We start from the raw sequence: 115,343 nt of genomic DNA on the forward strand, positions 1-115,343 counted from the left end.
ATTTAATTAACACAGTAAGAACAACTTTGTAAACGTCAGCGAAGGACTATTATGAGAGAACAAAGGCCAACGAATTTGGCCATAAACACAATTGCATTACCCGTCACCGCTTATGCATCCATTTTACACCGTGTTAGTGGTGTGATTGTGTGGTTTGCAATGATTTCATTGCTGCTGGTTTTATACTACGCATTGCAATCTGAGCAAAGCTTTAACGATATTAAAGCAGCGGTTAGTGATTACTTTATACTGCAGTTTATCATTTGGGGCTATTTAACAGCATTGAGCTACTACTGTTTAGGTACTCTAAAGCATATAGTGCAAGAATTTGGCTATTGCGAGGAGCTTAACAGCGCTAAGGCAATCTCATGGCTAGTGATCATCTTAGCGCTAGTATTTAGTGCTCTCTGTGCAGGATGGATTTGGTTATGACCAGTATCGTAAAATCAGGGGTAAAACAGTGGTTATTACAACGCATATGCAATGTTGTAATTGTACTCTACAGCATACTTTTAATCGGGTTAACCCTTAGCACGCCACTTGATACTTTTACTGCGATAAGTGCTTTTCTTGCACAAAGCTGGTTTAAGTTGATAAGTACAATCTGTATTTTCATATTTGCAGTTAATAGCATACTCGCTGGGTGGCAAATAGCGGGGGATTATGTAAAAGGCGTAGTTATTAATAAAATATTCAATGGCTTGTCTATTTTATTTACTGCTGCCGGTTTATTAGTTGCTTTGATAATTTTGTGGCGATAGATAAAAAGAGCTAAGTTGTACAACTTAGCTCTTTTTTGAATTATACGTTAAAGCTCAAAATCTTTTTTAAACTTAATACCAAACTCACTGCGGTCGTTGCTACGCATTACACCAACAAAGCCTGATTGCTGTAAACGGCCTACATCGTAAACTTCGTTCAATACGTTTTCACCGTATAGGGTTACTTCCATATCGCCATCAGCGTTTAAGTATGAAATATTAAAGCCGACTAATTCGCGAGAATCGATGTGCTCACTTTGGTTGTAAACTGATTGTCCTTGCATATCACTACGATAAGAGTAATTTGCATTCAAAGTCACAGTTGCGCCATTGTCTAAATCGATAAAATACGAAGGTGCAACCATAACAGTCCAGCGTGGCGTAAGTGCTGGCGAATCGCCTTTACCTATCCCTTGCACACCTTCGTCTACTTCAGTGATTTCAGAGTCTAAATAACCCACCGCACTGCGAATTGTAAAATCATCAGTTACAGCTATTGTGGTTTCAAGCTCAATACCTTGTGCTTTAGAGGCACCAGCATTCTCAACAATGGTTACAAAGCCACCGCCAGCGGTTGGATCTGAAAACGGTAGCGCTAAGTCGGTATAGTCGGTAACAAATAGCGCAAGCATCATAGAGACATTTTCATGCACTTGACCCTTCAAGCCTAACTCATAGTTAATTGCTTTAGTTTCATCAAATGATACAAATTGATCTGGTCCACCGAATGGACGTGGCGGGAAACCACCTGTTTGATAACCTTTTTGAATTTGACCATACACGTTCATATCATTATTTAAACGATACGATGCATTGACATCCCATGTGACGGCATCAAAGTCAGCTGAGACAAACTTACGCTCAGGGAAGCTTGGGAACAAAGCATCGGCTTCTTTTTTATCTTTTGAGTAACGTAAACCGCCCCCGATGCTTAAAGCATTCGTTAGATCATAGCTGGCATTAATATAAGCAGCATATGAGTTGGTTTCTTGGTTAATATCAAAGTAACCATAGTCACCAAAAGACGCTGTAGTACCGTCATTCATTAAACCGTTCGGCGTATTCCATGGGCTAAATACAAATGGGCCTGAGCTGGTGAAACCATCTTCGTTAAAGTAATAAAGACCCGATACAAAGTCCATCTCTGCAAATGAGCCATTTAATTGAATTTCGAATGAGTATTGGTCTGCACCGCCCTCTTCAGGGAACTCAGATAAATTAAGTGCTACAGCATCATCATCTAAACCGCCTTCATATTTAGAAGTGCGAAAGCTTGAAATAAACTTAGCTGTATATGTATTGTTGATATCCCAGTCTGCGCTTAACGACGTTCCCCAGCCTGAATACGATGTTGACTCTATTCCGGCAACAGTCGTTGCTAGGTCATCTGGGTTTGCAGGCAGCATATCGGCGCTAAGTAACGGGAAATCACCATTGTTAGGATCGTTTGGATCCAGAGGCTCTGTCAATTCGATTGTATAAGGAGATTGGCCTGACTCATTATCAACGGCATCAAAGGCTAAAACCATTGAAAAATCAGTATTTGGCTGCCATTTTAGCGCAACACGACCACTGGTTTCTTGCTCTTCACCTATTTCTTGTTCAGGGTTTGCTAAATTTATAGCCTTACCCACACCATCACGCTGTTTGTATGACGCACTTGCTGACATACTTAGCTCATCAGTCAGTGAGTTATTAAAATACACATCACCAGCTATACGCCCCCGTGAACCGACTTTCGCGGTTGTTGTCACTATGCCTTCGTCACCGGGTTGCTTAGTAATAATGTTTACTGCACCACCTAGTGTGTTACGGCCATATAACGTGCCTTGCGGACCACGTAATACTTCAACACGTTCAATGTTTGGTAACGACAGGTTAGAACCCATTTGACGACCAAGGTAAACACCATCTAAGTAAACACCTACGCCAGGGTCTGTGGTAATAACATGATCTTGCAAACCTATACCACGAATAAATACCGATGCATGGGCAGCATTACCTACGCCGTATCGAGTAATATTTAAGTTAGGAACGTATTTACCAATGTCTTCAAGGTTACTCATATTGGCTTTATCAATAAGGTTTTCGCCAATAGATGTTACTGCGGTCGGTGACTCAAAAATACTTTCTGTACGTTTACGAGCTGTTACCTCTATTTTTTCAAAAGCATCCTGCTTTGCGGTGGTCTTTTCTTCTTGAGCGTGGCTTGATGTTGCAAAAGCAGCAAGGATTGCAATACTTAACTGAGATAGGTGACGTACTTTCAATATCTTCTCCAAAGGGTACCGTGTGTGGATGGCCTATAAATTTTAGGCACAAAAAAAGATGCTTACTGTAAGCATCTTACCTCTGGAGGGGTATTATATGTCATTTTTGTTAAAAAAGGTATAATTAACGCAACTAAAAACATCATTACAAATAAAACCATTATAAATTAGTCTAATATAAAAATGATAAACCTTCACCCCAGTGTAACTTAGACGTTATAAGTAGAGCCAGAATTATAGCTTAAACAAATTTTTTTAGTTTTAGCATCGCTAAGTCGTACTTTTACTACTAAAATACCTTTGAAATCAACATTTCTTATTATATTTAGGATACACAATGAAAAAACTTCCTATCGCAATTGCTCTTTGTGCTGTATGTGCGTCTGCAAGCTCATATGCAGAAGTGCGTATCAATGGTTTTGCCTCAATAGTTGGTGGTAAAACATTAGATGATGATACGACTCTGTATGGTTATGATAATGACATTTCGTTTAAAAATGAAAGTGTGTTTGCGCTTCAGTTATCTGCGGATCTGCAAGACAAACTCAGTGCAACAGCACAAATCGTCGCCCGTGGTGAAAATGACTTTGATGCAGAGTTTGAATGGGCATATCTAACATACGAATTTACCGATGAGCTGCAACTCAGTGCGGGTAAAATGCGTGTGCCTTTTTACCGTTACTCTGACTTTTTAGATGTCGGTTACGCTTACCGCTGGGTAAGACCGCCGCAGTCTGTTTATAACATTCCGTTTTCTACCTATGAGGGCTTAAGTTTATTACACAGCTCACAGATAGGTGACTGGGATTCTACATTACAAGTTATCTACGGAGGTTATGACGGTACTATTGCTGTTGTATCGGTTAATGGGGATACCGAGCTTAATGATATTGCAGGTATTAATTGGACCTTGAGTTATGACTGGTTTAGTGCTCGCGCGGCCTACTTTGTAGCTGACACATCAATAGCAATTGAAAATGATACTCCTACAGGAGTGGCGCTTAATGAGTTAGAAGAAACGCTTCGTAACGCAGGGTTTGTAGACCAAGCTGATAATATAGCCATTGATGAAGATGACGGTTCTTTCCTTGCTCTTGGCTTTTCAATTGATTACAACAACTTGTTATTTGATGCCGAGTATACTGAGTTTGAAGTTGATAACAGCGCTTTGGCGAAACAAACTCAATATTATACTTCTCTAGGCTATCGCATGGATGAGTGGATTGTTCATTTCACTTATGAAAACAACGACGACAAACATGAAAATAGCCGCTATAACGCACTACCATCAGTGCCACCACTGAACCAAGGTATTAATTTAGTGTTAGAAGGTTCAAAAGCTAAAAGTAATGTATACACGATTGGTACCAGATATGACTTCCACCCATCGGCTGCATTAAAAGTTGATTTTAGCCGCTTTAAAGACGATATCACTGATACTGAAACAGATGTTGTAGCAGTCGCTGTTGATTTAGTGTTTTAATTGGAGTTTATGATGAAGAAATTATTTTTAGCCACTGCATTAACCGTTTGCTCATTCAGCACACTTGCAGAAGTTGCTGTAATCGTAAACCCAGCGAATGCAAACCAAATTGATGCTAATACCATTAAAAAAATCTACTTAGGTAAAAGTAAATCTTTTGATGATGGTATGAAAGTAAACCCTGTAAACCAAGATAGTAATAGTGTAGCAGATGAGTTCAACGATAAAGTGGTTGGGAAATCAGGTAGCCAACTCAATGCCTATTGGTCAAAATTGATATTCACAGGTAAAGGAACCCCACCTGAAAAACTAAGTAATGATCAGGCTGTGATTGATTTTGTTAGTAGTAACACTGATGGTATAGGTTATATTGATAGTGCCAAAGTAACTGACAACGTGAAAGTAGTTGCTAAGTTTTAGACACTTTTGAACTATTTGAAATAAAAAACCACCTATGTGGTTTTTTATTTATAAAGTGAGTATTACTGTAAGACTATACTATTTTACTCAACCTTAAATTTCGCAGTCGCATCCAATAAATTGTCCGATAAATAATGAAGGTTTTTTGCAACATCTCTAACTTCTGCAAGTGATTGCATTGTATCTTCGAATGACATATGCATATTTGATACATTTTCAACCACCATTGCAGCCACTGATGTCTGCTCTTCTGTTGCAGCGGCTATTTGTGAATTCATACCATTAATTTCTAACATTTGCTCAGCTATTTTTTCAATTGAAACTCCTGTACTTTCAGCAGCGATAGCATTATTCGTCGCCATATCCCGTGCAGAAGTCATAGCATTAACAGACTCATTTGCCGCTGTTGTTAAAGTGTTCAGTAATTCACGAATTTCATTTGTTGATTTAGCGGTACGTGAAGCTAGTTCGCGCACTTCATCTGCAACTACGGCAAACCCTCGGCCCTGCTCACCAGCACGGGCAGCTTCAATAGCGGCATTTAAGGCTAATAAATTTGTTTGTTCTGCAATCGAGGTTATAACATTTAAGATTTGGGTAACATTCTTAGTGTCATCTGCAAGTTTATTGATAGTAGTAGCAGCATGATTTATTTCATTGCTCAGCGTTTTAGATTCTGAAACCGATGTTTGAATTTGACTACGGCTCTGTTCCACTTCCTGCTCTGCGGTTTGCGCAGCACGAGATGCGTTAGCAGCCGATTGAGAAATATCACCCACACTCTGCTTCATCTCCTCCATAGATTGCTTAACAATCTCTGCATCAGATGTTTGCTTACTGGTTGCTCGTTCCGCTTGTTCCATGCCTTGCACTAAGCGTGTTGAATTCTCCATTAATGGCTCACAAACAGCCATTACGTCTAAAACCGCACCTTTTAGTAACGCAATAAAGGTATTGAAGTTGATAGCAACTTGGCCAATTTCATCTTCAGATCGCACTGTTAATTGTGTGCTCAAAGAGCCTTTACCTTCACCGAGCAAACGTAAATTTCCTGCCGCTTCGCTGGCCGCTGAGCCTATTCCTTTAGCAATCCACACAGCCATAAACAACAGTAAGATTAGTGACACTAAAGACACAACTAGCATCAGTGTTAAGGCGTTATCAGAGCGGGATTTAGTATTTTTTACTAGTTCAAAAAATCGATCATCAGCACGCTGCTGCGCATTTTTAAAGCTTTGCAATACAGAGTTATACATCTGTGTTTTTGACTGTGCTTGCTGTTGAATTTTACTAAAATCAGCGGTCCCATTTATCATACCTTCGGCTATTTCTGAGGAAACCTGTGAGTAACTTTTTAACTGATTACGTGTTTGGGTGTCGATATAGTTGCTGCTAATTGCAGTAATTTTATCAAGGTTCGCGATCAGTTTCGTATACGTATCTGCGGCTTTATCTACAAGCTCCTGCTCACCAAAAGTAACAGCCTGAGTATATAGCTCATCAAGCTTCTCTAATAAAACAACATTAGAAGAGGTTAACTTAACGACCTGGTAAGAAGTTTTTTCTAATTCATCTAGTGAACCACGATTGTCATCCATAGCAACATAATTGATCAGCACAATTACAATAAACGCAACTACCGCTATACTGGTGATTGCATGGATCTTTTTGGTAATACTTATATTTTGAAAAGACATGCTTGACGCCATTCGATGCACCTTAATTATAAAATCTTGTGTCTATTATCGGCTTATTTACCTTAAGTGTTAACTATATTTTTAATTTTTAAAGCTTTTTATTAAATTAATCTTTTTGTAAAAACACTCTGACCAAAGTTTAGCAGCTATTTAAGTGTGATTTACTTACATACTCAATTTATAGGCTATTATTAAGTAATTGCAATTTTAGACTCATTGTAATTATTTATAACAACATTAATATTATTCAAATCAATCTGCAAAGCTAGGCAGCTTATACTTTTATGATAACCAAGTTTATTTAAAGGAGTGACACCTTGGCTATAAAAACACAGTTAAAATCACTGTTATTGATTAGCACTTTGACCGCTAGTTTAACAGCCTGCAATCTAACTCAAACCAGCTTACCTGCCATAAGCGATAGTGGTAATAAACAATTAGGGCATATTGTTTGGCATGATTTAGTTACGCCAGACCTAACGAAATCACAGGCATTTTATGGTGCGGTGTTTGATTGGCAATTTCAACCTGTAAACGATAGTTATGTGTTTGTCTCTAATCAAGGACAAACCATTGCTGGCTTCGCAGAGCTAGATAACAATCAAAATAGTAGCCACTGGCTAGCTTTAGTTTCGGTTAATAACGTAGAGAATGTCATAAAGCAAACACGCCAATCTGGTGGAGAAGTGCTCGTTGCTAACACAACTATCGAAGGCAGAGGTAATATAGCCGTATTGTCAGACCCTCAAGGGGCTGTTTTTTCGGTGATCGACACAAGTAATGGCGACCCTAATTTAAACACCGCAGACAACAGTTGGATTTGGCAAGAAGTATGGAGTGATGACCCCAAAGCGAGTCAAGCTTTCTACCAATCACTTTATAGCTATAATGCAGCCGAAAAAAATGTGTTTGGTACCAATTATTCTTATATCGAAGTTAACAACAGCCCAGCTATAGGCTTTGTTAAAAAACCTGATGCTGGTATTGGCAACACCTGGGTTAACTATATCAAGGTCGCTGATGTAGATGCCACATTATTAAAGGTAACCGCAGCGGGTGGACTCGTGCTCATGGCGCCAAGTGAGAAAGTTCGCAATGGTACAGTGGCAATAATCAGAGACCCAAGTGGTGCAGGTTTAGTTATTCAGGAGAGTATGCAATGAGAAAACGTATTATTAAAATTGGTTTAGTGTCAGCCATGACACTATTATTAGCATCCTGTAGCCCATACGCCAGCTTAAATGTAAGTGCGCCGTTTAAAGTAGGGCCCGTCTATGTCAACCCAAGCATTGGAGTTGGCGGCTCGCTCTAGAAGCTACATTTTTATGCATATAAACAAAAGACCGGTAACATCGCTGTTACCGGTCTTTTTTAATATGGTGCGGTTGGGGGGACTTGAACCCCCACGCCCGAAAGCACTACCCCCTCAAGGTAGCGTGTCTACCAATTCCACCACAACCGCATTTTTAAAGCTTTCACTTTAACTGTTAAGCTTGTTAGTTTACTTGAGGAATGTAAATCACTTAACACTATTCTATAAATTAATTTGGTACGTCAGATTGCTCTTTCGTAGATGTTACTGGAACATCGCTATCAGCTGGCGTTACAGTTTCAACTGCAGGTGCTGCTTCTAGGTTTTCCCACTCATCGCTTTTCTTAATCTGATTAGCGGTTAAGTTACCTAGCACAATACTTAGCACAAAAAAGATTGTCGCTAGAATTGTGGTTGTTTTTGTCATGAAGTTACCCGCACCTGATGAACCAAATACAGTTCCTGATGCGCCAGCGCCAAATGACGAGCCCATGTCTGCACCTTTACCTTGTTGGATTAAAACCATACCAACAAGCGCAAGTGCGACAACTAAATAAACTACTAATAAAATTTCGTACATCTTATACGGTCCTTTTTGCACTGTTACAGATTGCAGTAAATGAATCTGCTTTTAGGCTAGCGCCACCAACTAGGCCGCCATCTATATCTGGCTGTGCAAATAATAATTCGCTATTTTTTTCATTAACGCTGCCACCGTAAAGAATGGTCAGCCCTTGTGCTAAATCGCTGTTTAAAGAAGCAACTTTGTCACGGATAAATTTGTGCACATGTTGTGCTTGTTCAGGCGATGCAGTCTTACCTGTGCCAATGGCCCAAACGGGCTCGTATGCTATCACAGAATCTTTCAGTGCTGCTAGACCTAATTTATCAATTACTGCATCAATTTGTGCAGCAACCACTAATTCAGTTTGTTCTTGCTCTCGTTGCTGTTCACTTTCGCCTACACACAAAATAGGCGTTAAACCTGCCTCTTGTGCACGAGCAAATTTGTTCGCAACCGTGTCATTACTTTCGCCATAAATACTACGACGTTCTGAATGACCAACTAACGTGTACTTAGCACCTAAGTCTTTAATTAGTTGTGCATCAACTTCACCGGTAAAAGCGCCTGGCTCATTTTCCGATACTGTTTGCGCACCAATTGTAACACCTTGTTCGATTAACAATGTTAACAACGGATAAGGAGGAAATACTACAACATCTAAATCATCTGATTTGACGTTATTAATTGCAACAGATAACTGATTGACAAGCTCTATCGAGCCATTCATTTTCCAATTTCCAGCTACCATCGGCTTGCGTGTTGCCATTTTTCCACTCCATATTAGAAAGCGGGCGAGATAGTACCTCGACTCGCCCAAAGTTACAAGAGGTTATTGTTCTTAATCAGTTTGTTTGCTCACAGATTCAACAACTGCAGCAATTTTGCTTGCACTATCAAGTACCACTTTTTCTTGTTCTGCTTCAACCATTACTCGCACAACTGGCTCAGTACCTGATTTACGCAGTAAAACTCGGCCTTTGTCGGCCAGTTTACTTTCTACTTCAGCAACTGCTGCAAGCACTTCTGGTGCTTGGGTTGGATCTGTGCCTGCTTTATAGCGTACGTTAATCATTTTCATTGGGTATTTAGTAAAACCAGCTCCTAAATCTTTCAATGTGCGATTTTGTGCCACCATTGCGGCTAATACTTGTAAGCTTGAGATGATACCATCGCCGGTGCTAATAAGGTCTAAGTTCAGTACATGCCCTGAACTTTCACCACCGATTTTCCAACCTTTTTCTTGTAGTAGCTCCATTACATAGCGATCACCGACTTTACTGCGTTCAAATGCGATACCTTTGGCTTTTAATGCGTTTTCTAGACCCATATTAGACATAACCGTACCAACCACACCACCGCCTAGAATATCATCTTGAGCAGCCTGACAGGCTATAATGTAAACGATATCATCGCCGTCAAATACACGGCCATTATGATCAACCATCATGACGCGATCACCATCACCATCATAGGCAATACCTACATCTGCATTATGCTCAAGCACTTTACGCTTTAGTGCATCAACATGAGTTGCACCACACTCTAAGTTGATATTTACGCCATTTGGTTCACATGCATGACAAATAATCTCAGCACCGAGTTCACGCATGACTGATGGTGCGATATGGTAAGTGGCTCCATTAGCACAATCTAATACAATTTTTAGCCCTTCAAGTGATAAACCTTGCGGGAATTGGCTCTTACAAAATTCAATATAACGGCCATCAGCACTTTCTAAACGACGTGCCTTACCCAGCTTATCAGAGGCAACACAGGTCATAGGCTCGTCAAGCATGGCTTCAATTTGCAACTCGACATCATCACCGAGTTTTAACCCTCGGCCACAGAAAAACTTAATACCATTATCGTGGTAAGGATTGTGCGAAGCACTGATCACAATACCTGCTTCAGCGCGAAATGTTTGCGCTAGATAGGCAACAGCCGGTGTCGGCATTGGCCCTAGTAAAACCACATCAATACCTGCGGCAATTAAGCCTGCTTCAAGCGATGTCTCGAGCATATAACCCGATATCCGCGTATCTTTACCGATAATGACTTTTTTAGTGCCATTTTGCGACAGTACGCGACCAGCTGCCCAACCAAGTTTTAGTGCAAATTCAGGGGTAATTGGAAATTCCCCTACCATGCCGCGCACACCATCGGTGCCAAAATATTTTCTATCGCTCATTTGATATTCCTTGTTCGCAAGCTTGCCAAACAGCAAGCACATCTGCGGTTTCTTTTACATCGTGTACTCGAATAATTTTTGCGCCACGTTGCGCAGCAATAAGTGCCCCAGCTAAACTGCCAGCAAGGCGCTCATCGGTTGTTCTATTTAGTAGGTTCCCAATCATTGATTTACGCGATAGTCCTGCCAATACGGGTAAGTTAAAGCGATTAAATTCATCAAATCGTGCTAACAATTGATAATTGTGAGCCAAGCTTTTACCAAAGCCAAAACCAGGGTCGAGAATAAGTTGTTGTTGCTTAATACCCGCTGATTTACATGCATCGATGCGCTGCTGAAAAAAGTCATTAATATCTGCAAATAAATCATCGTACTGCGGGTTTGCTTGCATAGTGCGTGGCTGACCTTGCATATGCATCAAGCAAATTGCGATATCAGTAAATTGGGCTGCAACAGTTAACGTATCTGGTTCTTGTAATGCTCTGACGTCATTTATGATATCAGCCCCTTCGAGTAATGCTTGACGCATAACTTCGCTTTTGCTGGTATCAATTGAAATTACGCAATTACTCAGCTCTTTATCAGCATGTGCCCTAATCGCTTTTATCGTGGGTATTACTCTATTGAGTTCTTCTTCAAGCGTGACATCAGGCGCACCTGGACGCGTCGATTCGCCACCAATATCAAGTATGGTTGCACCATCGTTAAGGAGTGTTTCGGCTTGCATGACAGCGCTGTCTGTTTGGTAGTAGTTGCCACCATCTGAGAAGGAGTCAGGTGTAACATTTAAGATCCCCATAATTATTGGGGTGTCGAGGTGCAACTTACGACCCCGAGGTAAATTAACTGTGGTCATTTATCACCTTCAATACATCCATTGCATTGATTATTCTTTTTGATACAAAAAACCCCGGTGGCCCGGGGTTTTTAGGTAAGCTATTTTAACTATTATTCAGCTTTGTCATCAAGGTTTGTTTCATCTTTTTGCGATGATTCTTGATCTTTACTCACTGGTTCAGCTTTAATTTCAGCTTGCTTTGGCTTTTTATCGTCCGAATCACGGCGATCATGTGCATCGCGTGGTTCACGTACAGGTTGACGCGCCATTAAGTCATCGATTTGTTTTGCATCAATAGTTTCATACTTCATTAATGCATCTTTCATCGCATGCAGAATATCAATATTCTCTTTAAGAATATCTTCAGCACGTTGATAGTTTCTATCAGAAAACAAGCGTACTTCTGTATCGATTACTTTTGCAGTTTCATCCGACATGCTCATAGCACGGCCTCCGCCGCCACCCATGTACATTTCATTCTGATCTTCTGCATAAAGTAACGGACCTAGCTTTTCACTTAAGCCCCACTGGGTAACCATTTTACGAGCAATATCAGTTGCCCGTTCAATATCGTTACTCGCACCTGTGGTTACTTTATCTTCACCATAAATAAGTGCTTCGGCAATACGTCCGCCATAAAGGCTTGAAATCATTGACTCAAGTAACTCTTTCGAGTGACTTACGCGATCTTGCTCTGGTAAATACATAGTTACACCAAGGGCACGGCCACGAGGAATAATAGATACTTTATAAACAGGGTCATGCTCTGGCACTAAACGGCCAACAATTGCGTGGCCAGCTTCGTGATAAGCTGTCATCTCTTTTTCTTGCTCGCTCATCACCATGGTCTTGCGCTCAGCACCCATCATGATTTTATCTTTAGCGGCATCAAACTCAGCCATGCTAACTACACGTTTATTACCACGGGCAGCGTATAAAGCAGCTTCGTTAACAAGATTTGCTAAATCAGCACCTGAGAACCCAGGCGTACCACGGGCAATTACAGCCGCTTCTACGTTATCGCCTAAAGGCACTTTACGCATATGAACTTTTAATATTTGCTCACGACCACGAATATCAGGTAAACCAACGACAACTTGACGGTCAAAACGACCTGGACGAAGTAATGCAGGATCAAGTACATCAGGACGGTTAGTTGCAGCAATAACGATAATACCTTCATTGCCTTCAAACCCATCCATTTCTACTAACATTTGGTTTAGGGTTTGTTCACGTTCGTCGTGACCGCCGCCCATACCTGCACCACGCTTACGACCTACAGCATCAATCTCATCGATAAAGATAATACATGGCGCCGCTTTTTTGGCTTGTTCAAACATGTCGCGCACACGTGACGCACCCACACCAACAAACATTTCAACAAAGTCAGAACCTGAAATCGTAAAAAATGGCACCTTTGCTTCACCGGCAACTGCTTTAGCAAGTAATGTTTTACCTGTGCCTGGAGGACCAACCATCAATACGCCTTTAGGGATGCTACCACCTAACTTTTGGAACTTAGATGGGTCACGTAAGAAATCCACTAACTCGGTCACATCATCTTTTGCTTCGTCACAACCAGCAACATCTGCAAAAGTTGTTTTAACTTGATCTTCGCTCATTAAGCGCGCTTTGCTTTTACCAAATGACATAGCGCCCTTACCGCCGCCACCTTGCATTTGACGCATGAAGAAAATCCACACACCAATTAGCAATAGCATCGGGAACCAAGAAATCAGTATGCTGGCTAAGAACGACTGTTCTTCTGGCTTAACGCCTTTAACATTCACATCACTTTTTAATAAGTCATTTAAAATGTCTTTGTCATAAATAGGCATAATGGTTTGAAAACGCTCACCATTAGTTTTAGTACCAGTAATTGTGCCACTGGTGCTTTCTATTGCCACTTCTTGTATAGAGCCATTTCGGGCATCTTTTACAAATTGACTGTAACTAGTTTGACGATCAACTTGATCGCCACCATTAAAGCTCTGAAAGACTGACATTAGCACAACTGCAATAACCAGCCAGAGTATTAGATTTTTCGCCATATCGCTCAAGGGGTTAACCTCTTGTATCCAATTAATTTAAATTCAACTACACGCCTGACAACTGTACTACAGTTTGTAGCCTGTCGCTACTATATATACTTCACGAGAACGAGCACGCGAGGCGTCGGGTTTGCGTATCTTCACTGTTTTAAAGCTATTACGTACATCTTGTAGATATTGATCAAAACCTTCACCTTGGAAAACTTTAACAATAAATGCACCATTTTTCTTTAACACTTGGTGGCACATATCCAGTGCGAGTTCGACTAAATACATGCTTCCTGCTTGGTCAACAGAGCTATTACCGCTCATATTTGGTGCCATATCTGAAAGCACCACATCAACATTTTTCCCTCCGATACGACTTAATAACGCATCGAGTACAGCTTCTTCCCGAAAATCTCCTTGTAAAAAATCAACACCTGCGAGTGAGTCCATTGGTAAAATATCGCACGCAATAACTTGGCCTTTAGTGCCAACCTTTTCTGCTAAATACTGGGACCAACTACCTGGCGCTGCACCTAAATCTACCACGGTCATTGCTGGGCGTAGTAATTTATCTTTATTTTGAATTTCATCAAGTTTAAAAATCGCACGAGAGCGCCAACCTTTTTTTTGGGCTTCGTGAACGTAAGGATCATCAAAATGTTCCTTCAACCAACGCTGTGAACTGGCTGAATGTTTTTTATTTGTCATAAATTAACACGCAACTAATTAGTAATATTCTCTAGATGGCGTTAGAATACCCTTAATTCAAGCCATATTCAGCAAAATTTGTAACAACATGAAATTATCGAACAAGCAAAAGCAGTTTTTAAAAGGTCAAGCACACTCTCTAAAACCCGTTGTACTTCTTGGTGCAAACGGTTTAACCGAAGGTGTTGTGGTTGAAATTCAAAGTGCACTAGAAATTCACGAACTCATCAAAGTAAAAGTTCCTACCGATGACCGTGAGACTAAAGCGTTGATTTTTGAGGCGATTGTACGTGAAACCGGCGCACAGAAGCTGCAAACAATCGGCCACACTATTGTACTTTACCGCCAAAGCGAAGAGAAAAAGATTCAATTGCCACGCAATTAATTTTTTTCCTCGTTATAAAAAAACCAGCACATGCTGGTTTTTTTTATAATTAAAATTCACTACGAAGAAAAATGTAAAAGAATGTGCAATCAGGCTAAAAATTCATTCGCAGATCACTCAAATGATAACTTTTCCCTGTGCGCTGTAGTAAAAAGTAACGTAAAAATTCTGACTCAGGCATCTTACGAACCGTTCCTTCAGAAATTATTGCTGCTAATTGCACACTCGTATTACTGTGACCAATCACAATCACGGTGCCCTCTTGTTGCAAAACCTGACGTTTGAACGCTACTAAATCTCGCGGATCATAAATATTAATCTCAACAGCAAAATGCTTAGCTAATTCACCTGCGCTTTCAAGAGTTCGATTATAATTAGTGCTGTATAACGTTACTGTTGGAGTATCAGCAATTAGCGTAGGCAGGCGTTTCGCTCTTTGCTCTCCCGCGGTTGTTAAATGTGGGTTCTCACCTTCGCCTTTTTCACTATGGCGAAATAAATAGATATTATCAGGTGTCGCATATACTAGCGTAGAACAAAACACTATCACTAAGCTCAATATGTATTTCATGGCTGCTCCTGGCGTTATTTTTCCTGGCGCTTATAGGTCAGTACTCGGTCAATAAACTCTGTGGTTAGCTCATTTATTAAACCTGTTTCTGCGTTTAAAATTAAGCTGAAGCCTATGTTTAAATGCGGCAGAACAACAATATCGCTTCGGTACCCTTGCACCCAACCGCTATGATAATAAAGTGTTTCATTATCGTAGTTATATACCCGCCAGCCTAAGCCATAATAAGCCTCTTTGAGATGTTTTTTCCAAACCCGTCTACGCAGCTCTTTTTTAGTATGAGTATAAGGGCGAGTTTGATCTGCGAGTACTTCGGGCGACAAAACACTTGGGTAATAACCCAATTGCGCTTTAAGCCATATTGCCATATCACTGGCACTGGCATTAACACCCGCGGCAGGTAGCACCTTATAGTAATTTTGCTTTAATCGCGCAGTATGCCAACGCTTTCGCCCCCTGACATGGGGATGTGCATAATTCTTGTCTATAACCATACCGTGGTAGCCAACACTTGCATCATTCATTTGTAATGGAGCAAATATAAATTCGTTTAACCAACGAGCATAATCCATTTTTGTACTTGTTTTGATCACTTCATCTACTAGACTAAACATCACATTTTGGTAGCCATAACATTGCCCAGGCTTGCAAATAGGTTCAACACTTAATAGCTTTTCAACAATATCAGGGTAACTCATTCTTGATTCGATTAAATTATCATAGGCATTCGGCACTAAGCCCCCTGAATGGCTTAACAAATGATAGACCTTCAAGTTATTCTGATAGCTGGTATTGGCAAATTCGGGGATAAACTTACTAACTGGATCTTCAAGGGAAAAACGCCCTTCACTGGCAAGCTTTGCTGTGAGCGAGCCGGCAAACGTTTTCGACACTGACGCTAAACGAAAACGGGTATGGGCGTCAACAGTTCGCCCTTTTGCAATTTTTGTAACGCCAAACCCTTTAACAAAGCTGTTATTAGGGCCGTTTACGATTGATAACGCTCCTCCAGGGATCCCTTTTGATTTTAATTTTAAAGCTAAATGTTGATTATAATCATTAATGAAAGATTGCCACTGTTTATCAGCTGCATGGCTAATGCAAGGAAAAGCTAACGGAGTAAGTAACACAAAGGCATAAATTAATTGTACAAAGTACTTCATTTTTTATTATTTTTATCTACATTGAGAAGATTCTGAGCGCATAATACCATGAACTTTTATTAAGACTAACGTACAATGCCTCGATTCATGAATTTTTTAAGGGTTTATTGTGATTATTCGTATTCTTATTATCGCTGTTTTTATCGTTTCCACCTCAGCATGTGTTACCGCACCGCCTCCTATCGCAGCACCATTAGAAATGCCTGAAAAGCCGTCTCTAAAAAGCCAAAAACTGCAAGTTCAGTATGAAACAGAGCACGCCTCTCCTAAAGTTAAGTCTGTACAGTTGCCTGCCCATAAAGTGACTAGAAATCAAACCGTAAGAATAGTCGCAGATCAAGCCAGTGTCACTGACACTTTATTTATGCAAATTAGTGATGCACTAAAAGCGATTAATTTACGTGTTGTTGACCAGGGCGTTACTGACTATACCTTGTCAATTCACCATCTAGAGCTTAATTTTATTGACGACACTAAATATCAAATTACCCCCCCTGCTGAAATCACTCCAACGTTTGACAAAGTCGCAAAACTTTATCCAATTCAGCAATGCGCGACTATCAATGCGCAAGTTAGCATGCGTTTAACCCACAGAGCTTCAGGTGATGTAGTATGGTTTGGCAAGTCATCAATTGATAGCGCGAGCTTTCACAGAGAGCCGCTGGTGTATAGCTTTGTACAAGAGCAAGTAATTAGTAACGAATTAGAGGTTACCTCATTTATTCATCAACAAAATACTGAACAGGCTCGCATGGCTCGAGTAAACCAAGACCTTACAATTCCCCCTTATAAAACCATCAGCAAAATGAGTAACCTAAGTAAGCTGCAAGGCCCCTGTAACCGTACTGAAATCAGCGCACTGACACCTATGATGCAGTTCTATTTAACCAGTATTTTGATTGATAAAATTAAGGTGCAATAAAAAATAATACGATTTCATACATTTTTTTACAGATAAAAGGAACTCTTTGACAATATAATACACTTAATTACTCTACTTAAGCTGCTGGGAAACGGATGCTGCATAACCAATTAAAACCATATTTGAAACTTCTATTTATCAGTATGTGTTTGTGGTGCAACACCAGCATAGCAAGTAACCGCTATTATGCAGATAATACACTAGAACCTACCACTGGCTTTGCATGGGATTGGAGCGCAGGTGCGGGATATTATATTGAAGACTCCTTCTTAGTTGGAATGGACTCATACAGCGATGGTTTAGAGCTTGATCTTAACCTAGCTTTATCCTACAACCGCTTTTATTTAGATATAGACCACAGCCAACTCAGTGGTGGCGTCATCATTGGTTATAGTATTATTGAGCAGTTTAATTGGGAGCTTGATATAATTGGCACTAATGTGCAGGCTGGTTTTGATGATACAGGACTAGACTTCTATAACACCGGCACCATTGATGAGTTGGCTGGTATCCATACTCGTAAATATGACTTCAATACAGGTCTTCGTTTAGCCCGTCGCTTTGAAAACTCACAAGTTTCTTTTGAGTACTTACATGACATTTCAAACGCCCATAATGGTTGGATAATCAATTCTTTTTTCAGTCATATATTACCTTGGCGCAATTGGGAGTTTCGTACCGGCGTAGGGATCAGCGCATTTTCAGATGATTTCACCAATTATTATTTCGGCATAACCTCAGACGAAGCAACAGCCAATAGGCCTGTATACAGCACAGGCACAGCTAGCAGCTTAGTTTTTGAGTTTCATGCCGAATATCCACTTAATCAACATTGGGTATTTTTAGGTGGTTGGTTATCAACTTGGTTCTCCGACGAGATAGCTAACAGCCCTATTGTTTCACAAAGCTATCAACACAAAGCCATGGTAGGCGTGCGATATGTATTTTAAAACCCTTCTGCTGCTTTTGTGTGTGCTAAGTATGACACCGCTTTTAGTTTACGGCGAGCCAGATGAAAGAAATAAATTAGTTGCCGTACCAGATACCTGTGTGGCACTGCGTGAAGGACGTAATTGCTACGCCGATGTAATAATAAACTGGCAACAACCTGAGATTGGCAACTATTGCCTACGTGATGCGACATCAAAACACATCATGCAATGTTGGTTAAAGCAGCAAGCGGGTCAATTCAATTACGCATTTGATTCTGTTGAAACAATCGCTTTTGAACTAATCAATAGTGATAACGGTAAAATCATCGCAACGACCCAAGTTCAATTACAATGGGTTTATCAAAATCGACAAAAAAAACGTCGCTGGCGACTATTTTAAAGAGAGTTTTATGGACAATTACGGCACTATTTTATTAGTAGAAGACGATAGCTCACTTGCGCAATGGGTGGCAGAGTATTTAACTGAACAAGGCTACACCACACAAATTTGTAGTCGTGGCGATCAAGTTGTTACCGATGTAAAAAAACTCAACCCCGATCTCATTTTATTGGATGTGATGCTACCGGGGCAAGACGGAATTAGCGTATGCCGAGAGCTTCGCCAGTTTTATATGCGCCCTATCATTATGCTTACCGCTCGAGATGATGAGATGGATGAAGTCATTGGCTTAGAAGTCGGGGCCAGTGATTACATCATGAAACCGGTTAGACCGCGGGCATTATTAGCACGAATTAAAGCAGCGCTGCGATTGAACAACGACAGTGTCGAACATAAAGATAAGGATAAAATAATCGAAGTTGGCGCTTTGAAGATTGATACCCAAGCCCGTAATGTATTTATAAATAACGTGGAACAACCTATATCCAGTGCTGAATATTTGCTGCTCCAGTATTTAGCCGCTAACGCCGGGCAAGTTGTCTCACGCGATGCGGTATTTAAAGCAACAAAAGGGCGAGAATACGATGGTTTAGATCGTAGTGTAGATGTACTTATTTCTGCACTGCGCAAAAAATTCAACGACGACCCACAACACCCAGAAAAAATAAAAACTATTTGGGGCCGAGGTTACCTACTTGTTGCTAGTGCGTGGTAGTTATCATGGCAAGATCTGGTTGTAACAACAAATGAAAAAGTTCTATATTTCATTATTAGGCAGCGCGCTGCTGTCTATTGTTGTGCTTGGCTGGCTGATTGATGCATTTAGCCAGCAAACCTCCGCGACTAACGATGAGTTTGAACTGCAAAGTAAATTACTTATGGGTTTAAGTCAGCAAATAAGTGCTGTGCCTCAACAGCAGCGCGTCACTGTTACCCAACAACTCGCTTCTCAGTTTTCTTTACCTCTAACGTACCGCGCAACTCAAGCACTTGCTTTACCTGCATCTTTAGTTAATGAAATGAATAAAAAAGGAGGGCTAATACTGGAAGACCAACAAGGATTTTACCTACTTTATAGTAACGCTCAGCTTGCACCTTTTCATTTGAAGCTACGTTTAGAAAAGCGCCAAGAGCTTACACAGCAAAATGACATGTTGCTCACTTTACTCTTTTATGCGGGTTTATGTGTCTTTATGGGCTTTATTATTGCCCCACTAGCTAAACGCTTGAGTGTCGTTAATGAGGCTGCAAAACAGTTTGCCAGTGGTAATTTACAAGCGCGAATTACGGTCTCTCACTTTACCTATATAAAAGACGTGGAGATGACATTTAATCGCATGGCCAGTCAAATTGAAAAGTTACTCGATGAAAATAAATTGATGGCCTCTAGTTTGTCTCATGATATTCGTACTCCAATTGCATGTTTACGTTTTGGCTTAGATGCAGCGCTTGATTGCACCGATGAGCAAAAGCGACAAAGTTACCTAGCACGGATGGAATCTGATTTAGATCAGATGGAATCTATGCTCAAAAGCTACCTCGCGTTTGCCACCTTGGAGCAAAAAGCGACTCAACTAACCTATGCCAACGCACAACTCAATGAATACTTAACAACTTTAATCCATCAATTAGAGCCAAAAGTGCAGCAGCAGCAACTTGATTTAGAACTAAACTGTAGCGATATCAACATTTATGCAGACTTACACTGGCTAGCTCGAGCAATCACGAATTTGCTCAGCAATGCATGTGATTTTGCGCATAAAAAAATTATTTTATCAGCCTATAAGCAAGAACAAACCATTGTTTTCACAGTTGAAGATGATGGCCCAGGGATTAATGAAAAAAACTGGCATAAGGTGTTTAGCCCGTTTTTTCAAGAACAAAGCCATCGTAACCGTGGTGATCAAAGTTATGGTTTAGGTTTGGCCATTGTTGCCAAAGTCGCGGATTGGCATCATGGTTCAGTTTCAGTTGACCGTAGTAAGCGACTTTGCGGTGCCTGCTTTACCTTAAAAATACATAACACAAAAAACATGTAACTATTATGTTACGGTTTACATCTACTGCTTAACTAGGATAATCTTGTTATACAATAACTTAGTGACTATATTGGCGACATCTATAGCCATCAACGATGTAAAATTAAACAAACACAATTATAAGAAAAAATAAGTGCTTTTTATTTTTTTGCATTTACAGTAGATTGTCACCGCCGTCACACAATTGAGAAGTAATAATAATGAGCGCAATGAGAGGGGAGTTTAGCTCCCGATTTGGATTCATCATGGCCGCCGCCGGCTCAGCGGTGGGCTTAGGTAATATTTGGGGCTTTCCCACACAAACAGCCAGCAATGGCGGTGCAGCATTCTTAGTTGCCTATCTTATCTTGGCGTTTTGTTTAGCCTACCCTGCGCTCATGGCTGAACTGACCATTGGCCGTCATGGCCAAGCAAATGCGGTTTCATCTTTACGTAAAATATCGAACTGTGAGGCACAAAAGCGCTTTGCTTTTGCTGTTGGCTTTGGTGGGATTATTTGTGCAGGACTCATATTAAGCTTTTATGCCATCGTGGCAGGCTGGATGATCAGTGCAACCTTAGAGCCCATTGCAACATTGAGCGGTAGCGACACTGTGGCAAACTGGCTAAGTGAACAATCACTATCACGAAACCTGATATTCACCGCTGGCTTTATAATCTTAACCGTGGCAATAATTAGTCGCGGTGTTGAAAACGGCATCGAAAAGTGGTCAAAACGCTTAATGCCCGCGTTGTTGTCGATTTTATTCGCGCTTATAATTTATGTAATGATGCAAGACGGTGCAATGACAGGCCTCAAAGCTTATCTGGTGCCTGATTTCAGTTCGATTCTCAACCCTGAGTTACTAGTCAACGCCCTAGGGCAAGCATTCTTTTCATTGTCCCTCGGTACTAGTGTGATGATTATTTATGGCTCTTATATCAGCAAAAAAGAAAACCTAGTTTCACTTGGCGCCTACGTTACATTAATAGATGTATTTATCGCATTTATAGCGGGTTTATTGATCATCCCTGCAATGTATGTAGCTCAAGCACAAGGCGTTGAAATTTTCAGTGACACTGGAAAGCTACTCTCGGAAGATACTTTAGTTTTTCAAGTATTACCGGCACTATTTGATGGTATGGGTACAATAGGTTTATTTGTCGGCTTTGCTTTTTTTGCACTAATGAGCATTGCCGCACTTACCTCATCTATTTCAATGCTAGAAGCCCCTGTCTCCTACGCCGTGGAGCGCTTTAATCTTGATCGTGTAAAAGCAACATGGCTTATTGGCGCCATCATTGCGTTGGTCAGTTCAACCATAGTGATCAATTTTGGCGCACTATTCGGTTTAGTGATCACTATCACAACGAAATTCGGTCAACCATTACTAGGATTAATGTGCTGTATATTTGTCGGCTGGATTTGGTATAGAAACTCATTACTTAATGAGATTAAGCAAGGCTGTCCCGATGTAGAGGATAGCCTGTTTTGGAAAATTTGGCCTTGGTATATCAAGTTTATTTGTCCAATTGCAATTGCGCTGGTATTTATAAACTCTATATTTGGTTAATCGAACAATTAAATCCATCAGCTAAGCTGATGGATTTTTTAAAATCATATCTTGGTGCTCAATACCGTCTTCTAAATAAGGTGTTGCAATAGCGCTAAAGCCAAAGCTGCGATAGAAATCCAATAAATACGTTTGCGCACCAATATACACATCCTTACTAGGCCATTGCTCAACACATACAGCGATTGCCTGCTCCACTAGTTTTTGCGCAAATCCATTACCACGCTGTGTTTTACTAATGAGTACGCGACCAATAGCACTGTACTGCTCATTCTTAATATAACACCGTGCATAAGCACCCAGCTGCTCTTCAGTAAACCAATACAGGTGCTGTGTCGCACTATTGCAGTCAACATCATCTAGCTCCGGGTATGGGCACGCTTGCTCCACTACAAACACATCAATACGGCCTTTAACAATTGTATAAAACTCTGACGTGGTTAATGCAGAAAATGGTTTGACTAGTAAATCCATAAAAAATCCTGATAAAAAAGCCCAGACAATGCTGGGCTGTAATTAATGTGTTCATTTTAACGTTAAGCAAATAAGCGCTCAAGTTGATCACACAGTTGTGACAGGTTGACATGGTCATGTTCAATAGTGAGATCGACATAACCATCGCCACGAAACGCCCTATCCAACTCAATTAAGACATGAGTTTTATGAGCTTCAGGAACAAAAGATAATTCAACTTCTTGTAAACCGAACATACTACGGCTATTGGGCTTATATTCTAATTCTTGATAACAACCTGATACAGAACTAAATGTGGAAGCGCGTAAAAACCCTTTTTCCACATCTGCTTTCACTAAACTAAAACCCAGTTTATCCATTGCTTGCATAAATGTATTAACCGCATCGTTAGGGTAAATATGCAGATGATCTTTATCGCTAGGATCCAGTGCTAAGTCAATATCAAGGCCAGTTTCAAGCCAAACATGTGATTGGTTATAGCCGGCATTTATTTCAGTAATCGGTGTTTCCGAGTGAAGCCGCGCTTCAAATGGTATCTGTTTTTCTTGTCCTGGTTCGATAGTGCCTATATCTGTTATACGCCATTTATCAATCACATGATTTGTAAAATAGCTGCCATCCTCACCTTCAACTTTAACACGTGTCATAAGCGCAAGGTCGAGGCCCGAAATTTCTTGGCTAACATCCCCAGCGGTTATGACGATTTGAGCATTAAATTTCTGCCCTGGCTGTAAGTGTTCAGTTTCTAAAATGGTATCAACTTTTGCTGCACCAATACCGACTGATGCAAGAATCTTTTTAAACATCTATTTCTCCTTAAGTGCCGCTTACTCGCTACTAAAGTTGCACTTAAAATCCTTTGTTACTGCATCTTAACCACATTTAAAAGCCGATGTCAGCGAAAAAATAGTGATTTATTGCGTTTTCCCACTAAAAAATGTGCAAGCGCGCATTTTTCATACAGTTAAAACCCTATTTATGCTGATTTCATATTCACATCATAGACTATTTAATTTCAAAAGTGCTGAGATTTCGCTACACTGATAGACCAAATGAAGTCATATTAAGTATTATGGAACTATTATATTTTGCAGCCGCTTTTGTTTGTGGTTTTGTTATCTATCAACTTAAGCTTCCGCCATTAATTGGCTTTTTGATTGCCGGTTTTGGGTTAAACTTAGCTGGGTATAAAACTACTGACTTATTAAATTCGATTGCTGATCTTGGTGTAACCTTATTACTATTTAGTATTGGCTTAAAGCTACGTGTCGCAAACTTAGTGAAGCCACAAGTATGGGCTCCCGCGTCATTACACATCATTTTAAGCAGTGTATTGTTTTGTGGCTTCATGCTGTTACTTGGCTCCCTTGCGCTGCCTTTATTTAAAGAACTAAGCTGGCAAAGTGCGCTACTCGTAGGGTTTGCATTTAGTTTCTCGAGTACCGTATTTGCCGTAAAAGTACTAGAAGAACGCGGTGAAATGGCAAGCTTGCATGGTAAAATTGCTATTGGTATTTTAGTTATGCAAGATATCTTCGCGGTTATCTTTTTAGCCATTAGTACAGGCAAAGTGCCTAATGGTTGGGCATTAGCACTGTTTGCATTATTGCCTTTGTTACGCCCTGTCATGTTTTGGATCTTAAATCGCTCAAAGCATGGCGAGCTACTCCCCTTGTTTGGTTTCTTTTTTGCCTTAGTGATCGGCTACCATGCTTTCGAATTTGCAGGTCTTAAAGGCGATTTAGGTGCACTTATAATTGGCATGATTTTCGCCCCACATAAAAAAGCTGGTGAACTTGCAAAGTCGCTACTAAATGTAAAAGAGATCTTACTCGTTGGCTTTTTCTTAACCATAGGTCTTGGCGCTGAGCTCACTATCTACTCGTTATTTATCGCTTTAGTGATGGTGCTTGTATTACCAATAAAAGTGGCGCTTTATTACATGTTTACTAACGCATTCAAATTACGTGCTCGTACATCTTTATTAAGTGCATTTACTCTAACCAATTACAGCGAGTTTGGCCTTATCGTCTGCATGGTAGCTGCAACCAGTAATATGATCACTGCGGAGTGGTTAGCAGTGATGGCTATAGCAGTATCACTTACATTTGTTATTGCATCACCACTGAACAAACGCTCTAATGAAATCTACGTCAGCATTGAAAAATGGTTACTTAGATTTGAAAGTAAAACCCGCTTAGCCGAAGAGCTGCCGGTTAATCTCAATGATACCAAAATCGTTATTTTTGGTATGGGCCGTATCGGCACCGGTGCCTATGAGACAATCAATATAACCCACCCAGGCGTTGTTGCTGGTGTTGATATTAAACCTGAGGTGGTTGATAAGCATATTCGCCGTGGCCGCAAAGCGCTGCTTGCAGATGCGACGGATCCTGACTTTTGGCAACGGGTTAACCACTCGCATGTAGAGATGATCATGTTAGCAATGCCTAAACATATGCAAAATATTTTTGCCCTTGAACAATTAAAAGCATCTGGCTATCAAGGCCAAGTAACCGCGATTGCAAATTACCCCGATCAGCAAAAAGAACTTGAAGAAATGGGGGTTGACTCTACCTATAACTTTTACTTAGAAGCCGGTAGTGGTTTTGCTGAACATGTAAAACAGAAATTATTTTCTTAATGTAATTCCACCAGCTAAAAATAGTTATCAGCCCGATTAAAGGAACTGATAACTATTTTTATCTAAGATTCAGAAACTTACATCTAGACGTCTAAAAGACTGTTCTTTCCAGTCCCCATTTCAACGTCAAATACATTTACAAAGCTTTACATCCAGGTTGGCATTCGCCCCCTAAAACAGAGTAAACTGCTTTCACTGATTAATACGTAAGTCTCTATTTTTAACACAGAAATTAAGTTTCTGCTGTCTATGCATACGTATTCATTTGTTTTTATTTTTTGCAATTTTAAAGGTTTTAGATGAAAGATAAGTTTGCTACACAGTTTCAAGCAGTCGCTGATGATACCAATAGCCCTAAACTGGTTGAGCTACAAAATCACCTAGACGAAATGCAAAGTAACGGAATGACAGCGATGACAATGCGCTCAGTGTTGTTTCAAAAAATGCTTGATGTTTATCAAGTGCCTAGCAATCACTTTTTACGCGAAAGTGAAACGCCTCAGCGTATTGATGATCCTTCGATTATCCTTCGCCTAAAGCAGCTAGGTTTTGCTAAAAAGCCCAGCTATCAAATCCATTAAGTAAACAGCGAGGCCTACTCCCTCGCTTTAAATAGGCTGTTTCTTGCCCGTCACAGCCTATTTTCTTTCCTCTTAATATTATATGCTTGCCATTAAATTCCTGATTTAAGATAAAAATGGATACTGAGCTACTCAAAAGCGCAATCAATACAAAAATGCCATTTGGTAAATACGCTGGCCGTCCTTTGTTGTTATTACCTGAACCTTATCTAGTTTGGTTTAAACAAAAAGGCTTTCCTTCAGGGCAGCTTGGTGCTCAATTAGCCATGATGTACGAAGTAAAACTAAATGGGCTAGAAGAGATGTTGATGCCACTTTTAGAAAATAAAAAGTCTTAACTTTTTTGTGAACTTTATCAAAGCGGGTGAGTCTATTACTGCGCTACTTGTTGATTTTGGTTTAATCCATAGAAAAGCGCCGTTATGGCGCTTTTTTTTCGCCTTTTTGCGGTTGCTTGTCTAAGAAAATAGTTAATTTAGCCCCTCCCAGCGACGAGCTCCCTACTGCACAGCGCCCCTGGTGCCATGACACGATTTTGGCGACTATCGCAAGGCCTAAGCCAAAACCACCGGTTTTTTTATCTCGGCTTTTATCTAACCTTGCGAAGGGCTTAAACACGGTTTCCCACTGTGACTCATCAATACCAGGGCCATCATCTTCCACAATAATCAAAATATGATTTTCTTGCTCTACTAAACTAACTCGTATCTGTTGCTGTGCGTACTTCAAGGCATTTCCGATCAGGTTCTGAATACTTCGAGCAATAAAGTGGCTATCACACCGATAAAGATAGCTTGAAGGTAATTGGGTAATTAAATTTACTTCAGTAGCAAAATCAAGCTTGTTGATCACGCTTTGCACTAACTGTACAAGATCACATTGTTGCATCGTTATGTTAGGTTGCTGGCTATCCAGGCGGGCATAATCCAGCATCTCTTTGACTAAAGACTCCAATTCGATAATGTCTAACTGCATGGTATCAATGTAATCGAAAGCTTTTTCATCAGTTACCCGCTCTTCTAACATAGCCAGTGCAAACTTTAGCCTTGCTAACGGCGTTCTAAACTCATGAGAAACAGAAGACGTTAATTCTTGTTGGGCAGTTAATAAGTGCTGAATGCGTAATTGCATTGCTGTTAAGGTATCGGTTATTGGTAAAAAAAATGATTTAGATGATTCACTTAACTCAAAATCTTGCGAGCCATCAACCGCTTCGCAGGCTAATCGCAATTTAGAAAAATCACGCCACAGTAAAAAGCTCCACAGGCCAACGGGGATGCCAACAACACACAATAATAATAAATAGGGCCAAACAGAAGAAAAAGCAGGGGCTGCGACCTCAATAGGGCCAATTTGTAATAATCGCTCAGCATCTAAAGTTACATACCAAATAGCTCGTTGCTGTTGATCAAACAGGTAGATATACTGCTTTTGTTGTAATGCCTGTTGCTGCATGGTAGGAAGAACAAGATCTTGTTTTTGAACAATATTACTACCGAAGTTGGCTGTGATATGTGCAATACCTTGCTCTGTCTGGGTCAATAACCAAAGAGATTGGCCAAACTCATCGTCAAGAGAGAATTGTTGCTGGGAATCTTCATAGGGCCATAGCTGTTCAATGACCCCACTCACTAAGAACAGGGAAACTATAATGTACAAATATAAACTTGCAAATAGCTTCCCCATTAACGCTTACATTCCCCACGCATCTGAGACAAATAAATAACCCTGTCCCCACACCGTTTTAATACGATACGGTTTATCACTATTATCACCGAGTTTTTTGCGAATACGCGATACACGTACATCTACAGTACGGTCTAAGCCATCGTATTGACGCCCAATCATATGCTGGTGTACATGTTCGCGACTCAGTACTTCACCAGCATTAGAGGCTAACAACCAGAGTAACTCAAACTCATGAGAAGTAAGTGTAATTTCATTGTTTTTCAAACGCACAATTCGGCTTGTTTTGTCTATATTCAAATCACCAAATTGTAACTCTTCTGGCACTTTTATTGTTGCCTGACCGCGTCTTAATAATGCGCTAATACGCGCCAACAAAACACGTGGTTCAGCTGGCTTTATCACATAGTCATCAGCACCTAACTCTAGCCCTATGACTTGATCAAAATCTTCACCCTTAGCGGTTAGCATTAAAATAGGCAGGCTAAATTTATCTCGTACTTGACGGCAAACGCTAAACCCATCTTTACCCGGCAACATAACATCTAGAATCATTAAATCAACGTGGTTGTTTTCCAAGTAATCAAATACTTCATCACCTCGGTCAAGAACAGCCACTTCTAGGCCATTACTTTCTAGGTAATCTCGTGTTAATTGCTGTAACCCTAAATCATCTTCAACGAGTAAAATCTTTGCCATTTTCATGCAGCTCCAGAATTAAAAAAAGCTCCACGGAGAACGTAAGCGACGCCGAGTCGTTTTCGCTTGAGTACTTTGTACGGCAACACTTGCGGTTGCTATTTGTTCTTCCGTGTGAGGATTGATCAAGGAGTATATGGTCTCAACCTGAACATGCGCTTTATATTCAAAGTGTGCAGACCTCATTTGTTGCCAGCACTTTAATTGCTGTGCCTGCTGGTATAAGCATACATCCATTGCTTGTGGTAATGAAATAGTAAACTTTAAATCAAGATCACAAAACTCTTGTTGTTCTGAAACCACACAGACTTTAGGTGATACGCTAAGCTTATCTATTTTTGCAACTGCTGGAATTGGCGGTAAAGCTAAAACAACAGTACATACAGCACAATGTAGATACTTCATATTAAAAAATATGATCAAATCCTATAAAAGCAGTCATTGAATACGTTTGTTCGAACAGCGGACTGTCATCCAAGGCTGAGTAATCATAATAAGCCAAATGAAAACGCACTGAATTGGCCTCATTTAAAGGCCAGCGGGCATCTATTTTAGCATAAGGCTGCCAACTACTACCAACGGCAATTGCACCATTTGGGTTTTCTTTTTCTGTTACACCATAAAAGTAGTTATTGAGATCGGTTGATTTATACCAAATACCTAAGCTGGGCTTCACTCGCAGCTCACCAATATTGTGATGCATTTGCCATTGCAGTGCTGCACGCCAACCTTTATACACACCAGATACATCAGCCAGCGCTTGTGCTGAAAACACATGGCGTTGATGAATATAATGGTAGCTAAGCCCAGAATCTAATGCCCACTTTCGCTTATCAAGCTCAGTGATTGCTATTTTTGGTTGCTGTTCAAATTGCTCGTTTTGAGTAAAATTCAACGAGCTGGCCGAAGATAAAGCAAATACATTACTAGGGTGCCAATCAACAAAAAAGCGCGTTTCTGGGTTAAACTCCGCAACAAGATTAAACACATGGGGGGAGTCTGGTTTTAAACTGTAACCGATACGGCCATTGTCAAAAAAGAATTGTTCGCCGTAATACGCCACTTCGGGTATTAACACTAAAGGTAAGTTATCGCCACCTTGCAAGGGGTTTGTCATCACACCTAACCCAGTGTTTACACTGAGGTGCCACTGCCCTGTGATAATATTCTGACCGGGATCAACTTCGGACTGTTGCGCATGGCAGGCAGCAACTAAGCCAAAAATAAGTGTACTCATCCCCAGAATATACGTTATCAACTTCATTGTTATTTCTTATAAATACTCGAACTTCTGATAACGCCATAATAGCAAGGTATTAATCAATTATCCCTAGCCGATTACAATCATTCACACTTTTGATACATCTACACTTACAATTAGTTTACAGCAATACTGTTTACTTCTTTTAACCCTTGCGCAATGTCCCATAATGCGGTTAATGCAGGATCAGCGAGTTCTTTTCTCAACACGGCCAGTCCAATCTCAAAACCTGCTGGCGCTTCTCGTTTATCATTAATTATCTGCACGCGGTCTTTCAGTGGACTATTGTCCAGAACAATTTTTGGCACCATCGCAATACCTAAGCCAAGGCTGACCATAGAAACCATGGCTTCATGACCTGCTACCTGAGCATAAATTTTTGCATTTATGTTATTTTTACGCCACCAATGCTCTAGTCGCTGACGAGTAAAACCTTGCTCAGGCACAATAAATTCCAGCTCAGACCAATTAACTGCACCATTATAGCTTGCTAACTTTTCTGTAATCGCTGAAGGGTTTCGGGGCGCGATGAATACCAACGAAGAGTAACCAATACTTGCAAAAGCAATTTGCGCTGGCAGCTTATCCGGCTTGGCCGCGATAGCCATCGCTTCATGTGAATCAAGTACACGGTTAATTGCTAGCGCGGGATCCCCTGTGTTGAGTTTTATTTCAATATGCTGATGCTGTAACCGTAATTGTTCTAATATTTGATGAAGAAAACTATAAGAGGCAGTGACAGAGCAATATATGCTGACTTTACCGTAAATGGTTTGCTCAGGGTCTTGTACATTTGCACGAAAACGATGCCAGTTAGCAAGTGTTGCATTTGCATAATCAATAAACGACTCCCCCTCTCGTGTTAACTTCACACTGCGATTATCTCGGCTAAACAAGGCAACACCAACTTCTTCTTCAAGCTGCTTAATATTACGACTCAAAGTAGGGGCACTAATATGGCAAAGCTCACTAGCACGGGAAAAATGTAGCGTTTTAGCCAGCACCAAAAAATAATCTAAACGTTTATGATCCATTTTATTAAAGCTCTGCATGAGTATTTCATATTATGAAACACTTTAATGCAAATATATCATTTTACGCAAGGCTAAACTTTATTTATGGTAGTTCCAAGCAAGACAAAGTGACCTTGCATCTAACAAATATGAATAAATAGGATACTAACAATGGCGAATTATTTTAATACTCTACCTTTACGCGAGCAGTTAGCTCAATTAGCGCAGTGTGAATTTATGGATCCGGCTGAATTTGCCGATGGTGTACAAGCGCTAAAAGGTAAAAAGCTGGTAATTGTTGGTTGTGGTGCCCAAGGTTTAAACCAAGGTCTAAACTTACGAGATTCAGGCTTAGATGTTGCGTATACATTACGTGAATCAGCAATCAGTGAACGTCGTCAATCATTTTTAAATGCAACAGAAAATGGTTTTACTGTTGGCACTTACGAAGAACTTATCCCGACTGCTGATGTTGTACTTAACTTGACACCTGATAAACAACATACAGCTGTAGTAAGCGCCATTATGCCAATGATGAAACAAGGCTCTACGCTTGCATATTCACATGGCTTCAACATTGTTGAAGAAGGTATGCAAGTACGTGAAGACATCACCGTTATCATGGTTGCACCTAAGTGTCCGGGTTCTGAAGTACGTGAAGAATATAAGCGTGGGTTTGGGGTACCAACACTTATCGCTGTCCACCCAGAAAACGACCCTCAAGGTCATGGTTTAGCACAAGCTAAAGCCTATGCGGCAGGTACTGGTGGCCACAGAGCGGGTGTACTTAAATCTTCTTTCATCGCTGAGGTGAAGTCTGATCTAATGGGCGAACAAACCATTTTATGTGGCATGTTGCAAACAGGTTCAATCTTGTGTTTTGACAAAATGATCGAAAACGATATCGAGCCAGGCTACGCCTCTAAACTTATTCAATATGGTTGGGAAGTGATCACCGAAGCGCTTAAGTACGGTGGTGTAACAAATATGCTTGATCGCCTATCAAACCCAGCAAAAGTAAAAGCGTTTGAGCTAAGCGAGCAACTTAAAGAGATTATGCGCCCACTGTATAACAAGCATCAAGATGACATTATTGATGGCACATTCTCTCGTGTGATGATGGAAGATTGGGCAAATGATGATGCGAACCTATTAAAATGGCGTGGGGAAACAGCAGAAACGAACTTTGAAAAAACCCCTGCAGCTGACGTTGAAATCACAGAGCAAGAGTTTTTTGATAACGGTATTTTGATGGTTGCTATGGTTAAAGCCGGTGTTGAACTTGCTTTTGAAACTATGACAGCTGCAGGTATTGTTGAAGAGTCTGCGTATTATGAATCGCTACATGAAACGCCATTAATTGCTAATACAATCGCTCGCAAAAAGTTATTTGAAATGAACCGGACTATTTCAGATACAGCAGAATACGGTTGTTACTTGTATAACCATGCTTGCTTGCCACTATTAGCTGACTTCATGCAAGGCATTTCAACAGATGTCATTGGTAAAGGCCTTGGTGAACAAAGTAACCATGTTGATAACCAAACACTTATTGAAATCAATAAAACACTACGTGAGCACCCGGTTGAAATCATTGGTGCAAAACTACGCGGCTACATGTCTGCAATGAAAAAAATTGTTTAACCCTGGACAATAAAAAAGTTTCGCTTGTTAGAAACCAAGCCCACATGCTTATGCTGTGGGCTTTTTCAGTTCCATTTACATTTATTTAAACTTTTCATCAGTGAAAACTATCATTTTACCCATAACGAGAACATTCAACATTCTGCTGTCATAATAGTGTGCTAAACTCAGGTTCCAGAGTAGTAAATTAACACAAAATTATGTTCTTACAACGTGCCCCTATTACGCAAAAAATCACACTATTAGGTATTTGCATAGCCTTATTAGTGGCGGCCTTAATTGGTATTACTGCAATTTTTAGTGCTAAAAAGATCATTGAGCAACGCATGATTAACTCTGAGTTGCCCAGTAAAGTACATGCCATCAATAATTATATCAGCATAGAAATCAACCAGTTGAAAAATGCAGCTCAGCAGCTTTCAAGTAACCGTTTTATTCTCGATTGGGCGGCGAGCAACAACCCAAATGATGAGATTTTAATTGCAGAACTGACGCGATTAAAACGCCAATATAATTTAGCTACCGCGTCATGGGCAAATCGTGAAAGTGCCCAGTATTGGAATCAAGATGGCTTCTTAAGAGTACTCAACCACCAACAAGACGCATGGTTTTATGGTTTTAAACAAAGCAAACAAGCGTTTTCTATCAGTATTTTTCAAGAAAGCGAAAATGACGTAAAAATGTTTGTTAACCATCAGCAGCCAAATGGTATCGGCCTTGCTGGACTTGCAAAGAGTATTTCAGCCATGCAAGCCCTACTTAATCAGTTTAAAATAGAGCAAACAGGGTTCGTTTTTATTGCTGATAGTGAAGGCTTAATACAGCTTCACGCCGATGCCAGTAAAGTTGCTAAAGCACGCCTAGATGAACTATATGGTCAAGGGGTATCTAATAAGTTATTACAAAACACGGAGTTTAACTTGTTAGAAGTGAGCATAAACAGCGATGCTTATTTTCTTGCCGCTAGCCCAATTAAAGGCACAAACCTTTATGTGATTGCCCAAGTTGCTAAAGATGAGGTCTTTGCTGGGATTGCTGATTTACAATGGCAAATCATCAGTTTTGCAGTCTTAATTGCTTTAATTGCTTCAGTTGTCAGCTTTTTGCTAGCCCGCTCTTTGTCTTCACCGTTATCAGATATGGCAGAGCTATTTACTCGCTTAGGCTCAGGTGATGCTAACCTCGCTTATCGTCTGCCAGAATCTAACCAGCCAGAGCTGGCAAAACTCAGTGATGGCTTTAATCTATTTATTACTAAAATCGAAACCGCCATCGCAAAAGTGGCCAGTGAAAGCCATGAAATACGCCAAAGTTCACAACATGTATTTGATCAAGCCCAACGCAATTCTCAAGCCATGGATGAACAGAAGGACCAAACTATTTCAGTTGCTGCTGCAATTAATGAAATGGGGGCAACGGTACAAGAAATTGCCGCCAGTGCAGCCACAGCAGCTAAATTAACCGAAGACAGTAAAGCCAATACTGAACAAAGTCATCAACAAGTAGCTCAAAGTCAGCTAACAATCTCTGCGTTAGCTGATGACATTGACACTATCACTCATCAAGTAGAACAACTGTCACAAAAAACCCTAGCTATTGCGACTATTGTTGATTCAATACGAGGAATTTCAGAGCAAACGAACCTGCTGGCTTTAAATGCAGCTATTGAGTCTGCTCGTGCAGGTGAGCATGGCCGAGGCTTTGCTGTCGTCGCAGACGAAGTTCGTGCGCTTGCGAGCCGAACGTCACAATCAACCACCGAAATTCAAGCTATGATTGAAGAGCTAACATCGACTTCAACACTTGTTGTGAATAATATAACTGATTCTAAAAACAAAGCTCAAGATAGCGTATCAGCCATGCAAAGCTCGGTACAATTACTCACTGCAATCACCAACACAGCAAATGAAATTAACGACATGGCGACGTTAATTGCAACCGCAACTGAAGAACAAAGTAATGTTGTTGCAGATGTTGGGCGTAGTATTGAACAAATCAGTGAAATCAGTGATAAAGCCATGCAAGAGCAAATAACTACAGAGCAAGCAATTAGTGACTTAGCTAACAGTGCGCAAGCACTTGATAAACTTGTTGCCACATTTGAAAAACACTGAGTAAACACGTTTTGTAACAATTGAACTCTGCCCCAAGCCAATTATTGACTATACTTTATTCTGTGTGAAAGTGGTTGGGGCAGAATTATGACAACATCAAACAAGTTTACATACACAATACTATTTCTACTCACTGGCTTTTTAACAGCTTGCCAAAGCACAACTATACAACACGTGCCTGCCCCACCAGAAATTACTAAAAATCAACCCTTTGTTGTTTTACCAGTAGAAGCTGAAACTGAAATTTTTGCCCTCGATGATGAAATCAAACAGCAATTAATAACGGCTTTCCCAAGCAATAAACGCAACCTGCAATCCGCCCGCACATTATTGCAATTTTTATTAAATAATGGTGATGCATCACTTTCTTATCAGGCCGGTGCGACCCTCGTTGCCAGTCAAGCTTATCGTGATTTAAACGCCAATTGCTTATCTTTGTCTATTTTGGCCTATAGCATGGCTGAGTTTTTAGGTATGGATAGTCAATTTCAACAAGTACACATTCCAGAATATTGGGCATCAAACCGAGGCTATAATTTACTGACTGGGCATATTAACTTACGCGTTTCCTCCCCACGTAAAAATGCCAACAATATTCACTACGTTTACACGACTGATAATTCACTGGTGGTTGATTTTGATCCTAATTCGCGGGGAGAGCATTTTAAAACCAGCCCGATTTCTAAAGCACGTATTACGGCTATGTTTTATAACAACAAAGGGGTAACAGCCATGTTGAGAAACCAGAAAAATAGTGCTTATAGCTACTTTTTAGCCGCCACTGACGCAGATCCATTGTATTCTGGCGCATGGGGTAACTTAGCCGTTTTTTTAAGATTAAATAAGCAATATAGAAATGCCGAACTTGCTTATAACCATGCCTTAGCGATAGATAAAGACAACAATACAGCCTTAGGTAATTTAGCACTGCTATATCAGCTCACAGGCCGAGATGCACGAGCCAATGAAATTTTGACCCAATTACACAACAAAAGACAAAGTAACCCTTACTATCATATCTCACTGGGTAATACCGCATACCAGACTAACGCTTATCAAGATGCAATCAAGCACTTCAACAAAGCAAAGCGACTCGACAGTTCGCTTCACAATAGTTATTTTGGTTTAGCGCGGACCTATTATCAGCTAGGTGACCTTAAACAAGCTAATAAACACCTGCGATTAGCAAATAAATATGCGTATTTTATACACGATAAAAAACGCTACAAATCCAAGCTAACCGCTTTGAGTACAATGACAGCAAAAGCTGATAGATAAAAAAGGCATAACCTTCTATTTTGCAGTGGGTGAAGATAAGCATAGTAACAAGGTGACTGATACCTATGAAAATCTCGATAAGCTCATTATTTCACAACCGTCAGCTGCATAGCACAGCTTATTCGCCAGGTAGATCGCTTTGCATTTTAAGCGGATGGTGCTCAGTTGCGACAAATTCGCGCTTTTGCACTTTAGAAAGACGCTTAACTTTAATTTCTAACTTAGTTGCATCGCTGCGACTGCCAACTTGCTGCTGATAAACTAATTTAAGTGGCCCTTTACCACGTAAATTTTTTGCACCTTTACCCGATTGATGTGCAGCCAAACGGCGGGCAACATCAGTGGAAATTCCTGTATACCAGTGCCCTAGCCGAGTTTGTACTATATAAAGTGACCAAGTACTTGCCATCGATTTCTTCGACTTGTTTTTTTTCAGCACAGTTAAACTTTCAGCTGTCTCTGTGGTCAAATTATTACTCCAAGCATCTAATAGGAAAATTAACTCGCAAACAATTGTGCAAAAAGGTTTTACCTTAGGTGACTAATCGGTATTATGCAGTTTATAAAAAATAAGGATCCAAACAAACAATGCAGTCGTTAAAAACTTTTTCTCTTTGGTTTATTGTCGCACTTACTTTAAGCGCAACCGCTGGTTGCTCAAGCTGGGTTTATCGCATCAACATTCCCCAAGGTAACTTTTTAGAACAAAACGATGTTGATAAGCTTCGTGTAAATATGACTCGAGAACAAGTTGTTTATGTATTAGGCAAGCCTGTGGCTGAAGACGCTTTCGATAAAAATACATGGCACTATTTATATTCTTTTAACTTAGGCCGTGACAATGAACAACGTAAATCACTGACTATTAACTTTGAGAATGAAAAGCTGGTTTCATTAAGCGGTGACTACGAGCAACCCGCAGAATTTAACACACCACTAGAGCAATAATCAGCTCATTGAACGACAAAAGGTTAGCAACGCTAACCTTTTTTGTTTAAGTTATTTTGCTTTATCCAGCGCTCGTCCACCGGTTATTTTGTTAGCACGGCCTTCATCTTTAGCTTTTTCCGCACGTTTACGTCTTGCATCTTTTGGATCTGCTATTAAAGGACGGTAAATTTCGACTCTATCGCCCTGCTCTAACACTTGAGTTAATTTGCACGTTCGATTCCAAACACCAAGGGTTAATTTTGATGCATCGATTTGTGGGCACTTCTCTAGTATACCTGACTTGATAACGGCTTCTTCTGCGGTACTGCCAACAGGTACTGTGACCTGTAAACTCGTCGCAGAGGTTGGTAGTGCAAAAACGACTTCTACATTAATCATACTCTTGGCCCATAAACATCTTTTGCTCTTTGCGTAAACGCATTAACCATGTTTTTAGCAACATCATTAAAAATCTTACCAAATGCTAGCTCAATTAGCTTACTCGAAAACTCAAACTCTAAGCGCAATTCAACCTTGCAAGCTTGTTCATCCAAAGCTCGGAAATGCCACTGCCCTTGTAAAGCTTTAAAGGGGCCATCTACCAGGCGCAGCGTGACGGTTTGTTCATCAACAAAGGTGTTTTCTGTAGTAAACCATTTTTTTATACCCGCTTTTGAAATTTCTAAGCTGGCAGTCATACTGTTCGCTTGCTGGGTAATTATTTTTGCGTCAGAACAATGTGGTAAAAATTCAGGATAAGCATCCACATCATTTACTAAATTAAACATTTCATTGCTGCTATACATTACTAGCGCACTTTTTTCTATTTGTGGCATACTCACTCCCAACTGTGTGGGCGAATTTTAGCAAGCTTTGCGTTTTTCCCCAAACTTTCCTGGCGCTTTATTTACATCAACTTTTAGCTGTAAATTTAAAAAATCGATGTAAAAAGCAGAGCATTACGTATAATATGGGCCACTATGGCTAAGAAAAAATCATCTAAATCGACAAGTAATACTATCGCGCTAAATAAAAAAGCGCGTCATGAGTATTTTTTACACGACAAGTTTGAGGCTGGTGTTGAACTGCAAGGCTGGGAAGTAAAAAGTATCCGAGCTGGTAAAGTAAACATCTCTGAAACGTACATTCACCTTAAAAATGGCGAAGCGTTTTTGCTTGGCAGTCAAATACAGCCTCTCAATAGCGCTTCCACCCATGTTATTTGCGATCCACTACGTTATCGTAAACTATTATTAAGTAGGCGCGAGTTAGACCGTTTAGTTGGTGCAACTGAGCGCGATGGCTATTCATTGATTGCTACAGCCATGTATTGGAAAAAATGCTGGGTGAAACTAGAGTTCCACTTAGGTAAAGGTAAGAAAATGCATGACAAACGTGAAGACGGCAAAAACAAAGACTGGTCTCGCGAAAAAGAACGATTAATGAAGCACAAAGTTTAATGCAAACATCCTCATAACCTCGATATGCTACTCTTGGTTTGAAATAAAAGCGATTTAGGCTAGGTTTTAGTTATCTGCCATAATATAAATCGCTTTAAACCAAGCTCATAGACATTTTCTCTCATTTGATCTTCAACGATTCTCAAAAGAAGTAACTTTTATGCCTTAACGTAAAGCCATTGCTCAATGCAGCCTATTGTATAACTCAACCTGAAAGTAACTCACTGTAGAAAATCAATAAATGGTTCATCGTAGTTTTTTTATAAATGACTCAGGTAAGGTCTTATACAGGCTATTAGAATAGTGGCTATTTATACCAACTATCGCAAGCACTTCCCCTGTGGTGTTGGTATATGTATACTTAGCGCCAATTGTAGCTAGGATAAGGGTGTGACTCTTACCTCTTAATAAGCAAACCATTACCTTAGCTACATTAAAAACATTCATGGCCGCCCGTTCAGTTAGTGTATTAATTACACGAGCGATAAAAGCAAAAATATAAGGCCGCAATAACAATATAAGTTAGGAAGTAAATATGAGTTCATCTTCAACTGGGGGGTTTTTCGGCCACCCAAAAGGACTTTCAACACTGTTCTTCACTGAAATGTGGGAACGAATGAGCTATTACGGCATGCGTGCCTTATTAGTACTTTTCATGACCGCTAGCTTGCAAGAAGAAGGCCTTGGTTTCACTGTCGCTTCAGCTGCTGCAATCTATGGTTTATATACAGGCGCGGTGTACTTTTTAGGTTTGCCAGGTGGTTGGCTTGCTGACCGTTTATTTGGTGGCCAAAAAGCAGTTTGGTATGGTGGTATTATAATCATGATCGGCCATATTATTTTGGCTGTCCCTCATGAGTATTCATTTTTTATCGGCTTAGTGTTTGTCGCCTCAGGTACTGGTTTATTAAAGCCAAATATCAGTGCTATGGTTGGTCAGCTTTATTCAAGCGAAGATGAGCGCCGTGATAGTGGTTATGCAATTTACTACATGGGTATCAACTTAGGTTCAATTATTGGTTACTACGTTTGTGGTTACTTTATGGAAAATGTAGGTTGGCACTGGGCATTTGGTGCAGCAGCCGTAGGTATGGGTATTGGTCTAATTCAATATCATTTAACGACTAAGCATTTACCTAGTCATAGTTCAACACCTGCTAATCCATTAAGCCCACGAGGTATCACCCGTACTTGGTTTGCTATTGCGGCATTTGTTATTATTGTTGCGTCTGTGGTTCTAGCTGCTATGACAGGTAATTTAGTTATTGATCCTGTGGTTATTGCCGGCTACGTTGCGATTGTATTTTCACTCATTTTCTTTGCTTATTTTGGCATTATCTATTTTAAAGGTAAGTTAACCGAAGCAGAAAAGCGTCGCATGTGGGCATTGTTTTTAGTCTGTGTTGCTTCTGCTTGTTTCTGGTCTGGTTTTGAGCAAGCAGGCTCTTCATTGAATTTATTTGCACGTGACTACACAGATCGCCTTGTCGGTAGCTTTGAAATACCAACTGCATGGTTCCAATCATTAAATGCCATCTTTATCATTGTATTATCGCCATTTTTTGCAGCCCTTTGGATTAACTTATCTAAAAAAATGATTTCACCGTCATATAGCGTCAAATGTGCGTTTGGTCTTATAATTATGGCAAGTGGATTTTTAGTTATGTTTATGGCTGCTCATTACGCAGCTGAAGGCTTAAAGGTTGCACCTTACTGGTTAGTTACTACCTACTTTTTACATACTGTAGGTGAGCTTTGTTTAAGCCCTGTCGCATTAAGTGCTGTAAGCCGTTTATCTCCAAAACGTTTTTCTGGTCAAATGATGGGGATATTCGTACTCACTTACTCAATTGGTAACATTATTGCGGGCATACTTGCTGGCGGCTTTGATCCAAATAATATGGAAGAAATCCCTTACCTTTATCTACAAATAGCGCTATTTAGCATTGGTGTAGGTATTATACTTGTATTAATGAGCTTTAAAGCCAAAATATGGGAAAAACAAGGTTTAGCTGAGACAAGTGCTCAATAAATTTTAAACTTGATGGATTAACATCAATATAGTTTTAGCAAAAGGCAAGATAGTAATATCTTGCCTTTTTAGTAAATGGCAATGATTACGAAACAAAGGCGGGCTATTTAAACGCTATGTTATTCGCTGGTAGAGCACTCACAGATACTGAAATTGCGTCTATGGGTACTGCTCAACAAACTTTGTCATTTACAAAAACCACAAGGGAGCTTAATCAGTCCGTTAAACGCCATTACGACAGTGCCCCTATGGTCACACCTAACCTATGGTTACAACAACGAAGTAAGTTTTTTAACAACTCCACATCAAGTGTAAAGAATTAATTACAAAGTAAAAAGGGGTTAAAAAATATGACCCACTTTATGAAAACCAAAAAAGTACAATAAATAACAGAAGCTTATATTTAAAATACATACTGAGTTAGTTGCTTCCTTTAGCAAAAAGCTTATGTAGAAAGCGGGTCATTTTGAAACTCCAAAAAGCGTCCCATTAAATTTACAAATTGCTCTGTCGCTAAATAAATCCCCCCTCTTCCCCTCACTCAAATTATGGTTAATCATCTGCGCTATTAAATACAACAAAACGCAGTGCTTAATAATTGCGGGAGAATTAAAATGAGTGAAGTAAAAAACCCTTTAGGTTTAGTTGGTATCGAATTTACTGAATACGCAACGCCAGACGCTGACTACATGGATAAAGTATTTACCGATTTTGGTTTTTCTAAATTAAAAACGTTTAAAGGTAAAGATATCGTTTATTACAACCAGAACGATATTCACTTTTTACTAAATAACGAACGCGATGGATTTTCTGCTGAATTTGCCAAAAGCCATGGCCCGGCAATCTGCTCAATGGGTTGGCGTGTTGAGAATGCGCAAAAAGCATTCGAGACAGCTGTAGAACGCGGTGCAAAACCAGCAACAGATTCAACCCATAAAGACCTACCATACCCTGCTATTTACGGTATTGGCGACAGCTTAATCTATTTCATCGAACAGTTTGGTGATAAAGGCTCTATCTATGAAAGCGACTTTGAAGATTTAAGCGAGCAAAATGTTGTTGCTGATAAAGGCTTCTTGCGCATCGACCATCTAACAAACAACGTTTATAAAGGCACGATGGAAACATGGGCTAACTTCTATAAAGACGTGTTTGGTTTTACCGAAGTACGCTACTTTGACATTAAAGGTCAAAAAACTGCGCTACTTTCGTATGCACTTAAATCACCGTGCGGTACCTTCTCTATTCCAATCAACGAAGGTAAAGGTAATGACAATAACCAGATTGATGAATACCTAGGTGAGTATAATGGTCCAGGTGTTCAGCATTTAGCATTCTTAACAGATGACCTAGTTAGCTCGTTAGATAAGCTAGATAAGTCAACGATTGCTACACTTGATATTATCCCTGAGTATTACGACACTATTTTTGACCGTGTACCTTGGGTTGCAGAAGACAAAGAAAAAATCCGTGAGCATCAAATTCTTGTAGATAGCCAAAGTGAAAACTGTTACTTGTTACAGATTTTCTCAAAAAACTTGTTTGGCCCAATCTTTATCGAAATGATCCAACGCGTTGATGATGGCGGTTTTGGTGAGGGTAACTTCCAAGCGCTATTTGAATCAATTGAACGTGATCAAGAACGTCGCGGCGTTTTATAAATTTTAAATCAAGAAATTAAAAAGCAGCGAACTCGCTGCTTTTTGTCGTTTAAATTTGTGCTGATTGCCTCCATATACTAGTGTATCCAATCAGCGCGAACCATAAGGAAAGAATATGAGCCTCATTAACGAAACCCATGATATTAATTTAACTAGCTGGGTTGAATCTGCCAACGCCAAAAATTGTGACTTCCCAATTCAAAACTTACCTTTTGCTGAAGTTCGTCGTAAGAACTCTAACGAAGCTTTTCGCGGTGCAGTTGCTATTGGCGACCAAGTAATTGACCTTGCAAAAGTAAACGAGTTAGCTATTTTTTCTGGTGATGCCCAAACAGCGGTTGCTGCTGCAAGCCAAGCAACTTTGAATGAATTTATGGGCCTTGGCCAACAATACTGGTCAGCATTGCGTTTAGCCTTGTCTAAAGCACTACGTGAAGGCGCACCCGAGCAAACAAAACTAACTGATACATTAATTGCTCAAGCTGACATTGAGTTTGCCCTGCCGTGTCGCATCGGTGATTACACTGACTTTTATACTTCAATTTATCATGCAACAGCCGTAGGCAGTTTATTCCGTCCAGATAACCCATTACTACCTAACTACAAGTGGGTGCCAATTGGTTACCACGGCCGTTCATCATCAATTGATGTATCCGGACAAACTTTCCATCGCCCTAGCGGCCAAACTAAAGCGCCAGATGCCGATGTTCCATCGCTTGGCCCATGTAAACGCTTAGATTATGAATTAGAGCTAGGTATTTACTTAGGTAAAGGTAACGAGTTAGGGGATGCTATTGCTATCGAAAATGCAGAAAACCATGTATTTGGTTTCTGTGTTTTCAATGACTGGTCAGCACGTGATTTACAAGCATGGGAATACCAACCGTTAGGGCCATTTCTTGCGAAAAACTTTGCTTCGACAGTATCGCCATGGATTGTCACTACCGAAGCGCTGGCTCCATACAGAACCTCATGGACCCGTGATGAAAGTGACCCACAACCATTAGATTATTTAGAGTCAACACATAACCGTGAGCACGGTGCGTTTGATATAAAAATGGACGTACAGATTGAAACGCAGAAAATGCGTGACGAAGGCCATACTCCGGCGCAAGTGTCTAAATCAAGCTTTAAGCATTCATACTGGACAGTAGCGCAAATGGTAACTCACCATACCGTCAATGGTTGTAACTTTATGCCAGGTGACATGCTAGGTTCAGGCACGCAATCGGGCCCTACTCACGAAGAAGCGGGCTCTTTACTTGAGCTATCACGTGGTGGCAAAGAGAAGATCACACTAAGTAATGGTGAGCAACGCAGCTTCTTAGAAGATGGTGATAATGTAATCATGCGCGGCTGGTGCGAAAAAGAAGGTTTTGCTCGAATTGGCTTTGGCTCTGTTGAAGGCACAGTTCTTCCTGCTAAGTGATTAAACAACCTAACTTTTTAACTATTTGTTAAAAAATGAAAGCGCTCGACTGGGCGCTTTTTACCCACTAAATTGTAAAGATTACAATTTTTTTCTGGCTTTTTTATATCAAATTGCTATCTTAATCCGGTTAATAGCCAGTATTTATAAGCCATGTCAGTATTTATTAAGTCTTTTTATCACAAATTATTCCCAGCTAGACAGCTTTTGATCCGTCAAAATGGTGAAGTGAAGCATGTGATCTTGGCGCCTTGGCTGCAAGTTTCGGCTGTGTTAGGTATTTTAACAGCAATAACTTGGCTAACCGTTTCTACTTTGCAGGTGTATAGCCAAACTAATAAAATTTCTGATATTGAGCAAAGCCAAATAACAAAACAACAAAAATGGCAACAGCAGCAACAAGCGCAACAGCGTCTGCATGAACAACAGTTAGAGCAATTAGCCACTCTTGAACAAAAACATGCTCTACTGCAAAGCATGATTGAATCACTCCCCGACTCTCTGAGTAAAGCTGAAGAAAGCGCGACGCTCGAAATTAAAGAAAATCAACAGCAATCTGATTTGCATGAGCCTCTCATAGATGAGAACAAGGGCGATAAAACAACCTTGTTACATAAAAATAATACGCTAGAGCAACGTCTTATTGCACTTAACGCGCAATATAAGCATAGCTTTTCTCAACTTGAGAACCATATCGAGCAACGTAAACAACGCATTTTAACTATGTTAAAAGGGGCCGGCCTTGATACTGCGTTGGCAAATCAGCTTAATAGCCCTGTAAATGATACGGCGCAAGGTGGTCCGTTAAACGTATTTGACGAATCAAGAATCCCTAGCGAATTTTTAGCCATTGCCGATAAACTATTATCTCTAAATAACCTTGAGAGTTTACTTAACGAATTACCACAGTCGCTACCCGCCGCTGATTACTACATTTCAAGCAGTTATGGCTTACGCAAAGATCCGATGAATGGTCGTCGCGCATTCCACAAAGGGGTTGATTTAGCTGGGTGGCATAAGACTGAAATTTTTGCCCCAGCCGATGGTAAAGTACTTCGCGCTGGACGCAACGGTGGTTACGGTAACTTTATAGAGCTTGAGCATAAAAATGGCTTTGTCACGCGTTTTGGTCACCTAAATAAAATTAAAGTGAAGAAGGGCCAAACAGTTGCTAAAAATGATGTAATTGGATTAATGGGCAGTACTGGCAGAAGCACCAGCACTCACCTACACTATGAAGTGTTACTTAACGACAAACATGTCAATCCTGTTAAAATTACAAAGGCGCTCTCTCGTGTTCGGTAAAAAAAAGCAAACAAATACCAGCTCTGCTGGTAATCAATTAAAAAGAACAAATCATGCTCCATCGATTATCTCTGAAGATGTGCGCCTAACCGGTTCACTCGTCAGTCAAGGCGAAGTACAGCTTGATGGTCGCATTGATGGCGATGTAAGAGTTAATCATCTTGTTATTGGTACAACTGGCCTTGTAGAAGGCAGTGTAGTTGCTGATAGTGTTATTGTTAAAGGCAAGATCATAGGCTCACTCAATGCAGGTAAGGTCACGATAGAGCAGACTGCCGAAGTACACGGCGATGTTTATCAAGATACCTTAAGCATTGAAGCTGGCGCTGTTATTGAGGGTAACTTAAAGCAGCGACATGAGGCTGAAACGGTAGAGTTGATAAGTCAAACAACTGAGTCAAAGCCTGAGCTAGCATCCGTTTTAAACGAAGGTGATAACGACTTGTCGTTTTTCAACAAACAAGCCGCAGAAAAAGAATAAGGCTATTTCTTCTTAGTTATGTACATTGTAATATCTGCAGTGAATACAAGCTCATTGCGGGTATTATAAAGCTTAACTGGCACCACTAAATCTTCTTTATCTATCCATTGTCTAGGTAATTGAATCTCTGCAATTGCCGTCACATCTGTATCCACTTTTGCTAAATAATTAACCGTCATTCCTTTTGGGATCCAGCGATGGGTTTTATAGGGTACTGTTGCATCAACCATCACGCCAGCACATAGTTCAGCCAAATTACATTGGGCAATGGCATGAATAGTCCCAATGTGATTATGAACGCTACGGCGGTTTTTAACTACGGCACTACAATAGCCATCTCTAACATCTAAAATATAGGGTTTCATTGAACCAAAATAAGGGGCTTTAAAACACACGGCTTTAGTAAATAACCAATTACCAAACGGTAAATTTTTTAATTTTAACCAGGTTTTTAGAACGGCAGATTTATCACTCATTATTTTTCTCAGTCGAATGCTGTTTATATAGAAATAAATTAACACATCAGACCAGTCAAGCAAAGATTAATAAACAATCAAGCTCAGGTTCACAAATGATTTTAGTTATGATGACAACGTATGTTGCTTGAATATCCCTTTCATTTTTTAGTTCGGCACAATAAAATACAGGATTAAGGAGCATCCATGCCAAAAACTGAACACTCATTGCATATCGTATTAATTCTCGCATTACTTATTATTTTCTGCCCGTTGGCTATTGATATTTATCTGCCCGCTTTTCCTGAAATAGCACAAGCATTTTCAGTGGATGAGAAGAAAGTGCAGCTCACTGTGGCTATTTTTATGCTCACAGTCGGTTTAGGCCAACTGATTGCCGGTCCCTTAGCTGATAAATTTGGCCGTAAGCCAATTGCTATAACAGGGATAAGCCTATACGGCATTGCAGGGTTACTGGCTTATTTCGCGCCAAACTTTACCGTGTTAATGATAGCACGCGCTGTTCAGGGCTTTGGAGCCTGTGCCACTTTTGTGGTGGCATTTGCAATTGTGAGGGATAAATACGGCAGCGCTAAAAGCGGTCAAATGATCACTTATTTAAATGGGATTGTATGTTTTGTGCCTGCACTCGCGCCAATATTAGGCGCATGGTTAACCGTGCAGTTTGGCTGGCGAATGAACTTTTTATTTTTAGTCGGTTTTGCTAGCCTAGGCTTAATAATCACCCTGCTGTTTTTTAAAGAAACTCGGCCAAGTGATAGTCACTATCAAGGGCATATTTTAGACTTACGTAGGTTTGTGCCAATCATTACCACAAATGTATTCTTTTTTAACAGCCTTCTATGCATGATAGCCATGTCGGCAATTTTGGCTTTTGTCACTCTTGCACCGGGCTGGATCATGACCGAGCTGGGTGGCACAGTGAGTGACTTTACTTTTTGGTTTACCTTAAATGCGGTTATTAGTATCGTCGCCAGCTTTATTGCGCCTTTGTATATCAAACGTCACAGCCAAAAAGCATTAAAGTTAGGGGTAAGCTTACTTATTTTTTCTGGCGTGCTTATATTGTTATTAAGTCAGTTTAAAACAGCCTTCACCTTTATGTTACCTATATTAATAGCTGCGCTTGGGTTTTCATTAAGCTTGGGCTCCGCCGCTGGCATGGCTCTGTCGCATTTTCCAAAACAAGCAGGTACGGCATCGGCACTGATTGGCTTAATGCAAATGAGTGGCGCCGGCCTACTGGTTATTGTTAGCCAAGTGCTGCCTTTTAATGCCCCACAATTCATTGCCTTTCATTTGCTATTATTACTGCCCCTGTGGCTGTTATTAATGACACGTAAAGCGAATATTTATCATCCTGTCACAGCGGTACAAAAATAATGCTAGTCAATCCTGAGTTTGTATTATCATTTTTAGCCGCGAGCTTTTTAATAGCTGTGGCGCCTGGGCCTTCAAACGCCTTTTTAATGGCGCAAACGTTTGCTAATGGCCGTGCTGCCGGCTTACAAAGTGCGTTTGGTTTTGCCCTTGGCGGCGTAGTACACACTTTATTAGCCGTGGCAGGTTTAACCGCTATTTTAAAAGCCTCTGAAACAGCTTATGCGACGGTGCAGTACGCTGGCGCTGCCTACCTTTGCTACTTAGGTGCAACTATGCTTAAAAGCACATTTACGCAGCCATCATGCAATAGTGATGATAAGCCTCACGTTACTACCAAAAAAAAATCCAATGTTATGTTTCAAGCCATGATGACAGAAGTACTTAACCCCAAAGTGGCGCTGTTCTTTATTGCTTTTATACCACAATTTGTTGATCCGACATTATCGAGTTCAACCACATTCCAGTTGGCATTTTTTGGTTTACTCTATCCTCTCTTTGCTTTTCCTATCGACTGCACATATATTTACTTTGGCGATAAAATTGCAAACTATTTTAGAGCACATCCACAAAGCCAGATTTGGATAGATCGTATAACAGGCGTAGTATTTATAGCGCTGGCCATTAATCTACTAATGTAATAAACCTGAATTCTAGATAATAAATATATTTGTGATTTAATATCAATCCATTAGTATATCTCTTAACCAGAGTTCAGGTTATTAACAATAAGAGTCAATATGGAACAAAAATTACAATCACTTCCCGCACATAAAAATATCGCTTTGGTTGCCCACGATGGTAAAAAAGCCGCTCTTCAACTTTGGTGTGAAAAACACCGTGATAGCCTATCTCAACATACGCTATATGGTACTGGTACTACAGGGCATTTAATTGAGCGCTCTACAGGATTAAAGGTTGTTAAACTACTAAGCGGCCCTATGGGAGGAGATCAGCAGCTCGGCGCAAAAATTGCCGAGCACGAAGTGCACATGTTAATATTTTTTTGGGATCCACTTGCATCACAACCCCATGATCCTGATGTGAAAGCTTTACTTAGATTAGCCGCTGTTTGGAATATTCCCGTGGCCTGTAATGAGGTAAGTGCTGATATGTTATTAAGCTCCACCTTGATGAATAATGAGCTTGAGCGTACTTTACCAGATTACGAGAAGTACCTCGCAACCCGGCAGCTAGATTTATAACACGGTTACTTATAAAGCATCTGTGCCCACTTGGTCAAACCGGCGGTAACACTACCAAAGTGATCGCCGTTGACCATTTTAATATCACCAAGGTGTTGCTTAAGTGCCGCTTTTATCAACGGTGATTGCGCACTACCTCCTGTTAAATAAATAACATCAGGCGTCACACCTGCCTCTTTTATCGCTTGCTTAGCCAAGGTGACTATTTGGCTTATAGAGTCATCAACGGCTAACGCTAAGTCGTCTAAATCCAATAATTTTGATAAATCATTAGTTAAAAAGCCCAAGTCACAATTAAAACTTTGTTGTGACGATAAAGCAATTTTGGCGGCTTCCCCTTGTTGCACTAATTGATGCCCTTGTTTATTCTGCTGTAAATCAATTAAACGTTGGAAAAGCTCAGGTTCACTCACTTCACGCAGTTGAGTCATTAACTCACGAGTATGGGCTTGAGCATAAAACTGACTCTGTAAATTTACATCATTGATTTTACACGCCTGCCAAAATGCCTGATTTGGTAAAGTTAAGCCTGATTTAAAGGTGCTGCCTAAACCTAGTAAAGGCATTAATCCATGGTAGCTCAAAGCAATATCAAGGTCGTTTCCGCCAATACGTTTACCACTATGGGCTAAAAAATCATGATCGCGTTCACTATTACCTCGAAAACTTGGCCCCATTTGCACAAATGAGCAGTCACTCGTGCCACCGCCAATATCGACCACGAGTACTTTTTGGTTTTGAGTTAAATTACTTTCGTAATCAATACCTGCCGCCAGAGGCTCATATAAAAATGCAACGTCTTTAAAACCTGCACGTTTAGCGGCGCGCTCTAAGATACCAAGAGCTTGCTGATTTGACTCTTCGCCACCCACAGCTTGAAAGTTAACAGGACGGCCAATCACTGTATGGGTTAAAGATTGTTGCAGTGACACTTCAGCTCGTTGCTTTATTTTTAAAATCATTGCCGTTGCAATGTCTTCAAAAAAGTTGATTTGCCCTTGCTTTAAACCTGTAGCACCAAAAAAAGATTTCGGTGATTTAACAAAGTACCCTTCTTCAGGAAATTGTACATATTCGTTAATAGCTTCACGGCCAATAAATATACTTTGTTCATCAGCGGCTAAATCAAGGTCTGATTTTATTCGTGGCAATGTATTAAGTAAGGCTTGCCGTTGGCTTTTATAGTCTTGCTCAAACGACGTGCCAGTGAGATGCTTAGCAACAAAATCAACGACTAACGCGCTATGGTGAGTGTAAAGAGTCGATGGCAAGTAGTGCTTACCTTGCTCTAATGGCACAAGTTCAACAAGGTTGTTTTCGCCGATAACACCCATTGCACAATTAGAACTACCATAATCAAAACCTACTACCATTGCTTCACCACACTGACAACAAAAAGGCCGCGCAATTTAGCACACTTAATAGATTTTATAAAATATTATTGCTGTGGGCGTTCACGTAAAAAGCTCGCAAATCGAGGTAATCCATTTTTTGTATAGCCATGGTAACGGTAAGTGATCTTCGCGCCGATTGCGGGTGGATTTTGCCTTTGTAAGTCACTAAAACCAGTGCCGATATTAAACTCAATGCCGGTGTCATTTTTTACCCGTAAAGCGCCAAGCATACCTTGGTACTTTCCCTTCCCAGGTAGATATTCAAGCACGATAGCTTCATCATCAAAATAGGGCTTTAATTTTAACAAGGCTGATGAGCGTCCATTTTGATGCTTGGCGCTTGCAAGATGCAGCATAACCCCTTCACCATCCTGTTTTATGATCCGATCAAAAAAAGCGCTAAGTGCTTCATTTGAGAAAAACTGATGCTGTTCTACAGCAATGATATGTGGTTTATTAATGACTTGAACCAACTGTTGATAGTTTTTATAACGAATGCTGAAAGGGTTTATTTGATCGGGCATATCAAATATACGAAAAGTAACCTTCTGCCAATCACTGTCTACTGGTATGGCTGTGCGAACAATACCACTTAATGCAGCAAAATCATTATGCTTTGTCCAAAGCTCCCCATCAAGCCACACATTTGGCAAAACACGGCTAAACCAAGTCGGTGTATTAATCTGGTTACCATTGCGGGTAACAAACTCAGCACCAGTCCAAATAGCCCTGACACCATCAAACTTTTCACTGACTAAGTACTCAGACACATCAACTGTTTTGCTTTTATCATACACTTTTGCAAGTTGTACGTGTGGTGTAGCACCTGCCTTATCAGCGCTTTGGGCTAAACAAGGTAAGTTTAGTGAAATTAGCCAAAAATATAATAAAGTATAGAGTCCTTTTTTCATTGTCGTATCCTTACAAAATAGATACTCAAACTATAGTTTATTTTGTACCCATTGCAAAAACTCCTGCAAATTAACAAGCTGTGTCGTTGCTTTGCTGAGATCATGATTTAAGGTATGTTTGTTAGGCACTGCAATTACAGCAAGATTTGCATTAAAAGCTGCGGTTACGCCAGTATTTGTGTCTTCAACCGCGACGGCATTTACAGGGTTAATTGCAAGTGTTTGCAGTGCTAATAAATACGGATCGCCCGCAGGCTTTGGGTTCACCACATCATCTTTGGTGACCACGCAATCAAACAGTTCATAAAAACCATACCCTTTAAGGATAGGTAAGGCTTCATCTCGTGCACTGCCTGTCACTAACGCCATCTTTAGACCACTTTGTTTCACCGCGAGTAAGGTTTCTTTTGCAAATGGCATGAGTGGTGGCAAGTGAGTTGTGACAAATTCACTAAAGTAGTCATACTTGCGTTGTGCTAGTGCTTGCGGTGAAATTGCTAAATTGTAATGACTAACAACTTCTTTTGCCGCTTCTACAGTTGCTTTACCTGAAAAACGCTGACAAAATTCATCTTCTTCATAGCGTATACCATACTCGGCTAAAATGTCATTCCAGCAATTAAAGTGCACACTTTCGGAATCAACCAAGGTGCCATCCATATCAAATAGTATTGCCTGTAAAGTCATCGTCATTCCTTTTGCCCAAATCAGCGTTAAAAAAAGGCGCACTTGGCACCTTTTCATTTACATTATTGTGTTAAACCAGCAGGTGGCTCGGCAAAGGCCTCTTCACCTGTTTCAACGTCAACAAGTTCATAACCTCGCTCTTTACGAACCACTTTTAATACTGGCTTATCAAATGCCGTTTTAAGACGATCACTGTCTGCTTGTAGTTCTTCGACCGTGTTACCAAACGGTGCTGCTCCTGTTTCAGACCAGTTTGTTACTTTACCATTTAGGTTATATTCAACTTCATGAATTTGATATTGCGCCGCTTCATCTTTGGTTGCTTCACAAAAAATTACGCGGTAGTTCCAAAATCCAGCCATGACTTTTCTCTTTAAAATATAATTAGTGCTACTTTAGCAGTAACAGCCAGTAATATAAACGAAAAAACCCGCTTAAAAAGCGGGTTTTATGTGTATTTAGTTAACCTTAAAAGAAGTTAACTTTAAACTCTGCGCCAACAAAACGGCCTTCATTAACCATGGCAGTGTTATTATTGAAGTCGATAGCACCGATTGATTGCTGTTTATCAAATAGGTTGCGAGCAAAAACAGCTACTTGGTATTCGTAATCACCATCAGCCCAAGCATAACCACTACGTAGACCTACCTCAGTAAGTGCTTTTCCTTCAAATTCTACTGACTCATATAGGAAGTAATTAATTTCACTACGATATGAAACATCAGCATAAGTAAAGAACTCACCATCACCTAACTCTTTGCTATAGCGTAATGTTAAGTTTGAGATCCACTCAGGCGCATGCGGTAGACTATTACCATCAATGATTGCGTTGCCATCAACCATAGGATCTGTAATCGTTAAAGTAGAGCGGTTTGGCACTGCAATCGCAATAGTGTCATCTTTAAGCTCTGTATTATTGTAGCTCAAATTGAATGTCGCATTTAGCTCATCAGTTAATACCCACTCAGTATCTAACTCAAAACCATAACCAGTGGTCTTGTCAGCGTTTAATAAACGAGTTGTATTGGCAGTACCGCCAACAGCTGTTAATTGTTGATCGTTCATTGTGTAATAGAAGATAGTTGCATTAACGCGACCACGACCATCTAGTACGTCTGATTTAATTCCTGTTTCGTATGACGTTACTGTTTCTGAATCGGCTTTAGTCAGCTCGTCAGAGAAAGTAATACGCCCCTGGATACTTGGTGCGCGGAAGGTATTAGCAATACGACCGTAAAGGTTCATATCATCCGTCAGTTTATATGACGCAGATAAATCCCAACTAATATGATCATCACTCGCATCTTCAGTACGGATTATATCTGTTTCGCATTGCATTAAATCAAAGTTACATTCACTTAAATCAGCTGGAACAAACTTACGAACAGCAACAAAGTCTTTATCATCGTCAGAATAACGAAGGCCAGCTGTTAATTTTAAATCGTCACTAACCGTATAATCAACAGATCCAAATACAGCCCAAGCTTTGGTATCTTGTTGTTGATTTACATAACCATTCAGTGATCCACCAGCCAAAGTATCATAACCAAAGTTTTCAATAGTTACTGATTCATCAAAATAAAATAGGCCTGTTTGGTAATTAAAGTCACCAGCGAAATTGCTTGATAAGCGTAATTCTTGTGTATACTGATTGTGATCAGGTAAGCCACTTTCACTTTCTGATGGGAATGGGATAACACCTGGGCCTTGGTAATCACCTAAAAATGCGGCGCCATACCCCCCATCGATATCACCACGAGAGTTTACTTCTGCGCTTTCCCAACCAGTGATTGAGGTTAATGTATGATTAGCAAAATCATATTCAAGCTTTAAACTTGCTCCTTGAGAATCTACCACTTGGAATTCACGTGCTGCGGCATCATGATAAACAACATCTGCATCAAAGCCATCAACTAATTCATTTGAACCGGCTTGAATTGCATTGGCGTAAAATGGAATTGGTGTGCCTTCCATGTTACGTACGTGATAGTTTAATAAAGCTGAAAAATCATCTTTTTCATATAAAAACTGAATTCGCGCAGCGCGATCAGTATAACCACCCAAGATGTCATCTTGTTCAAAGCCTGGCGCACGGTTATCAATATAATCATCTTTACCTTGCCACAATACAGATACGCGTGCAGATAAATTTTCAGTTAATCCACCGCCAACGGCGCCTCTGAAATCAATTGAATTATTTGTACCGTAAGATACAGAGCTAAAACCATCAAATTCTTGGCTTGGTTTTACAGAATCAAATTTAACAAGACCTGCAGGAGTATTACGTCCAAACAATGTACCTTGTGGTCCACGTAAAACTTCAACACGCTCTACGTCAAAGACAGGAAAACCTTTTAAAATAGCACTTTCTTGTACCACATCATCGACAACTAATGACACTGGCTGCGATGCATTCAAATCAAAGTCGGTGTTACCTAAGCCACGAACATAAAAGCGTGGGAAAGTACGTCCGTATGAAGACTCAATAGATAAGCTCGGGATTTTGGCATTCATAAAACGAATGTCCATACCTGCTGAGCTATAAGCATCTAGCTTATCACCTTGCAACGCAGAAACTGCGACAGGAACTTCCTGTGCATTCTCTACACGTTTACGTGCTGTTACTTGAATAACTTCTAATTGATTGCTTTTTTCTGCAGCGGGGGCGTCTTCTGCTGCGCTAGAAAATGAAGTACCTGCTACTGCAGAGAACAACGTTGCATTAATAAGGGTTGCTAACGTAGATCTTTTCATTGCTTTCATGTTGGGGTTTAGCCTTTTGTGTGCACTCTTGTTCAACGGTGTATGTGTTGCGCTAGTTCACTTAGCGGGCTCGGCCAATTTTTCGCGCCTTATATTAAGCTGCGCGGACCTCACTGTCGAGAGTGCAAAACGAAGTAGTGAGGCTGAACGAACGATGAAGATTATAACACTTCATGACATTATTACTGCATAAATATGTACATTTAAACAAACTTTTTACAACAATTAACGACACGATAGGCGAACTTAGGTGATTTTATGCAATTATTTTCACAAAAAGCGGACATATGTCCTGTATCAAGCAATTGCAAAATTGTAGCAAACCCCATTAAACGATAGTGATTATCGTTTAATGGGGCTGTACATAAACATGTGTTATTTATCCACCCACTCTGGCAAATTCAGGATTCGCCAGCTCACAATTATGCTCATTAAGTAAACCAAGAATTGCCATATTTAGCTCTTCGATAACTTCCATATAAACAGCAAAATCCACGGTATTAACATAGCTTAGTACATCAATTTGTAATGCCCAAGGTGTGAACCCTTTAAATTTAACCCGACAAGGGTCATCCGCTACTGTGTCATGCTCATCTAATAGTTGCTTTAGGGCTACCATAAAAGCCTGTAAATCGACTTGTTTGGTTTTCGCACTTAACATTAAGTTAGGCCGATAAGAGATTCTCTCGCGTTCAGAAATATTTTCCAGCTGCATATCAACAAATTTTGCATTTGCTACGTAAATCACCGAACGATCAAGGGTGCGAATACGCGTTGCTCTTAGACCTATTTCTTCAATAGTGCCTACTTGAGCACCAAACTTACATAAACTACCTATACGCACAGGGGCTGAGATATATAAAGTAATGGCGCCAATAATATTTTCTACCGTTTTCTGTGCAGCCAAAGCAATCGCTAAACCACCAATCCCAAGTCCAGCCAGCAAAGTGGTTGCACTGAAACCGAGGTTTTCAAACCACAGTAAAGCCGCTATTACCACAATGAGCATTTTCGTTACATTACTTGCAGGGCGTAATAAAAACACCGCTTGTGGTTTATCTTGAGCAATAAAACGCTCGGCTAAACGGTGTTTTACTATATCAATACTGCGTAAAAACACCCAAGTCCACGCGATTAACAATACTGTGCCACCCTGAGCGATGGCAACCACCGCAATGGTAACATTGGAAACATCATGTAATGAACGTGACAGCAGCACGGCTAGTAACAAGCAAATCGGTCCTTTTATAAATGCCAGTACATCTTGAGGAGTATTAACTTTTAAACGATGTAAAATCGCAGCAAATATACGAGTGACTAAAACTGAAAATACAATAAAGCCTAAAAATGAGCCTGCAAAATAAACCCATTGCCATAACATCACACCAAGGAACTCAGCTTTAGGTAAATGATTATACAACCATTCTCCGACTAGATTGTAGCCAAACTCATCAATTAAAAATGGAATTTTACTGACCGTTGCATTAGATATTTTCCATACTTTATTGTCACCGTCTTCACTTGGTACACGTTGCAAAAGAATCTGCACAGGTCCGCGGGAGGTGGTTATTTCTGCGACTAAATCTCGATAACTTGGCACCGATTCATTTTTTTTCCCTTCAGGTTTTTTACTAAGCGTATCTACGTCAATCCATACTGTGCGATCAAAGACTAAAGAGAGTTGTTCAGCTAAAAGCTCAGGCGCAATCACTTTAACTTCAGGAGGTAAATTTCGATAATCAAGATAATGAGTCGCTAAATTAAAATCTCGATTGCGTGCAGCTTTAAGGTAAGCCTGCATGGATGAACTGGGTGTAATTCGGTGAAACTCATCATAAGGTAAAGAATCGATATCAAGCTCTTCTCCTTTTTCTTTAACTACAGAACTAACTGCAGCCGCTTTTATTACCTGTTTAACCTCCTCTTCACCTTTGCTAGAGGGCTCGTCTTGAGCATCAACTTTACTATCTTTATCCATCAATGACTTTACAGTCACTTCTGGCTCTGCACTGATATGTAAACTAAAACAGAACAACATAGACAAACCAATGAGTTTGAATATCGTTAACTTATGCCTAGCCATTGTAGCTTCCTTGGTATTTAAATATTAGCCTACTATTAACTATAAAAGTGTTAACCACTATTTAAAAGTTTTTAGTCTTCATATTACTAATTAATTTAATGCAAACATTAAAGGGATGAAATTTGACCTAAATAGCGACACCCGCTAACGTGTATAGAGTAAGCAAAAATGCTATATCATTAAGGAATAAGATGAATCTCACTACAACACTTGCAAAAAATTGGTCTGTGCTCTTTATACGCGGACTAATCGCCATCATATTAGGCATATTAACCTGGCTTGCTCCGCAAGCCTCATTGAGTATCATGCTATTGTTTTTCGCTGGATACTTTTTATTTGACGGTATTTTGCGTACTTGGGTTGCATGGAACTCCAAACAACATAATCCTTATTGGCGATGGTTACTAATTGGCGGTGTATTATCTATCGTTGCCGGGTTAGTTACATTACTCGCTCCTAATGTAACTACAATTTTGTTACTTTATTATGTTGCTGCTTGGGCTATCGCTATCGGGGCTGTAGAAATATTCGTAGCATTAAAGCTAAGAGCTGAAATATCAGGTGAGTGGGTATTAATTATTACCGGCTTATTATCGGTAGTTTTTGGTCTTTATCTTGTATTTAATCCAAGCGCAGGTATTCATACCCTACTCTGGTTAGTTGCAACCTACGCCGTTATTTTTGGTACCTTAATCGTTGGTTTTTCTTTAAAACTTAAAAAGCTTAGTACTTCACAATAAAAACAAAGCCTTGGAGCATCACTGTGCCAAGGCATTTATTCACCTTCAATAACACCTTACTATGCAAAATCAATTTAGCGTTTGTTAGCCTTACGCGATAAAGCAATTTCACCATCGATATGGATATCGCGCTGCGGAAATGAGATTACCACGTTATTTTCAGCAAACACCTTGTAAATACTGAAACGAATATCGCTGCGTACCTGCCTGAGCATAGTTTCCGATTCTGCACAAATCCAAAAAATAGCATTAAAAACCAGTGAGCTTTCAGCAAAATCGTCAAACAAGACTGATGAGGCTGGCATAGGTAATATAGCCGAATGTTCACTGAGTACTTGCTTTATCAACTTTTCAACAAGTAAAACATCAGAGCCATAAGCAACGCCAACGCTTACAGATGAACGCGCGTTGCGATCGATCAATGTCCAATTAGTAACCGTGTTTTCTAATAGCTGACTATTTGGAACTAGCATGTGCACGCCATCATTACGACGTATGCGGGTGGAACGTGTATTAATTGTTTCAACCACGCCTTTCGCTTCCCCAACTTCTAAAAAATCACCAATTCTAATTGGGCGCTCCCACATTAAAATCCAACCGCTGATAAAGTTATTAATAATATTTTGAGCACCAAACCCAACCCCAATTGCAATCGCACCTGAAACAAAGGCAAATGCAGTTAACGGGATACTAAGCACTTCTAAAGTGGTAAAAATGAGTATAGCGATACTCAATACTAAATAAATTCGCGTAAACAGTAGCACTGCATCTGGGTTCATTTTACGAGCAAGCAGCGTTTTTTTAATTAAACGTCCTGTACGCGTAACAACAAACCACATGGCAAACAAGATAAGTGGTACTTGGATAACTTTCGCAACGGTTATACTAATATCACCATAGGTGAATAGTACATAAGACAAAGTGTGGGAAATGTGTTCTAGATTCATAAGCATCCGCAGAGAAAAGGTTAACTATTCAGGGGTTAGTAAGTTTATTACGTCATAATACCCCTAAAGAGCAAAATTACTACGTCCATTATGCTCTTTATGAACAAAATATTAACAATTCTTTACAACCGCTGCTATACCTATAATGTAAGGTCAATACAGCACGAGGAGAACGCGATGTCACAACTAACCTTAAACCAAAAATTAGCCAGCTTACAGCCACTGGTTGATCTAGCGCTATTCGAATCTAGCTTAGATTACCGTAATAAAATTTTATGCGTACTTGCTGAGCAAGAGCAAACTCTTAACTCTATTAATAAAGAGTTTGGTCACACGCAACCGGAAGGTTTTGGTAGCGAAAAAAAGTTTGTACTTGGCTATAACTAATTTTGCTTGGCATGATTAATCATTTCACACATTACCCATTAAGTAATATGACAACAACCCATCAGTAGCTTTTGTATAGCCAATATATTTAAGCTACTATTTTTAAAAATACCGATAGTTTATCTGTAAAGTTTCTATTTTGCGCTCAATCCCCCCATTAAACCGATAAACTTTATTGTATATAATCCAAAATTTGCTAAGTTAAGACGCTAATGCCTTATTTGTATTTAAAAGGCTAATTTTTTTATTGGAGCTCTTATGCGCAAATCTCTCATCGCTAGCACTATCGCCAGCGCTTTATTACTTTCAGCTTGTAGTACACAACAAGCTGAAGACTCAGCTGAACAAGCAACTCAAGTCCAAACAATGAATGTTGATAACGTTTTGATGAAGCCAAGCCCACTACAATATATGGCGCCTGAGTTCGATAAGTTTGGTACTAAGGATTATGAGCCTGTATTTGACGCTGGTATTGCACAGCAAAAAGCGCAAATAGCTGCTATTGCTAACAACCCAGAACCGGCAACATTTAAAAACACCCTTGTAGAACTCGAACTATCTGGTGAACTGCTTGACCGTGTATCTACCGCTTTTTATAACTTATCAGGCTTAATTTCAGATTCTGAATACCAACGTATTGCCGCCAAAATGGCACCGGTGCTATCTGCTCATTCTGATGATATCTACTTAAATAATGCATTGTTCTCGCGTGTGCAAAGTATTTATAACAATAAAGCAAACCTGAATGCAGAAGACCAACGCTTGGTTGAGTATTACTACACTAAATTCGTCAATGCTGGTGCAAAATTGAACGAAGCGCAAAAGACCAAAATGCGTGAAATCAATGCTGAACTTGCTAAGTTATCAACTGAATTTTCACAAAACATTTTAAAATCATTTAAAGAAGACGTGATTTTAGTAAACGATAAAAGTGAACTTGCAGGCCTCTCTGATGGAGAAATTGAAAGCCTAGCCGCTGCCGCTAAAAAAGCGGGTAAAGAAGGCTACATGATCACCCTAGTGAACACCACACAACAGCCGATTTTAAGCAGCCTGGAAAACCGCAAACTACGTGAGCGTATTTTCAAAGCATCAGCCACTCGTGCACAAGCTACGAATGGTCCTATTATCATTAAAGAAACCAACTTACGTGCGCAAAAAGCAGAATTGCTTGGATACAAAGACTGGGCATCATATGTTATGACCACGCGCATGGCTAAAACCACTGACAATGTCTACGGTATTTTAGATGATCTAGCACCTAAAGCAGTAAATAAAGCCAAAGCAGAAGCCGCTGAGATTCAAAAAGTAATTGATGCATCAGGCGAAACATTTGCGGTACAACCTTGGGATTGGGCGTTCTACGCTGAAAAAGTACGCCAAGCTAAATATGACTTAGATCCTGCGCTAGTTAAGCCATACTTTGAAATGCAGTCGGTGATCCATGACGGTATGTTCTTCGCAATGGAAAAACTATACGGTATTACGTTTAAAGAACGTAAGGATTTACCGCTTTACCACGAAGATGTCATGGCATTTGAAGTATTCAATGAAGATGGCAGTGCAATTGGCTTATTCTATATGGACCCATACGCACGTGAAGGTAAACGAGGCGGCGCTTGGATGAGCTCATACGTTGGCCAAAGTGGCTTAAAGGGCACAAAACCTGTTATTTACAACGCGCAGAACATCCCAAAACCAGCTGAAGGTCAGCCAACATTAATGACCTTCTCTGAAGTAACCACCATGTTCCATGAATTTGGTCATGCGGCGCATGGTTTATTCTCTGATGTTAAATACCCAAGCCTTGCAGGTACTGCAACGGCGCGTGACTTCGTTGAGTTTCCTTCACAGGCTCACGAAGATTGGAACATTGAACCAACAGTGCTTGCTAACTATGCTAAACACTACAAAACGGGCGAGCCAATTCCAAAAGAGCTACTTGATAAAGTACTAGAGTCACAAAACTTCAATCAAGGTTTTGGCACCACTGAATACTTAGCCGCTGCTCTGCTTGATATGGAATGGCATTCTTTTGGTTCTGACACAGAAATCACTGACGTGCAAAAGTTTGAACACGAAGCACTAGAAAAACACGGTATAGCTTACTACCCAGTACCACCGCGTTATAAATCTTGCTATTTTAGCCATACTTTTGCTGGTGGCTACTCAGCGGGTTACTACGCTTACCTTTGGACTGAAGTGTTTGCAGCTGACGCATTCGCTCACATGACAGAGCAAGGCGGTCTTACTCGTGAAAATGGTGATAATTTCCGTAAAGAAATTTTATCAAAAGGTAACAGCCGCGACTTAATGCAGAGCTACATTGAGTTCCGTGGTCAAAAGCCAACTACAGACGCATTACTGAAGCGCCGTGGTTTAGTTGAGTAAGCGTTAAACTGAACTAATCGTAAAAGCCCGCACACTGTTGCGGGCTTTTTGATATAGTAAGGCTTTAAAATTACTGATGTAAAACCATGGGCTACCTTTTTGTAACTACCCTACTTTGGGCTTTTTCGTTTAGTTTAATTGGCGTGTATTTAGCAGGTCAAGTTGACGCTTGGTTTAGCGTGCTTATACGTGTCGCCTTGGCAACCTTAGTGTTTTTACCATTTTTGAACCTCAGCACTATACCAAAGGCTATCATAGCTAAACTCATGCTCATTGGTGCGATACAGCTCGGAGCCATGTATAGTTTTTATTACCACTCTTTTTTATACCTTAGTGTGCCTGAAGTTCTGTTATTCACCGTGATGACACCTTTATATATTGCACTATTAAATGATGTAATCGAACGCCGCTTTAACCCTCAATATTTACTTGTCGCACTATTGGCTATCATCGGTGCTGTTGCTATTCGCTATCAAGGGGTTGATGCGAATTTTGTTACAGGGCTATTGTTAGTTCAAGCTGCAAATGTTTGCTTTGCCACTGGGCAAGTGACCTACAAACGCTTAATGACTGGCAGTGAGCTACCACAACGCACTGTATTTGGTTGGTTTTTCGTCGGCGCACTGATTGTTGCAACTGTATGCTTTGCTTTATTTGGCGATACCAATAAGCTTCCCACTACCAGCTCTCAATGGGGGATTCTTATTTACTTAGGGACAGTAGCCTCTGGCTTTGGCTATTTTGCATGGAATAAGGGGGCAACTCTGGTCAATGTCGGCGCTCTAGCAGTCATGAACAATTTACTGATCCCCGCGGGCATTTTAGTCAATGTAGTTATTTGGAATCGCGAAGCCGATCTTATAAAACTCAGTGTTGGCGGCGCCATTATTGTGTCAGCACTACTGTTAAATCAATATCTTAATAGAAATGCCATAAATAAAGCCTAAACTGTCATTAATGAGTTGCGAGGGTTTTATGAAATTACTGATTTGTACATCTTTGATAATATTATTAAGTGCTTGTAGCCAAACGCCACAAAGTAATAATATTCAAGTGGGCTCTCGGCCTTATTACCTCATCGACGATATGCCGGCGGGTAAGTTAAAAACACAATTACAAGCGTGCAGTGAAGGCCCTTTTTACAAAACAGACTTTTCCATTGGTCACCGTGGTGCACCGATGCAATACCCTGAGCACACTAAAGAGTCTTATATCGCAGCAGCGCGAATGGGCGCGGGCGTCTTGGAGTGTGATGTAGCATTTACCAAAGATAAAGAGTTGGTATGTCGCCACTCTCAATGTGATTTACACACCACCACTAACATTTTAACTGTACCTGAGCTTGCTGCAAAATGCAGCATTCCATTTCAGCCTGCAAAGGATGGCCAACCAGCACAAGCAAAATGTTGTACCAGTGATATCACCCTCGCAGAGTTTTTAACACTAAAAGGCAAGATGGATGGCGCGAATAGCCAAGCCACCACAGTCGCTGATTACTTAAAAGGCACGCCTAGTTGGCGCACTGATTTATACGCAAGTAATGGCACATTAATGAGCCACAAGCAAAGCATCACCCTATTCAAGCAGCTGGGCGTAAAAATGACCCCAGAGCTAAAATCACCGCAAGTGAGTATGCCATTTAATGGCTTTACTCAAGCGCAATATGCGCAAAAGATGTTAGATGAATATACAGAGCAAAACGTGCCTAGCAATCACGTTTACCCACAATCATTTAATCTTACAGATGTTCAATACTGGATAGCGCAAAACCCTGAGTTTGCTAACAACAGCGTGTACTTAGATGGCCGCGACGAAACGGCGAGTATTGATCCCAACAACTCAGCGACTTGGCAACCTAGCATGGCTGAGCTATACAATGACGGTGTACGTATTCTTGCTCCACCGATTTGGATGCTGTTAACTGTTGATGAAAACAAGCAGATTGTGCCATCTCTTTATGCTACTTCAGCTAAAGCCGCTGGGCTTAAGCTTATTGCATGGAGTCTTGAACGCTCTGGGCCACTTAATAATGGCGGTGGTTATTATTATCAATCAATTAAACAAGCTATTGATAACGATGGCGATATGATGAGCGTTGTTGATGTACTGGCTAAAGACGTTGGCGTCATGGCCATATTTTCAGACTGGCCTGCAACGGTGAGTTATTATGCCAGTTGCATGAATATCCCAAACAGTGAGTAATACGTAATGCTTTGCTATGATAAGTTAATTTTTCCTCTAAAGGCGCATTATGATTATTCAGCACCAAAGCCATGATATCGCAACTGCAACAGGTACTATGCGTACCAGTGTTTACCGTCCGCAAGCTAGCGGGCAATTTCCTACCATTATTTTTTACTCTGAAATCTTCCAGCAAACGGCGCCAATAGCCCGTAGTGCCGCACTTTTGGCCGGCCATGGTTTTGTGGTTCTGGTACCTGAAGTTTTCCACGAGCTAAACCCTATTGGCACTGTTCTAGCCTATGACGATGCAGGTAAAGACAAAGGTAATGCCGACAAATGGGCAAAGCCACTTGAATCCCATGACAGTGACACCCAAGCGTTAATCGATTTTGCAAAAACACAAGATTATTGTACTGGCTCAGTGGGTGCGATGGGTGTATGTATTGGTGGCCATTTAGCTTATAGAGCGGCACTAAACCCAGCAATTAAAGCAGCCTTTTGTTTATACGCCACTGATATTCATAGTGATACTTTACCAGCAGCGACAGGCAATAATTCGTTCGAACGTATGGCTGACATTCAAGGTGAAATTCACTTTATTTGGGGCAAGCAAGACCCTCATGTGCCGCAAGAAGGTCGCGATAAAATCTACCAACAAGCGGTTACCACAGGTATCAACTATCAATGGCAAGAAGTAAACGCACAGCATGCATTTATGCGCGACGAAGGGGATCGTTACGACCCTGCTCTAGCCATTGCGATGTATCAACAAGCGGTGGCATTATTTAGCCGTACTTTGTAAGCTCGTGTGACTAAGTTAGTTACCTTTAAGCATACCCAAAGCGGTATGCTTTTTTACAAAGTAGTCTTTGAGATAATCAATAAATAAACGCAGCTTTTTCGACCCTGCCCCACCGGGCGGAAACACGCCATAAAGCTCTATGTCTTTACTTTTATAATCATCCAACACTATCTCTAATAAACCAGCTTGTACTTTAGGCCACGCATCATAAAGTGGTATGCGCCCAATGCCATGCCCAGCTTCAACAAACGCTGTACGTGCAGCGGCGTTATTGGTGCTTAACCCTCCATGCATTATTAGACTGTGCTTTTTGCCCTCTTTTTGTAATGTTAGTGTTTTACTCCCTAACTGATACACCACCCACTTATGCGCTTTGAGTTGCTCTGGCGTTTTAGGCTTACCAAAGTGAGCAAAGTAATCTGGCGAGCCACAAAGACAAGTGCTCATCACTGTCAGCTTAGTCGCCTGTAAGTTTGAATCATCAAGCGCCACACCACGAATGGCAAAATCAAACCCACTTTTAATAATATCAACAACTTCGTCACTAAGTTGAAGATCAATATCAATTTTAGGGTATTGGCGTTTAAAAGTATTAATTGCAGGTACTATCAGTTGCATGCCAACATTCACTGGGCAGCTTATTTTTAATAACCCTTGAGGCTCATGTTTAATGTTTTCAATTTGCTGATTCGCCGCATTCGCTTGCTCGGTAATAACTCGGCAACGTTCATAGTAAGCAATCCCAGCTTCGGTTAACGCCATAGTGCGGGTTGAGCGATTTAATAAGGTTACTTCAAGCTGGGTTTCTAACTTTTTTAAATGATAACTCGCCACAGCACGGGTTAAACCTAACTGTTTTGCCGCAGCCGTTAAGCTGCCTTGCTCAACAATTTGTGCAAACACCACCATACTTTTTAATTGTTCAAACGAAACTTTCATAGTCACTCCAACATCAAACATCAAACATCAAACATCAAACATCAAACATCAAACATCAAACATAATTATTGTATCAATTTTTAAACCAATAAAGTTAAATTTATCATCGTTGTTTAAACTCACTTTGGCGCATATAGTAATTAACAGATTACAATTCATTTCATCAGAAGGAATATCGTTATGGCTAAAAAAATACTTATGGTTCTTACTTCACATGCTGATTTAGGCAACACAGGTGAAAAAACAGGTTTTTGGGTAGAAGAATTCGCAGCCCCTTACTATGCCTTCATCGATGCGGGTGCAGAAGTAACCTTGACATCACCTGACGGTGGGCAGCCACCTATTGATCCCACAAGTACACTAGCCGACTTTGAAACGGATGCCACTAAACGTTATGACAACGACAGTGCAGCAAAAACATTGATGGCTAATACCAAAATTTTAAGCGAAGTAAACGCCAGCGATTTTGATGCAGTATTTTATCCAGGCGGCCATGGCCCGTTATGGGATCTAGTCGATAACGATGACTCAATTAACTTAATTGAAAACTTTATTCAGCAGCAAAAACCTGTTGCCGCGGTTTGCCATGCCAGCGCTGCATTTCTAAATATCAAAGATACAGACGGTAATGCATTAGTTGCAGGTAAAAAAGTAACAGGTTTTAGTAATACAGAGGAAGCGGCAGTGCAACTTACTGACATTGTGCCATTTTTAGTCGAGGACGAACTAATTAAAAAAGGTGGCGATTACCAAAAAACCGATGATTGGGGTGTCCTCGCATTAGAAGACGGTCTTGTGATCACCGGTCAAAACCCAGCAAGTTCTGAGCTTGCCGCTAAAAAACTGCTCACTAAATTAGGTTAACTATTGATTTTAAAGCCTTGCCTAGTGCAAGGCTTTTCATTTAAGCACCAAGATAGGTATACTCTGGCAAACCTATTTTCAATTTAAGCTTATGTATGGCAAACCAAAAAAGTTCTTTACGTATACCTCCTCTGGCCAGTAAGCGTTTTACCCTCATCGGCATCATTTTACTGTGTACTGTATTACAAATTTTTAATAGCTTACCTGGAGTTAACCTAAATGGCTTAGGTATATACCCGCGCAGCCTTAGTGGTTTAACTGGAATTTTTTTCGCCCCGTTTTTACATGGCGGTTGGGCCCACTTAATAAGTAATTTAATCCCCTTTGCAGTACTTGGTTGGCTGGTTTGCCAATACAGTGTTAAGCGATTTTGGTTAGTGTTTATTTTCACAGCCCTAGCTGGTGGGTTGTTAGTTTGGTTATTTGGCCGCAGCAATATTCATGTTGGACTTAGTGGCGTATTGTATGGTTTGTGGGGCTTTTTAATTTGCTACGGCATTATGCATCGCTCCTTTAAAGCCATAGCAATAAGCGTTGTAGTAGTGTTTTTATATAGTGGTTTAATTTGGGGCGTATTTCCACAGCGCCCACATGTGTCGTTTGAAAGTCATTTGTTTGGCGCCATTGCTGGTATAGTGATTGGTTACTATTTAGCAAAACAAGATAAGAAACTCAATAATTTATAAAGCAAAGCTTAATCTCTTGATAAATTATACTTTTTCATTTTTTCTACTAAGGTTGTTCGTCTCACGCCGAGTATTTCAGCGGCACGGGCAACCACGTAATCATAACGTTCAAGCGCTTGAGTAATTAGGCTAATCTCGAGTTCTGCTAGGTACTCTTTCAATTCAATGCCTTCATCTGGTAGTAAGCCTGAGTCCGTAGTCGCTAGCTCCACTTCTGGCTCATCATCATAATCACTAAAACCTGTACTAAAAATATCATTAAACGCGTCTCGCTCCATTAGCTCCTCTGGGTATTGGGGCTCGTAGGCATCAACCTCAATATAGCGATATTTTGCAGGTAGATCAGGCACATCAACGACCTTCTCAGGGAACATAATAACCATACGCTCAACAAGATTTGCCAGTTCACGAATATTCCCAGGCCATGCATGTTCTTTTAAACTTTCAATAGCACGCTCGGTAAATTTAGCTGTAGTACCACTTTGCTCATTTACACGGCGCATTAACTCTTTTAGTAAAAGCGGTATATCATCAGCGCGCTGTGCAAGTGAGGGATTTTCAATAGGGAAAACATTTAGACGATAATATAAATCTTCGCGAAATGAGCCTTTTTCAATCATTTCTTCAAGATTTCGGTGAGTCGCGGCGATAATGCGCACATCTGCTTGAATCGCTTTAGTGCCACCAACACGTTCGTAGCTGCGCTCTTGTAACACGCGTAAAAGTTTTACCTGCATTTGCAATGGCATATCGCCGATTTCATCTAAAAAAAGTGTACCGCCTTGAGCAAGTTCGAAACGGCCTTTACGGGCTGAAATAGCTCCTGTAAAAGCGCCTTTTTCATGCCCAAACAATTCACTTTCTAATAACTCACCGGGGATTGCACCGCAGTTTACTGGTACAAATGGCCCTGAATTACGTTTAGACAGCAAATGTACGTTGCGAGCAACCACTTCTTTACCCGTGCCAGACTCACCTAAAATAAGCACGTTTGCATCAGTTTTAGCCACTTGCTCAATTAAAAAGCGTACATCTTTGACAGCCTCTGTTTCACCTACCAAACCATCAAACGATTTATGTGGTTTAGGGTGTTTATGATCGCTTGGCAACATGCGTTGATATTGCTGGCAATCGTGCAAAAGTTGAGTAGTGACATCGTGGTTAAATGGTTCAGAAATCAAACCCACTACATTCGCAATACTTAGTAATGGTTTTAAAGTCTCGCCAATTAATAAAAAAGGAACTGCAGGATAGCGCTTAATTAAGCTTTCATGATCAAACTCTTGTAACGCTCCCAAGATAACCATGCATTCTTGTTTTTGGTACTTATTACACTCTTGTTCGAACTTTTGCTCGTCAAGGCTTAAAACAGCTTCACCAATAAATGTTAGTGAAGCATGTAAACCAATCGCACGATTATTATTATTATCTAGAATCAAGATCATTTGTTAGCGAACCACAGTTACAACAAGCTATTAGTATTTAAATTGTAAGCGAGTTTGACGCGGATGCAAGCACTCAACGGCAGTTTTTTGACATCATTGCCAAAAAACTGCCACGGGGTAACTATAAGTAATACTTATGAATTACTTATAAAATGAAAAGTTTATAATAAACCCAGTATTGACTCAGCAGATTGATTTGCTTGACCGCGCAGTGCAATGGATGCTTGAGACAAAATATCATTAGATATCTGTTGAGATATAGCCTGAGCATAATCAGTATCTTCAATACGACTTTGGCTTGCTGCAATATTTTCTTGCTGAGTACCCAGCCCCTTTATAGTACTCGCTAAGGTATTTTGAAAAGCCCCAAGCTCTGCACGTTGGGCGTTAATTTCGTCCGCTGCTTGGTCGCTAATATCAATTGCGGCTTGTGCCCCAGCTTGTGTAGAGATATCGATGGTTGAGATTACTGATGCAAAGCTACCATCCGAAGGAGTGGTTGTTTGTGTGGTATTGGCATCAGGCCCTACTTGAAACGACACAGATTGACCATCAAATAAAGGTTTACCACCGAATGAGGCATTTTCGAATGTTTCTGATATCTGCGTTTGCAATTGCGACACTTCTTCTTGCAGTGCAGCCCTATCATTATCTGTAAGCGCACCATTACCCGCTTGAATAGACAGCTCTCGAATTCGAGAAACGGCATCATTCACTCCAGATAGATTTGACTCTGTCACTTGTGAATAAGAAATCCCATCGTAAGCATTGTCAACTGCTTGGCTGTAGCCATCTTGTTGCGATGTTAATCTATCAATAATTTGCAGTGCAGCGGCATCATCTGCAGCTGAGTTTACTTTTTTACCTGTAGCAAGTTGCTCAGCAAGCTTATTAGATGTTTGCTGAGCTTGATTTAAAAAACTAGTTGAAGGTGATTGAATTTTCATAGCAGACATTATATATAAAACAAATATAAGTAAGCATAGTAAAAACCTTCAACTCTGACAAAATTAATTTACCAACCTTGCGGAATCGATAACACACAGTGAATGTTTTTAATACCGAAGGTTGGATAAAACCTCATGCATTTACTTTGCTCTTCAAGAATATAAATACCTGAATTCATCATAACATTACTAACACTTTTGGCACGCTTCATGTATAAGGTTTCACTTTGCCCAATGAAATAAAAACCATTCTGATAAGCAATCCCTCTAACAAAACCTGATGTTTGAGCAATCGTTTCCCATGAAGATGAGTACACTTTGCCTTTAGGGCTTTCACAGAAATGCAGCGCATCATTAATAATCTTCGGTGAATGAGGCTGGAATAAGCCACTTTGTACTTCTACTATTTCATCACTTTCAATATCTAAAAAAGAAATTCCTCCATCAAAAATCTCTTTCCTCCAAGCACCTGAACGGGAAAAGTAACTAAAAAAAAGCTTCCCCTCATCGTAATAACAATCATTTAGATGGTGTAGCCCCTTATCAGAAAAGCTTTTATCTGAAAAAGGCACCTGCTTTAAAAGCTCTAATGTTTGTCGATCATAAACCTCTATAATATCATTAGCTGAGCTAACTAGAAAAAGCTTGCTATCACTAACAGACAACCCTGTATAGTGCCTTGATGATAATTTAATACTCTCTACCATCATAAGTTTAGTATTAAACAATTGCAGTTCATTTTTTACGTAGTCAATTGCATAAAGCCTATCTGAATAAAATTGTGCTTGCCGGTACGACCCCGAAATTAATGTATTAATGGTGTATTCATCACCATCAATACTTAACTTGTAAATTCCTCCACCTTTACTACTTCCACGAACATTTTCACGCGTTCCATAGTCACTTGAAGTAAAAATAAGCTCAGTTTTTAAGTTAGTCAGCTTTGAAGCTAGAGAAAAGTCTTCAAAAAAGGGAGAGTAACAAAAGTCACGCTCTGCAATAAACCCCAACTCTAATAAATGAGCAACAACAGAGTCAATAGAACCTGTGGTAATAACAACAAAAACATTGTCTTGCTGTTCTTTTATTTCACTAGGGTCGATCACTGTAAGGTCACGCCAAGACTCTTTTAACAAAACTTTATTTATATCCACAATACGTGAAACCTGAGGCAATATTTTTTGTGTTTTTGGAACCCAATCCTCACTACACCCCCAAAATACGATTTCGCGGCTTCCAGCTAAGTATTGAATTTTTTCTTTATTAAAAAACATTAGCTCACCTTATGTCGTAATTGCCATTCACCATTTTTGAGCTCCCATAGGTGCGGAGATCTGAAGCTATCTGCGATCTCAAAAAACGCCGTTTCAGTTAAGTTCATATAATCTAAGAAATCAGGTAAATACCGCTTAGGTAATTCATCGTCATATTTTCGGACTAAAGCCACGCCTTCCTCTCGAGTTAAATCACCATTGCGAATCTCTTGCGAAGCTTCATGGGTTGCTCTACCGACACCAAACTTAAGGTGACCACACCAATAATGATAACCATCTATTTTGTCATCTAATGAATTATAGCGTGAATAACTCCCTTCAGTTCGTTGATCATTTGGCTCGAACCCAACATGTTCACGTGCATAATAATAATTAGACTGTGGGTGAAAATTAAGATAATAACCTAACCAACGTGGATCTGGTTGATGTTGTTGATATTGTTCATTTGTTAAAGGTAAATATAAACTTAAATCTTGCTCTGAGATTTTATGCTGAGTGGTTAGTTCTTCAAAACTTAATCCACTAATTCTCATATTTTTTCTGTTATCATCTACAAAATAAGATGTATTCATTTTCGAACTATTTTCTTCATTTTCAAAGCCACCATACTCTGCAGGATTTTCACCAAAGAAAATAAGCTTAATATTAAACTTACGAGCCATATGCATTACATAGTTTCGCTGACCAAAAATAAATGGCTGAAAAGGGTGTAATAGATTTTTGTATGCTAACCGAGTAAGTAAAGCATGCTTTTCTCCATCAGGGGTAAACAAAAAGTTATCGCACCCGCCTTTGTTAACCCAAGAGTCAAAATTGCGGCGTCCTACATCAGTGTATATATGTGGGGCCCAAGTAACAGTCAAAGGATTCATGCCATATTTATGCTTAAGGATATGAGATTGAAAAATAGAGTCTTTCCCACCACTACCAGGAACTATACAATCATAAGAGCCGTCATTGGAACGGTACTTATCTAGTAAACGGAGTAACTCTTTTTCACGCTGGTGCCAATCTATTTTATTCGCTTTAAGTTCTTGTACTCTACACGCTGAACATACACCATCTTGAAAGATCAGAGTATGCTTTGCTCCTTCCTTAGTATCTTTCTGAACTAAGGATGGCGTTACTTTTTGATTAGACATTACACATCGAGAGCAAAACTCTACGTTATCAGGTAATCCATATCGAGCCATTTTCTTCCCCTATTAACGACTTATTAATTCTAATAGTAAGTGCTTACCATCCTCACCACTTAATTCAGGGTGATACTGTAAACCTATGATATTTTTATTTATTTGTGAAACAGCATATTGACTTTGAGCTATTTTGATAATTTGAGACTCATTTTCAATGCCATCTGCTAAGACCCCATATGAGTGAACAAAATATCCTTTTCCTTGTTCTATACTATTACACTTTGGTAGATGCCTTATCCCTACATGTGGAACCTTTCCATTAGTACAAGATAAATCAGCTTTAATTAACTTTGCCTGCCCTTGCAACAAACCAATTCCCTTATGCCTAGGTGATTCTTCACTCCCGCTACATAAAGCATGATAACCAGAACATATCCCAATAATTTTTCGGTCGGTGTTCAACAAGAACTCTCGCCAGCCATGTGCGTCAAGAAAATCAATATAGTGGCCAAAGTGACTAACTCCTGGAAGTATTAAAGTACTTGCCTTAACAGAACTTGGATCATCGACAAAATCTACATCTATATTGTTCTTCAAACAGTTAAACAAATTCCGTCTATTTGTACCCTCAACATTGACAATTTCAACCATAGTCATTATTAAATACCTTGGAGAAGCACAATGCTTCACATTTCATTGATTCATATCCTTGAATTTTATCTAACTCCGCTTGAGATCCTCCACTCGCTAGGATAATAGGGATTGGTAATGGGGGTAACTCATCCAAGCACTCCCAATCAAAGCCCTTCTCAATTCCATCACTTTCTATATGAGAAACGACTATTTCACCAGCACCACATGCATTCATAGCTATTGCTCGATCAGTCAATGTTTCCTGAAATGGCTCACGTCCTGCCTCCCCATAACACATACGCTGGCCATTTTCTATCCTATATTCACACCCAATAGTAATCGCTTGCCGACCGACTATTTTTACTAATTCATTAACTAAAGAAGTTTCATTTACAGTGACAGAGCTATTTAGATAAACTTTTGAAGCACCTAGTTCAAACGCTTTTAAAGCTGCTTCAACTGAGTCAATACCGCCTCCAAAAGTAATTGGCAGATTTGTATTCTCAGCAACTATTTCTAAGGCCATAAAGTTAGGAGGTAAGCCAAATACACTTCGAGTTAAATCCAATAAAATAACTTCTTCTATTTTATCATTGCTTGGAATACGGTAGCCTTTGTCAAGTGCAAGAACTTTACCAACTCCTTCATATTGAACTCCTTTTACAACCCAATTATTTTTTACTTCTATACGGCAAACTAAGCGCACTCTTTCCCCTCACTATACAACCGTCCAACCACCATCTAAAAATAAACTTTGTCCTGTCATATAACTTGAAAGGTCAGAGCTCAAATAAGCGATTGCGCCTTTAACGTCTTCTTCGGTAGCCATACGGGCTAAAGGAACATTCGCATTGTACTTTTCGACAAAGGTATCTGGCTGACCTCGTTCAATCCCACCTAAAACAATATTATTTACGCGTACACTAGGCGCAACATTAGCTGACATCCAGCGAGTTAATTGCATTAAACCCGCTTTGCTTGCTGCATAGGCCGCGGGATTGCCCATGTCAGTACCTTCATATAACTCAATTTTTGGTCCAACAACACCATAGATAGATGAAATATTAATAATACTCTTAGAGCCTTGCTCTTGGTTTTTCATTAATTCAAATGCAAGTTGACTCAATAAAAATGGAGCAGATAAATTGACTTTTAAACAGTCATTGAAAGTATCAATAGCTTGCTGTTCAAAAGGTACACACCACCCTGTTAATTTATCCGTACCAACAAACGCGGCATTATTAACTAGAACGTTTAACTTGTGCTCCGTAATGTTTGCAACAGATTTCATAGCTTCTGCTATTGCAGATTCATTAGCAAGATCACACACAATAGCATGTACATTTTCAACGCCCTTATATTTATTTAGCGTTAACTCTTTTAAACTTTCACTATCTCTATCCAATAAAATAACGCTGGCGCCAAGCTCTAGCAATGTGTCAGCTGCAGTTTGACCAACATGACCACTGCCACCTGTAATTAAGGCCCAACAATTCTGCATATTTTGTAATTGCATGATGGTTCTCATTTTTTCACCTTCTTGTTTGCCAGAAACTGTGCAAAATCAAAATCAATTTGTGTATCGATATCAACAGCTCTTTCTTTAGGTACACAAATACTTGTCACATCCCCAAACATAACTCCTTTACTACTTCGTATATAACTCGGTGTGGTTACATATGCTACAGTAGTAATATCAAAAACTTCTGGCACATCTTGCCTTCGGACGATCTCATCACCAGAAATAACTATATCAACAAGGTTTTCAGAACGATATTTAACCATATTAAAGAATGGACTTCTTTCAGATGGTGAAACGGTAATGCATATATCCGCTACTGTTACTTTAAGCTTATAAATTGCAGCTTCAACATCTTCGGTTTCTCTTAGTGGGCTTGTAGCTGGTAAACTAATGAAATAGTCAAAAGCTCCATATTTCTGCTCTACCCACTCAAGTGCGTGTTGCCACGATAACCATTCAGAGGCAGTATCTGATGCCAATTCATTTGGTCTATTAATAATCTCTGCGCCAGCTGTTCTAGCTACTTTCGCAATCTCTTGGTCATCTGTAGATACAAATATCCGACTAATTGCAGGTACTGATTTTGCGATATCAATCGACCAATTTATAAGAGGTTTTCCAGCAAGAGGTAAAATATTTTTGCGTGGCAGTCCTTTAGAACCTCCACGAGCAAAAATAAATGCATAATGAATCATTGTGAACTCAACTTTATCTTATCAACGAGTTTTAATACTTCTACTGCTTGAGATAAATCAACAGTGGAATGATTCTTGTTATAGCATAAGCTTTCAAAGTCTTTAAGCATATCTAGGTACATATCATTAGCTTGCCAATTATCAAACTTAATATGAGTCTCATCTTGCCCTTTAACGTATACATCAATAGTATTCGCAATTAAATCCCAATGAATACGGCCATTAACACCTATAGCAGTACAATATCGCTGCGGGTAATGTTGCAAAAAATCAAGGTGTAGATTAATTATACTTCCATTTTCAGTGCTCAAAACAACATCCACTAAATCTTCAACGTCTAAACCAAGCTCCTTTGAAGAGCGCAGTACAGAGTGGTGAAATTTCAACGGGCCAAAAAGCCAATTGGCATAATCAAGCTCATGACTTAACTCTAATAAAGCACCTCCGCCTAATACTTTTTGTGCCGATACACTATCCCTGTAATCAATACCTTTTCGCCAATCAGGTAAGTACTGACCAACGTGAATAACAACATTGAAGATTTCACCCAGTACTTGATGACAGATCAGTTCTTTCATTTTCTGTGCGGTTGGCATATATCTTAAGCAATAGCCAACTGCACAAGGTGTTGATAAACTACCCATAAGGCCAAGAAAGTTTTTAGCTTCATCGTAGCTTTTGCACAAGGGCTTTTCGATGAGGCATGGAATTCCTGTTTCAAGGAGGCGCTTCGCATGATCCAAATGTAAATTTGCCGGTGAAGCAACAATTACAAGCTCTGGTTTAAATAATATAAGCTCATCTAAGCTTGAATATACATATTCAGCATTTTCAGGTAACTGAGTAGACAAGTCCCCTCTAGCTGAACTTGCTGCAATCTGAGCCTTTGGGTAAAGTGCTCGTAAATTCTTGCGATGACGATGAGATATGTTTCCAAGGCCAATAACTGCTACACGCTTCATTAATTCATACCTAAACTTCGTATATCAGCTTGAGCTCGATTAAAGTCATCCATTCTACCAATATCCAACCAATATTCATGAATTGGAAACATCAGCACATCTTTTTCTTGGGATATTTGTCGTTCAAGTATAGTGGGCATATCTATGTTGGTATCTTGGGGAACTGAATTAACAACATTTGGTGATAATACATATATTCCTGCGTTGACAAAGAATCGCTGAATTGGCTTTTCTACCATTTCAGTGATTCGATTTCCTTGGCCACTTATAACCCCATAAGGAATTTGGTATTCATACTCACGAACACACATAGTAGCATCAGCTTTATTCCCATTATGAAACTCAAGTAACCGGGCAAAATCAACTTTCGTTAATACATCTCCATTCATCAGAATTAATGGTAAATCCTGAGAAATCGTACGTGACAATAAACCAAGAGCACCGCCTGTTCCTAGTGGTTTATCTTCATGAATATAGGTGATGTTCACTCCCCATTTTCGACCGTCACCGAAATGATTCAAAATTAACGCGGGCATATAGTGGGTAGAAATGTAAAAATTTCTGAAGCCTGCTTTCACAAAACTTAGAAGAACAGTTTCAAGAATAGGTTTATTACCTATTTCCAGCATTGGTTTAGGGCAATTATCTGTTAATGGTCTTAATCGGGTACCAAAACCTCCAGCCATTAAAAAAACGGGATTATCAAAATATGGCTTGCTTAAAAAGCTTTTAAGCATTTCTAAACCAACAACCTTACCATCATCTACTATTGGAATAGACAAGATACTTTTACGGTGCATTACCTCAATTAGCTGCTCTTTAGGCGTACCCTTTTGCATTGTTATTGGCGACGTATTCATAACTTCAGAAACAGCAACTTCTAAGCCAAAGTTTTTTAATAAAGCACGTCTAATATCACCATCAGTAACCACTCCTAATAAGTGCTTACTTTCATCAACAATAAGTACTACCTGAGAAGCTTGCTCATTAATGACTTCCAAGGCATCTCGTAGAGTTCGTGTTGGCGATAATAAAATATTTTGCCAAGTTTTCATAATGTGTTCTCTACTTTAGTTTACCGCGACAGCCATATAAAGTTGCATTGTAGGGTACATCTTTATCAACTAACGCTTTCGCACCAATAACGGCTTGACTGCCTACTTTAATTCCTGGGAGAATCACCGCCCCAGCCCCAACATACACATTTTCACCTAGCTCTACACCACCGCATAACACAGCGCTAGGAGCTATATGAGAAAAGTTACCTACGGTACAGTCATGCTCTATAACAGCCCTCGAATTAACCACTACATGCTGGCCAATTTTTGCTCCCGCATTAATGACTGCCCCAGGCAGAACTTGGACACCTTCATTTAGTAAAACATAGTTTGAAATCACTGAATGATGCGAAATGACTTGCCTAAAGGCATAACCAATACGTGTAACTTTATCTATAATATTCAATCGATTATTTTTATTCGGTTGCGGTCCAACTGCAACAACCACGTCATAACTATTAATAGAAAATCGTGTTAAATCAGCATCGTTAAAATAAGTTTTAACATCTGAAAATATAGTTCGTTCAGGAGCCGACAAAGCAATAACACCTGCAATATTAGACTGTTGCATTTTTAAAATATCAACTATGACACTTGCATGGCCACCTGCCCCTAAAAGTATTATCGGCTTTTCACTCATCTATTAATTGACCTGCTTTATAATCATATGATGCTTTAGTACCTAACACCTCCCAAAAAAAGCTCGGGGACATACCACTTCCTGGCCTTTTAACTTCTAAATTACTATAGTCAAATATCGTGCCAGCAGATATATCTTTTGTAGCTACAAGGCTTTTTCTCGCAGCAACTTTATTCGCAATCTCACTTTTAGTCGGCGCTTTAATTTTACTACCCATAACTTGCTCAGTTTGTCGTATGAAAGTAACCATTTCTGCCAGTTCACTAGGAGCTAAAGAGGCTTTATGGTCAGGTCCTTCCAAAGACTTATCAAGTGTAAAATGTTTTTCTATAATTTTTGCCCCACTAGCAACAGCAGCAACAGGCACAACCCAGCCGAGGCTATGATCCGAATAGCCTATATCTAAATCAAATGCCTTTGCCATACTCGTCATTGCAGATAGATTTATTTCATTTAAAGGTGCTGGGTATTCAGTTGTACAATGCAGTAATGTGACTTTATTTCTTAGCAGCTCCTGCCCTTCCTGACTCGCATATGCGTGCTCAAAATCACCAGTCTTAGGTATTGCTACGGTTGGAAACATAAGTCCAAAAGCAATGACCCCTAAAGCAGACTCAATTTCCCCCAACGTTGCCATTCCCGTCGATAAAATTAAATTACAGCCTGACTGTGCATGCTTTAAAACTAAGGGAAGATTTGTTAGTTCACCGGAGGGGATTTTTAAACGTGTTAGTTTTAAGTCTTTTACTAAAAAGTCTAAACTTTCACTATCAAAGGCTGTTGATAAAAATTCAATCCCTAATTTGTTACATTCTTCAATAAGCTTAAAATGAGTACTAAAACTTAACTCTAAGCGCCGTAACATTGTTAACTGAGACTCTATAACCCCTGTATTACTTCTCTGATAGATAGCTTGCTCAGCTTCAGATGTGACAATATTTTTAGCTTTAAAAGTCTGAAACTTAACTATATCAGCACCTGCTTGACAGGCTTGTCTTACAAGTTCAAGTGCCAATTGCTCATCACCATTGTGATTCACTCCAGCTTCTGCAATAACTAATGTTTTCTTGCTCATATCATTTCTATGTCATAAAAAGGTTTTAATTGATAATTACTTAAGTCTATTTCACTTAATATTTTTACAATTTTCTCAGATGCATTTCCTTCACCATATGGATTTACAGCTTGCTGACATTGCAAAATGAAATCATGATTCAATGCCTGATTCACAGCTTGAATCAAACAACTCTTGTCCATGACTGTATCAATTACACTGCAACTTTTGGGCCGACCTTTTTGTCTTGTGCCAATATTAATAGTTGGAATTTTAAAACTAGGCGCTTCTATTAACCCGCTGGATGAATTTCCAATAACACAAGCAGCTTGTTTCATTACAGCTAAATAGCGCTTAAAACCTAAAGAAGGACAAATAGTCACATGTTCTAAATGCGATAATTCGAGCCATTGTCTTATCATAGCAGCCCCTTCTCCATCAGCATTAGGGTAACTAACAAGAAAATTAATATCATGTCGTTCTATAATTAATTCAAGCAATGATGAAATATCATTTTCATCTACATGGCCATTTGTAACCGGGTGATAAGTGACAAGAAATAGCGGTAATTTCAAATTTTTAAATGTTAATACTGTACTCAATTCTACATCATTAACGTATTCTGTATGTTGAATGTTATCTACACCAGGAGCGCCTGTGACAAATATTTGACTTGGCTGCTCACCTAATTGCATCAATCGTTTAGCAAAAGAGTCTGTTGCAGGAAAGTGAATACTCGCCATTTTACTAATACTATGCCTTAGAGCTTCATCAAACGCTCCTTCAGTGATTTCTCCACCATGAATATGCGCAATCGGTATACCAAGAAATAAAGCAGCTTGAGCTGCAGCAAAAATTTCAAATCGATCACCCAAAATAAGCAAACAATCAAGTTGTTGATTATTAAAAACATCTGCAAAACTAATTGTTGCTAATCCTGTTGACTTGGCAATGCCGACTCGAGTAGTTGACGACAGTAGCATTTCAATTGGAATTATATTTTCAATGCCATTTTCTGTAAGTTCATTGATAGTATAGCCATACTCTGGAGAAAGGTGTGTACCACACGCAAATACGACGGTTTTAATTGCTGGTTGTTTTTGCAACAATAAAATAACTCTATTCAATAAACCAAAATCAGCCCTCGTACCCGTAACTACTCCTATTTTTCTCATATAAGCTCCTAGGTTAATGATACTGAGCTAGGCATATTAACTAATCTATCAGCAAGGTAAATGGAATTATCCAAATTTCCCCTCAGCGAATCCTTAAACATAGGCAAGGTATGTATTAACTGCCAAACAGGTCTTGTCATTACACCTGCTTGATTTGTCTTGGTCAGCATTTCATCGCGGTATTTTTTTGATGGGCATATTACTGCATTAAGCCAGTAATTTGAACGAGCACCCTTAGGTTCAACGATGAACTCTAATTCACTTGCGATTAATTCCGACTGATATAGTGACGCCAACATTCTTTTATTTTCAATATAATCATTTAATTGCTCTAGTTGAGCACACCCCAAAGCGGCATTTATATTAGGCATACGATAATTGAAGGCAATTTCATCATGATAGAATTCATAAGGGTGAGGCTGTTTTGCGGTTGTAGTGACATGCTTTGCTTTGTCAGCTATGCTTTTTTCTCTAGATAAAATCATCCCTCCACCACCAGTTGTGATAACCTTATTCCCGTTAAAGCTCAGCGCAGAAGTCTTTGCAAAAGTGCCCGTGTGTTGATCTTTATAAAGAGATCCCAAACTCTCAGCTGCATCTTCTATTAATTCAATAAAGTACTTTTTGCATGTACTTAATAACTCATCTACTTTAGCCGGATGTCCAAATGTATGCATGACCACTACTGCACGGATGCGTTTGCCGCTTTTATGAAAACAAGCTTGCTCACGGACGACACACTCTTGATCAAGAAACTCTAAAAGGGCTATTGGACACAACCCCAAAGTTTCAATGTTCACATCAACAAATACAGGCTCTGCGCCTAAATAACTAATTGCATTACAAGTAGCAACGAAGGTAAGGGCCTGAGTTATTACTAAATCCCCCATTTTTACACCAGCCAACAAAAGTGCGATATGTAAAGCCGCAGTTCCATTAACTGTGGCTACCGCATATTTTGCTTTTGTATAGTCGGCCACTTGTTTTTCAAACCTATCGACATAAGCCCCTACAGTAGAAACAAATGTTGAATCTAAAGTGTCTAAAACGTATTTACGCTCATTTCCCTCAAATTGAGGAGCATGTAGAGGTATAAACTCTGTTGTTTTGTAATAGTCTTGGATAAAACTAATTAGTCTTTCAGTAGACATAAATCCTCTAATTACATTTTACCTTCGAGATACTTACCTGTCTCTTGGTGTGCAAACTCGGGAAGAAGCATATAGAAAAGCAACAAAATTTGCTCTTTAGTCCAGCTCTGCTTAACTAATAGGGTATCAACTTGATTAATAAATTTATCTAACTTTTGCTCATTAAATTCAAGAGAGTCTTTAATCACCCCTAGCCCATCAAAACATTGCATATCTAGCTTTTCATTTTCCGTATAAAACTCTTCTATGTCTTTTTCACCTGTAGTATCACTTTGTGTGAATAAACAAGGCCACCGCCCTTGACTAGGGAGGGAGGAAACTAAATGTCTAGCCTCCTCCTCAGTGTTACAAGTATGAACACCGAAACCTTTAAGCTTTAAGTAACGTTTTGCTATTGAGGAGAAAGTTAACAAGTGCAGTTCATCATTTAGCTTAGGGAAGAAAATATCCTCATTTTTTCCTAACAAACAAGAAAATAAACATATTAAACCAGACTCTTCAGGAGTGACAAAGTAGCGCTTAATATCATTAGGGGCCACTATAGGTTGATTTTTTTCGATGCGTTGTTTGAATGAGTGAAGGAGTGAGCCATCACTAAAAGCAACATTTGCAAAACGCGCCATCGACACATCGATTTGTTCACTTGCACGTGCTACAAACATTTCCATAATCTTTTTTGATGCCCCCATCATATTAGCCGGGTTTGCCGCTTTATCTGTAGATACGCAAAAATACTTTTTCGCACCACAATGAATAGATTGCTGCAGGGTCTTTTCAGTATTAAGAATATTTGTCCGCACCATTCGCATTAAAGTGAACGGATCTTTTTCATTACGAACATGTTTCAATGCAGATAAGTTAAGCACATAATCATAACCACCATCAGCCATAAAAAAAGCATCATATTCGATGCTTCCTATATCAAGTGTAAAAGTTTGAAAATCACCTTGAATATAACCAAGTGAAGAGCGCAAATCACGTACTAACTCAACGAGATTATTTTCACTAATATCGACAACGTGTAATTTATGTGGTTGTCGCTTAAAAATTTCTTTTGTAACAGCTTGCCCTATGGTACCTGCACCACCTAAGACTAAAAATCGAGAATTATTTACAATTCTAATTATTTCATTTTCATGTTGCTCTAAATCAAGCTCAAAAAGAGAAGTCGATCGTTGCAGTAAATCAAGCATATTAATTTCATGATTTCTTTTGGTATTCAGGCTTGGTGTGTTCACACAATGTTTTCCAGTTTTCTCGGTAATCTTTTTTAGCCGCCTCAACAAACTCTAACCATAGATCATGTGCGGCAATGAAGTGCTGTAGTATTTCTTCTTCCTCTTCAAACTGGTAAAGAAAAGACACAATAACACAATGAAAATACAACATAGTCCCTTTAAGTAATTGAAGAAAATGTGGCGTTTTTGATTTTTTGTAAGCAAAGACAACCCGCTGTTGAGCAAGTAAATTCGCATTAGCTTGATCTCTAGTTGTAATAGGTCGATTGCCAATTTCAATAATATAATTACACAATGAATCAAATTCATCAAAACCTAGCACGACTTCTATTTCATCACTTGCAACCGACTCAAAATAATGACTTTTAATTTTATTAACTAGTGCTCTTTTATCAATAAAAGTTTCATTCAGAAAAACATTATTTTCATGCAACGGTATAGCTCCCGTTAGCCTAGCTCCTTCACCAACATTATAAACCTCAATTTTCCCTTTTACAGCCCTTATTAGTCTCTCAAAACTAGTCTTAGACATAGCCATTAAAGGGGTTGCCATTACACCTTCAGTTAAATTACCTTCAAATGGTATATTAGCACCACTTCTAACCGGTAGGTTTCTTTCCTTGTAGATAGACAAGTCCGAATGGGTTTTACCGCTTAAGCTATAGCCATTATCCACACCGAACAAATACACTTGCTTAAAGCCTAAACTAACAGCATACGAGAATGCAGTATTTGAGACAAAAGGGCCACTTGCTGGGAGCTCTGCTATTTGTTTACCGCACTTTAATAAACTATAAAGTGACAAGAATGCAGTTGCAGCTTCAGGTCCTTTTAACCCAACCCCAGCCCAATTGTAAAGTTTTGATACTTCAGGATACATCACATCTACAGTTAGTAAATTTAGGTCTTTATAGCCCTCTTTAGGTTCAACTAACTTTAAAACGTCATATGTTGCTTTTGTTCGCTCAACTAAAACATGAAAATCAGGTGTTATACCTGCCTTGACTAAACTTTGCAGCGCTGTTCCTGATGCAAAAACAATCGCATTACCTTGATATTTTTTAATTAGTTCAATAGCACTATCTAACGAAGGGCCATTGCCAATAACAAAAGCAGGAACATCCACTAACTCTTTAAGAGTGCCATTTGCAGTAAATAAAAACTGACTATCATTTTCAACATTATGAATTGCGTGAGCCAATCCTGTTATCGCGTCATTATAAAAGCCATACCCCGATTGTAATTGATAGTAATTATCAAAAAATGCACGTATTAGCTCATTAACTTCCTTAGAAGGATAATGTTGATAGCAAAAACTATTAATGGCACAAAAAGAGCCTATCTCTCCTGCTATTCGAAATATTTCATCAAAAAACTCTTCATAATTAACACCTAAACTCAAGAATAAGCAAGCACCTTGCTTATCAAATAGTTCAATAATTTCAAACCAGTTGGTACAAAATAAACTCGCAAAAAATAACTCAAAGTCAGGTTCGCAAATAAACATATAGTCAAAAGAATGGTTGCTTAGGAGCTCAGGGATATGATAACCCAATCCAATCCCAAAAATCATTGCTGTGGGGTAATGCTTAGGTAGAGATTTCGTGGGTGTATAGTTTTGTGCGCCAACCTTACTTAAAACAGCACTTAAGCGACGCATATATTGAATATGCAGCCTAGGGTCATCGCTTTGCCATTCTTGGGTTGATGTGTAATCAGTCCGCCCGAAATTAGCACTTTCTGTATATCTTTTTACTTGTTCAGCGGTTTGTAAAACAGGGTCATCACCATAAATAGCAACATTTTGCTCTTTTGGTATAAAATTACCATGCCCTGATTTAGTCACATGAATACAAAAACCTTCACGGGTTTGGTACTCGTTAATTGCTTTAAAAATCTGTGGGTAATATTTTTCAAAAGTAACTATATTTCTCGCAAACCGTTCATTTGCCTCAAGTGCAAAAACTTGCTCTCGTTCCTCGTGAGCTTTTACTGCATCAAGTTTATCCTGTAGGCTATCTAATTGCCCTTTAAGATCAGGTAATTTGTTCATCAGCTACCTATTTAATTTGGTTATAAATACCAACGTGTTTTTTGTTTTTAATTATTTTTTTAAGTTGTGATTTAGTTTCAGCCTGTCTATCAACTAAAGTATCAGTAAACAAAATTAATTTTTTCTGTATATCATTTAATTGAGAATAAACTACTTTTGGAATTCCTTCTGGGGAAGAAAAAAAGCATTCTAGTGAGAGTTGAAGCTCTTTAATTAATTGTAAAGCGCTATCTAACTCACCTGAAGTTATAGCTTGTTCAATAATATTCAACTGAGATTCTATTTTTTGTATTTCAACTTGCATGTGCACTGTTTTCAGAAAAAGTTTGATTTCTAATATCAACAGGAATTTCGTCCCATGCTGATTTTATTTCTTTTAACAGTTTAGCGACTTCATCTATTATTGCAGGATCATTCTTTAAAGTAGCATCTAATAAACGATCTATCATATAAGAATATAAAGCATATAGGTTTTCTGTCACTTCTCCACCCGCAGAAAAATCCAAACAACCTCTAAGCGCTTCAAAAATAGCTGAAGCCTTCGAAATATGCTCACTTTTTGCTTCAAGGTTCTTTTTCTCAATTGCCACTTTTGCAAGCACCATTTTTTCTATGGCACCAGCCATTAGCATTTGAATAATCTCGTAACGATCAGCTCCTGCAACACGCGTTTTTAAGGCTTCTTTCTGATAATTTTTAACTTTTGCATTGTACATATATTTACCTCTACTCGAGTAACATTAAGAGCAATTGACTAATTAAGATGATGTAAACCCTGGTAAACTAGAAAGCTGAGCACTCAAATATGATTGAGTCGATTGCATTTGCGCAATTAAAACATCTAATCCAGCATACTGTTGGCGCAAGCCTGCTTCTAGTGATTCCATCCGATATTCATGGTTTATGACATCATCTTCTATGTCATCTAGCTGAGAGTTTAAATTAGTCTCTCTTTGATTCATGATACCTTTAGAATCTAAATAATTATCAAATAAAGACTCTAATTGCACCGCGATTCCATTTTCACCTGCAAAAGCCGCACCAATATCATCGTAGTTTTCATCTATCGCTTCATTTAAACTACGTACAAGAGAAGACTTCTCTAAGTAGCCTTCTTTATCAATACCTAAACCGATATCAAAAATACTCGTAAAAGGCCCTGCTCCTGTTATTTCGGTCGATAAAGCATTAACTAGCTGCGAGTCAAACGATCTCATCGTCGCATCACTATTAAGCGGTTTACCAATTCGTGTTTGTAAACCTACTTGACCAATTAGGTTATTATAATTAGCAATAAACTCATTCACTAATGTAGTTACACTTTCTGTGTCGACATCAACCGATAGTTTTGCTGTTTCACCGTCAACACTCTGACGTTTTGCTGTGATTGTCATATCCTGAACAGCATCTTTAAAAGTATTTGTATCATTTGTGATTGTAATGCCATCTACTTTTATAACTGCATCTTGCGCTTGGTCTTCAGGTGCAATGGCAAGCCCACCTGCTCCTCCCGCATTTGCAACAGTTGAAACATTATCAAGCTCAGCATTATCGTTGGTAATAACTAAATCGTTTCCCGTACCACTGACTGATGAACTAAGTACAAGCTTTGATTCAGAACCTGTATTTATTATATTTGCAGTTACACCAAAATTATCATCAGAATCATTAATAGCATCACGCAAGTCAGCAAGCGTCGCACCTGCATCAAGCGTTAGATCAAAATTCTTATCGCCTGCTGCAAAAGATAACGTACCTCCAGAAGCTGAAACAACATCATCTGTTGAGCTAAATAGCCCATCATTCGATGTAGCTCTACTGCCTTGAGCTAGTTCAATAACTTCAATATTAAAATCACCTGGCGAAATATCACTTGTTGGCGTTACAGAAATTAAATCACCTTCATCACTGACTGGCTGCTGAATATTCGCTACTCGCTTATTAAAGTTATCAATATCAGCTAGCTTCTCTATTGTATCTTGAAGCTTAGACATCGCCGATTTAACTTCACCCAATGATGAAAGTTCAACTTGAATTGATTCTTCTTTTTCTGCAAAAGCTTGCAATTTAGGGGTGTTCTCGGCTGCAAGCGTAGCGCTGATAATACTTTCGAGATCAAGGCCTGAGCCGACACCTGCTGATGTAATTAATGCCATAATATACTCCTAAAATTTCAAACTTTTATGCTGTTCTATCAAACAACAAACCTTTGCTACTTAATTTATCGGCAAATTCGTCCAAAGCTTTAGCAACTTCACGAAACTCCTTAGTAGGGATTTCTCGAATCACTTCTTCACTTTCTTTATCAAGAACTTTGATAATAGGAGGCTCACCTAGCTCATCAAATTCAAAGACTAAATTAGTCGCTGTCACCGGAATATACTCATTAAGCTTCTCCAAGTTTTGCTTAACTTCAGCGATTAAATCCTTTCTATCCTTTTGTTCCGTTTTGTTAATTTGATCTAAATCTACAGGGGCTCTAGCAGCAAGCTCAGTGCCTTTGCCTTGTTTAGTTTCTTGTAAGTCAGCTTTGAGATTATCAACACCACTGCCATTAGACAAATTATCCGCTGCTCTTTGAGCCGAGTTTACATCCAACATAATTTAAACTCCTATTCCATACTAATACATAGTATAAGCCACTCTAAGAAAAGTTCATCTTTAAAAGTGGCTTATCGCACTATCAACTTATCCTAGAAGCGAAAGTGCTACTTGTGGGCGTTGATTTGCTTGACTCAAAATCGATTGGCTAGCTTGTTGCAAAATTTGCATTTTAGTCAAGTTAGCAGTTTCTGCCGCGAAGTCAGTATCTTGTATGCGAGAACGCGCTGCCGAAAGGTTTTCTGAGATATTCGATTGATTACGAATAGTCGATTGAAAACGGTTTTGAACAGCACCAAGCTCTGCACGCTTTTTATCGACTACAGCAATCATAGCATCCATACCAGCCATAACAGCTTGTGCGTTACCTTGCGAAGAAACACTAATGCCAGCTTCAGTGAATACATCTGAAAAAGTATAGTCGCTAGCCGCCGCCGTGCCACCAACGCCACTCACACCCACTAAATTATCTTCTAAAGCATCACCTGAAACGGCTGAAGCAATACTTGCAATACCTGATAAAGTAAAACCACCGTCAGCAGATAACGAATTAGCTGTACCACCCACATTTTGCATACTGAAGCCGATAGCTTGTACTGCATCAGCACCCACTTGGAAGTTAGCTGAATAGCTTCCATTTAATAGACTTTGACCACCAAAGGTTGTGTCTTTGGCAACACGGTTTACTTCTTCTGATAGTTGTTGAATTTCTTCTTGTAACGCTAAGCGGTCTTCATCGGTATTAGATCCATTTGCAGCTTGTTGCGCAAGTGTACGAATACGTTGAAACATATCTGTTGTTTCATCTAAAGCACCTTCTGCAGTCTGTGCTAATGAAATACCATCATTAGCATTACGATTCCCCTGATTTAGACCATTAACCTGACCAGTTAAACGGTTAGTAATTTGCATACCTGCGGCATCATCTGACGCACTATTAATACGTAAACCTGACGATAAACGCTGAAAAGATGTGTCTAATGCATTACCTGAGTTCATTAATTGACGCTGAGCATTTAACGAGCTCACATTTGTATTTACATATAAAGCCATATTAGCCTCCGCTTTATCATTAAAATAGATGAATAACGGGATACCCCTACCCTGTTATACACCTGATTAAGAGTCCTAGATTTCAGTTCTCTAAATCAGTTATCGTCTGATAAAGCGAAAGCTTTAGCTTTATTTGTAAAAAGTTTTAAGGTTTATGCTTTATTTAGCCTTGTAGCAAGCTTAACGCAGCCTGAGGGCGCTGATTTGCTTGCCCTAAGATAGTTTGGCTTGCCTGTTGTAAAATCTGGCTTTTTGTTAATTTTGCCGTTTCTTCAGCAAAGTCAGCATCTTTGATTCGCGATTTTGCAGCACTAACATTTTCAGCAATATTTGCTTGGTTTCGAATCGTTGATTGAAAACGGTTTTGTACCGCACCGAGTTCAGCACGCTTTTTATCTACAACTGCAATTAATGCATCCATACCGGCAAGCACTGCCTGTGCATTACCTTGAGAAGAAACACTAATGCCAGCTTCAGTGAATACATCTGAAAAAGTAAAGTCAGCTGCAACAGCAGTACCACCGCCCGCGGCACTTACACCCACTAAATTGGCTGATAACGCTTCACCTGAAACACCCGAAGCAATACTTGCAATACCTGATAAAGTAAAACCACCGTCAGCTGATAAAGAGTTAGCTGTACCACCCACATTTTGCATACTAAAGCCAATTGCTTGTACAGCATCCGCCCCCACTTGGAAGTTAGCTGAATAACTACCATCGAGTAGGTTTTGCCCACCAAAAGTAGTATCTGCTGCAACACGATTTACCTCTTGCCCTAACTGCTGAATTTCTTCTTGCAGTGCTAAACGGTCTTCATCAGTGTTTGAACCATTTGCAGATTGTTGTGCAAGGGTACGAATACGTTGAAACATTGATGTTATTTCTTCCATCGCACCTTCAGCAGTTTGTGCCAATGAAATACCATCATTGGCATTACGATTCCCTTGATTTAAGCCTAAAATTTGTGACTGTAACCGGTCTGTAATTTGTAAACCTGCGGCATCATCTGCAGCGCTGTTAATACGCAACCCTGACGATAGCCTTTTAAATGAAGTATCAAGATCGTTACCTGAATTAGTCAATTGACGCTGCGCATTTAAAGCGCTTACGTTTGTATTTACATATAAAGCCATAATAAACTCTCTTCTTATCTGTCAAAATTAAGTCACTTAAAAGTGAATTTGACAAAGTGACCTGTTACAGCGGCAAACCTAAGTCGCCTGGGGCAAAAAACTGCCACTTTGCGGGTTAGTTAATTAACTTGAAATAACTTGAGCAAATACCAGGCCAACTCTATTTTTTGAAAAGAAAAAAGGCTCCATAAGGAGCCTTTGAAAGATAAGTCTAAGAGTGGATTACAAAACACTAACTATGGCACAGTTCGTGCTTTGTATATTATGTTGTTCTTACAAATGTTAGAACACCAATGTCAGGGTTTAGCGCCTCCGCTTTAAATCCTATTTAGCGCCTTTGTTAATACCCCATTAGACAAAGGCGCTGCTTCATAAAATCAATTTTTAACTCAACTAAAAACCAGCTTATTAACCTAGCAAGCTCAATGCAGCTTGTGGACGTTGATTAGCTTGGCTTAAAATTGTTTGGCTTGCTTGTTGTAGAATCTGCATCTTCGTTAAGTTTGCCGTTTCTTGAGCAAAATCAGTATCTTTAATGCGTGATTGTGCAGCGCTTAAGTTTTCAGATATATTCGACTGGTTACGAATCGTTGATTGAAAACGGTTTTGTACAGCACCGAGTTCAGCACGCTTTTTATCTACAACCGCAATTAATGCATCCATACCGGCAAGCACTGCTTGTGCATTACCTTGAGAAGAAACACTAATGCCAGCTTCAGTGAATACATCTGAAAAAGTATAGTCGCTAGCCGCCGCCGTGCCACCAACGCCACTCACACCCACTAAATTATCTTCTAAAGCATCACCTGAAACGGCTGAAGCAATACTTGCAATACCTGATAAAGTAAAACCACCGTCAGCAGATAACGAATTAGCTGTACCACCCACATTTTGCATACTGAAGCCGATAGCTTGTACTGCATCAGCACCCACTTGGAAGTTAGCTGAATAACTACCATTGAGTAGGTTTTGGCCACCAAAAGTTGTATCTGCAGCAACACGATTAACTTCTTGTGCTAATTGTTGAATTTCTTCTTGCAGCGCTAGACGATCTTCATCGGTATTTGAGCCATTTGCTGCCTGCTGAGCAAGAGTACGAATACGTTGAAACATTGATGTTGTTTCTTCCATTGCGCCTTCAGCAGTCTGAGCCAACGAGATACCGTCATTTGCATTACGGTTACCTTGGTTTAAGCCGTTAATTTGTGATTGTAAACGGTCCGTAATTTGTAGGCCTGCCGCATCATCAGCAGCACTGTTAATACGAAGACCTGACGATAAACGTTGAAAAGATGTATCTAGTGCATTACCAGAATTCATTAATTGTCTTTGTGCGTTTAATGAACTAACATTTGTATTTACATAAAGTGCCATGATATTTCTCCCGAAGTAAACTTATCATTTACTCTTAAACTTACTCTAATTAAGCGGTAGTAGTTGTTTGCCACCATGCTTGGTTAATTAAGTTATCGGTCTGGTTAAAAAATCCTTTAGGTATTTTTTTAAATTTTTCCCACAAAAACATTAACACTCTGATTTTGTTGGGTATTAAAATTTTAAAATAGGCGAATGATCATTTAACGCTATTAAAATGAAGTTTAACGATGTGTCATGGGAGAAGTTTAGGTTAATAAAAAACAGCGAAAATAGCTTAAGAAGTCTTATTTAAAGAGGGGAAATACCGGGTTAAGTATAAAAAGCATACTTAACCCACGCTTTTATAAATAATCAAAAAGCGAAAGATTAGCTAAGCGGCCAAAAGTTGCCTGCGATGCTTGTAATGCCGTTTCTTGCTTGGTCAGTTCAGTAATAGCTTCAGCCATATCTAACTCTACAAGCTCAGCCTTTGCAGCCTTGTTGCTAATATCTAAATCAGCATTAGACTGTTCAACCTTTTGCACCGTATTTAGTCGCCCGCCTAAGCCGGCTTGTACTAAGGATACTTGGTTCTTTGCATTATCTAGCTGCACAATAGCATCAGCTAATACTTGCTCAAATTCTTCTTGGCTTAAACTTGGATCTGTCAATCCGGCAATAAGGTCATCTAAAGTATTAAGGGCATTTTCTTTTTGAGGCGCTTCAAGATCAACATCAATTTGACCATTAGCCACTGGAGAAAACGAAACTTCCATCCCCTGATATTTTATAACACTACCTTCAAAACTACCGCTACTAATAGGGTTCCCATCTTGCTCTACGGTGAATGTATTCGGTGTACCTGTAGAGACTATGAAGCTTAATGTGTTAGCTGTACCAGCTCCACCAGGAACATACTGCTCTTTATGAAATTTATCAAACTGCGATTGCTCCGTAACATAAATTTGAGAGTCAGTGATCCCACCCGATTCAGAACCATCATTACTCGCTACATTTAAACGCGCATTTACGTTTTCAAATGTATCAAAACCATTATCACTGGACTTGACTTCGACACCTTCTGCCACTTTTATCTTATGCTGACCTTGATCGCCGCCGTACTCATAACGCCCATCGACGCTATTGTATGAATAGGATGGTGTGTTGTCTTGATAACCTGAAAAAATGTACTTACCATCTTCAGATTTGGTATTCATCAAATCTAATATTGTACTTTGCAGTGATTTTACTTCTTCCGCGATCCCTTCACGATCGATATCATCATAGACACCATTACCTGCTTGGATAGATAGTGTATAAGCGGAATCCAACGCGCTTTTTATGTTGTCGAGCACACTTTCTTCAGTAGATAGCCTACTGGTAACCATATTAATATTTTTGCTAAACTGCTCATTGCTTTGAATCATGTCATTATATAACAAAGCACTTGCCATTGCAGAAGGGTCATCAGCAGCAGTTAGCACCCTCTTTTGTGTATTAACTTGCTCTTGCGCTTTGCTTACTGCGCTTTGGCTATTTAAGATTGAGCTTAAGCCGTTTTGATAGATTAAGTTATTTGATAAACGCATAATTACCTCGCCGCATTCAATAAGGTGTCGAAAATACTTCTAGCGGCCGTTAGCACTTGTGCTGACGCTGCATATGATTGCTGAAAACGTAACAAATTTGCCGCTTCTTCATCAAGATTTACACCCGACAGTGATTCATACCAAGCTTCAGATTGTTCTGCAAGCGCAGTAAATGCTTCTTGGTTTGTCTGCGCTTGCGAAGTAATAACACCAATATCAGAGACTAAGCCTGAGTATGATTTATTAAGTGTTTCATGGTTATTCGTAGTATTACCCATCACATTCTGCCGTACTATTTTCGAACTTTGTAAATCTGCTAATAGCAAACCGTTACGATTATCATCAAAACCATCTTTATTTGCTTCAACAGTAAAGGTGTCACCTAATGCAGGAGTGCCTTCTATATCAAAATCAAAGCCATAATTTTCGAAGCCCCCCCCCGCAGCTTCAAGTACGCCTTCTATTGGTGGCGACCCATTAAACACAACACTATTTGAGCCATCAGATACAGTGTATTCATCTGGTTCTGCTGTTTTTTGTATAGTTATATCACCATTAGGCAAGTTGATAGGGTTATTTGAAAAACTACTTACATCAGTTATCGTTCCCGCTGAAATACTGGCATTACCGTAGTTATCAATATCACTAGCAGTTCGGATTGGTGAAGCAAGGGCGATATCTTCAGGGCGATCAGTAGCAAGCTCTAAACTGGTTGATGCTTGTGAGCTTAATTTGATCATATATTGATCATCAACACTTGGCAGATTCCCCATATCGAGGGTGATTTCTAATCCGAATAAATCTAGCCCATCATTAGCAGGGATATTGTCTTTTAAGTTTACTTTGCCAGTAGCTGTGTCAACGGCTGCGGTTGTAAAAACCTCATTACCACTGGCATCTAGGAGAACTTGTCCTTTATTATCAACAGGATATATTTCAACTGTATTAGCAGCACTGTACTTAACTATGAAATCACTAGCCGGCAAATTATTACCTTGCCCAGGTTCAACAGTTGCCTTCATACTTGCCGAACTCACATTATCCTTATATGCAAATGCATCCACTGTAGGGATTTGAAAAATATCTCCACCTAATTCACCGTCAGCATCCATACCTAGGTGGTTTTGTTGATTAAACGCATCCGCAAGGGATAAACCTATTTGGCCTAATTGGTTTTGAGCTGGCACTAATATGTCGTCACGAAATGCCAATAAGCCGCCTATTTTACCCTTTAGCTTACTGGTATCCAGTTCTAAAGGTACCGCTTTACCACCATCAACATCCAAACGTAACTCTTTAAAGTTAGGATCTGGATCACCGTTTAATGAAAACAAATTAAAAGTACCATTCTCCATCACTAAAGCCTGACCAGTACCCATATAAATTTGTTTTGTCCCATTGGGGCCATCTAACGTTTCAATGTCTACTAACTCTGATAAATCTTTAATCGCTTTGTCACGTTCATTATATAAAGCACTGGAACCTGACTCTCTGGATGTGCCATCCACCGTTGCAATTTGCGAGTTTAATTCACTGATTGCTTGAATTAAATTATTTGCTTCATCTGAGAAAATTTCTAATTGATCATTAACTATAGTTTGCTGATCAGCAACTATGCCAGATAAACGATCCATCTGATCAATTAAATTCTGCGCATCAGACATTACTAATGAGCGTGCAACTGATGACGAAGGTTGATTTAGGCTTTCTTGCACATTATTAAAGAACGAATTAATACTTGTAGATAAACTATTTGATTCTTCTGAAAATAATGTATCAACACGATTTGCTTCTGAGATAAATTGATCAAAAAAAGCCTTACTCGAGGTGTCTCGATTTAATTGTTTTTGCGCAAACTCATTAAGTAATCTGTATGTTTCTCCACGCCCTACCTGATTATCAATCATGGTAGTGAATTCTGTGCGCTCTCGCACATAACCTTCAGTATTTACATTCGCAATATTTTTACTTGTCGTTTGTAATAACTGTGTATTGGCATAAATACCCGAGCTGGCAATATCAAATAGATTAGATGACATTTTAATTTACTCCTTGGCGAACCAATGTTGCTGCCAATGTTTTAAGCTCAGTACGATTAAGTACTTGCTTTATTTTATCAGCATAATTGGGGTCGGTTGCATAGCCTGCTTTTTGTAATGAATCTAAAAAGGCGGCAGGTTTTGCTGTATTTTCGAGGGCTTCTTGATAGCGAGGGTTCTCGTTTAAAAAATCAACGAAATCGTTCACACTATCTTTAATGGATTCGTACGCTCTAAAGCTCGCTTGCTTTTTAACGGGCATACCTTGTTCAAATTCTAACGTTACTTTGCTGGCTTTATCACCTTGCCAACTGCGGTCAGATTTAATATTAAAAAGATTATTACTGCTGCTGCCATCAGCTTTGTTAATAATATGTTTGCCCCAACCGGTTTCAAGCGCAGCTTGTGCGACCATAACCGCTGGATTCAAGCCAATCTTTTCTGCAGCCGTTTTAGCGTGTTCCCATACTGTTGTAATAAATGATTCAACGTCATCAAAGTTATTACTTTGTTTACTGGTATTTTCAGAAGCTTTAGTCGACTCAACAGTGGTCGTTTCAGTGTCTTGTATTGTGCCATTAGCGCGCTTATCACTAGTAAAGTCATCGACTGAACGTAGTACTGAGCCTGGCATAAACTCTTTACCGTCTGGTGATAATTGCTGCACAATAAGATCTGCAAGCCCTAACGAGCCATTAGATGACAGTTCGACAGACAGTTGTTGGTCGTGCATTTCTTCAAAAAACTTTACTCCGCTTGAATTAAACGGGCTGTCTTTATCTTCAAACGCTTCATTGGCTTTACGCATACTTTTTAACAGCATTTGCGTGAAAATAGATTCAAATTGTGCCGCGGCTTTTTTTAAGGCTTCTTTTGACGCGTCACTTGAGGCATCACTTTTTAAAGCACTTTGACGTAGGGAGTCTAAGTTGCCTAAATCAAAAAAGTTTTGCTTATCGAGGTGATTAGTATCCATCAGCTTTTTGACACAATAATTAATAATAAAATTAACAATGCAATAATTGAGCCAAATGAATTATAAGGGGAGGTATCAATGAGAGAAGCTAGACTCTAGTTACCTAGAGCCTAGTAAATTAGAAAACTAAATAACCACTAGTTGACCGTTAATTGCGCCCGCTTCTTTAAGCGCCTCAAGAATTGCCATTAAGTCACCAGGGGCTGCGCCGACTTCATTAATTGCACGTACTAAATCATCTAAGCTAACACCCGGGTTAAACACAAAAGCCCGTGAATCATCTTCGTTTACATCAATAATGCTTTGGTTTGTTACTACGGTTTCGCCTTCGCTAAAGGCATTAGGCTGCGATACGTTTTGCTGCTCGGCAATTGTAACCGTTAGGCCACCATGGGTGATTGCCGCGGGTTGCAGTTTGACATTTTTGCCTATCACAATAGTACCAGTACGTGAGTTGACGATAATTTTGGCCGATGTATCCGCAGGCTTAAACTCTAAGTTTTCAAGGGTTGATAAATAAGCTACCCGTTGCGAGGCATCACGCGGTGCTATCACCCGGATTGAGGCTGCATCAATTGCTTGTGCGCTGTTAGGGCCAACTAGATCATTAATTGTTTGCTCTAAACGCTTCGCGGTTGTGAAATCTGGGCGATTTAAATTAAATGTAATGTAATCACCTTGCATAAATGGGCTTTTAATTGCCCTTTCAATAATGGCACCATTGGGGATCCGTCCAACAGTTGGCGTATTTATAACCACCCGGCTTCCGTCTGCTCCTTCAGCCCCTAGACCACCTACAATCAAGCTCCCTTGAGCTATTGCATAGGTATTACCATCAACCCCTTTAAGAAAGGTTTGCAATAAGGTACCACCGCGTAAACTACCAGCACTGCCTATTGAAGATACTGTAATATCAATCATTTGCCCTGGTTTTCTAAATGGTGGAAGCTCAGCATGAACAGCCACAGCCGCTACATTCTTAATTTTTGGTTTTAAACTAGTGTCCATAGTGATACCAAAACTATTCAGCATGGCTTTAAAGCTTTGCTCGGTATAACGACTTTGTTCACCTGTACCAGGGAGACCTACCACCAAACCATAACCAACCAGTTGGTTTGAGCGAACGCCTTCAACCATTGAAACGTCTTTTATGCGTTCAGCAGCGGCACTAAAATGCCACCCAAGGAGGCAAATACCAATCAGTACTTTAAAACCATTCATATTTACTGTCCTCTAAAAAGGGAATAATGCGCTGCTAAAGAATCGCGTTAGCCAACCAGCACTTTGCGACTCTTGAATTTGACCTTTACCTGAATATTGAATTCGAGCATTAGCAACTCGATTCGATGTTACGGTGTTGTCTGCGGTGACATCTTGAGGACGAACTAAGCCTTCAAGGCGAATAAATTCTTCACCGGTATTAAGTGTTAACCATTTCTCTCCACGGATCACTAAATTACCATTAGGTAAAACCCGCATTACATTAACAGAGATATCACCAAATAAACTATTCGATTGATTTGATTTAGAGTCCCCTGTGAAAGATGAATCTGTACCAATTCCAAATTGAATACTGTCGCCACCAATGTTTACAGGTAATCCACCTAACCCGATCACTGGATCAAGGTTGGCGTTACTTTCTTTATCAGTTTCCGTTTTAGCTGCTTTTGACGCTTGAGTCGATTCTTGCAGCTTAACAGTAATAATGTCGCCAGTTCGCAATGCTTTTTTATCTGAATATAAGTCGTTCGCTGAGTAACTATTGAATAATGAACCCGTTGGCACAACTTGCTCAGTCACGGGCTCCGGGTACATCGGCGCATAATATGGGTCATCCTGCACCACATGGGTATTTTGAGTAGTTACACAACCACTTAATATACATGCCCCACTAAAGACGATTATAAAATTACGCATAATGCTGCCCTTACAGATTAAAGTTGCTGATTGATATAACTAAGCATTTCATCAACGGCCGAAATAACTTTTGAGTTCATTTCATAAATACGTTGAGTTTCAATTAAGTTCACAAGCTCTTCGGTGACATTTACATTAGAGGTTTCAAGTGAGCCTTGTACAATAGAGCCTAAACCATCAATACCTGGGTTTCCCTGTACCGGCGCGCCACTAACTGCAGTTTCGGTATAAAGGTTTTGCCCAATCGGCTCAAGACCCGATGGATTAATAAAATCACTAATGGTTAACTGCCCGATCACCACGTTATCGGCTTCACCAGCAATACGTACCGACACTTCACCATCTTGTGAAACCGTAATTGATTGTGCATCATCAGGTACATTCATTTCTGGTTGAATAGGAAAGCCAGCACCCGCTGTGACAATTCTACCGTCTTCATCTGTAGTGAACTGACCGTTACGCGAGTAAGCAATATTGCCATCAGGCTGCAAGACTTCAAAAAAACCTGAACCCGAAATCATCCAGTCCAATGAATTTTCAGTGGTAAGCATGTTACCTTGAGAAAAATTCTTTTGGTTAGCAACCACTTTTGCACCCGCACCAAGCATTAAACCTGATGGCATTTCAGTGTCTTGTGAAGAACGACCACCAGGTTGGTTGATATTTTGATAGAGCAAATCTTCAAATACAGCGCGGCTTTTTTTATACCCAACGGTACTGGCATTGGCTAAGTTATTTGAGATCACCGATATATCGGTTTGTTGGGCATCTAAGCCTGTTTTACTGATCCATAATGCAGGATTCATATTAATGTCCTCTCAATTAGGTTAAACAATGCGCAGCAACTGAGTATGACGTTCGTCAATTTCTTCTGCTGTTTTCATTAACTTAACTTGTAATTCAAATTGGCGTTGGTGGCTTATCATATCCACCATTTCATGAACAGGATTCACGTTTGACATTTCAAGCGTGCCGCTCATAACTTTTACGTTTTGCGAGATATCACAAAAATCACACAAACCATCAATCAGTTTATCGGCTTTAGGACGAAACAAGCCGTCGTTGCCTTTTTCAAGTTGGGTGTTATCAGCTTCAATAACTTTGAGCCTATCAACGACCTCTAAAAAATTTGCCGGTGCCCCTTGAGGACGCACTTGAATTGAGCCATCTTCACTAAACTCCACTTTTTCAATCGGTAGAGGTAAAATAATAGGACCGCCAGCGCCAACAACTTGACGGCCATGGCTGGTGATTAATGCGCCATCAGGGGTGATATTCAATGTACCCGTTTTTGTATAAGCTTCATTACCTTGAGCATCTTGAACGGTTAACCAGCCTCTATCGCTCATAGCGACATCTAAATCACGGCCCGTTTCAACAATGCCCCCAGAAGTCATATTTGAACCAGGGCGTTCTTGCATGGAAAAGACGCGTGTCGGTAAGCCTTCACCAAACGCTTGCATAGATCTTGCCTGTGCAAAGTCAGCTTTAAAGCCTGTGGTGTTCGCATTTGCTAAGTTATTTGCTTTGAGCGCAAGGCCCCGCATACTCTGCTTAGCCCCGGACGCAGCAATGTAAACCATCTTATCCATAACATCGACTCACGTTAAAAAATCTATATTAGAGATAAATGCAAAATAAGTGCCACAATAATTTGACAGTAAAAATACACTGATAAGTAGTAAAAAAGGCTGCCTTAATTGGCAGCCTTGGTGTCGGATTATAATGAGATTCGCTATTAACGAATTTGCAGGATACTTTGCTGAATTGTTGAGTTCACCTCAAGTGCACGCGAGTTAGCTTGGAAGTTACGTTGTGCGCTAATCAAATCAACTAGCTCATTAGTCAAATTAACATTTGATTGCTCAAGCGCAGATGAATTAATAGAGCCTAAAGTACCTGAGCCTGGCTCACCGGCAATTGGCTCACCTGATGTTAAACTCTTTTTCCAAGACGTATCACCTACCTGTTGTAATCCTTGAGAGTTTGAGAAACGAACCATGGCAACTTGGCCTAAGAATGATGTATCACCGTTACTATAAGAAGCAACAATCTTCCCATCCGTGCCAATATCAACACCAGCCAAACGACCTACTGTGGCCCCATCTTGCTCAAGGGCTTTCACTTCAAAGTTACTTGCAAATTGAGTAGGTACCTTGTTAGCTGTACCGGCCTCGTCACGCCAGTTTAATTCCACCCCAGTGTCGGGAAATGATGCGCCATTCGTTAGCATAGAAGACAAACCTGTCGTCCCAGTTGCTGGTAGTACTACTTCATCAAATGTGTTTGGTGAGGTATTTGGAACACCATCAGATTCACTTGGTAAACCACTTGAATCAAAGCCCATAGTTATAAGAGGAGAATATGGCACAGTTGTTTGTTCTTCGCCCGTAGTGGGATCAATCATTTTACCATCTAACGTTCCATAAACCTGCCAAGAGTTAGGAGTCACGCTGGGATCCTCTTTTACAAAAAAGTATTGTAAAACGTGAGGCTCACCTAAAGAGTCATAAACTGTTGTCGAAGTCGATGAGTTATATGTAGTGTTATCTGCAGGATCAAAGTCAATAGCTGAGCCTGGCGCATCTGCAGTAGAGTCTAAGTTAAATGAAGAGTATACATTTTCTGTGGCTCTAGGAGAGCCTGAGGCATCAGGAATTTGTAGTGCTGACGAGGTACTTAAACTAACTGATGTTGTATCTCCCGTCGCTTCATCAACAGGAAAGCCTTGTAAATAGTTACCACTAGCGTCCACAATAAAGTTATCTTTATCAAGCTTAAAAGCGCCTGCTCGTGTATAAGTAAAGTCTTGCGCACCTAAATCATTCGACATTGCAAAATAGCCTTCGCCGGTTATTGCAAGATCTAATGAGTTACTCGTAAATTGCAATGACCCCTGATGGAACTGCTGAGCTACCATAGTCGTTCTGACACCATCACCATTTTTAGTTTTGCCCGAGCTAAAGACTGATGATGCATATACATCGGCAAATTCTGCGCGAGACTCCTTAAAACCCGTGGTATTTACGTTAGCAATATTATTTGCTGTTACGTCTAAATCTTTTTGTGCGGCTGCAAGGCCTGTTAATGCAATATTGAAGCTCATAATTCACCTCTAATCTTTGAATTTTAGCCGAAGGCTAACTTAAATTTAAAATTGTTTACGCGATTTCTGCTATATCAGTTAGCCTAACCGCACCTTCTTTAGTATTAATAATTATTCCACTAGAGCCATTTACATTGACACTTTCAATATTCTTAAAGGTTGCAATAGGCAAGCTAGTAAATTCACCGCCTATTTGGCCTTCAGCTTTAACACTGTATTCCCCTTCAGGTAAATCATCACCGTCAGAATTTTTACCATCCCATTCAAAGCGGATTGCACCGGCTGATTGGGCTCCAAAATCGATTGAACGTACTAGCTGTCCTGATGAATCCTCAATACGTAAGGTCAAATTTTCAACGGCTTCTTGAGCTACGATAGTCCCTTTTGCATCACTGCCTGCATTCAAATCTAATGTATCTGATTCGAGTAAGGCTTGTTTACCTACTAAGGTTGACGCTTGTAATGCAGAGTTTGAAGTCATTGATGAAGCAAGTGACTCAAAGTTACTATTGAGGTTTGAAATACCTTCCGCCATAGTAAAACTGGTCATTTGTGCAATCATCTGATCATTATCAGCAGGATTGCTAGGGTCTTGAAACGACAGCTGCTGCGTTAACAACGAGAAAAAGTCTTCTTGTGTTAACTGATCACTTTTTTCCTCTGTCGATACTTGATTCTCTTGCCACTTAAGCGAATCTAAATAAGTCGACGATGTTGTAGTTATATCGTTACTCATAACTTTTCCTCAATTACCGCTGCCCAAGCAACAGTGTTTTACTTAGCATTTGCTTCGCTGCATCAGCAACTTGCACATTTGTTTGATAAGAGCGTGAGGCAGAAATCATATTAGCCATTTCTTCTACAACATTAACGTTAGGTTTGTAGATATACCCATTTTCATCCGCACTGGGGTGATTAGGGTTATATTCTATTTGCAGTGGCTTATCGCTCTCTACAATACCTAGTACTTTAACGCCAACAGATGAACCCTGTTGATTACTTTGCGACGCTGATGCCTTTGTCAGCTCAGCAGCAAAAACAGGGTGGCGCGCTCGATAGGTTTGATCCTGGCTTGAGCTAATAGTATTAGCATTAGATATGTTACTGGCCGTGGTATTTAAACGCACATTTTGCGCACTCATACCGGTACCTGAAATATCAAAAACGTTATATAAACTCATGTTTAGGCTCCTTGACTACCGAGGGCTTTTTTAAGGCCTTTAATTTTACTACTCATAAATTGCAGGCTTGCCTGATACTCTAATGAGTTCTGTGTATACAAGTTTCGTTCCACCTGTATATCAACTGAGTTACCATCACCTGTATCTGCTTGATTTGGCGAGCGAAACATTTCACTGCTACCAACATAACGGCTGCCACCAGAAATGTGTTTAGCATCGGTTGTTACCATGTTATTGCCGCCTTGTTGGTGGCTTTTTGCCGCTTTTAAAGCAGAGGCAAAATCAACATCTTTCGCTTTATAGCCTGGCGTATCAGCATTGGCAATATTGGTTGCTAATAATTCGGCTCGCTGAGAACGGATCAACATTGCATGAGGATGAACCCCAAACGCTTTATCAAAACTGATAGCCATAACCATCTCCAAAAAATTGACTTAAGACAATCAATGCAAAAGATGAGCCACTTTATAAAGTGATAGATAAGAAGAGTAAGCTACTAAATATAAAAGAAAAACGATGCTAAGCAGCACCGTTTTGATGTAAGGAGTAAGAATAATTAATTGAGGAAACTATTTTTTTTGATAAATAATACCAGGGTTACAGCGTACCATATCAAACTCGGTACTCAGTCCTGACATCGACTCGGATGCCCCTAAAAATAAATACCCTTTCGGGTTAAGTGCCTGCGCAAATTGCGCAATGATTTTGGCTTTTACTTCAGGTGAAAAATAAATCAGTACATTGCGGCAAAAAATAATATCGAACTTTCCCATTAATGCATACGAATCTAGTAAGTTCAAATGCCTAAAACTGGTTAGCTTTTTAATCGGGTCAATGACTTGTGCCATTCCGTTGCCGCTATCTTTAAAAAACTTCTTCCGTCGCTCCGCCGATAACCCCCGCGCTAAAGCTAGGGAGTCATATTCTGCATGTTTACACATGTCCAACATTGTATTTGAAATGTCAGTACCAACAATTTGCGCTCCCATCTTCAACACTCCGGGAGATTTTGCCTGAAATTCGGCCACCGACATAGCAATTGAATAAGGTTCTTGACCAGAAGAGCTGGCTGCAGACCATATTTTAAGAGGCCTGCGCAAGTCTTTGTGCTCAGGAAATAACTTACTTTGCAATAAGTCAAAAGGGTATTGATCTCTAAACCATAAGGTTTCATTGGTAGTCATAGCGTCAACCACCGCGGCCCGTAGTTGCCTTTCGTGAGGGCTAAGCGTTTTACTGACTAACTCAGACAACGATTCAACATTGAAACGAGCCATCAAAGGTGCAAGCCTGCTTTTAACTAAGTAAAGCTTGTTATCACCTAAAACAATACCGCACTGCTGCTCTAAAAATGTACGGAACTGATCGTACTCGCCTTGCTGTAAATGTTTATTTTCCAACGTAACACCACCTATCAAAATTAGTCACAATGAACCCATTTTTTTACTGCTGTAGCTAATTCGTCCGGGTTGAATTTTGCGATAAAATCATCGGCGCCAACTTTTTCAATCATGGCCTGATTAAAAACGCCACTTAAAGAAGTGTGTAAAATAACATGCAAAGGAGCTAGTTTAGGATCCGCTTTTATTTCTGCGGTTAAAGTGTAACCATCCATTTCAGGCATCTCAACATCTGAAATTAACAAACCAACCCGTTCTGTAATATCATTTTTGCAATCAAGCTCTGCTATTTCTCGAAGGCGGATCAACGCCTCTTTACCATTTTTTGCCAATTCAGTTTGCACACCTAAAGGTTCAAGTGCACGTTTAACTTGATTACGAGCAACCGCTGAATCGTCGGCAATAAATACAATGCGTTCGCCTAAGTCTTTTTGGATTTCACCATCACTAGCAATTTCCGCACTTACCTCTGTATTGACTGGGCAAATTTCATTTAAAATCTTTTCTACATCGAGGATTTCGACTAATTCATTTTCAATTTCAGTGACGGCGGTTAAATATGAGTAACGACCCGCCCCTGATGGAGGGGGCATAATTTTTTCCCAATTCATATTTACAATGCGTTCGACACCACCCACTAAAAAACCCTGAACTGAGCGATTATATTCTGCAATTATAATAAAACTGTCTTGAATATTTTCGATAGCAGGACCACCAACGGCCATTGATAAATCAATTACCGAAATAGTTTGCCCACGTATATGAGCAACACCCCGTATATACGCGTTTGATTTTGGCATATTCGTTAAAGGAGGACATTGCAGTACTTCTCTCACTTTAAACACATTAATACCAAAGCGCTGCCGCCCTCTTAGTTTGAATAATAATAATTCAAGGCGGTTTTGCCCAACCAACTGAGTACGTTGGTTAACTGAGTCTAAAATGCCTGCCATTTCAATCTCCTAAGAAAGCTAAAAAACGGAACAATTATTGCTTTCTTTTTTTAAATCTACATTACATCGTGGGAGCGTCTAATAATTGACGCTAAATATATATACCCTGTTTTCAACCATAAGCATAGTCGAAACATTATGAGTTTGTTAAAAAAAAGCCGAAGATACAGTGTTTTTTATTTTCTTGCTAGCCTATGCCTAGTTTCACCGGTATATGGGCAAATATACAGCAAAGAAAAGTTACAAACACTCGCGGTCTCATACATAAGAGATCAATTACAACCAATTAATAATGAGCAAACGCAAATTAATGCACTTGCGTTAGACAGCAGAATACCCGATCGCAGTTGTACAAGCTCGCCGTCATTAAGCGTGTCAACAGCGCCTCCTTTTAACCGGCAAGTCACGGTACAAATTAACTGTGAAGATATTCAAGGGTGGAGTCAATACGTACATGTTCGTATAACTGAGCTTGAGCCTATTGTGGTTGCTACCGAACACCTTGCCAGAGGCGCAGTAATAGAGGCACATCACCTTAGTGTTGAAATGAGGCCAAAACACTTTGTTCGAGTACAACATTTACAAGATGAATCAGTTTTAATTGGTAGTCGCAGTAAACGTAATATTCGAAGTGGTCTACCTGTTGTTTTAAGCCAAATTTGCATGGTGTGCAAAGGTGATAATGTCACTATATTTGCTACAATTAGGGGGTTGAGAATAAAAACTTCCGGTTTAGCCCTTGAGGATGGTACATTAGGTGAGCAGGTAAGGGTAAAAAATGCAAAATCAGGGAAAGTTTTAAATGCCCGTGTAGACGGTGTTGAGTCTGTGCAGGTAAATATTTAAATTTTCAAATTTGTGCTAAAGTATCTATCATGCATGCCGATAAATAGGCATATGTTGGATTATGTATAGGTTAAAATCATGGTAAGCCAAGTAAATAAGGGTCAACAACAGCCTAATGTGTTGGCCAATGCTAAGCAACAAAAAGTTGATTTGCAAAACAATAAGGCACAGTCGGCACAAACTACTGCACCAAAAGCAGCGGCCGATTCGGTCAGTTTAACGCCGCAAGCACAACAGCTAAAGTCATTACAAGAGAAGGCTCAACAGTCTTCAGGTTTTGATAGCAATAAAGTTGCTGAGCTTAAAAAAGCAATCAGCGAAGGTAAATATCAAATCGACGCTGAAAAATTAGCTAAGAATATAGCTGCTTTTGAGTTTGACGTTTATGGCTGATCATAATAGTTTGATTGCGTCAAAACTCACTATGCAGTTAAATTGTTTAACTTCACTGGTTGACGTTTTAGATGATGAACTTACAGCGATAGCATCACGTCGAGGTGAAGGGCTTAAAGATATTGCAAAGCAGAAGCTGTCTTTTCTTAGCAAGATCCAAACCCTTGATAAAGAACTGAACACTTTACTTGCAAGTAATGATTCTAAATCGGAAGAAGTGTCTGATTTAATTTCTGCTGTTCGTAAGCATTTAGAAACGTGTAAAAAGAAAAACGAAGTTAACGCACACGCAGCACACCAAGCGCAATTAAGTGTTAAACAACTCAAAGATATTCTAATTGGTGCACCTACCTCTGTGACCTACGACCAAGGCGGTAGTGTTGTTCAAGGTAATAGTAAAATTGTTCATAATTTGAAAGCGTAGCAAGTTTCTCAAATCAAAATTTTTAGCAACTTGTCTTGCCAAATTTCATTACCTATCAATAAGCTTACGTTGCATCCCTACACTCAAGTAATTAACCAAAACTTAAACTCTTACTTATTTTCTGCTAATTCTAAAACCATAAAGATTTGTCACAAGAAAAAGTAACCTATAGAGAAAAGCGCGAAACCGAGTTCGCGCTTCCAAACTTCCATTGGCTAACTCACTTACATATCAATCTGGTTATTACCGCTTTCAATTAACTTCTTAATCATTTCCTCAGATTGACTTTGCGCATCCGAGACTGGTTCTGCATCCGATAACTGCTTTTCACTAAACGCAAGACTTTGTTGTTCACTGTCAACATCTAGGGCAAGTACATTCTCCTTGTTAGCATCACTAAGTACATCTTGGATAGATAATTCAGCGGGTAACATTTGATTGCCAACGGATTCATTCGAAAGCACCCTACTTAAGTCGACACTTTCATCAAGGTATTGATATGTTGATGGCGGCTCAGTCCCCTCTCCTTGTAAATTAAAGTTACTCAAACTTGCAGTAACATCTTCTCCAATTAACTCATTAGAAGAGTCTGGGCTCACACTGTTCGACTCAGAAGCAGCTTTAACTACTGTCATATTATCAGAGTTATCAATTACCACATAATACCCATCTTCAATCGTTACAAAATAATATGGGCCGCTAAGTAAACTTGTCAGTCCATTTAATTCTATTTCCCATGTACCATCTGCCTCTACCTGTCCTTCAATGACAGATTCGTCGACTAAATTTAAATTAAGAATATCTACTGCACTTTTAATTACAAAAATTGTGCTACCAGGTTCCCCTACTCCAGAGGCATAATCTCCAAAAAGGTTTAGCAGAACTCCTCCTGGATCTAAAACTGAGAAATCGAAGAAGTTCTCTGGATTTGGATGGTTACCTATAACAGTAGTCACTGCAGTATTACCGCTACTATCGGTGATAGAAGCTGAATAATTAAATTCACCATACAAAGGGTTTATGCCATCACCAAACATAAGTGGATCACTCCAATTACCATTTTCATCTGTTTTAATATTCAGTGAGTGAGATTGTCCGGAGATCAAAATCTCAAGCGTCACGTCTGTATATGGCTCACTAGAAGTTCCATTGATTATAAGAGTGTCACCAAAGATGGGCTCAGACAAATCAGTTGTAATACTAATCGTTGGCAGTAAATCGATCACGCTGGTTAAACTATCAGTAATAGTATTCCCTGCAGGATCTAACGCACTTGCTGAAACACTAAAGCTTCCTTCAATTAATGGATTCATATCGGCTTCATTAACTTGCCACTGGCCACTTGCATCAACGACAGAGGTTAATGTTTGCTCGTCAACTCCTTGAGAAATCACAATAGAAATTACAGTTCCCTGCGCAAGTGTCGTGCTGCCTTTTATAAGAGGTTTATCTTCGGACGTATCTGTTATAGTGTCTATTGTTATTGTATCTGTAATACTTGCATTAACTACCCCCGTTACCTCAACGAAGCCAATATTTCCGGCTGTATCTTCAGCAGTTACAGCAACGCTAAACTCTCCATTTGCAAGTAGGTCTGTTACTTCTACTTGCCATAAACCACCAGCCGCGACTGTCGCTGAGTAATTATAATTAGCACCATTATCATCCGTCACTGATACACTGACCTCACTTCCCACAGGCTCAGATGATGTGCCACTAATAACTGGGGTACTGTCAGCGATAACTCCTAAATCATTAACCGTTAAACTTGGGGCAGTAATATCAATTGTGCCACTGAACGTCGCAGTATTTACTAAACCAGAATCCTCTTCGACCGTCGCAGTAACGCTATAACTGCCCTCAACTAGCACAGGCGCTGTTGCTGTAAAAGCACCACCGCTTTGCACTTGAACTGTTTGCGCATAGGTAACACCATTATCATCGGTAAAAACAATAGCTATATCTGAACCTACAGAAACATCTGTCGTGCCTGTAATTGTCGGTGTATCATCTGATGTTAGAACATCACCTACAACACTTATCACTGGCAGTGTATTATCATTCCAATTAAGTCTGGCTGTAGTTTCGTTCCCGTATTCATCCGTTGCTGTTGCATTCACTCCTGCTAAATTGAGTAATCCAATACTTAAACCAACTAAACTCCAATTACCATTGTCATCTGTAACAGCCGTTCCTAGCAAGTTAACAACACCACCAAGCACTTCTTGTGTTACTTCAACTTCACTTCCTGCTGGTAAATCTGATGTCCCACTTACTCCAAGTGCTATTCCAAGCACGCTTAATAGTGGGTTAATTGCTAATGCAGGTCCAGTGTAATCAGTTATCCCTGTAGCCGTATCTGTACCGATGTTATCAGCACCGTCACGTGCTGAAGCAAGCACTGTGAACTCGCCTTCAGGTAACGCTGTGGTCGCTTGAACTTGCCAATTGCCACTTGTATCTACCTGTGTAATTACACTTTGGCTAATACCATTTATATCTGTAAATGTGACAGTAATATCACTACCCGCAGTCAGATCTGACGTTCCCGATATAACCGGTAAAGCTTCATTATCTGTCACGATTGGGGTGATATTAATTATAGGGGCAACTAAATCGATTACCGCACTGATCGTTGTACTAATCGTATTTCCTACAGGATCGGTTGCTGAAGCTTGTACAGTAAAATTACCATCAACTAATTCACTCATAGTACTTTCATCAACAAGCCAATTTCCACTAGCATCAACCGTTGCTGAAGTGACTTGTGTACTACTATCTTGAGTAATAGCAATATTAATTACAGTGCCTTGCTCTAGAGTAGTTGAACCACCGATAGTTGGAGTAACATCATTTAATGTCGGTATTGCATTAATAGCAATTGTATCAAGCACCGAATTTACTGTTCCGCTCATTTCGGCAGAGCCTGTATTACCTGCTCCATCAGTAGCACTCACAAAGATATCAAAATCACCATTTGGCAATGGGTTAGTCAATTCTAATTGCCACGTTCCTCCATCACTCACAGTTGCGACATAATCAGTTTCTTGACCACCACTATCGGTGACTTGTATATTAACAAGGCTGCCTTCTGGCTCAGAGCTTAGCCCGCTGATGGTAGGAGTGTTATCACCTATTGTGCCGATTTCATTGATCTCTAGTAGTGGACCTTGTGTATCAATTACACCAGCTGCGGTTACCTCTGTAACTAAATTAGAACTATCAATAGCTTGAACCGTTACATTAAAATCACCATCAACAAGTGTTGGAGCTGTTGCATTAAATGAACCGTCAGCTTGAACTGTAACTTGTTGCGTATAATTTACACCGTTATCATCGGTAAAAATTACCTCGACTTGCTTTCCTGGAGCAATATCTGTGCTCCCTGTCACTGTCGGTGTGTTATCTGACGTCAGTTCTGAAACTGATATTGTAAGTACTGGTGGAGTATTATCATTCCAATTTAAGGTATCACTTGCAGTATTACCAGATTCATCTGTTGCCTCAGCGTATACCCCAGCTAGATTTAATAACGACAAGCCCAGGCCGACCAAACCCCAATTACCATTACTATCTGTTATTGCTGTACCAACCAAATTCAAACCACCGTTTAACAGCTGCTGATATACTGTGACTTCACTACCTGCTGGTAAATCAGATGTACCATTGATGGCAACTGCTTGACCTAATAATGTTAGTAATGGCTGAATTTCTAAATCAGGGCCAGTGTAATCAGTAAAGCTCCCCGTACTTGCTGTAGCCTGATTTCCAGCAGTATCAACTACCGACGCGGTAACTGTGTAACTACCTTCACTGAGATCCTGTCCTGCAGGTATTTGCCATTCACCATTTGCATTAACAGTTGTTTGTACTGAATGTACAACCCCAGCGCTATCTTGAAACTCAACAGTCACTGCAGTACCTGCAGGCTCATTAGCTGTACCACTTATCAATGGCGAAGGATCATTAGTGGGACTGAGTGGGTCTATAGTAATAACTGGAGGAGTTAAATCCAATGTACCTGTAACACTAGCACTCACACTATTTCCTGCGCTATCTTCAACAGTTGCAACTACAGTGAATTCACCTTCTGGGAGTTCTTGAGGTGTGGCAACTCGCCAGCTGCCATCAGTTAACACTGTTGCATTAAAACTTAACTCTTGTTCATTGCCATAACTTAAAATTATATTTACAACATCTCCAGCTTCTAAATCGCTCTCCCCCGAAATTGTGGGCGTACTATCATTAGTTTCGCCAATTTCATTGATGCTAAAGTTTGGAAAAGTAAGATCTAATAAGCCTTCAGCTGTGTCAAAGTTGGTAATACCTGTTTCCGTGACTTCTGCTCTAACAGTAAAGCTGCCTTCAGCCATTGCTAGTGGCACATCAGCTGACCATGTCCCATCAGCTAAAACCGCTGCGTTAAAACTCTGAGTTCCTGATAAAGAATCAGTAACAAGTATCGATACAGAGACGCCAGCTGCTGCGCTTGAAGTACCAGAAATAGTTGGGGTAGAGTCATTTAATGTGCCAATATCATTAATGTTAATTAATGCGCCATCAGCAATCAAGTTACCTTGCTCGCTGGCTTGTGATGCATTTCCTGCATCATCAGCAATCAATGCTACAACATCAAAAATCCCGGCAGCAAGCTCCGTAGTAACATCAACACTCCACTCCCCATTTTCATTTACAAGTGCACTTAGAAGCTGTGTATTATTTTCTGAGTCAGTAATTTCTAATTGAACTATTTTACCGGCAGGCTCACTTGTTAAGCCCGAAATTGTTGGGGTTAAATTGTCAATGGCACCAATAGAATTAATACTTATCGTCGGAGCAAGTGTATCTATTACACCACTTCCTTGAACAGTTGTGATATTACCAAAATCATCCCCCGCACTTACCTCAATAGAGTAATTGCCTTCAGGTAAGAAAGGAGACTCAATAGAAAATATGCCACTGTTATCTACAACAGCTGCAACCTGATATGAATCACCATTACTGTCAGTAATAATGATATTTACACTCTCTCCCGCTTGTAAATCTGTATTACCGCTAATGCTAGGTGTTGCATCATTTCCTAAACCTAAAGACTCAAGGTTTATTATAGGGGCTGATGTTTTAATTGTTCCTGTTGCTGTTACCTGCCCCTGATTATCTGCAGCATCAAGAGCAGTTACAGTAACCATATAATTACCATCAGCTAACGTTGCTGATGTAACTTGCCAATTACCCTGTGCGTCCGTTTGAGCAGCCAGTGTTTGAGTTACACTATCAGCATCTACAATGACAACTGTAACCGTTTGGTTAGCTCCTAAATCACTGCCTCCACTAATTAATGGTGTATTATCATTACCATTAAGAGGACTATTTATATTAAGCTCCGGAGCGATAGAGTCAATTGTACCGACTGCAACTGCAGATACACTTTGACCTTGGCTTGAAACAAGTACTGTTACCTCAAAACTGCCTTGTTCCATGTCAGCAAGAACATCTGCATTAAATGAACCATCAGCCGCTACAGTCGTAGTGATTAGTTGTTCAAAACCTTGCGAATCAACAACCGTAATGGTGACTGCAGCACCAGCAGGTGCATTTGTTTGCCCTGTAATTACAGGTGTAACATCGTTCACTTGGCCTAATTCGTCTATACTGACTGTAAGCGTGGATACTCCTGTGTTAATTACTCCAGTTTCACTATCACTCGTAATATTTCCAGCTTCATCACTAATACTGCCTGATACTTGAAACTCCCCTTCAGCTAAATCATTCGATGCTTCTACCGACCAAGTACCATCAGCTTGCACTATCGCTGTCAGGGTTTGTAAAGCACCTGCAGCATCTGTCACAGTTAAAGTAACGCTCCCGCCAATTTCATCGCTAGTTCCGGTAATGGTTGGCAAACTGCTATCTATTTCTGATAAAGGGTCAATATCAAAGATAGGTACTTGGGTATCAATCTCACCGCCTGTTTCAATATCACTAACAGTATTACCTGCGGTATCTGTGACGCTAGCCTCAACAATAAATCTCCCTTCAGCTAAGTCAGTAGGTACATCCACTGCCCAAGTACCATCGGCTTGTACCGTAGCAGTAATATTTTGCTCTACATCAGATGCATCAGTAACAAGAACACTCACAACAGCGCCAATTTCATCACTGGTACCTGTAATAGTTGGTGTGGTGTCGTTCGTTGGGGTTAACTCATCAATAGTTAAGCTTGGTAGTTCACTACTAACTAAGCCTCCTAATTCGGTATCTGTTGCTGTATTTCCAGCCTCATCACTAATGATACCAGTGACTTGATACTCACCTTCAGCTAATGCATTGATCACATCAACTGACCACCTTCCATCAGCAAGCACTGTCGCACTCAGTGTTTGCTCAACACCAGTGCTATCCGTTACTGTTAAGTTTACAGTTGCACCAATTTCATCACTACTACCTGTAATAGTTGGTGTTGTGTCATTGGTTGCTGGTAGTGGGTCAATATCAAGTGTAGGGGCCTGGGTATCAATAACACCGCCTGTTTCAGTGTCATTGGCAATGTTTCCTGCGCTATCAGTTACACTCGCTTCAACGGTAAAACCACCTTCAGCCAAAGCATTGGGCACTTCCTCGGACCAGGTGCCATCGGCAAGCACTGTTGTGGATAATGTTTGTACTACACCAGTGCTATCCGTTACGGTTAAAGTAACCGTAGCACCAATTTCATCACTGGTACCGGTAATAGTTGGCGTGGTGTCGTTTGAATTGAAAAGAGGCTCTATCAAAATTGTAGGCTGCGTGGTATCAATAAGGCCCGTGGCATTGGCTGCCGCTTGGTTACCAAAGCTATCTGCCAGTGTGGCACTGACAGTAAATTCACCTTCTACTAATGACTGTGTTACAGCTATTTGCCAATCTCCACTTGCATCTACTTGAGTCACTAAAGTTTCTGTTTGGCCATCAAACCCAGTAATTATAATTGTTACAGTGTCGCCAGCTTGAGCATTTAGAGTGCTTCCCGAAATAGTAGGAGTTGTGTCATTGGTTTCCCCGATATCTGCAATGTTAATTGTCAGTGTACTGAGATCAATGTTTCCAGTTATGGTATCTGTACCCTCATTACCTGCGGCATCAACCACAGATGCAGTCACTGTAAATTCACCTTGTGCAATATTTTGGGGTACTTCAATAGCAAAGCTACCATCAGCAAGTAAAATAGCGGTAAAAATTTGCTCATTCCCAGATGCATCTATGAGTTGGATACTCACACTCGCCCCCGCATCGACACCCGTTACTGTTCCTGAAATAATAGGTGTTTCATCTGAGTTATCTGATAATTCAGTTAGATTGATATTCGGCGCGGTTAAATCTATATTGGCAGTAGCTGAATCTTGCGCTGAGTTACCAGCTAGGTCCGTTACAGTTGCTGTAACCGTGTACTCTCCCTCAGCCAATGCCTGTGGTGTCACAGACCATGTACCATCGGCTTGTGTCGTTACTATAAATACCTGCTCAACACCTGCATTATCTATAATAGTTACAGAAACGCTCGTCCCAGTATCCACTCCCTGAGTTGTGCCCGAAATAACCGGTGATTGTTGATTTGAATCGGTTAATTCAGCAATACTAATAGAAGGTGCGATGGTATCTACTTCAACTGTTATTGTTTCTGTGATTGGGTTTCCATCAGTGTCTGTTGTTGTTACCTCAACGACTACCGGACCATCACTAAAAGGCTCATCGACTGAGATACTAAATGTGCCATCGGCTTCAATAACGACGGTTTGTGTCTGCGTTTCTCCCGTGGAGTCAGTTGTTGAAAGCGTAACGATTTGCCCTGCCAAGTTTTCACTGGTACCGCTAATCAACGGCTGTGCATTATTTATTAAACCTAACTCATTAATTGCTAAGGATGCTAGAGAGTCGGTTTCAGGCAGTACACCATCAGTGGTGTCTCTTAAACTAAAAATACCATCATTGAAACTTTCATAATTATCATCAAACGATAATGTTGTATCACTCAAATCCTCGGCAATCCGGGTGAGAGTAACAAAAGACGTTCCCCCACCAGAACCTGTTGAGGCATTTCCACCTGCGGCAGTTGCATCTAATGCATCTAGGATATCTCCATCACCTTCTAAAGCCTGTAAAAAGTCAGTAACGTCTGGGTTCTGCTCATCAATTTGTGGTGGTGTTTCAGCTGCATTTAAACTAGCAATGACGTCATCAATTGATTCATCAAATAAAGTTGTTTCAGAGTTATCTCGGGCTGCTTGTGCCAATAAATCTGGTGTGATTTGGATTCTTTGATTCGCGGGGATTGAGAGTGATAACCCTTTGACATCTAATATTAACGAGGAGCTTGTCGCTGTAATAACGGTATCACCCACTGTGACTGTATCACCGAGGGTTAGTGTACGAAATGAACCATCATCTAAAGCTATTTGCACTGCCCCTTGAATATCAATGACTAATAATTGATTTGCATCCATGATTCCACCTACCTAGTTAAGAAAATCGACTGTATAGATTAAAATTTATACTAATAATACGAAAGAGCTACTGGACCAAAGTACAGGGATACAAAAAAAGAATGAGTAAATTAAGACCAAAAAAGGTGGTGTAAATTAATTTTTATGCTACTTCGTAATTAGATTTGCAGAAACTAATTTCTTTGTCTAAAACTTAATCAATGATGCTCATAACTGATCTAAGAGGATGCAATGATTAGAAAAAATAGCATAAAGCAAAGTAAAACTATTTTAGCTTTTAGCCTAACTTTAGCCATATTGGGAGTTATTCCTAAAGTGCAAGCAGAGCAAACGTCGCTCATGCCTTTAACCTATGTTGCAGACAAAGCGATATCTAATAACCCTGAGGTTCAGCAAGCATGGCATGCATTTAAAGCATCGGTCTACGGTGTGGATGCAGCACAATCGGGATACTTACCAACCATTGATGCATCAGTGAGTGCTGGATATGAAAAACGCAATTACGGTGTTGAAGATGAATATAACCGTAATACTGCAGAACTCACCTTAGGACAAATGCTCTATGATGGATTTAGAACGTCAAACACCGTAGAGCGTTTCAAGCGACTGCAGCTTGTTCGCTACTTTGAAATGATGTCGCAAGCTGAGCAAGTAGCACTAGAAGCAAGTGTAGCTTATATTGATGTGCAAAAATTTACACGCCTTGTAGAACTTGCCCAACAAAACTTAAAAGAGCACGAATCGGTATACCAACAAATAGAACAAAGTGTTGGCGCCGGTGTTGCTCGCGCTGCCGATTTAGAGCAGATCAGTGGCCGGCTCTCATTAGCTCAATCAAATGTAATGACAGAATACGCCAACCTGCATGATGTGAGCGCTCGCTATTTAAGAGTTGTTGGTGAACTACCTCAAAAAGGGACGACTGAAGCAAAACTAAATGAAGACAGTATTCCTATTTCAATTAATCAAGCACTTGATATAGCATATAAAAATAGTTATGACTTTTATGCATCGCTATATAATATTGCAGCTCAACAAGCAAATGCCCAATCACAAAAATCAGCGTTTCACCCTAATGTTGATTTATCTGCACGCTACGGCACACAAGATCGTGATGAACTTGGTTTTAATGAAACACGTACTGAAGCTCGTGTTGGTTTAGATGTCAGCTATAACCTGTATAAAGGCGGCCTAGATAGCGCCAATCTAGAGCAAGCCTATCAAGAGGTCAACGTAGCAAAATATCAACGCGATCAATCTTGTATCGACATCAGGCAAAGTCTGCAGATAGCCTATAACAATGTAAGAGTACTCGAAAGTAAGCTCCCTGCACTCGAGCAGCATAAGAGTTCATCAAATAAAGTAAAATTTGCTTATAAAGATCAATTCGATATTGGCCAACGAACGCTGCTAGATGTACTTGATGCAGAAAACGAATCATTTCAGTCTACACGCTCTTATATTTCGGCACTTTATGAACGCCAAGAGGCAATTCTGACTATGTTAGCGCAAATGGGCAAACTTTTGCCTACGCTCAATGTTACCTCAGATAAGTTTCCTAAAGTAAGCGATTTAACCGACGATCCGCTGGCTCACAACCCTGAAACGATTTGCCCAAAATACGATGTAGGTGCAACGCTCAACCGCCAAGCTTTTTTGCAAAAAAAGAAAATGCAAGATAATGCCTACATGAGCGTGACTGCAATGCCTCGATACTTAGAAGCGCCTGCGCTCAATACCACATTAAACAGTATGAGCGATTTTCAAGATGATGATGGTGATTCAGTGGCAAACGAAAACGATGACTGCCCAGCCACCCCCTCATTTACAGAAGTGGATGAAGTTGGTTGCACTAAATACAAAAAAGATTCTGCCAATGTAGAGATTGGTATCCCTTTTTCTGCTGATTCCAGTGAGGTACGTCCGCAATATATGCAAGAAATACAAAGGCTCGCAGATTTTTTAAGCCAACATCCAAATAAAAAAGTTGAAATACAAGGCCATGCATCATTAGAAGGGCCTGCATTATATAATCGTAAACTATCTGAGCAACGGGCTTTCTCTGTCGCTCAAATACTGACTCAGCAATACGGCATCAGTCCGAGCAGGGTCAAATCACTCGGCTATGGTACTGACTCTCCTAAAATTCAAGAAATATCTGTACGTGCAAATGCCGCTAACCGCCGCATAGAGGCCATTATTACCGACGACAGTGGCGGTCTAGCGGCAAGCAACGGGTTCTGATCAGACTAATCATTTTTACTCTCTAAATTACAACGTTGGCCATTACATGGAAATAGATGATTTAACAAACCATGGCGGCGTATTAGTAGATTGTCTTGCTATTTTATGCCATTACCATGACCGCGAATTTTCTCGCGAAACGATATTAAGTGGTTTACCTCTCGAACAAGGTAACCTTACCCCTTCAGGCTTTTCACGGGCAGCTAAACGCATTGGCTTTAAAACAAAGGTGGTCAATAAGCCACTAACAAAAATAAACACGGCATTATTACCTGCTATTTTATTGCTAAGTGACAACCAAGCTTGCGTGGTGACTTCTTTAGATCCCGAAACAGCTACAATGGAAGTTATTTACCCAGAGTTAAGTGACTCTGCGGTGCAGCTAAGTATTGAACAATTGAGCCAAAATACGACTGATATTATTATTTATGCACAACCTGAGTTTGCCTTTGATGCTCGCTCACCAGTGCTACAAAAACTCTCTAAAGATGGCTGGTTTTGGGGAGTCATCAAAGAATGTCGCTCACTTTATAAAGACGTTATTATTTCAGCGATTGCACTTGGTTTACTATCTATTGCCATGCCGTTATTTGTTATGAATGTATACGACCGAGTGGTGCCAAACCAAGCAACAGAGACACTGTGGGTTTTAGCTATTGGGGTTTTAATTGCCCTTACTGCAGATTTAGCTCTGCGACTAGTACGCAGCTATTTTGTCGAACTTGCAGCAAGCCGAATAGACGTAAAAGTGTCGGCAGTGATCATGGAACGTGTTTTGGGCATGAAATTAAAAAACAGACCAAATTCTGCAGGCTCCTTTGCCAGTAATATTCAGTCTTTTGAAGCTGTAAGAAGTTTTTTTAGTTCAATCACTTTAGTTGCGCTTGTGG

109 protein-coding genes and 1 tRNA gene (2 of these 110 running past the window's edge) are annotated in these 115,343 nt (G+C 39.9%); 43 read left to right on the plus strand and 67 right to left on the minus strand.

Going from position 1 to position 115,343, the window contains the following annotated elements:
- The 3 genes in view from NQT69_RS04500 to sdhD are tightly spaced (at most 41 nt apart) and all read left to right on the plus strand, a layout consistent with a single transcriptional unit that may run on beyond the window.
- Nucleotides 1-10, plus strand: partial view of a hypothetical protein gene (locus NQT69_RS04500; RefSeq protein WP_256826486.1) — the 3' end only. Its footprint begins 293 nt before the window's first position; the window shows 10 of its 303 coding nt (coding positions 294-303); the start codon falls outside the window, past its left edge; the stop codon is at nucleotides 8-10.
- Between the two features lie 41 nt (nucleotides 11-51).
- Entirely contained in the window at nucleotides 52-432 is a 381-nt protein-coding gene (gene sdhC / locus NQT69_RS04505; protein WP_256826487.1) for a succinate dehydrogenase, cytochrome b556 subunit, read from the plus strand.
- The gene (gene sdhD / locus NQT69_RS04510) at nucleotides 429-761 is read left to right on the plus strand and encodes a succinate dehydrogenase, hydrophobic membrane anchor protein (RefSeq protein ID WP_256826488.1); all 333 of its coding nucleotides are present in this window, start codon (nucleotides 429-431) and stop codon (nucleotides 759-761) included. The genes sdhC and sdhD overlap by 4 nt, the downstream gene beginning before the upstream one ends.
- Before the next feature lie 47 nt (nucleotides 762-808).
- Here sdhD and NQT69_RS04515 read toward each other — a convergent pair whose 3' ends face one another.
- Complete coding sequence (locus NQT69_RS04515; RefSeq protein WP_256826489.1) at nucleotides 809-3,031, minus strand: TonB-dependent receptor; 2,223 nt, start codon at nucleotides 3,029-3,031, stop codon at nucleotides 809-811.
- A 337-nt stretch (nucleotides 3,032-3,368) separates the two neighbouring features.
- Between NQT69_RS04515 and NQT69_RS04520 the strand changes: the two genes are divergently transcribed.
- Complete coding sequence (locus NQT69_RS04520) at nucleotides 3,369-4,514, plus strand: porin (RefSeq protein WP_256826490.1); 1,146 nt, start codon at nucleotides 3,369-3,371, stop codon at nucleotides 4,512-4,514.
- Between the two features lie 12 nt (nucleotides 4,515-4,526).
- The gene (locus NQT69_RS04525; protein ID WP_256826737.1) at nucleotides 4,527-4,934 is read left to right on the plus strand and encodes a phosphate ABC transporter substrate-binding protein; all 408 of its coding nucleotides are present in this window, start codon (nucleotides 4,527-4,529) and stop codon (nucleotides 4,932-4,934) included.
- An 83-nt stretch (nucleotides 4,935-5,017) separates the two neighbouring features.
- On the opposite strand, the gene NQT69_RS04530 is transcribed toward NQT69_RS04525, so the two are convergent.
- On the minus strand, nucleotides 5,018-6,643 hold the full coding sequence (locus NQT69_RS04530; RefSeq protein WP_256826491.1) for a methyl-accepting chemotaxis protein: 1,626 nt from the start codon (nucleotides 6,641-6,643) through the stop codon (nucleotides 5,018-5,020).
- 305 nt (nucleotides 6,644-6,948) lie between these two features.
- Between NQT69_RS04530 and NQT69_RS04535 the strand changes: the two genes are divergently transcribed.
- Nucleotides 6,949-7,794, plus strand: a complete 846-nt coding sequence (locus NQT69_RS04535; protein ID WP_256826492.1) for a VOC family protein — start codon at nucleotides 6,949-6,951, stop codon at nucleotides 7,792-7,794.
- Nucleotides 7,791-7,943, plus strand: a complete 153-nt coding sequence (locus NQT69_RS04540) for a hypothetical protein (RefSeq protein WP_256826493.1) — start codon at nucleotides 7,791-7,793, stop codon at nucleotides 7,941-7,943. The genes NQT69_RS04535 and NQT69_RS04540 overlap by 4 nt, the downstream gene beginning before the upstream one ends.
- A gap of 65 nt (nucleotides 7,944-8,008) precedes the next feature.
- Here the strand turns inward: NQT69_RS04540 and NQT69_RS04545 are convergent.
- The 7 genes from NQT69_RS04545 to rlmE form a co-directional block, all read right to left on the minus strand.
- Nucleotides 8,009-8,093: transfer RNA gene (locus tag NQT69_RS04545), tRNA-Leu, on the minus strand.
- Between the two features lie 79 nt (nucleotides 8,094-8,172).
- The gene (gene secG / locus NQT69_RS04550) at nucleotides 8,173-8,523 is read right to left on the minus strand and encodes a preprotein translocase subunit SecG (protein ID WP_256826494.1); all 351 of its coding nucleotides are present in this window, start codon (nucleotides 8,521-8,523) and stop codon (nucleotides 8,173-8,175) included.
- 1 nt (nucleotide 8,524) lies between these two features.
- Entirely contained in the window at nucleotides 8,525-9,274 is a 750-nt protein-coding gene (tpiA, locus tag NQT69_RS04555; RefSeq protein ID WP_256826495.1) for a triose-phosphate isomerase, read from the minus strand.
- A 72-nt stretch (nucleotides 9,275-9,346) separates the two neighbouring features.
- Complete coding sequence (glmM, locus tag NQT69_RS04560) at nucleotides 9,347-10,696, minus strand: phosphoglucosamine mutase (protein ID WP_256826496.1); 1,350 nt, start codon at nucleotides 10,694-10,696, stop codon at nucleotides 9,347-9,349.
- Complete coding sequence (gene folP, locus NQT69_RS04565) at nucleotides 10,686-11,552, minus strand: dihydropteroate synthase (protein WP_256826497.1); 867 nt, start codon at nucleotides 11,550-11,552, stop codon at nucleotides 10,686-10,688. The genes glmM and folP overlap by 11 nt, the downstream gene beginning before the upstream one ends.
- A 92-nt stretch (nucleotides 11,553-11,644) precedes the next feature.
- Nucleotides 11,645-13,585, minus strand: a complete 1,941-nt coding sequence (gene ftsH, locus NQT69_RS04570) for an ATP-dependent zinc metalloprotease FtsH (RefSeq protein WP_256826498.1) — start codon at nucleotides 13,583-13,585, stop codon at nucleotides 11,645-11,647.
- Nucleotides 13,586-13,651: 66 nt separating this feature from the next.
- A complete protein-coding gene (gene rlmE / locus NQT69_RS04575) occupies nucleotides 13,652-14,281 on the minus strand; it encodes a 23S rRNA (uridine(2552)-2'-O)-methyltransferase RlmE (protein ID WP_256826499.1) in 630 nt (209 codons plus the stop codon).
- Between the two features lie 88 nt (nucleotides 14,282-14,369).
- Between rlmE and yhbY the strand changes: the two genes are divergently transcribed.
- Nucleotides 14,370-14,666 (plus strand): ribosome assembly RNA-binding protein YhbY, encoded by a 297-nt coding sequence (yhbY, locus tag NQT69_RS04580; protein WP_256826500.1) that lies wholly within the window; start codon nucleotides 14,370-14,372, stop codon nucleotides 14,664-14,666.
- 94 nt (nucleotides 14,667-14,760) lie between these two features.
- Here yhbY and NQT69_RS04585 read toward each other — a convergent pair whose 3' ends face one another.
- Together NQT69_RS04585 and NQT69_RS04590 are read right to left on the minus strand one after the other, a co-directional pair.
- The gene (locus NQT69_RS04585) at nucleotides 14,761-15,237 is read right to left on the minus strand and encodes a histidine phosphatase family protein (protein ID WP_256826501.1); all 477 of its coding nucleotides are present in this window, start codon (nucleotides 15,235-15,237) and stop codon (nucleotides 14,761-14,763) included.
- Nucleotides 15,238-15,251: 14 nt separating this feature from the next.
- Nucleotides 15,252-16,400: a serine hydrolase domain-containing protein gene (locus tag NQT69_RS04590; RefSeq protein ID WP_256826502.1), complete on the minus strand. Its 1,149-nt coding sequence runs from the start codon at nucleotides 16,398-16,400 to the stop codon at nucleotides 15,252-15,254.
- A gap of 115 nt (nucleotides 16,401-16,515) precedes the next feature.
- On the opposite strand from NQT69_RS04590, the gene NQT69_RS04595 reads away from it, so the two are divergent.
- The 6 genes from NQT69_RS04595 (at nucleotide 16,516) to NQT69_RS04620 (ending at nucleotide 22,246) form a co-directional block, all read left to right on the plus strand.
- Nucleotides 16,516-17,322 (plus strand): hypothetical protein, encoded by an 807-nt coding sequence (locus NQT69_RS04595; RefSeq protein ID WP_256826738.1) that lies wholly within the window; start codon nucleotides 16,516-16,518, stop codon nucleotides 17,320-17,322.
- Nucleotides 17,323-17,465: 143 nt separating this feature from the next.
- Nucleotides 17,466-18,272, plus strand: a complete 807-nt coding sequence (locus NQT69_RS04600; RefSeq protein ID WP_256826739.1) for a MipA/OmpV family protein — start codon at nucleotides 17,466-17,468, stop codon at nucleotides 18,270-18,272.
- Between the two features lie 31 nt (nucleotides 18,273-18,303).
- Nucleotides 18,304-18,654 (plus strand): DUF3019 domain-containing protein, encoded by a 351-nt coding sequence (locus NQT69_RS04605; RefSeq protein WP_256826503.1) that lies wholly within the window; start codon nucleotides 18,304-18,306, stop codon nucleotides 18,652-18,654.
- Nucleotides 18,655-18,664: 10 nt separating this feature from the next.
- Nucleotides 18,665-19,369 carry a response regulator transcription factor gene (locus NQT69_RS04610; protein WP_256826504.1) on the plus strand — a complete coding sequence of 235 codons (705 nt, stop codon included), beginning with the start codon at nucleotides 18,665-18,667 and terminating at the stop codon, nucleotides 19,367-19,369.
- 31 nt (nucleotides 19,370-19,400) lie between these two features.
- Nucleotides 19,401-20,693 carry a sensor histidine kinase gene (locus NQT69_RS04615; RefSeq protein ID WP_256826505.1) on the plus strand — a complete coding sequence of 431 codons (1,293 nt, stop codon included), beginning with the start codon at nucleotides 19,401-19,403 and terminating at the stop codon, nucleotides 20,691-20,693.
- Nucleotides 20,694-20,893: 200 nt separating this feature from the next.
- Nucleotides 20,894-22,246 carry a sodium-dependent transporter gene (locus tag NQT69_RS04620; RefSeq protein WP_256826506.1) on the plus strand — a complete coding sequence of 451 codons (1,353 nt, stop codon included), beginning with the start codon at nucleotides 20,894-20,896 and terminating at the stop codon, nucleotides 22,244-22,246.
- Nucleotides 22,247-22,267: 21 nt separating this feature from the next.
- Here the strand turns inward: NQT69_RS04620 and NQT69_RS04625 are convergent, their stop codons facing one another.
- Both NQT69_RS04625 and NQT69_RS04630 read right to left on the minus strand, forming a co-directional pair.
- Nucleotides 22,268-22,720, minus strand: a complete 453-nt coding sequence (locus NQT69_RS04625) for a GNAT family N-acetyltransferase (protein ID WP_256826507.1) — start codon at nucleotides 22,718-22,720, stop codon at nucleotides 22,268-22,270.
- Between the two features lie 62 nt (nucleotides 22,721-22,782).
- A complete protein-coding gene (locus NQT69_RS04630; RefSeq protein ID WP_256826508.1) occupies nucleotides 22,783-23,526 on the minus strand; it encodes a sporulation protein in 744 nt (247 codons plus the stop codon).
- A 266-nt stretch (nucleotides 23,527-23,792) separates the two neighbouring features.
- On the opposite strand from NQT69_RS04630, the gene NQT69_RS04635 reads away from it, so the two are divergent.
- The 3 genes from NQT69_RS04635 (at nucleotide 23,793) to NQT69_RS04645 (ending at nucleotide 26,283) form a co-directional block, all read left to right on the plus strand.
- Nucleotides 23,793-25,364, plus strand: coding sequence for a cation:proton antiporter family protein (locus NQT69_RS04635; RefSeq protein ID WP_256826509.1), 1,572 nt, complete (start codon nucleotides 23,793-23,795; stop codon nucleotides 25,362-25,364).
- Nucleotides 25,365-25,663: 299 nt separating this feature from the next.
- Entirely contained in the window at nucleotides 25,664-25,945 is a 282-nt protein-coding gene (locus NQT69_RS04640; protein WP_256826510.1) for a hypothetical protein, read from the plus strand.
- Nucleotides 25,946-26,061: 116 nt separating this feature from the next.
- On the plus strand, nucleotides 26,062-26,283 hold the full coding sequence (locus NQT69_RS04645) for a DUF3820 family protein (RefSeq protein WP_256826511.1): 222 nt from the start codon (nucleotides 26,062-26,064) through the stop codon (nucleotides 26,281-26,283).
- 82 nt (nucleotides 26,284-26,365) lie between these two features.
- On the opposite strand, the gene NQT69_RS04650 is transcribed toward NQT69_RS04645, so the two are convergent.
- The 5 genes from NQT69_RS04650 to ilvY all read right to left on the minus strand — a co-directional run bounded on the left by NQT69_RS04650 (nucleotide 26,366) and on the right by ilvY (nucleotide 30,625).
- Complete coding sequence (locus NQT69_RS04650) at nucleotides 26,366-27,631, minus strand: ATP-binding protein (protein WP_256826512.1); 1,266 nt, start codon at nucleotides 27,629-27,631, stop codon at nucleotides 26,366-26,368.
- Nucleotides 27,632-27,637: 6 nt separating this feature from the next.
- Nucleotides 27,638-28,330, minus strand: coding sequence for a response regulator (locus NQT69_RS04655; protein ID WP_256826513.1), 693 nt, complete (start codon nucleotides 28,328-28,330; stop codon nucleotides 27,638-27,640).
- A gap of 18 nt (nucleotides 28,331-28,348) precedes the next feature.
- Complete coding sequence (locus NQT69_RS04660) at nucleotides 28,349-28,735, minus strand: DUF3019 domain-containing protein (protein WP_256826514.1); 387 nt, start codon at nucleotides 28,733-28,735, stop codon at nucleotides 28,349-28,351.
- Nucleotide 28,736: 1 nt separating this feature from the next.
- The gene (locus tag NQT69_RS04665) at nucleotides 28,737-29,594 is read right to left on the minus strand and encodes a MipA/OmpV family protein (protein WP_256826515.1); all 858 of its coding nucleotides are present in this window, start codon (nucleotides 29,592-29,594) and stop codon (nucleotides 28,737-28,739) included.
- A gap of 113 nt (nucleotides 29,595-29,707) precedes the next feature.
- A complete protein-coding gene (gene ilvY / locus NQT69_RS04670; RefSeq protein ID WP_256826740.1) occupies nucleotides 29,708-30,625 on the minus strand; it encodes an HTH-type transcriptional activator IlvY in 918 nt (305 codons plus the stop codon).
- 150 nt (nucleotides 30,626-30,775) lie between these two features.
- On the opposite strand from ilvY, the gene ilvC reads away from it, so the two are divergent.
- From ilvC to NQT69_RS04685, 3 genes are all read left to right on the plus strand, one after another.
- A complete protein-coding gene (gene ilvC / locus NQT69_RS04675) occupies nucleotides 30,776-32,248 on the plus strand; it encodes a ketol-acid reductoisomerase (RefSeq protein ID WP_256826516.1) in 1,473 nt (490 codons plus the stop codon).
- Nucleotides 32,249-32,448: 200 nt separating this feature from the next.
- Nucleotides 32,449-34,362: a methyl-accepting chemotaxis protein gene (locus tag NQT69_RS04680; RefSeq protein WP_256826517.1), complete on the plus strand. Its 1,914-nt coding sequence runs from the start codon at nucleotides 32,449-32,451 to the stop codon at nucleotides 34,360-34,362.
- Between the two features lie 87 nt (nucleotides 34,363-34,449).
- Nucleotides 34,450-35,640 (plus strand): tetratricopeptide repeat protein, encoded by a 1,191-nt coding sequence (locus NQT69_RS04685; protein ID WP_256826518.1) that lies wholly within the window; start codon nucleotides 34,450-34,452, stop codon nucleotides 35,638-35,640.
- Nucleotides 35,641-35,758: 118 nt separating this feature from the next.
- Here the strand turns inward: NQT69_RS04685 and NQT69_RS04690 are convergent, their stop codons facing one another.
- Nucleotides 35,759-36,109, minus strand: coding sequence for a GIY-YIG nuclease family protein (locus NQT69_RS04690; protein ID WP_256826519.1), 351 nt, complete (start codon nucleotides 36,107-36,109; stop codon nucleotides 35,759-35,761).
- 119 nt (nucleotides 36,110-36,228) lie between these two features.
- Here NQT69_RS04690 and NQT69_RS04695 point away from each other — a divergent pair, with 119 nt between their 5' ends.
- Complete coding sequence (locus NQT69_RS04695; protein WP_256826520.1) at nucleotides 36,229-36,588, plus strand: outer membrane protein assembly factor BamE; 360 nt, start codon at nucleotides 36,229-36,231, stop codon at nucleotides 36,586-36,588.
- Between the two features lie 51 nt (nucleotides 36,589-36,639).
- On the opposite strand, the gene NQT69_RS04700 is transcribed toward NQT69_RS04695, so the two are convergent.
- Together NQT69_RS04700 and NQT69_RS04705 are read right to left on the minus strand one after the other, a co-directional pair.
- Nucleotides 36,640-36,969, minus strand: a complete 330-nt coding sequence (locus tag NQT69_RS04700; protein ID WP_256826521.1) for an RnfH family protein — start codon at nucleotides 36,967-36,969, stop codon at nucleotides 36,640-36,642.
- Nucleotides 36,966-37,406, minus strand: coding sequence for a type II toxin-antitoxin system RatA family toxin (locus tag NQT69_RS04705; protein ID WP_256826522.1), 441 nt, complete (start codon nucleotides 37,404-37,406; stop codon nucleotides 36,966-36,968). The genes NQT69_RS04700 and NQT69_RS04705 overlap by 4 nt, the downstream gene beginning before the upstream one ends.
- 144 nt (nucleotides 37,407-37,550) lie before the next feature.
- Between NQT69_RS04705 and smpB the strand changes: the two genes are divergently transcribed.
- The 6 genes from smpB to NQT69_RS04735 all read left to right on the plus strand — a co-directional run bounded on the left by smpB (nucleotide 37,551) and on the right by NQT69_RS04735 (nucleotide 44,938).
- Nucleotides 37,551-38,030 (plus strand): SsrA-binding protein SmpB, encoded by a 480-nt coding sequence (gene smpB / locus NQT69_RS04710; protein ID WP_058559811.1) that lies wholly within the window; start codon nucleotides 37,551-37,553, stop codon nucleotides 38,028-38,030.
- A gap of 535 nt (nucleotides 38,031-38,565) precedes the next feature.
- Nucleotides 38,566-40,062, plus strand: a complete 1,497-nt coding sequence (locus NQT69_RS04715) for a peptide MFS transporter (protein WP_256826523.1) — start codon at nucleotides 38,566-38,568, stop codon at nucleotides 40,060-40,062.
- A gap of 614 nt (nucleotides 40,063-40,676) precedes the next feature.
- Nucleotides 40,677-41,723 (plus strand): 4-hydroxyphenylpyruvate dioxygenase, encoded by a 1,047-nt coding sequence (gene hppD / locus NQT69_RS04720; RefSeq protein ID WP_256826524.1) that lies wholly within the window; start codon nucleotides 40,677-40,679, stop codon nucleotides 41,721-41,723.
- 115 nt (nucleotides 41,724-41,838) lie between these two features.
- Nucleotides 41,839-43,152 carry a fumarylacetoacetase gene (gene fahA / locus NQT69_RS04725; protein WP_256826525.1) on the plus strand — a complete coding sequence of 438 codons (1,314 nt, stop codon included), beginning with the start codon at nucleotides 41,839-41,841 and terminating at the stop codon, nucleotides 43,150-43,152.
- A gap of 153 nt (nucleotides 43,153-43,305) precedes the next feature.
- Nucleotides 43,306-44,457 carry a M23 family metallopeptidase gene (locus NQT69_RS04730; protein ID WP_256826526.1) on the plus strand — a complete coding sequence of 384 codons (1,152 nt, stop codon included), beginning with the start codon at nucleotides 43,306-43,308 and terminating at the stop codon, nucleotides 44,455-44,457.
- On the plus strand, nucleotides 44,447-44,938 hold the full coding sequence (locus NQT69_RS04735; protein ID WP_256826527.1) for a bactofilin family protein: 492 nt from the start codon (nucleotides 44,447-44,449) through the stop codon (nucleotides 44,936-44,938). The genes NQT69_RS04730 and NQT69_RS04735 overlap by 11 nt, the downstream gene beginning before the upstream one ends.
- Nucleotides 44,939-44,940: 2 nt before the next feature.
- On the opposite strand, the gene NQT69_RS04740 is transcribed toward NQT69_RS04735, so the two are convergent.
- A complete protein-coding gene (locus tag NQT69_RS04740) occupies nucleotides 44,941-45,414 on the minus strand; it encodes a hotdog fold domain-containing protein (protein ID WP_256826528.1) in 474 nt (157 codons plus the stop codon).
- A gap of 186 nt (nucleotides 45,415-45,600) precedes the next feature.
- On the opposite strand from NQT69_RS04740, the gene NQT69_RS04745 reads away from it, so the two are divergent.
- The 3 genes from NQT69_RS04745 (at nucleotide 45,601) to NQT69_RS04755 (ending at nucleotide 47,999) form a co-directional block, all read left to right on the plus strand.
- Nucleotides 45,601-46,797, plus strand: coding sequence for a multidrug effflux MFS transporter (locus NQT69_RS04745; RefSeq protein ID WP_256826529.1), 1,197 nt, complete (start codon nucleotides 45,601-45,603; stop codon nucleotides 46,795-46,797).
- Nucleotides 46,797-47,435 carry a LysE family translocator gene (locus NQT69_RS04750; protein ID WP_256826530.1) on the plus strand — a complete coding sequence of 213 codons (639 nt, stop codon included), beginning with the start codon at nucleotides 46,797-46,799 and terminating at the stop codon, nucleotides 47,433-47,435. Before NQT69_RS04745 ends, NQT69_RS04750 begins: the two co-directional genes overlap by 1 nt.
- 99 nt (nucleotides 47,436-47,534) lie before the next feature.
- Entirely contained in the window at nucleotides 47,535-47,999 is a 465-nt protein-coding gene (locus NQT69_RS04755; RefSeq protein WP_256826531.1) for a methylglyoxal synthase, read from the plus strand.
- Nucleotides 48,000-48,004: 5 nt separating this feature from the next.
- Here NQT69_RS04755 and yegD read toward each other — a convergent pair whose 3' ends face one another.
- From yegD to NQT69_RS04785, 6 genes are all read right to left on the minus strand, one after another.
- The gene (gene yegD, locus NQT69_RS04760; protein ID WP_256826532.1) at nucleotides 48,005-49,372 is read right to left on the minus strand and encodes a molecular chaperone; all 1,368 of its coding nucleotides are present in this window, start codon (nucleotides 49,370-49,372) and stop codon (nucleotides 48,005-48,007) included.
- Nucleotides 49,373-49,437: 65 nt separating this feature from the next.
- Complete coding sequence (locus NQT69_RS04765) at nucleotides 49,438-50,304, minus strand: DNA ligase (RefSeq protein WP_256826533.1); 867 nt, start codon at nucleotides 50,302-50,304, stop codon at nucleotides 49,438-49,440.
- Nucleotides 50,305-50,334: 30 nt separating this feature from the next.
- The gene (locus NQT69_RS04770; protein WP_256826741.1) at nucleotides 50,335-50,991 is read right to left on the minus strand and encodes an HAD family hydrolase; all 657 of its coding nucleotides are present in this window, start codon (nucleotides 50,989-50,991) and stop codon (nucleotides 50,335-50,337) included.
- A 62-nt stretch (nucleotides 50,992-51,053) separates the two neighbouring features.
- Nucleotides 51,054-51,353, minus strand: a complete 300-nt coding sequence (locus NQT69_RS04775; protein ID WP_087532051.1) for a hypothetical protein — start codon at nucleotides 51,351-51,353, stop codon at nucleotides 51,054-51,056.
- 106 nt (nucleotides 51,354-51,459) lie between these two features.
- Nucleotides 51,460-53,754, minus strand: a complete 2,295-nt coding sequence (locus NQT69_RS04780) for a TonB-dependent receptor (RefSeq protein ID WP_256826534.1) — start codon at nucleotides 53,752-53,754, stop codon at nucleotides 51,460-51,462.
- A 379-nt stretch (nucleotides 53,755-54,133) separates the two neighbouring features.
- Nucleotides 54,134-55,837, minus strand: coding sequence for a mechanosensitive ion channel family protein (locus NQT69_RS04785; RefSeq protein WP_256826535.1), 1,704 nt, complete (start codon nucleotides 55,835-55,837; stop codon nucleotides 54,134-54,136).
- Nucleotides 55,838-56,028: 191 nt separating this feature from the next.
- Here NQT69_RS04785 and NQT69_RS04790 point away from each other — a divergent pair, with 191 nt between their 5' ends.
- Entirely contained in the window at nucleotides 56,029-56,577 is a 549-nt protein-coding gene (locus NQT69_RS04790) for an HdeD family acid-resistance protein (protein WP_256826536.1), read from the plus strand.
- Between the two features lie 74 nt (nucleotides 56,578-56,651).
- Here NQT69_RS04790 and NQT69_RS04795 read toward each other — a convergent pair whose 3' ends face one another.
- Nucleotides 56,652-57,524 (minus strand): mechanosensitive ion channel family protein, encoded by an 873-nt coding sequence (locus NQT69_RS04795; protein WP_256826537.1) that lies wholly within the window; start codon nucleotides 57,522-57,524, stop codon nucleotides 56,652-56,654.
- Nucleotides 57,525-57,701: 177 nt separating this feature from the next.
- Between NQT69_RS04795 and NQT69_RS04800 the strand changes: the two genes are divergently transcribed.
- The 5 genes from NQT69_RS04800 to NQT69_RS04820 all read left to right on the plus strand — a co-directional run bounded on the left by NQT69_RS04800 (nucleotide 57,702) and on the right by NQT69_RS04820 (nucleotide 63,288).
- Nucleotides 57,702-57,911 (plus strand): hypothetical protein, encoded by a 210-nt coding sequence (locus NQT69_RS04800; RefSeq protein WP_256826538.1) that lies wholly within the window; start codon nucleotides 57,702-57,704, stop codon nucleotides 57,909-57,911.
- A 258-nt stretch (nucleotides 57,912-58,169) separates the two neighbouring features.
- Nucleotides 58,170-60,302, plus strand: a complete 2,133-nt coding sequence (locus tag NQT69_RS04805; RefSeq protein WP_256826539.1) for a M3 family metallopeptidase — start codon at nucleotides 58,170-58,172, stop codon at nucleotides 60,300-60,302.
- Between the two features lie 86 nt (nucleotides 60,303-60,388).
- The gene (locus NQT69_RS04810) at nucleotides 60,389-61,249 is read left to right on the plus strand and encodes a carboxylate/amino acid/amine transporter (RefSeq protein WP_256826540.1); all 861 of its coding nucleotides are present in this window, start codon (nucleotides 60,389-60,391) and stop codon (nucleotides 61,247-61,249) included.
- A gap of 28 nt (nucleotides 61,250-61,277) precedes the next feature.
- Nucleotides 61,278-62,504 carry a glycerophosphodiester phosphodiesterase family protein gene (locus NQT69_RS04815; protein ID WP_256826541.1) on the plus strand — a complete coding sequence of 409 codons (1,227 nt, stop codon included), beginning with the start codon at nucleotides 61,278-61,280 and terminating at the stop codon, nucleotides 62,502-62,504.
- A gap of 49 nt (nucleotides 62,505-62,553) precedes the next feature.
- A complete protein-coding gene (locus tag NQT69_RS04820) occupies nucleotides 62,554-63,288 on the plus strand; it encodes a dienelactone hydrolase family protein (protein WP_256826542.1) in 735 nt (244 codons plus the stop codon).
- 15 nt (nucleotides 63,289-63,303) lie between these two features.
- Here NQT69_RS04820 and NQT69_RS04825 read toward each other — a convergent pair whose 3' ends face one another.
- Complete coding sequence (locus NQT69_RS04825; RefSeq protein WP_256826543.1) at nucleotides 63,304-64,227, minus strand: LysR family transcriptional regulator; 924 nt, start codon at nucleotides 64,225-64,227, stop codon at nucleotides 63,304-63,306.
- A gap of 180 nt (nucleotides 64,228-64,407) precedes the next feature.
- On the opposite strand from NQT69_RS04825, the gene NQT69_RS04830 reads away from it, so the two are divergent.
- Together NQT69_RS04830 and NQT69_RS04835 are read left to right on the plus strand one after the other, a co-directional pair.
- Nucleotides 64,408-65,091, plus strand: coding sequence for a type 1 glutamine amidotransferase domain-containing protein (locus NQT69_RS04830; protein WP_256826544.1), 684 nt, complete (start codon nucleotides 64,408-64,410; stop codon nucleotides 65,089-65,091).
- 95 nt (nucleotides 65,092-65,186) lie between these two features.
- A complete protein-coding gene (locus NQT69_RS04835; protein ID WP_256826545.1) occupies nucleotides 65,187-65,777 on the plus strand; it encodes a rhomboid family intramembrane serine protease in 591 nt (196 codons plus the stop codon).
- A gap of 8 nt (nucleotides 65,778-65,785) precedes the next feature.
- Here NQT69_RS04835 and NQT69_RS04840 read toward each other — a convergent pair whose 3' ends face one another.
- The 36 genes from NQT69_RS04840 to NQT69_RS05015 form a co-directional block, all read right to left on the minus strand.
- The gene (locus tag NQT69_RS04840; RefSeq protein ID WP_256826546.1) at nucleotides 65,786-67,222 is read right to left on the minus strand and encodes a sigma-54 dependent transcriptional regulator; all 1,437 of its coding nucleotides are present in this window, start codon (nucleotides 67,220-67,222) and stop codon (nucleotides 65,786-65,788) included.
- Nucleotides 67,223-67,383: 161 nt separating this feature from the next.
- Nucleotides 67,384-68,169 carry a flagellin N-terminal helical domain-containing protein gene (locus tag NQT69_RS04845; protein ID WP_256826547.1) on the minus strand — a complete coding sequence of 262 codons (786 nt, stop codon included), beginning with the start codon at nucleotides 68,167-68,169 and terminating at the stop codon, nucleotides 67,384-67,386.
- 68 nt (nucleotides 68,170-68,237) lie between these two features.
- Entirely contained in the window at nucleotides 68,238-69,443 is a 1,206-nt protein-coding gene (locus NQT69_RS04850) for a DUF4915 domain-containing protein (protein WP_256826548.1), read from the minus strand.
- The gene (locus tag NQT69_RS04855) at nucleotides 69,443-70,636 is read right to left on the minus strand and encodes an N-acetyl sugar amidotransferase (protein WP_256826549.1); all 1,194 of its coding nucleotides are present in this window, start codon (nucleotides 70,634-70,636) and stop codon (nucleotides 69,443-69,445) included. The genes NQT69_RS04850 and NQT69_RS04855 overlap by 1 nt, the downstream gene beginning before the upstream one ends.
- A 12-nt stretch (nucleotides 70,637-70,648) precedes the next feature.
- Entirely contained in the window at nucleotides 70,649-71,236 is a 588-nt protein-coding gene (locus tag NQT69_RS04860) for a glutamine amidotransferase-related protein (protein ID WP_256826550.1), read from the minus strand.
- A complete protein-coding gene (locus NQT69_RS04865) occupies nucleotides 71,223-71,918 on the minus strand; it encodes a HisA/HisF-related TIM barrel protein (RefSeq protein WP_256826551.1) in 696 nt (231 codons plus the stop codon). Before NQT69_RS04865 ends, NQT69_RS04860 begins: the two co-directional genes overlap by 14 nt.
- Before the next feature lie 12 nt (nucleotides 71,919-71,930).
- A complete protein-coding gene (locus NQT69_RS04870) occupies nucleotides 71,931-72,740 on the minus strand; it encodes an SDR family oxidoreductase (RefSeq protein WP_256826552.1) in 810 nt (269 codons plus the stop codon).
- Nucleotides 72,737-73,429 (minus strand): acylneuraminate cytidylyltransferase family protein, encoded by a 693-nt coding sequence (locus NQT69_RS04875; protein WP_256826553.1) that lies wholly within the window; start codon nucleotides 73,427-73,429, stop codon nucleotides 72,737-72,739. The genes NQT69_RS04870 and NQT69_RS04875 overlap by 4 nt, the downstream gene beginning before the upstream one ends.
- Nucleotides 73,426-74,391: a Gfo/Idh/MocA family protein gene (locus tag NQT69_RS04880; protein ID WP_256826554.1), complete on the minus strand. Its 966-nt coding sequence runs from the start codon at nucleotides 74,389-74,391 to the stop codon at nucleotides 73,426-73,428. Before NQT69_RS04880 ends, NQT69_RS04875 begins: the two co-directional genes overlap by 4 nt.
- On the minus strand, nucleotides 74,391-75,449 hold the full coding sequence (locus tag NQT69_RS04885) for a nucleotidyltransferase family protein (protein ID WP_256826742.1): 1,059 nt from the start codon (nucleotides 75,447-75,449) through the stop codon (nucleotides 74,391-74,393). Before NQT69_RS04885 ends, NQT69_RS04880 begins: the two co-directional genes overlap by 1 nt.
- 7 nt (nucleotides 75,450-75,456) lie before the next feature.
- The gene (locus NQT69_RS04890; RefSeq protein WP_256826555.1) at nucleotides 75,457-76,089 is read right to left on the minus strand and encodes a NeuD/PglB/VioB family sugar acetyltransferase; all 633 of its coding nucleotides are present in this window, start codon (nucleotides 76,087-76,089) and stop codon (nucleotides 75,457-75,459) included.
- Nucleotides 76,082-77,164 carry an N-acetylneuraminate synthase gene (gene neuB / locus NQT69_RS04895; RefSeq protein ID WP_256826556.1) on the minus strand — a complete coding sequence of 361 codons (1,083 nt, stop codon included), beginning with the start codon at nucleotides 77,162-77,164 and terminating at the stop codon, nucleotides 76,082-76,084. The genes NQT69_RS04890 and neuB overlap by 8 nt, the downstream gene beginning before the upstream one ends.
- Nucleotides 77,161-78,318 (minus strand): UDP-N-acetylglucosamine 2-epimerase, encoded by a 1,158-nt coding sequence (neuC, locus tag NQT69_RS04900; RefSeq protein WP_256826557.1) that lies wholly within the window; start codon nucleotides 78,316-78,318, stop codon nucleotides 77,161-77,163. The genes neuB and neuC overlap by 4 nt, the downstream gene beginning before the upstream one ends.
- Before the next feature lie 8 nt (nucleotides 78,319-78,326).
- Nucleotides 78,327-79,469 (minus strand): LegC family aminotransferase, encoded by a 1,143-nt coding sequence (locus NQT69_RS04905; RefSeq protein WP_256826558.1) that lies wholly within the window; start codon nucleotides 79,467-79,469, stop codon nucleotides 78,327-78,329.
- Between the two features lie 11 nt (nucleotides 79,470-79,480).
- Nucleotides 79,481-80,662, minus strand: a complete 1,182-nt coding sequence (locus tag NQT69_RS04910) for a UDP-N-acetylglucosamine 4,6-dehydratase (protein WP_256826743.1) — start codon at nucleotides 80,660-80,662, stop codon at nucleotides 79,481-79,483.
- A 7-nt stretch (nucleotides 80,663-80,669) separates the two neighbouring features.
- Entirely contained in the window at nucleotides 80,670-82,760 is a 2,091-nt protein-coding gene (locus NQT69_RS04915; RefSeq protein WP_256826559.1) for a motility associated factor glycosyltransferase family protein, read from the minus strand.
- A gap of 7 nt (nucleotides 82,761-82,767) precedes the next feature.
- Nucleotides 82,768-83,064, minus strand: coding sequence for a hypothetical protein (locus NQT69_RS04920; RefSeq protein WP_256826560.1), 297 nt, complete (start codon nucleotides 83,062-83,064; stop codon nucleotides 82,768-82,770).
- Nucleotides 83,054-83,476, minus strand: a complete 423-nt coding sequence (gene fliS / locus NQT69_RS04925) for a flagellar export chaperone FliS (protein ID WP_256826561.1) — start codon at nucleotides 83,474-83,476, stop codon at nucleotides 83,054-83,056. The genes NQT69_RS04920 and fliS overlap by 11 nt, the downstream gene beginning before the upstream one ends.
- A gap of 42 nt (nucleotides 83,477-83,518) precedes the next feature.
- Nucleotides 83,519-84,916, minus strand: a complete 1,398-nt coding sequence (gene fliD / locus NQT69_RS04930) for a flagellar filament capping protein FliD (RefSeq protein ID WP_256826562.1) — start codon at nucleotides 84,914-84,916, stop codon at nucleotides 83,519-83,521.
- A gap of 25 nt (nucleotides 84,917-84,941) precedes the next feature.
- Entirely contained in the window at nucleotides 84,942-85,361 is a 420-nt protein-coding gene (locus NQT69_RS04935) for a flagellar protein FlaG (protein ID WP_256826563.1), read from the minus strand.
- An 87-nt stretch (nucleotides 85,362-85,448) separates the two neighbouring features.
- A complete protein-coding gene (locus NQT69_RS04940) occupies nucleotides 85,449-86,414 on the minus strand; it encodes a flagellin N-terminal helical domain-containing protein (protein ID WP_256826564.1) in 966 nt (321 codons plus the stop codon).
- Between the two features lie 163 nt (nucleotides 86,415-86,577).
- Nucleotides 86,578-87,549: a flagellin N-terminal helical domain-containing protein gene (locus tag NQT69_RS04945; RefSeq protein ID WP_256826565.1), complete on the minus strand. Its 972-nt coding sequence runs from the start codon at nucleotides 87,547-87,549 to the stop codon at nucleotides 86,578-86,580.
- A gap of 408 nt (nucleotides 87,550-87,957) precedes the next feature.
- On the minus strand, nucleotides 87,958-88,923 hold the full coding sequence (locus tag NQT69_RS04950; protein WP_256826566.1) for a flagellin N-terminal helical domain-containing protein: 966 nt from the start codon (nucleotides 88,921-88,923) through the stop codon (nucleotides 87,958-87,960).
- 344 nt (nucleotides 88,924-89,267) lie between these two features.
- Entirely contained in the window at nucleotides 89,268-90,494 is a 1,227-nt protein-coding gene (gene flgL / locus NQT69_RS04955; RefSeq protein WP_256826567.1) for a flagellar hook-associated protein FlgL, read from the minus strand.
- A 2-nt stretch (nucleotides 90,495-90,496) separates the two neighbouring features.
- Nucleotides 90,497-92,533 carry a flagellar hook-associated protein FlgK gene (flgK, locus tag NQT69_RS04960; RefSeq protein ID WP_256826568.1) on the minus strand — a complete coding sequence of 679 codons (2,037 nt, stop codon included), beginning with the start codon at nucleotides 92,531-92,533 and terminating at the stop codon, nucleotides 90,497-90,499.
- A gap of 1 nt (nucleotide 92,534) precedes the next feature.
- On the minus strand, nucleotides 92,535-93,509 hold the full coding sequence (gene flgJ, locus NQT69_RS04965; protein ID WP_256826569.1) for a flagellar assembly peptidoglycan hydrolase FlgJ: 975 nt from the start codon (nucleotides 93,507-93,509) through the stop codon (nucleotides 92,535-92,537).
- A gap of 126 nt (nucleotides 93,510-93,635) precedes the next feature.
- On the minus strand, nucleotides 93,636-94,730 hold the full coding sequence (locus NQT69_RS04970; protein WP_256826570.1) for a flagellar basal body P-ring protein FlgI: 1,095 nt from the start codon (nucleotides 94,728-94,730) through the stop codon (nucleotides 93,636-93,638).
- Between the two features lie 12 nt (nucleotides 94,731-94,742).
- On the minus strand, nucleotides 94,743-95,426 hold the full coding sequence (gene flgH / locus NQT69_RS04975; RefSeq protein ID WP_256826571.1) for a flagellar basal body L-ring protein FlgH: 684 nt from the start codon (nucleotides 95,424-95,426) through the stop codon (nucleotides 94,743-94,745).
- Nucleotides 95,427-95,443: 17 nt separating this feature from the next.
- The gene (gene flgG, locus NQT69_RS04980) at nucleotides 95,444-96,232 is read right to left on the minus strand and encodes a flagellar basal-body rod protein FlgG (protein ID WP_256826572.1); all 789 of its coding nucleotides are present in this window, start codon (nucleotides 96,230-96,232) and stop codon (nucleotides 95,444-95,446) included.
- Nucleotides 96,233-96,253: 21 nt separating this feature from the next.
- Nucleotides 96,254-97,018 (minus strand): flagellar basal body rod protein FlgF, encoded by a 765-nt coding sequence (locus tag NQT69_RS04985; protein WP_256826573.1) that lies wholly within the window; start codon nucleotides 97,016-97,018, stop codon nucleotides 96,254-96,256.
- A gap of 146 nt (nucleotides 97,019-97,164) precedes the next feature.
- Nucleotides 97,165-98,532, minus strand: a complete 1,368-nt coding sequence (flgE, locus tag NQT69_RS04990) for a flagellar hook protein FlgE (protein WP_256826574.1) — start codon at nucleotides 98,530-98,532, stop codon at nucleotides 97,165-97,167.
- A 55-nt stretch (nucleotides 98,533-98,587) separates the two neighbouring features.
- The gene (locus NQT69_RS04995; RefSeq protein ID WP_256826575.1) at nucleotides 98,588-99,268 is read right to left on the minus strand and encodes a flagellar hook assembly protein FlgD; all 681 of its coding nucleotides are present in this window, start codon (nucleotides 99,266-99,268) and stop codon (nucleotides 98,588-98,590) included.
- A 13-nt stretch (nucleotides 99,269-99,281) separates the two neighbouring features.
- Entirely contained in the window at nucleotides 99,282-99,713 is a 432-nt protein-coding gene (gene flgC / locus NQT69_RS05000) for a flagellar basal body rod protein FlgC (RefSeq protein WP_087530923.1), read from the minus strand.
- 2 nt (nucleotides 99,714-99,715) lie between these two features.
- Complete coding sequence (gene flgB / locus NQT69_RS05005; RefSeq protein ID WP_256826576.1) at nucleotides 99,716-100,126, minus strand: flagellar basal body rod protein FlgB; 411 nt, start codon at nucleotides 100,124-100,126, stop codon at nucleotides 99,716-99,718.
- A 156-nt stretch (nucleotides 100,127-100,282) separates the two neighbouring features.
- Complete coding sequence (locus NQT69_RS05010; protein WP_256826577.1) at nucleotides 100,283-101,113, minus strand: CheR family methyltransferase; 831 nt, start codon at nucleotides 101,111-101,113, stop codon at nucleotides 100,283-100,285.
- A gap of 20 nt (nucleotides 101,114-101,133) precedes the next feature.
- Entirely contained in the window at nucleotides 101,134-102,066 is a 933-nt protein-coding gene (locus tag NQT69_RS05015) for a chemotaxis protein (protein ID WP_087530926.1), read from the minus strand.
- A 138-nt stretch (nucleotides 102,067-102,204) separates the two neighbouring features.
- On the opposite strand from NQT69_RS05015, the gene flgA reads away from it, so the two are divergent.
- The 3 genes from flgA (at nucleotide 102,205) to flgN (ending at nucleotide 103,729) form a co-directional block, all read left to right on the plus strand.
- Complete coding sequence (gene flgA, locus NQT69_RS05020) at nucleotides 102,205-102,912, plus strand: flagellar basal body P-ring formation chaperone FlgA (RefSeq protein ID WP_256826578.1); 708 nt, start codon at nucleotides 102,205-102,207, stop codon at nucleotides 102,910-102,912.
- A 78-nt stretch (nucleotides 102,913-102,990) separates the two neighbouring features.
- The gene (gene flgM / locus NQT69_RS05025) at nucleotides 102,991-103,305 is read left to right on the plus strand and encodes a flagellar biosynthesis anti-sigma factor FlgM (RefSeq protein ID WP_256826579.1); all 315 of its coding nucleotides are present in this window, start codon (nucleotides 102,991-102,993) and stop codon (nucleotides 103,303-103,305) included.
- Complete coding sequence (gene flgN, locus NQT69_RS05030; RefSeq protein ID WP_256826580.1) at nucleotides 103,298-103,729, plus strand: flagellar protein FlgN; 432 nt, start codon at nucleotides 103,298-103,300, stop codon at nucleotides 103,727-103,729. Before flgM ends, flgN begins: the two co-directional genes overlap by 8 nt.
- 224 nt (nucleotides 103,730-103,953) lie before the next feature.
- Here flgN and NQT69_RS05035 read toward each other — a convergent pair whose 3' ends face one another.
- Nucleotides 103,954-112,209, minus strand: coding sequence for a retention module-containing protein (locus NQT69_RS05035; protein WP_256826581.1), 8,256 nt, complete (start codon nucleotides 112,207-112,209; stop codon nucleotides 103,954-103,956).
- 231 nt (nucleotides 112,210-112,440) lie between these two features.
- Here NQT69_RS05035 and NQT69_RS05040 point away from each other — a divergent pair, with 231 nt between their 5' ends.
- Both NQT69_RS05040 and NQT69_RS05045 read left to right on the plus strand, forming a co-directional pair.
- The gene (locus tag NQT69_RS05040; RefSeq protein ID WP_256826582.1) at nucleotides 112,441-114,453 is read left to right on the plus strand and encodes a TolC family outer membrane protein; all 2,013 of its coding nucleotides are present in this window, start codon (nucleotides 112,441-112,443) and stop codon (nucleotides 114,451-114,453) included.
- Between the two features lie 46 nt (nucleotides 114,454-114,499).
- Nucleotides 114,500-115,343, plus strand: partial view of a type I secretion system permease/ATPase gene (locus tag NQT69_RS05045; RefSeq protein WP_256826583.1) — the 5' portion only. It continues 1,295 nt past the right edge of the window; only the first 844 of its 2,139 coding nucleotides appear in the window; its start codon is at nucleotides 114,500-114,502; its stop codon lies beyond the right edge, outside the window.

Source organism: Pseudoalteromonas shioyasakiensis (assembly GCF_024518675.1).
In the GTDB taxonomy this organism is placed as follows: domain Bacteria; phylum Pseudomonadota; class Gammaproteobacteria; order Enterobacterales; family Alteromonadaceae; genus Pseudoalteromonas; species Pseudoalteromonas shioyasakiensis_B.

Bases quoted from the DNA above. Each gene is read 5' to 3' on its own strand.
- sdhC (WP_256826487.1), top strand. From the start codon at position 52: ATGAGAGAACAAAGGCCAACGAATTTGGCCATAAACACAATTGCATTA.
- sdhD (WP_256826488.1), top strand. From the start codon at position 429: ATGACCAGTATCGTAAAATCAGGGGTAAAACAGTGGTTATTACAACGC.
- NQT69_RS04520 (WP_256826490.1), top strand. From the start codon at position 3,369: ATGAAAAAACTTCCTATCGCAATTGCTCTTTGTGCTGTATGTGCGTCT.
- NQT69_RS04525 (WP_256826737.1), top strand. From the start codon at position 4,527: ATGAAGAAATTATTTTTAGCCACTGCATTAACCGTTTGCTCATTCAGC.
- NQT69_RS04530 (WP_256826491.1), bottom strand. From the start codon at position 6,643: ATGGCGTCAAGCATGTCTTTTCAAAATATAAGTATTACCAAAAAGATC.
- NQT69_RS04540 (WP_256826493.1), top strand. From the start codon at position 7,791: ATGAGAAAACGTATTATTAAAATTGGTTTAGTGTCAGCCATGACACTA.
- secG (WP_256826494.1), bottom strand. From the start codon at position 8,523: ATGTACGAAATTTTATTAGTAGTTTATTTAGTTGTCGCACTTGCGCTT.
- tpiA (WP_256826495.1), bottom strand. From the start codon at position 9,274: ATGGCAACACGCAAGCCGATGGTAGCTGGAAATTGGAAAATGAATGGC.
- glmM (WP_256826496.1), bottom strand. From the start codon at position 10,696: ATGAGCGATAGAAAATATTTTGGCACCGATGGTGTGCGCGGCATGGTA.
- folP (WP_256826497.1), bottom strand. From the start codon at position 11,552: ATGACCACAGTTAATTTACCTCGGGGTCGTAAGTTGCACCTCGACACC.
- ftsH (WP_256826498.1), bottom strand. From the start codon at position 13,585: ATGGCGAAAAATCTAATACTCTGGCTGGTTATTGCAGTTGTGCTAATG.
- rlmE (WP_256826499.1), bottom strand. From the start codon at position 14,281: ATGACAAATAAAAAACATTCAGCCAGTTCACAGCGTTGGTTGAAGGAA.
- yhbY (WP_256826500.1), top strand. From the start codon at position 14,370: ATGAAATTATCGAACAAGCAAAAGCAGTTTTTAAAAGGTCAAGCACAC.
- NQT69_RS04585 (WP_256826501.1), bottom strand. From the start codon at position 15,237: ATGAAATACATATTGAGCTTAGTGATAGTGTTTTGTTCTACGCTAGTA.
- NQT69_RS04590 (WP_256826502.1), bottom strand. From the start codon at position 16,400: ATGAAGTACTTTGTACAATTAATTTATGCCTTTGTGTTACTTACTCCG.
- NQT69_RS04600 (WP_256826739.1), top strand. From the start codon at position 17,466: ATGTGTTTGTGGTGCAACACCAGCATAGCAAGTAACCGCTATTATGCA.
- NQT69_RS04605 (WP_256826503.1), top strand. From the start codon at position 18,304: ATGACACCGCTTTTAGTTTACGGCGAGCCAGATGAAAGAAATAAATTA.
- NQT69_RS04610 (WP_256826504.1), top strand. From the start codon at position 18,665: ATGGACAATTACGGCACTATTTTATTAGTAGAAGACGATAGCTCACTT.
- NQT69_RS04615 (WP_256826505.1), top strand. From the start codon at position 19,401: ATGAAAAAGTTCTATATTTCATTATTAGGCAGCGCGCTGCTGTCTATT.
- NQT69_RS04620 (WP_256826506.1), top strand. From the start codon at position 20,894: ATGAGCGCAATGAGAGGGGAGTTTAGCTCCCGATTTGGATTCATCATG.
- NQT69_RS04625 (WP_256826507.1), bottom strand. From the start codon at position 22,720: ATGGATTTACTAGTCAAACCATTTTCTGCATTAACCACGTCAGAGTTT.
- NQT69_RS04630 (WP_256826508.1), bottom strand. From the start codon at position 23,526: ATGTTTAAAAAGATTCTTGCATCAGTCGGTATTGGTGCAGCAAAAGTT.
- NQT69_RS04635 (WP_256826509.1), top strand. From the start codon at position 23,793: ATGGAACTATTATATTTTGCAGCCGCTTTTGTTTGTGGTTTTGTTATC.
- NQT69_RS04640 (WP_256826510.1), top strand. From the start codon at position 25,664: ATGAAAGATAAGTTTGCTACACAGTTTCAAGCAGTCGCTGATGATACC.
- NQT69_RS04645 (WP_256826511.1), top strand. From the start codon at position 26,062: ATGGATACTGAGCTACTCAAAAGCGCAATCAATACAAAAATGCCATTT.
- NQT69_RS04650 (WP_256826512.1), bottom strand. From the start codon at position 27,631: ATGGGGAAGCTATTTGCAAGTTTATATTTGTACATTATAGTTTCCCTG.
- NQT69_RS04655 (WP_256826513.1), bottom strand. From the start codon at position 28,330: ATGGCAAAGATTTTACTCGTTGAAGATGATTTAGGGTTACAGCAATTA.
- NQT69_RS04660 (WP_256826514.1), bottom strand. From the start codon at position 28,735: ATGAAGTATCTACATTGTGCTGTATGTACTGTTGTTTTAGCTTTACCG.
- NQT69_RS04665 (WP_256826515.1), bottom strand. From the start codon at position 29,594: ATGAAGTTGATAACGTATATTCTGGGGATGAGTACACTTATTTTTGGC.
- ilvY (WP_256826740.1), bottom strand. From the start codon at position 30,625: ATGGATCATAAACGTTTAGATTATTTTTTGGTGCTGGCTAAAACGCTA.
- ilvC (WP_256826516.1), top strand. From the start codon at position 30,776: ATGGCGAATTATTTTAATACTCTACCTTTACGCGAGCAGTTAGCTCAA.
- NQT69_RS04680 (WP_256826517.1), top strand. From the start codon at position 32,449: ATGTTCTTACAACGTGCCCCTATTACGCAAAAAATCACACTATTAGGT.
- NQT69_RS04685 (WP_256826518.1), top strand. From the start codon at position 34,450: ATGACAACATCAAACAAGTTTACATACACAATACTATTTCTACTCACT.
- NQT69_RS04695 (WP_256826520.1), top strand. From the start codon at position 36,229: ATGCAGTCGTTAAAAACTTTTTCTCTTTGGTTTATTGTCGCACTTACT.
- NQT69_RS04700 (WP_256826521.1), bottom strand. From the start codon at position 36,969: ATGATTAATGTAGAAGTCGTTTTTGCACTACCAACCTCTGCGACGAGT.
- NQT69_RS04705 (WP_256826522.1), bottom strand. From the start codon at position 37,406: ATGCCACAAATAGAAAAAAGTGCGCTAGTAATGTATAGCAGCAATGAA.
- smpB (WP_058559811.1), top strand. From the start codon at position 37,551: ATGGCTAAGAAAAAATCATCTAAATCGACAAGTAATACTATCGCGCTA.
- NQT69_RS04715 (WP_256826523.1), top strand. From the start codon at position 38,566: ATGAGTTCATCTTCAACTGGGGGGTTTTTCGGCCACCCAAAAGGACTT.
- hppD (WP_256826524.1), top strand. From the start codon at position 40,677: ATGAGTGAAGTAAAAAACCCTTTAGGTTTAGTTGGTATCGAATTTACT.
- fahA (WP_256826525.1), top strand. From the start codon at position 41,839: ATGAGCCTCATTAACGAAACCCATGATATTAATTTAACTAGCTGGGTT.
- NQT69_RS04730 (WP_256826526.1), top strand. From the start codon at position 43,306: ATGTCAGTATTTATTAAGTCTTTTTATCACAAATTATTCCCAGCTAGA.
- NQT69_RS04740 (WP_256826528.1), bottom strand. From the start codon at position 45,414: ATGAGTGATAAATCTGCCGTTCTAAAAACCTGGTTAAAATTAAAAAAT.
- NQT69_RS04745 (WP_256826529.1), top strand. From the start codon at position 45,601: ATGCCAAAAACTGAACACTCATTGCATATCGTATTAATTCTCGCATTA.
- NQT69_RS04750 (WP_256826530.1), top strand. From the start codon at position 46,797: ATGCTAGTCAATCCTGAGTTTGTATTATCATTTTTAGCCGCGAGCTTT.
- NQT69_RS04755 (WP_256826531.1), top strand. From the start codon at position 47,535: ATGGAACAAAAATTACAATCACTTCCCGCACATAAAAATATCGCTTTG.
- yegD (WP_256826532.1), bottom strand. From the start codon at position 49,372: ATGGTAGTAGGTTTTGATTATGGTAGTTCTAATTGTGCAATGGGTGTT.
- NQT69_RS04765 (WP_256826533.1), bottom strand. From the start codon at position 50,304: ATGAAAAAAGGACTCTATACTTTATTATATTTTTGGCTAATTTCACTA.
- NQT69_RS04770 (WP_256826741.1), bottom strand. From the start codon at position 50,991: ATGACTTTACAGGCAATACTATTTGATATGGATGGCACCTTGGTTGAT.
- NQT69_RS04775 (WP_087532051.1), bottom strand. From the start codon at position 51,353: ATGGCTGGATTTTGGAACTACCGCGTAATTTTTTGTGAAGCAACCAAA.
- NQT69_RS04780 (WP_256826534.1), bottom strand. From the start codon at position 53,754: ATGAAAGCAATGAAAAGATCTACGTTAGCAACCCTTATTAATGCAACG.
- NQT69_RS04785 (WP_256826535.1), bottom strand. From the start codon at position 55,837: ATGGCTAGGCATAAGTTAACGATATTCAAACTCATTGGTTTGTCTATG.
- NQT69_RS04790 (WP_256826536.1), top strand. From the start codon at position 56,029: ATGAATCTCACTACAACACTTGCAAAAAATTGGTCTGTGCTCTTTATA.
- NQT69_RS04795 (WP_256826537.1), bottom strand. From the start codon at position 57,524: ATGAATCTAGAACACATTTCCCACACTTTGTCTTATGTACTATTCACC.
- NQT69_RS04800 (WP_256826538.1), top strand. From the start codon at position 57,702: ATGTCACAACTAACCTTAAACCAAAAATTAGCCAGCTTACAGCCACTG.
- NQT69_RS04805 (WP_256826539.1), top strand. From the start codon at position 58,170: ATGCGCAAATCTCTCATCGCTAGCACTATCGCCAGCGCTTTATTACTT.
- NQT69_RS04810 (WP_256826540.1), top strand. From the start codon at position 60,389: ATGGGCTACCTTTTTGTAACTACCCTACTTTGGGCTTTTTCGTTTAGT.
- NQT69_RS04815 (WP_256826541.1), top strand. From the start codon at position 61,278: ATGAAATTACTGATTTGTACATCTTTGATAATATTATTAAGTGCTTGT.
- NQT69_RS04820 (WP_256826542.1), top strand. From the start codon at position 62,554: ATGATTATTCAGCACCAAAGCCATGATATCGCAACTGCAACAGGTACT.
- NQT69_RS04825 (WP_256826543.1), bottom strand. From the start codon at position 64,227: ATGAAAGTTTCGTTTGAACAATTAAAAAGTATGGTGGTGTTTGCACAA.
- NQT69_RS04830 (WP_256826544.1), top strand. From the start codon at position 64,408: ATGGCTAAAAAAATACTTATGGTTCTTACTTCACATGCTGATTTAGGC.
- NQT69_RS04835 (WP_256826545.1), top strand. From the start codon at position 65,187: ATGGCAAACCAAAAAAGTTCTTTACGTATACCTCCTCTGGCCAGTAAG.
- NQT69_RS04840 (WP_256826546.1), bottom strand. From the start codon at position 67,222: ATGATCTTGATTCTAGATAATAATAATAATCGTGCGATTGGTTTACAT.
- NQT69_RS04845 (WP_256826547.1), bottom strand. From the start codon at position 68,169: ATGAAAATTCAATCACCTTCAACTAGTTTTTTAAATCAAGCTCAGCAA.
- NQT69_RS04850 (WP_256826548.1), bottom strand. From the start codon at position 69,443: ATGTTTTTTAATAAAGAAAAAATTCAATACTTAGCTGGAAGCCGCGAA.
- NQT69_RS04855 (WP_256826549.1), bottom strand. From the start codon at position 70,636: ATGGCTCGATATGGATTACCTGATAACGTAGAGTTTTGCTCTCGATGT.
- NQT69_RS04860 (WP_256826550.1), bottom strand. From the start codon at position 71,236: ATGACTATGGTTGAAATTGTCAATGTTGAGGGTACAAATAGACGGAAT.
- NQT69_RS04870 (WP_256826552.1), bottom strand. From the start codon at position 72,740: ATGAGAACCATCATGCAATTACAAAATATGCAGAATTGTTGGGCCTTA.
- NQT69_RS04875 (WP_256826553.1), bottom strand. From the start codon at position 73,429: ATGATTCATTATGCATTTATTTTTGCTCGTGGAGGTTCTAAAGGACTG.
- NQT69_RS04880 (WP_256826554.1), bottom strand. From the start codon at position 74,391: ATGAAGCGTGTAGCAGTTATTGGCCTTGGAAACATATCTCATCGTCAT.
- NQT69_RS04890 (WP_256826555.1), bottom strand. From the start codon at position 76,089: ATGAGTGAAAAGCCGATAATACTTTTAGGGGCAGGTGGCCATGCAAGT.
- neuB (WP_256826556.1), bottom strand. From the start codon at position 77,164: ATGAGCAAGAAAACATTAGTTATTGCAGAAGCTGGAGTGAATCACAAT.
- neuC (WP_256826557.1), bottom strand. From the start codon at position 78,318: ATGAGAAAAATAGGAGTAGTTACGGGTACGAGGGCTGATTTTGGTTTA.
- NQT69_RS04905 (WP_256826558.1), bottom strand. From the start codon at position 79,469: ATGTCTACTGAAAGACTAATTAGTTTTATCCAAGACTATTACAAAACA.
- NQT69_RS04910 (WP_256826743.1), bottom strand. From the start codon at position 80,662: ATGCTTGATTTACTGCAACGATCGACTTCTCTTTTTGAGCTTGATTTA.
- NQT69_RS04915 (WP_256826559.1), bottom strand. From the start codon at position 82,760: ATGAACAAATTACCTGATCTTAAAGGGCAATTAGATAGCCTACAGGAT.
- NQT69_RS04920 (WP_256826560.1), bottom strand. From the start codon at position 83,064: ATGCAAGTTGAAATACAAAAAATAGAATCTCAGTTGAATATTATTGAA.
- fliS (WP_256826561.1), bottom strand. From the start codon at position 83,476: ATGTACAATGCAAAAGTTAAAAATTATCAGAAAGAAGCCTTAAAAACG.
- fliD (WP_256826562.1), bottom strand. From the start codon at position 84,916: ATGGCATTAATTACATCAGCAGGTGTCGGCTCAGGCCTTGATCTCGAA.
- NQT69_RS04935 (WP_256826563.1), bottom strand. From the start codon at position 85,361: ATGTTGGATGTAAACTCGGCTCAAAGAGCAGCGGATAATTTGTCTAAT.
- NQT69_RS04940 (WP_256826564.1), bottom strand. From the start codon at position 86,414: ATGGCTTTATATGTAAATACAAATGTGAGCTCGTTAAATGCTCAGCGT.
- NQT69_RS04945 (WP_256826565.1), bottom strand. From the start codon at position 87,549: ATGGCTTTATATGTAAATACAAACGTAAGCGCTTTAAATGCGCAGCGT.
- NQT69_RS04950 (WP_256826566.1), bottom strand. From the start codon at position 88,923: ATGGCACTTTATGTAAATACAAATGTTAGTTCATTAAACGCACAAAGA.
- flgL (WP_256826567.1), bottom strand. From the start codon at position 90,494: ATGCGTTTATCAAATAACTTAATCTATCAAAACGGCTTAAGCTCAATC.
- flgK (WP_256826568.1), bottom strand. From the start codon at position 92,533: ATGTCATCTAATCTATTTGATATTGCCAGCTCGGGTATTTATGCCAAT.
- flgJ (WP_256826569.1), bottom strand. From the start codon at position 93,509: ATGGATACTAATCACCTCGATAAGCAAAACTTTTTTGATTTAGGCAAC.
- NQT69_RS04970 (WP_256826570.1), bottom strand. From the start codon at position 94,730: ATGAATGGTTTTAAAGTACTGATTGGTATTTGCCTCCTTGGGTGGCAT.
- flgH (WP_256826571.1), bottom strand. From the start codon at position 95,426: ATGCGTAATTTTATAATCGTCTTTAGTGGGGCATGTATATTAAGTGGT.
- flgG (WP_256826572.1), bottom strand. From the start codon at position 96,232: ATGAATCCTGCATTATGGATCAGTAAAACAGGCTTAGATGCCCAACAA.
- NQT69_RS04985 (WP_256826573.1), bottom strand. From the start codon at position 97,018: ATGGATAAGATGGTTTACATTGCTGCGTCCGGGGCTAAGCAGAGTATG.
- flgE (WP_256826574.1), bottom strand. From the start codon at position 98,532: ATGAGCTTCAATATTGCATTAACAGGCCTTGCAGCCGCACAAAAAGAT.
- NQT69_RS04995 (WP_256826575.1), bottom strand. From the start codon at position 99,268: ATGAGTAACGATATAACTACAACATCGTCGACTTATTTAGATTCGCTT.
- flgC (WP_087530923.1), bottom strand. From the start codon at position 99,713: ATGAGTTTATATAACGTTTTTGATATTTCAGGTACCGGTATGAGTGCG.
- flgB (WP_256826576.1), bottom strand. From the start codon at position 100,126: ATGGCTATCAGTTTTGATAAAGCGTTTGGGGTTCATCCTCATGCAATG.
- NQT69_RS05015 (WP_087530926.1), bottom strand. From the start codon at position 102,066: ATGGCAGGCATTTTAGACTCAGTTAACCAACGTACTCAGTTGGTTGGG.
- flgA (WP_256826578.1), top strand. From the start codon at position 102,205: ATGAGTTTGTTAAAAAAAAGCCGAAGATACAGTGTTTTTTATTTTCTT.
- flgM (WP_256826579.1), top strand. From the start codon at position 102,991: ATGGTAAGCCAAGTAAATAAGGGTCAACAACAGCCTAATGTGTTGGCC.
- flgN (WP_256826580.1), top strand. From the start codon at position 103,298: ATGGCTGATCATAATAGTTTGATTGCGTCAAAACTCACTATGCAGTTA.
- NQT69_RS05035 (WP_256826581.1), bottom strand. From the start codon at position 112,209: ATGGATGCAAATCAATTATTAGTCATTGATATTCAAGGGGCAGTGCAA.
- NQT69_RS05040 (WP_256826582.1), top strand. From the start codon at position 112,441: ATGATTAGAAAAAATAGCATAAAGCAAAGTAAAACTATTTTAGCTTTT.